Consider the following 114,632-nt stretch of genomic DNA (forward strand, 5'->3'; position numbering starts at 1 on the left):
GACGAGTCAGGACAGGATCATCATGACTCACCGTACGAGGTTCTCGGCGGTATAGCGATCGAAGATGTTAACCTCTGGAACTTTATTCAGGATGCTCAGCGGCTTGAATATGATTGTTTCGGGATGCGCTATTCATCGGGCTCCAGAGAGTTAAAAGGTAAGAAGATCCTGAAACGGAAGAGTTACAGACAGGCGACTGGACATGAAGCGTTCCTGCCCGAACAACGCCAGCAGCTTGCACACCAGGCATTGTCTGATGGCGCCGGAGCCAATCCTCTCTCTCTGGCTGCGCTGGGCCAGGCGAAGATAGATTTTGTCGGACAGCTTCTGGATCTGTGTTTCAAATACCGCTGCAAAGTATTTGCAAGTATCGTTGATCCCGGGCGACCGCTTTCTGTAGATGAAAACCTTCTGCGCAAAGACTACGTTTATCTTCTGGAACGTTTTTTCTACTTCATCGAGGATCATCGATTTCCTCATCAAGGCATCGTCGTCTTTGACGAACTGGAGAAATCTCGCAGTCACATCCTGATCGGACAGATGGACCGATATCTCAAGAAAACAGAAAAAGGTAGGGAGCGTTCCTCTGTGATTATTCCTGAACCGTTTTTTGTCCACAGTGATTTAACGACAGGCATACAGGTTGCCGACATCGCCTGCTATATCATATCCTGGGGAATGCGATTTGGAACGATGAATGCTCCGGCACGCGAAGAACTTGCAGGCTTCGTCGAAAAGATCCGGAGACTTCGTTACAGAACGACGAGAGACTTTGGCGAGGAGCAGCCGACAGAGATATGGAGTGTTAAGTTCCTTGGGTAAAAACAGAAAAGGCAATGCGTCTCCGCAAAGCCTCCAGTCAAAAGATGCCTTCTCTCTGAGCTAAAGTCAAGCGAAAAATCTCTCTTCTCAGTTCTCTCAGCGCCCTCAGCGGTTCACTCGCTCTTTCCCCAACCTGCGCCCGGAATCTGTAGATTTCTGATGTGCCGCTTCCGATAATCAAGCATGATCCGTGAAGAGCTGAGTCCGCGTAAGGCTGCCTTGAAGAACTTTGGCCTCTCTCCGCAGAAGCTGCATTTGCTCGATGAAGATCGGCTTGAACCTCTGGAACGCTTCTCGATGTATTTGCAGGTCGAGAAGGACGGATCGGCGCATACGCTGCGCTCCTATCTGAATGACCTGCTCGATTTCCTGCTCTTTCTTCAAGAGGAGGATCATGACGCTCTGAGCGTCGATACGATCCTGCTTCGCTCCTACTTCACGAAGATCAGCGGAGTGGACTTCTCGCGCAATAAAGCGACAGGCGCCGGAACGGGTCAGAGTCTGATGCGCACGCTCTCGCCGCGCAGTCAGGCGCGCAAGCTCTCGGCGCTGAAAACCTACTATCGCCTTCTCGTGCGCCAGGGCCTTCTTGAAGAGAATCCGGTGACGATGCGAGCTCCGAAGTTTTACCGATCGCTGCCGTCGTTTATTCCGGCGCAGGAGATGGACTCGCTGCTGCAAACGACCGAAGGCGAGACTGAGAGCAGCCGCCCCGCCGAGCTTCAGCTTCGCGACAGGGCGATGATTGAGATGCTCTATTCAACGGGCATGCGCGTCTCTGAGCTGCTTTCACTTTCGCCGAGCAGGGTGCTCGATCATAACGGCGAGATCGTTTCTGAGATGCGTATTACAGGTAAGGGCCGAAAGGACCGTGTCGTCTTTATCGGAGATCCGGCACGCCGGGCCGTCGCCGAATATCTGGTAGTGCGCCCTCGCCTGCGCCCGAAAAGCGAGTCCCTCTTTGTCAATGCGCGGGGAGGCGCCCTCACCGACCGCGGGCTGCGCGAGATTCTCAATCACTACGAACGCAACGCCGGACTGCGCAAGCGGCTGTATCCGCATCGCTTCAGGCATACCTTTGCCACCGATCTTTTGAACGACGGCGCCGACATCCGACAGGTACAGGAGATGCTCGGCCACAGCTCCCTTTCGACGACGCAGATCTACACGTCGGTCTCACGGGAGCGGCTGAAAGAGGTCTACCGAAACAGCCATCCCCGGGCAAAAAGCCCGCGGGAAACGGCATAATCCTGGCGTTTTCTGGTTGCCTGTACGGGCTCGAACGAATATCTGGAATGCGTATGTCCGAGAATCAGGAACCCAAGCGGAAAAAAATCAACAAGATGACGGCCGCTGAGATCGACACCGCTCTGAAGAAAACCGAAGAGCATATGAAAGGTCTTACCAGCCGCTACGCACGCTCGCTGCTGGAACGCAAGGCCGAGCTTGCCGGCAAGTGATCCACTGAGCCTATCTTCAGTTCAATAAAAAAGTCCGGGGATTCCCGGACTTTTTGCGCGTTCTACAGAGATGCTCCATACGGGCTCTCGGCATGCTCTATTAGCAGCGATCCCGACACTGGCTCTATTACAACACGACCACCGGGTTCGCTTCTAAGCCTGTCGGTTGAGGGATGTGCCCCGTTCGTCGCCGTTCAGCATCTGCCGGGCAAACGGGCTATAAAGATACATCAGCCGTCGGATGTCGTCGGCGCTGATCATCTGCTTCAGACGATCTTCAAACGACACAGGCTCTTTTTCGGGCAATGTCGCCCTTTTCTGCTCTCGCTCTTCCTGCGCCTTTGCCTGCTCGGCCGAGCGGCGCTGCAGAATCAACGCCGGATCTTCGGGCACAGGCATGGCCTTCTGCCCTGGAGACAGAGAACTGTAGGCGTTCGGCGCAGGTGCTGTGATGCCTTTGAGTTCCATCTTACTATCTCTATCGCAATAAAGCCCGTTGACTTTAGGGTAAGCGATATTTTTTTCCCGTCAATCCGAATTTCTGTTCGATTCAGGCAGATAAAGGCCAAGATCCGTCCGGGAGCGCAGACGTTCGACGAGAGCGGCAAGACCAAAACGGTACCCCGTAATGCCCAGCCCGGCGATGACGCCAATAGCCGCATCGCTGAGATAGGAATGATGCCGGAACGGCTCCCGGGCATGCACGTTGCTGATGTGGATCTCGATGAAGGGAATCTTCACACCGAGCAGGGCGTCCCGCAGCGCCACCGACGTATGGGTCAGTCCGCCCGGATTGATGAGTATTCCGTCGATCTTCTCTTCAAGAAAGGCCTTATGGATGCGGTCGATGATCTGCCCTTCATGATTGGACTGGAAGAACTCGACGCCCACCGCAAGGCGACGGGCATCCTCGCGCAGCCGCTCTTCAAGCTGTTCAAGCGTCGTCGAGCCATAGACCTCGGGCTCGCGTCGCCCGAGCAGATTCAGATTCGGACCATTGATAACGAGGATGGCAGCATCAGACATACTGCCTGTATCGGCAGCGTCATGCCGGAATCAAGCCCGAATCGAACAGGAAAGCGGCGTTCCACAGGCGCAAGGCCGGCGAGAGTCAACCGAAACGAGATCGTTGCTCGGCCCAGGCACGATGAAAGGCTTCAGCGGGAAGAGGAACTCCCCATACGGGCTCGCCGCGTCTTTTCAAAAGAACAAAGCGGATGGTGCCTGCCTCGTTCTTCTTATCGAACTTCATGTGTTCAAGAAGATCGGTCGCCTCAAAGCCGGCCGTATCAAGGGGCAGCTCCAGGCCTTTCATGAGCTCGAACATGGCCTCGCACTCTTCAGCAGGCAGGCCTTCAAGATCACGCGACAGCAGAAGAGCGGTCACAAGGCCGCGGCTGACGGCCTCGCCATGCGTCATGCCTTTATACTGTAAGAGGGATTCGATGGCATGCGCCGTCGTATGGCCGAGATTGAGCGAGGCACGCAGTCCCATCTCGGTTTCATCGGCGGCGACGACGGCGGCCTTCACCGAAACCGATTCTTTAATGCGATCTTTAAGGATCGAAAGAGGCAATGATCGGAATCCGCCTTCATGCGTCATCGCCTGACGTGCCGTTTCAAGCAGCCGGTCGAAGATCTCTGTGCGATCGGTCAGGAAGGCATGCTTCGCCATCTCAGCCAGTCCACAGATCCATTCGCGAGCGGGCAGCGTAATCAGATAATGCAGGTTGCCGTAGACGAACTCGGGCTGATAGAAGGCGCCGATCATGTTTTTGCCCGTATTCACGTTCACGGCGACCTTGCCGCCGACGCTTGAATCGACCATGGCAAGAAGCGTGGACGGCACCTGCACAAAGGCCACGCCGCGCAGAAGCGTGGAGGCCACGAATCCGGCAAGATCGCCGACGACGCCTCCGCCTGCAGCGATGACTAACGACGAACGATCGGCGCCGGAGCGAATCAGGTCGTCGAACAGCGCTTCGAGATGCGAGATATGCTTGGACGATTCGCCCGACGGACGAAACACCGTATGGATGTGCGCATGCAGAGGCTTGAGCGCCGCATGCAGCGGCTCATAGACGAGATCTCGCAGGGCCTCTTCTGTGATGACAAAGATCTTCGAGAAGCGCCGGTGCGAGAAGAAGTCGGCAAAGTTCTGATCAAAGCCCTCGCCAAAACGTATCTCATAACGCCTTTCAGGGCGCTCGGGCAGAACAATGGTCAGGGCCTCTTGATCGATCACGACATCCTCCCGCGGCAAAAGACAGAAACCCCGGCCACTCCGAGCTTATTCTCGAAGCAGATCCAGGGCTCTGATGGCGGCCTGCCGCTCGGCACGCTTGCGAGACGATCCCATACCGCGAGCGATCTCACGGCTATCGATGACGACGCGATACACGAATTCCCGCTTATGATCGGGTCCCTCCTGAGAGACCAGTTCATAGACGGGATGCGTGCGGAACTGCTTCTGAACGAGCTCCTGCAGCGCCGACTTCGGATCAAGGGCACGGCCCGACTGGCTGAGATTGCGCAGGCGGCTATCAAGCATGCCCACGACAAACTGCCTCGCCTGCTTCATACCGCGATCGATATAGATGGCGGCGACAAAGGCCTCAAAGGCATCGGCAAGATTGGAAGGTCGACGTGAACCGCCGCTTTTACGTTCGCCTTTGCTCATGCGCAGATAAGCGCCGAAACGAAGGGCGCGCGCAGCGCTGGCTAACGACTTTTCTGAGACGGCCGCCGATTTAATGCGCGCCATCTGGCCTTCTGAAAGCTTGTAATCGAGGAAGAGATGCTCGTTAACGATGAAGCCGATGATGGAGTCGCCGAAATACTCCAGTCTCTGGTTATTCATCCGATGCGATCCCGGCTCGTTGGAATAACTGCTGTGAGTCAGAGCAAGGTCATAGAGTCGGTAATCCCGAAACCTGAATTCAAGTCGTCGGGAAAGTTCTTTCAGCTGCTCCAACCTCGCCAGGTCCGGTTGTGGTAAACCGGCTGAAACGTTGGGAACTAACACGGTTTTCTTTTTTCCGTTCTACGGATTTTGGCAAAGGAAAGGCCGATTTTCTTTTACCTACCAACGGTAGAAGAAAGAAAATCGGCCAGAAAAAACAATCAACCTTTGTGCTGCTCGATGTACTTGATTACATCGCCAACAGTCTGGATTTTCTCAGCGTCTTCGTCAGAGATTTCAACGCCAAATTCTTCTTCCAGAGCCATTACCAGCTCAACAGTGTCCAGCGAGTCAGCGCCAAGATCGTCAATGAAATGAGCCTCAGGAGTTACCTCAGCCTCATCAACATTCAGTTGCTCAGCGATGATGCTTTTTACTTTTTCCAGCAGATCAGACATGTGTCCAGTCTCCGTATTAAAATTTACCGGGGTCACCGGTGGTGCTAAATTCATCAGCCCGATCATTTAAGCAAGTGCAAAACCTCGAAAAAAATCAGGCTCAGAAAAAATTAAACTCCCGATGCAGCAGAACTGATATTCACCGAATCCCATTGCATCGGGCTCAAATGAGAACGGATTTCACATACGAAACGCAAAACCCGCGCTATAGAAGCCAGATAACATCGGCCTCTACAACTACGTCATTAACCCGCCGGACGGAATCCGCCGCCGTTGATCTCAAGGATCTGTCCCGTGATGTAGGAAGACATATCTGATACGAGGAAGGCGACGCCGTTGGCGATATCTTCCGGAGTTCCGGCCCGTGAAAGCGGGATGGATTTCAGCATTACTTCCTTAATCTTGTCGGGGATGGCAGCCGTCATGTCGGTGGCGATGAAGCCCGGAGCGATCGCATTGCAGCGAACGCCGCGCATAGCGCCTTCCAGAGCTGCGGATTTCGTGAATCCGATTACGCCCGCCTTCGATGCGGAGTAGTTCGTCTGCCCGAGGTTACCGTTCACGCCGGCAATGGACGACAGATTCACGACGGCGCCGCTGCGAGCCGACATCATATGCTTGAATGCCGCCTTCGTGCAGAGGAACGTTCCCGTCAGGTTGACGGCGATGACCTGATCCCACTGCTCTTTCTTCATACGAAGCATCAGCGTGTCTCTGGTAATACCTGCGTTATTTACAAGGATGTCTACTTTCCCGAATTTCTTCACACAGGCTTCAATCAGCGCTTCGGCCTGGTCTTCCTGGGAAATATCACAGGCATATGCCAGAGTTTCCACTCCGTACTTCGCAGCGATCTCTTCGGCGGACTTCTTCGCCGTTTCTTCGCTGATATCGTTGATCACGACGGCCGCGCCAAGAGACGCCAGCTTCTCGGCGATAGACTTGCCGATTCCACGGGCCGACCCTGTTACAACTGCCGCTTTGCCTTTCAGCTCGATCATACTGAACCTCTTTCAATTGGAGTAGGCCCAGTTTCTCCGCCCCCGGAGAGGGTCAAGCGAGTCCGCAGTGGTGAATTCGTGGGATTTTGAGTGGGGGTTCGGGAAAGGGGGGGCGGCAAGGTTTGCTGGAAGAGAAAGCTCCAGTCGCTGCAAGACCTCGGTCTACAGCCCGACAACTTTTTCTTTATCCTCAATATTCGGCTCCTCACCAAGATCGATTACGAGGACGTTTCCCTTTATTCCGATATCCCGTAGATGGTCTTGCATCTGGCTTGTCGGCAACGTTTTACCTTTCTTACATTCACAAATTGACGTAACAATTTGACCGATATTCTTTCCTTTGGACGAAAGGAGTGGTGAGAGTTCCGCATCAGTCCAGGGTGATGTTTGATTCCGGCTTGAGGAGTTAACGAAAGCATCATCGTGCCAGACACAAGAAGATCCTTCATCGGGAAACAGCTTGTTGGTCCGTAAGGCTCTTCTGAATAAAACATCTCCCAGATAGCGTATCCTGACAAGGCAGCCTGTCTGGCAAGCTGGTCATCAAAGTGCGACCTCCCCCCACTCTTCTGTATTGAATCCCAATAATTGAGATGAGTGCTCAGGCGTGGCCATTTCCCTTCGAATAACCCCACCTTAAAGACGGATTGGTTATGAAAGACAATGCAACCGTCAGTACCGGTTCTTCTCTCCACAGAAGGTGTCAATACTTGCGAATGCGCCGACAACCCCGGAAGCCTTCGGCTGTTTATCTCGCGCCGAAAAGCGCTGGTGAAATTTGAGGTGTAGTCGTTCTCCGTAACCACAAATCCATGAATGAGATCAGCGCGAACGAGTCGATCGGCCCATCTTGCACAGTCTGCAACTTCAGCGATAACATGCGGTGAGGCTAACATATCTGCATCCCTTCAGCTTGAACGGGAAACGAATCACGTTCGAATATTCCAAGTCTATCATTTTTCCCGCTCAGAACTAAAACCCGGGTTTTCGGGTCGTTTACAAGCCGAATCATTAAACACATTCTGATTTTGACCAGAGCTGAACACACCATCCAGCCTGAGTCAACAAAAAATCTCCTCCGCGCCCTCAGAGCCCTCCGCGGTTCAATTCCTCTGCCCCTTTCGCGCTTTTCGTGCCTTTCGTGGACTCCGATTTTCCCGCTTTAATCCGCCTCAAGCTCCCTTATCGGTCGAGATCGGCCTCAACCCGGCAAGCAACGTTTCCGGCGCGATATCCTGATCATTGGGCCATGTCACCGCACCGAGCACTATATCGACTTGCGAGAAGTAGGATTTATCCAGCGCACGAACCGTCCTGACATCCCAGTGCATAAAAACATCACAATGGATCAATTCTGATCGTAATCCAGGTTCAATACCGACTCGATCCTTATTCCCGACATAGCCAGTGTCCTCGCATGTGAACTTCCTTTAATATGCACGCCGTTTTCGACAATCCAGACAAAGGGACTGGCGGCCTTTCTTTGATCTATGCCCGGCGCTTTCTTTCTTAACCACGACTTCAACCATTCCAGTTTCTTTATAACCTTCTTGACATCCGATGTGAAACCGGAATGGACTTCGGCAAAATAAACCCGACTCTTATACGCCACGGCATAATCCCACCGGCTGGCAACCGGATAAACTTCTTTCAGGCACTCATCGAGATATAGACTTCCCTCAATACTTCTTGTTTCTTTCGCTCGAATCCGCGGACGATGCTTCTTATCAAGGGCAGAAAGCCCCGCCCTGTAACAATCCTTGATCTCTGCTATGTTTCGAACCGCCGCTTCAAACGTTTCCTTATTTTTAACCATTCGCTTTTCTCTCCGCCACAAGTTCTACGGCACGGGAGGCGAAGGAAGAGACATTTCCCCATTCTCGAATATCAGGGTCATCATAATCAGCAAGAGAAGAGATGTCCTTTACTTCAATGCCAGAGCTGCCTTCTTTGAAGAAGTAAGAGTTAACTGTTCCATTGTTGAAGAAACTCGCGTATGGCTTCAGATGCGCTGAAGGAACCTGAAAGAGGGCCGCATAGGAATCCACCGCCCTCTTTTCATTTTTCATCTGTTGAAAGAACCAGGCAAAATCAAGGAGGATGGGCGAATGAGTCGAAACGATGACCTTGTAGCCCCTGTCGATTAAATCGACAATCTGCAACATCACGGATTGAATCGCACTGGGATGAAGCCCCATCTCAGGCTCTTCGATTACTACATACTCAAGTCTATCTCTTTTCGCTTTCGTCGGCGGGCACAGCCAGTAGAAGCCGAGCAGCAACGGCATAAATTCCTTTTGACCGGCGCTCCAGGTCATAAAGGGAATATCCATATTCTTCATTCTTAGCCGGAATCTTTTTTGCCCCGATCTTGCATCAAGCTTGATAGTCGCATTATGGAAGATACTCTTTGAGAAAGATTGGCGGAGCGGGTCTTTCAGACGACGGCTCACAGGAAAAATCATGTCTTCTTCGGCCGAAAACCCCTGAATCAGTTGCCGGAGGCTGTCACTGAAGTATCGCAGAACAAACGGAACCGTTGTATCGAACTCGCTGAAAAATTTCGGGCGACCATCCTCTACACTGAGAATTCTCTGTGCCGGAATATAGAATAGCTTTTCGACTGCGTTTTTATACTGATCGTTCTTTACCGGCGCCATTTTCGAAAGGACGAACTTTGTAGAGTCGATCTGAACATCGGTCTTTTCATTCCAGAGGGCATTCATGCCTTCGCCGAAGTAGTAGTCCAGATTATAGGTTGGGTCTTTATTCCAGACAAACGTATACTGCTCCAGGACCTTACGAATATAATCTCTATCGATGGCGAGCTTGAGCAGCTGAAGCAGACTACTCTTTCCGCTGGCCTGCGGGCCCACAAGAAGAGTCAGGTCTCCGAATTCGATCTCTGCGCGCTTGATCGGCCCAAAGTTCTTTACGATAAATTTCTTCATCATTGCTGCCTTAGAGGACCGGATGGGGACGCTCATCACCTAACAGCGGCTTGCGACCCGGAATACGGTCAAGGGTCTCCTCCGTCTTCTTCAGATCTGCACGCTTTGCTCTGGCTTCGATCGATTTCAACGACACCCCGCGCCGATGTTTCTTCTTCTTATCCATTCCCCCTCCTTCCATGCCTCCCTCCGTGCCCTCAGAGCCCTCCGCGGTTCAATTCCTCTTCCCCTTTCGCGCTTTTCGTGCCTTTCGTGGACTCCCTTCTTCCCTCTGCTCGCTTTTCGCGCCTTTCGTGGACCCGGCCCTATCTTCTCCTCCGTCCCCCGATCCCGAACACACCCAGCACGCCACGCGTCAGTTCGCGCACGACCGTGCGGCCGACGTCACGGGCCATCTTGCTTTCAATGACCTTCTCAAGCACGGTCGGCTCGGGTTTTGCCGTTTTGCTGCGAGTGGACTTCGGCTGCACGGCCTCCACCTCTTCCACCTTCTTTGAAAGGATCTCGTAGGCGCTCTGGCGATCGACGACCTCGTTATACTTCTTCGCAAGCTTCGACTGCTTCACGATAGCGTCGATTTCGTTATCCGAAAGCACGTCCATGCGCGAGAGCGGAGGGGCCATCATCGTATGCACAAGCGGAGTCGGGCGTCCCTTTTCATCGAGGCAGGTGACGAGGGCCTCGCCGATACCGAGTTCGGTGATCAGGCGATCGATCTCGTAGTCGTCGCTTAGCGGAAAGTTCTCGGAGGCCGTTTTGACGGCCTTGCGGTCCTTTGCGGTGAAGGCGCGCAGCGCATGCTGGATCTTCATGCCCAGCTGGGAAAGCACGGCGGCGGGAATATCGTCGGGGCTCTGCGTGCAGAAGATGACGCCCACTCCGCGTGAGCGAATGAGCTTGATGACGGTTTCGACCTGATCGACGAGCGTTTTGCTCGCTTCGTTGAAAAGCAGATGCGCCTCGTCGATAAAAAGCACAAGCTTCGGACGCTCGACGTCGCCTTCTTCGGGAAACTTCTCGAAGACTTCGGCGAGCAGCTGCAGCATAAACGTACTGAAAAGCACCGGACGATTCTGCATGTCGGTTAAACGCACCACAGAAAGAACGCCGCGGCCGTTATCGTCCAGACGCATGAGATCGTCGACGTCGAAGGATCGTTCGCCAAAGAACATGTCGGCGCCCTGCTCTTCAAGGGCGACGATCTTGCGCAAGATGGTGCCGGCCGATGCGGTCGAGACCTTACCGTATTCGGCCTCAAATTCCGCCTTGCCTTCGTTCATGACAAAGTTAAGCGCCTTCTTGAAGTCTTTCAGATCAAGAAGCAGAAGCCCCTGATCGTCGCAGAACTTCATGATGACGGCAAGCAGCGACTGCTGTGCGTCGTTCAGTTCGAGGATCTTGCCGAGAAGAACGGGCCCGAACTCCGACACGGTGGCGCGAAGACGGGCGCCCTTCTCACCGGAAAGCGTTAGAAACTCGACGGGATAGGCCTCCCCCTTAAACGCGAGGCCCATCAGATCGGCCCGCTTCTTTACGCCGTCCGAGGTCTCGCCGGCGGCGCCAAGGCCTGACAGGTCGCCTTTAATGTCCATCAACAGACAGGGCACGCCCGAGCGCGAAAGTGCGCCGGCAAGGGCCTGCAGGCTTTTCGTTTTACCGGTTCCTGTTGCGCCGGCGATGAGTCCGTGGCGGTTGAGCGTACGTAAGGGAAGATGCACAAGTGCGCCGTCGACGGGTTTACCGTCGAGCATGGCGAGGCCGACGGTAACGCTCTCGCCCGAGAAGGTATAGGATTTCTTAATGCGCTCCGCGAAATCGGAGGATGCTTTTTTTGCCATGATGCTGCGATCATGGCAGCTCGATAGCAGAGGTCAACTCACTTCTTCTTACGTTTAGTAAAGTCAACTTCTATGATTTTTTCTGGCTCTTTTTCCGGAGTTTCCTGAGCCGGGTTTTCATCGGCAGAGGGCTCGGCATCAGAAGCCGGTTTTTCTTGATCAAGCTTGCTTGCATCACGCAGAGTCGGTTCGGGTACGTTCATCGTTACCCATTGCATCAGGAACTGCCCGGGTTTGTCGAAGGCGCGATGCACGCACTCCCACGGAATGTGCACGGGCTCCCACCGCGCGAAATGCATGTCGCAGTCGATGCCGCGTTCATCCCAGCCAAGGCGTCGGGCGCTGTACGGGCCGAACACAAGCACGATGCCTTCTTCTTTCTCTTTGTCTATGAGGCCGCGTCCGCCCAGATAAAGATCGGGATGCGGCACACAGTGAAGATAAAACGTTTCGCATACCTCGAAGAGCGTTTCAACGACGACCTTTTTGACGCGTCGATTGTAGGCCAGATCCTCCGGCGTGATCTTATCAGCCATGTGCGGCCTCCGTGATGCGAATCACATTCAGATTACGGCCCGTATCGCCGCGGCGATGGGAGAAGAAGCGATCGCGCAGGCCTTCGTTATCGGCGACGACGCCGAACGGATCTTCGTATTGGACGTTCTTTCCTTTAAGAGATTCGCCAAACAGCCAGCGTGCGTTGTTATACAGATCGAGCAGCGACTTGCCCCCCTGCTGAGGATGCGTGAGCGGAAAGTGGCATGCGACCTCGGGACCGACCTCGTAGGCCGAACCCGGAATATACGGCCCCGGAAAGATATGCAGCGGCTCTGACATATCAAGCTTCATGCGCATAGCACGATCGATCGTATGATAGGCCATCGACGTAACATGCGAGACGATGCCGCGCGTCAGGCCGCGCCATCCGGCATGCAGAGCGCCGATCAGCACATCGCCCGACGTGCCTTCTGTATGGAAGAAGACAGGAAGACAGTCGGCCGTGCGGATCACAAGAAGCACGTCTTTTTCGGTCGTCATCGTAGCGTCGGCCTTCGCGTAAAGAAGCGGTCTCGAAGGAAGATCGACGGCGCCGACGCGTACACAGTCAAAGCCATGCACCTGATCGAGCATGATGATGCGATCGACGGGAAGATCGAAATAATGCGAGAGAACGCGCTTCTCTTCGTGTTTGCGTTCGGTGGCGTCTTCGATAGCGGCCAGCGGTTCAAGGGCGCGCTTGCCAAAAACGGCGGCCTCGACGCGTCCCTGTCTGTGGCGCAGCTCGGGCGTGATCTGATTTAACGTTGTATCTGCTAACATTTCAATCCTCTGAAAGGAGCTCCTGGCGATGCACCGGATGCGTCATCTGATACCGGTCCGAGATGTGCCCCATGAGTCGCCGCTCCTCGTCGCTTACGACGCCGGCGGGCAATACAAAGGCGCGGGAGTCGGATTCTCGCGCCACAAAACGAAACAGCTCTTCGTAAAGGGCTCCGCCTCCCGTCCAGATGGCTCGCTCTGCATGCTGTAGATAAAGCCTGACCGGCGCAAGATAAAAGACAAGTAAACCGGGATCGGGCGAAACGGCCGACAGAATCTGGCCCGAGAGCTCGAAGTATTCCGGAAGCAGAAGCACCGTGTGCAGAGAGCCGGGCTCGATGCGATCCGACATCGAGAGAAGCGAGGCAAGGCGATCGGGCGTGAACAGAAAGGCGGACGGGTACTGCGCCATCTGCGGAGCGACGATGTTAATGGGATGCCTGCGAAAAGGGCCTGCCTTCAGACGCCGGCTGCGCACGTTCTTTCGATTCTCAAAAGAAAGTACCCGCCGTACCCGGACGGCAACCTCTGCTACGAGGTCCTGAAACTCCTGCTCGCCGTTTCGCATCGCTCCGGAGAAAATTTCACTGACAGGATAGAAGGCAACTACATAACGGAGGCATGGCTCTGATCAAGATCTGCGGAAACGTGCGCCATGAAGATGCAATGCTTGTCGCTTCGTTCAATCCTGACTTCATGGGATGGATTTTTTCGCCGTTCAGCAAACGCCGGCTTGATCGTTCCCGGGCCGCCCGCATGATCCGATCCGTTCGCTCGCGACATCCGGGCATTCGCCATGTGGGCGTCTTTGCCGGGAACTCCGTGCTGTCGATCCTTGCTCTTGGCCGCTATCTTGCCGAACATGAGGCCTCTCTCGATTTCTTGCAGGTGACCGAGGGTACGGGCTTCATTCATCGCCTTCGTGATTTACAGAGGGGCGAAAATATTCCCGCCGCGCCTGTGATTCCCGTTCTGCGCCCGACACAGCGCATCGACGATCTGGATTTTGTGAAGACATCGCCCTCGCCGCTCTGGGTGCTCGACCGCTTTGATCCCGTTGCAAAAGGCGGAACAGGCCAGCAGATCGACACCTCTCTTTTCGCGCCGGTGCGTTATCCGTTTCTTGTTGCAGGCGGCATTAACGCGAAGAATGCGCGCGACATCTTGAAGCAAAGCGGAGCGGCCGGCATTGATCTCAGTTCTGGAGTCGAGTCCGCTCCTGGCGAAAAAGATCCTCAAAAACTGGAAGATCTGTTTCGAAACATGCGCGAAAGCTGAAACAGAATCCATTTTCCACAGGGAAGCGATTATTTTCCTTCTTTATTTTTGTTTTATTCTTGCTTCCGGGCGGGCTGCCGTTTCACAATGTCGGCGCAACCCAACCCTATGGAACAAAAACAAACCGCCCCGACGCTGCACTTCACCGAAGAGATGAAGGGCGCCGTCACATCGATCTCGGCGGAGCAGGACGGCGTCGATTACGTCCGCTCTTATGAAACAGGGAAACGTCAGGATACCTCTTTGATGTTTCACGTTACCATCCACGTAGCCGATCCGCATCGCCTGCGAACCGATTCGGCGACGCCGGCCACGCTGGATGGATGGATTCAGAGCCCTCTTTTCGGGGAGCGATGCCCGATTCATGACGCCAGCTTTCAGCTCTTTGTCCCGGTGTCGGCCTATCATCATGAGATGCGCTACCGAATCGTATTTGCAGATTCGTCGGAACGTCTTCACACGCTGATCGGCTATAAAACGATACGCCCCGGTTCGGTGCTGCGCATCTGGGCCGATACGACGACGCTATATACGCGCGTCTATTCAGGGGCTCTTCGCGACTGGCCGTCTGATTCTGAAGAGGCTCGTTTCGCCGGCATCCTTCATATCGGCCTTTTCGATTTCATGAAGCAGATGACGACGCTCAAAACGACGCCGCGAAGCTTTGCCGCCATCAAAGACTTCTTTTACGTTTTCGCTCGCATGCTGATGCGCACCTACGTGTTTCCGCATAAGGGGTGAGATGATGAAAACCATACGTTATATCTGTATGTCTGATCTGCACTTCGGCGCAGGCTCGTCGCTTTTTACGTCGATGAAGCCGCCGACGCAGGATGAGAAGACCGGGCGGCTAACTGCTCGCCGCGGATCACGAATCCTCAGGCAGTTCGCCCGATCGCTGCGGCTGCTTGCGAAAAAGCACAGCCGTCCCGGCAAACGGCCGACGCTCGTTTTAAACGGCGATATTCTCGAACTGGCACTTGCCGATCTGGACGACGCCCTCACCGTCTTCGAAGATTTTCTCGTCGCCCTCTTCCCGAAAGGCGAAACGCCGCTCTTTGACACCGAAATCCTCTATTTACCGGGTAACCACGATCATCATATGTGGGAGCTCAGTCGCGAAGAGGAATACATTCGCCGTCGCAAGAAAAACGCCCCGCCCTTTCACACCGTCTCTGCCGATCGCGCCGACGGCCTGCGATCGCCGCTTCTTGAAGAGACGCTGCGTCGCGTGAGATCCGATCTGAAAGTGCGCGTCAGTTATCCGAACCTGGCGCTGAGCGCAGACGAACGCACCGTCGTCATTCACCACGGGCACTTCACCGAGCGCATCTACTATCAGATCTCGCAGATGCGCAATCTGATCTTTCCGGGACGCACCGCCCCGCAGACGCTTGAAGAGATCGAATCCGAAAACTTCGCCTGGATCGATTTCTTCTGGTCTACGCTCGGGCGATCGGGGCCGGCCGGCAAGGATCTTGAGCTGATCTACAATAAGCTGCATGATCCGACGCAGACAGAGAAGATGCTGCATCGCTTCGCCATTCAGGTGTCGGCAAAGAATCACCCGCCTTCTCTCTGGGATACCATTCGCGGAACTTTCGTTTACATCGTCATTCGGGCAGCGACGCGACGTATCCTTGACACCGAGATCCATCAGGGCAAGGAGCCGCTCAACGAGTCTTCCCGTAAACTGATGCAGTGGTATCTGAGCGTTCCGGTGAAGCATCAGATCGGCGACGTGAAGCGGCTCGGCTTTCTCTTCGGGCATACGCACAAGCCTTTCAGCGAAAATGTAAGCCTCGAAGACGGGGCAAGCGTCGATGTGTATAACTCCGGAGGATGGGTCGTCGAAACGCCCGACGTCATCGAGTCGCATGGCGGAAATCTGCTTTTGCTCGACGAGAAGCTTGCATGCTATCCGCTTCACGTCTTCAACGAAGGAGAGTTTACGCCCGATGCGATGCTGCCAGAAGGCGACCGCCTGAAGGCCATGATCGTCAACGGCATCCGACGACGGCGTATGAGACTGATACGACGTATACAGTCCGAGGGCACGATGTACGAGAAGGTCCTGCTCATGACGAAGGGCAATGAATGGAAGAAGCATCTCGGCAGCGGCCTCGCCTCGGGCCCGAAAAAGAAGAAACGCAAGAAGACCCAGAAACCTCGTAAGAGCAGGAGTAACTCATAATGATCCCTCAATTCACATTCGTCGGCGTTAAAGACGCACAGACGACATATCATCCTTTTTCGACTGAGGACGGACTCGGCCTGCATCTGATGCGCTTCAAGCGCAAGCCGTCGAAAGACGTCATTCTGCTTTCACACGGCCTGACGACCTCGACCGACATGTTCGTCATGCCCGAGCACGAGAACCTTGTGAACTTTCTGCATGACAACGGATTCGGCGACGTCTGGTCTCTGGACTGGCGAGGAAGCATGCGTCACAGCTATAACCTCTTTCCGCATCGCTATACGCTCGACGACGTGGCGCGATACGACATTCCCGCGGCGATCAAGACTATCCGCAAAGAGATCGGGCCCGATGCGCGCATCCACGCCATCGTACACTGCGTGGGCTCGATTACGTTTTTCATGTCGCTGCTCGGTGGTTATACAGACGGCATATCTTCGGTGATCACGAACAGCGTATCGACGGTGCTGAACGTGCATCCCTGGTCGCGCATGAAACTGCGCTTCGCCCCGTTCCTGATCGAATCGGTGTTGCGTCTTCCGCATGTGAATCCGAAAGCGGCATCGCTTCCGGGCATTGCCGCTGGCAAATTTCTGGCAAAAACGATCAGCCTCTTTCATCGCGAATGCGATGTGCCCGAATGCCATATGCTCAGCATGATGTGGGGGACCGGATGGCCGGCCTGCTACATGCACGAAAAGATGGATGAAGAGACGCATAAGCGCGTGGGCGATCTTTTCGGCGCCACGTCGCTGAACTATCACAGGCACATCAGAAAGATCGTAGCAAACGGATTTCTGCGTCCGGCACAAGACGGACAGCGCTCGTTATACAGAGACGGCCTCAGCCGATTGAACATGCCCATACTCTTTATGACGGGAACAGAGAATCGCATCTTTCTCGATTCCAATGTCGCCGCCCACGAAATGCTAAGCCAGCAGAGCTCGGGCGCAGGCCGCGCGAGAGAGCTTTTTCTCGCCGAAGGATATGGACATCAGGATACGCTGATGGGTAAAGACGTGCATAAAGACGTCTTTCCGCGTTTCCTTGAGTTCTTGAAGCGCAACACACGGTAAAATCCCGGACCATACTGACAGGTAAAAAGGAGTCGTCTATGTCTTTTGATTTTGATGTGATCGTAATAGGCTCGGGATTCGGAGGCTCGGTGATGACGCTGCGCCTTGCCGAAAAAGGCCATCGCGTATGCTTGCTCGAGCGGGGTCGCCGTTATGGCATGCATGAGTTTCCGCGCCGCATGAACGAGTTTCGCGAAGGCGTCTTCTGGGACCCCGAAGACGCCAAATACGGTTTTATGGAATTCGACGCTTATCCGAAATCGGACGCCTTCTCGGTGCGCGCCAGCGGTCTTGGAGGCGGGTCTCTCATCTATGCAAACGTCCTTTACAGAATGCCTGCCGATTTCTTCGCCGGCTGGCCGTCGGGCATCACGCGCACCGAGCTTGATCCGTATTATGATCGTGTAGAGCATACGATGGAGGCATCGCCCTATCCTTTCGAAACCGACCCTTATTATAGAGATACTCCGAAGGCGCACTGGATGAAGCAGGTTTCGGCGAAGCTTGCCGACGCCTCAGATACTCTTGTGCCGCATCAGTTTCATTTTCCAAAGCTGGCCGTGCGCTTCGAGGGGGATTTTCCAGGACATCAGACTGTGAACTCACACGGTGTGATCCAGTCAAAATGCAACAAATGCGGCGAATGCGACATTGGTTGCAACATACATGCGAAGAACACGCTCGATCTGAATTATATCGCCCGGGCCTGCAACCAGTCGCTACTCGGTCCGAAGGGCAAGGCCGCTGAGGTGCGCACGCTGGCCGACGTTGAAAGCATCGTGCCCGCCAATGGGGGTTATACAATCACCTATGTGAATCCCGTCAGCAGGGGCGAACAGACGACGATTTCGGCGCGCAGAGTCATCGTATCGGCCGGTTCTATCGGTTCAACGACGCTTCTTCTGAAGATGCGAAAGTACGGCAAGCTGACGCAGCTCAGCCCCGCTCTCGGCAAAGGCTGGTGCGGCAACGGCGATCTTGAAGGCACGGCCCTCAAAACCGATCACGACATCGTCCCCACAAACGGACCCGTGATCACGACGGCCATCGAGTACCGTTTCCAGCCGTATCCTGACGGATTCGCCCATGGCATGGTTATCCAGGACGCCGGATTCCCTTCTTTCATCTCCTGGTTCGTCATCGGTCGTTTCGCCTCAGCAAGCGCCTTCATGCGTGTGATCAAGTTTATGGTGCGCGGAGTCGTGCGCGTTTTCAACAGGCTATTGTCGCTCACCGGGCTTCATCGGTTCCGACGCGAGATCAACATCGGCGACGATATCGCCTATTTCATCGACCGGGACGACTTCGTGCGAAAATCGCATCTGCTTCTCGGCATGGGAAGGGACCGCAACGACGGACACATCGAACTGACCGACGATGATCAGCCGCTGATCCGCTGGAGGATGAAGAACAGCAAACTGCACTATGACAGAGTTCGACGCGAGATGCGTAAGATCGCCGACGGGCTGGGCGGCACCTTCCTTGACAATCCGCTCACGTATATGAATAAGATGATCGCCGTGCATCCGCTTGGCGGCTGTCCGATGTCGGATTCGGCCGATACGGGAGTGGTGGACGGGAACGGCGAGGCTTACGGCCACCCGGGGCTTTACGTCGTCGATGCAAGCATCCTGCCAACGTCGGTCGGGCCTAACCCCTCGCTTACGATTGCGGCGATGGCCGAACGTATCGCCGACCGTTTCCCGTCGCCATAAGCAGTCACCGAACCCGTCGCCTGTAATAGGGCGATGGGGGAAGCGTCCGATTTTGCGGGCCTTACTGTTGCTGCTGCTCTTCCTGGTGGCGTATGTCTTTCGCCTCCAGATAGTAGATGACGTTCTCTGAGATATTGGACGACAGATCACCGATACGCTCCAGAGAACGCGTGATCAGGCCGAGAGGCAGAGCCGGATCGGTGAGCAGCACGCGGTCCTCGTATTCGTCGACATACTCTTCAACCTGAAGGCATTCGTTAGCCGCCGCCTCATCATCATGAAGCAGGGCCTGGATGGCAAGCTGAAGGGCCTTACGCGCATTGTCGATGAGATGGCTCAGGTCAGATGACATGAAATCGGCGGGCAGCTTCACGCTCCATTTGGCGATGGTCTTGGATTCGTCGCCGATGCGCTCCAGGTCGCGCACGGATTTCATGACCGACAGGATGAAACGCAGATCGACGGCGAAGGGATCTTTCAGAGCAAGCAGGCGGATGCAGGATTGATCGAGTTCCATTTCCATCTTGTTCAGATCTCTGTCCATGAGCAGAACGTCCTGAAAACGATCGTGGTGCGCATCGCGCAGCACCTCCAGTGCCTTATCGAAAATGCTCTCAGCACGGCGCGCCATGAGGGAGATCTGCTCTTTCAATTCATCAAGATGCTTTTTGTTCATATATAGTGTCCGCTACAGTATCCGAGATCCGGGTGTATGCCGCCCTCTACCGAAGGCTGTGACGCAAAATTACCGATAAATCCGCCCGGTCCATCAGAAAAGTTCTCGCAGCAGATTGCACGGTCAGGTTTACAGTTTGATGACGTCCGTATGACGACGAACGGAAACCGCCTCAGCAAGCCAGGCGGGTGTTGAAAAGAACGGCTGAAAGAATTCTGTCATCTATCTGTAACAATTCACGGCGATGGTGTGTCAGACAGCCCGGATATCGGGCTCACAATCAGGATTATGGAGAAATCTATGACTATGACGAAAGAACGCCTCAGCGTCGTCGGATCGGTCCTTCTCTTTGCTGCGACGATTAGCTGCGGCGGAGAAAAAAAGGTCATCAGCATCGACGGATCGAGCACGGTGTACCCCATCACACAGGCCGTGGCCGAAGAGTTTCAAAAAGCGAACAAGAACATCAACGTAACGGTCGGAATTTCCGGCACGGGCGGCGGGTTCAAAAAGTTCTGCGTCGGCGAGACGCACATCTCTGACGCATCGCGTCCGATCAAGAAATCCGAGATCGAGAAATGCGAAGAGAAAAAGATTGAATACATCGAGCTGCCCGTCGCCTATGACGGACTGTCCATCGTCGTTGCGAAAGAAAACGACTTCGTTCAGGACATCACCGTCGACGAACTGAAAAAAGCTTTCGGTGACGCCAATGTAAAAACCTGGAAAGACATCCGCGCCAGCTGGCCGGCCGAGCCTCTGAAGGTGTATTCGCCGGGTCAGGATTCGGGAACCTTCGACTATTTCGCCGAAGTGATCCTCGGTAAAGACGTAAAGGTACGCGGTGACGCCGTATTCAGCGAAGACGACAACGTACTTGTAAAAGGCGTTTCGGGCGATAAAGGAGCCGTCGGTTTCTTCGGCGTCGCTTACTACGAAGAGAACCAGGCGACTCTGCGTGCCGTTCCTGTCGTAAACCCGAAGTCGAAAAAGGCCGAGCTGCCCACTCTTGAGAACGTCATGAGCGGAGCCTATGCGCCTCTTTCACGACCGATCTTCATCTATGTGGCAAAAACCGCCTCTGAAAAAGAAGAGATCAAGAATTTCATCAACTTCTACTTCGACAACGCGCCGACGCTCGTCAAGCAGGTAGGATACATTCCTCTGAAGCCCGAAGAATACACCCTGCTCAAAACCTATTTCGATTCTGGCAAGGTCGGTTCGCCGGCCGCCGATACGCATGGCGGACAGCTGGAGATCCTGAATCTCTACAAATAATTGGTATGCGGGTGGCATCAGTCGCCCGCTCATCTTTTTTACGGAACGGTTATGGAAATCAATCTGGAACAGTCGAAATCCGAACAGCGCAGAATACTCACGCGAGCCATTCGCGAAGACAGGAAAACGGTTTTCTCCCGATTCGGCGAACGCCCTTCATATTCTAAATCTGAAATCATCATTCGTAATTTCTTTCGCCTGAACGCCTATCTTACGATGGGTGTAACGCTGGGCATCATTGCCGTTCTGCTTGTGGACGGCGTCGAATTCTTCAGACGCGTTTCGGCATGGGAGTTCTTTACGGGCACCGTATGGTCTCCTTTCGGTCAGCCGAAGCATTTGGGCGTGCTGCCTCTAATCAGCGGCACCATGATGATCGCCCTCGGATCAAGCCTTGTCGCTATTCCGCTGGGCATGGGCACGGCCATCTTTCTCACCCTCTATGCGCCGCGATCATTTCGCGAGATCGTTACGCCCATCATCGAGATCCTGGGCGGCATTCCCACCGTCGTCTATGGCTACTTCGCCCTCGACGTCGTGACGCCAGCCTTGCAGAAGATCTGGCCCGAGATGGGGCTTTTTAACGCGTTATCCGCATCGATCGTCGTGGGCATAAGCACGCTGCCGATGGTCTCATCGCTTTCAGCCGAAGCGATCCGCGTCGTGCCTTCAAGCATACGCAACGCCGGCTACGCCCTTGGCATGACGAAGTTTCATGTCGTGACGCGCATCGTCGTTCCGGCCGCTCTTTCGGGCATCGTCGCCTCGTTTATTCTCGCCTTTTCGCGAGCCGTCGGTGAAACGATGGCCGTAACGCTGGCCGCCGGTTCATCGCCTAACATGAACTGGAACTATCTGGAATCGATTCAGACGATGACCGCTTTTATCGTTCAGATCTCTCTCGGTGATACGCCGGCGGGCAGCATCGAATATTATACTATCTACGCTATCGGATTGACGCTCTTTGTCATGACCTTTGCCTTCAATATCCTGGCATTGCAGATCGTCCGGCGCTTCCGTGAGGTTTATAAATGATCAAGTTCGAACCGGCCGTTAACCGTCGCTACTACGTTTACGGAGCCATTTTCCAGTTTATCTGCCTGATCACGAACGTGGCTGCGCTTGTCATCCTGGTACATCTGCTGCTCAGCATCACGGCATCGGGTATTCCGCATCTGACGACGGATTTTTTAACGAATCCTCCTTCGCGATTTCCCGAGAAATCCGGCGTCTTTCCCGCCATTATGGGCACGATCTGGAACATGTCGCTTACGGGCTTTTTTGCAATCGGTATGGGTATGACAGCGGCCATCTATCTCGAAGAATACTCATCGCATTCGAATCGATTCGTGCAGTTCATCAAGATCAATATTCAGAACCTTGCCGGCGTGCCTTCTATCATCTACGGTATTCTCGGGTTAACACTGTTTGTTCGCTGGATGGGGCTCGGTCGCAGCGTCATTGCCGGCGCACTGACGATGGCGCTCTTGATTCTGCCGACGATCACCATCGCCACACAGGAAGCGCTTAGAGCCGTTCCCGATTCGTTTCGCTTCGGAGGCTACGGCATCGGCATGACGCGCTGGCAGGTCGTGAAATATCAGGTGCTGCCCGTCGCCATGCCGGGCATATTAACGGGCGTCATCATCGGACTGTCTCGCGCCATCGGCGAGACCGCTCCGCTGATCATGATCGGCGCCCTGACATACGTCGCCTTCGCTCCATCAAGCATTATGGACGGATTCACCGTACTGCCGATTCAGATCTTTAACTGGGCATCGCTGCCACAGAAGGGATTTCACGACATCTCGGCGGCGGCCATCATCATACTGCTGGCTGTGCTTCTCTCAATGAATGCTGTCGCCATCTACTTACGCGTATTCTTTCAGAGAAAATTGAGCTCTCTGCACGGTTGATACTTTACAGGAATTTATTGAACATGGAAAAGATCGAAGTTTCAAGAAATCAGGATCAGGAAGAAAGAAGAGAGGCACTTGCAGCGTGCATTCAGGTTCGCGATTGCAATCTGTTCTATGGAAAGTTTCAGGCCGTTCATGACCTGAATCTGGATCTTTACAAAAACCGCGTTTCGGCCCTGATCGGCCCTTCCGGTTGCGGCAAGAGTACGTTCCTGCGCACGCTCAATCGTATGAACGACTTTATCGACGGCTTTCGCGTCGAAGGCTCGGTGCTTCTCGACGGCAAAGACATCTACGATCCGAAACAGGATGCGGTGGAAATCCGGCTTCGCGTCGGCATGGTTTTTCAGAGCCCGAATCCGTTCCCTAAGTCCATTCACGAGAATATCGCCCTTGGCCCGAAGATCAACGGTTATACAGGCGATCTCGACGAACTCGTGTACGAGGCTCTTTCCAAAGCCTACCTGTGGGACGAGGTAAAAGACAAGCTAAAAGAGAGCGCCTACTCGCTTTCCGGAGGTCAGCAGCAGCGACTCTGCATCGCCCGCGCTATCGCCATGCAGCCCGAGGTGCTTCTCATGGACGAACCGACGGCATCGCTTGATCCGATCTCGACGAATAAGATCGAAGAGCTGATCCTCGAACTCAAAGAGGATTACAGCATCATCATCGTCACGCACAACATGCAACAGGCGGCGCGTATCGGCGATTATACGGCTCTTTTCTATCAGGGCAAGCTGATCGAATACGAGTCGACGTTTAAGATCTTCACCAATCCGGGGCAGAAGCTTACCGAGGATTATATCACCGGTCGATTCGGTTAATTTTCAGTTCTGAATTCTGACTTGCAAAAAATGGAGCCTCGGCGTCGCTAATGGGAAGAGCGGCAATCCGTAGCTTCTGCAACCAGTAAGAAAGGCCGGCTTGCGGCGATGCTGCACTCCACTTCGCTATACGGTGAAGGTCGTCGCTACGGTAATAGGCGATTAACGGCTCATAGTGCCCGGACGCATGTCTGTAGCAGGCGCTACGCTTTTCATTCTCAGGCTCTTCTCTTTCCAGAAGAGCCTGAATATGCCGGCCCTGCAAGCGGATCATATCGACGGCAAGCAGAAGAATCGATGCTTCGGGCATCGCTCTATGGGCCGAGAGCAGTCCGCGCAGAGGCCCAGAGGCGACGGATTCGTCGAAGATGAAGCGAACTTGTTTGCAGCCTTCCACCCGGCTCTCGTAAAGAGAGGCCTGCTCTTCGCGTAAAGACAGATACACGTCTGAAACAAAGGGCCGAAGAAGCGCTATAGCGTTATCCACGAAAGTGCCGTCAGACTCCGATTCGGAGGATTTCGCAAGCGGGACGAGGCCTTTCTCCCGACCCATGCGGCTGCTCTGCCCGCCGCAGAGGATCAGTCCGATCGGCCGATCGTTCGATTCGCCGGGCTTACTCGATCCATCCGGCCGGCTCAATGGCGGCACCCTTCACTCCATGCCTCGGTCCCATCGGCAAAGCGTTCGAGCTTCCAGATCGGCACCTCGGTCTTGATGCGATGAATGATCTCCTGATTCGCGGCATAGGCGGCCTCACGATGCGCCGATGCCGTAATCACGACGACCGCAGACTCGCCAACAGGAACCTCGCCGATACGATGCACCGCAAAGGCCTGCTTCAACTCATGTCTTTTTACGGCCTCATCGATAATCGAACGAATCAGGCGCTCGGCCAGACTCTCATGGGCTTCATAAAAAAGCGTCTGCACCGCTCTATTCGCATGGTGGTTGCGCGTCTCTCCACTGAAGAAGACAAAGGCGCCGGCTGCCGGGTCGTGATACCGGCCTACAAGGGCAGGCAGCTCCAGCGGATCTGCGCTGATATGTCGTCCCACCTTCTTCAGATCGACAGGTTCTGCTGCGTGTTCGAATGCCTTCATGCCAGACCTCTACGACTAACCCCCACTGGACGGTGGAAGAAGAGATACCTCGCCTTCGCCCAGTGCCGATTCGGGATCAAGAATCACGTCTCCTGCGGCCACACGACAGCTTTTCAAGAGAGACGCCGCCGTTGGATAAAGCTCGCTCAGGCTCGCAAGCAACATACGTCCGTTCTCGATTCCGTCTGATTCAAAAGCAAATCTCTGCGGCATATGCTGTCGAAGGGGGCCATAGGCTCGAATGCTTAATGCCATCGTTATCCTCCAATATATTTCATCGAAAGCGCGCTTCCCGTAAAGGCGCTCTTCTTCGTATTCAGGAGACTCACAAGCACGGATTGCAGCTCGACGTCGTCGGCAGGCATCGGCGTTCCGATGGCATGACTGAGACAACCGAACAGGTTTCCGTCTGCACTGAGTCGCAGTCGGTCGCAGTCCGAGCAGAACGGCTCGCTGTGATTGGCGATCGTTCCGAACCGACCCTTTCGATCGTCACCGACCTTCGACCGCACCTCGTAGTATCGCGCAGTCGCCGATTGCCCTCTATCGAACCGAGTTACGTCATAGCGCTGCTTGATTTGCTCAATCATCTCGGCTACAGGCACAAACCAGCGGTCATGCGTCTCGATCGACGGGCCCATCTTCATCAGTTCAAGAAAGCGTATGGCAAGCCCTCTTTCAAGAGCGAAATCCAGCAGATCGACGATTTCGTGATCGTTATAAGATCGTAGCACCGTACAGTTCAGCTTCGTCGGTATGTCGGCTTTCAGTGCGGCGTCGACGGCCTTGCGAACTCGACCCAGACCTGCTCCGTTAACCGCTCCGATACGGGCAAAGGTCGTCGTCGAGGCGGCATCCAGAGAAAGATTGATATCGGTTAAACCTGCGCTTTTCAATTCAGCGACCTTTTTATCCGTCAGCAGAAGTCCGTTCGAGGTCAGCGATAATCGAGGAATCTGCATCTCCTGCAGACCGGCGACCAGTTCAGGAAGAGCGCTAAAGAGCAGCGGCTCGCCGCCCGTGAGGCGAACCTCCGCAAGCTGAAGTCTCTGATGCAAGCGCCTCACGCGATCGATCAACGTCTCGACCGAGACGGACGATCTGACAAAACGCCCGGCGCCTTCGGCAACGCAGTAAACGCAGGCCATATTGCAGTCTTCGGTTAAAGAAAGGCGTAATGACCGAAAGCTGCGATCAACCGACGACATCAGCGGCCTCCGCCATGCAATCGAAACCGAACCGTATCGCCCGGCGCCCATGATCGCTCAAGAAAGACCAGTCCATCGGAACCGACCGATGCGCGTATATCGCCGCTTCCGTTTGTTTTGAGGATCTCAACGCCGGGATGCGGACCTGAGATCAGTCTGCCCGGCAGGATCTGCATGCGACGCGTATCGGGCCTTGCCTCACCGACAAGAGGTAGATAGAGATTAGATGAAAGGGGCGATCCATGCCAGCGACGCAGAAGCGGCTCAATAAAAAGAGGCAGAGCGACCTGAACGGCGACGGGGTTACCCGGAAGAGCAAAGACAAGCGTGCGATGACGATCGACGTCTCTGTAACCGAACCAGATCGGCTTGCCTGGTTTGATGGCGACGCCATGAAAGATCTGCTGCACACCAAGAGCATGCAAGACGCCGGGTACGAAATCGGCATCGCCGGCAGAGACGCCGCCGCTAAGAATCAAAAGATCGGTATGCAGGCATTCTTCGAGAACAGGCGTCGCCGATGCGGCATCGTCGCGAAGATGCTCCGTTCTTTGAACGGGAACATTCATTCGCTTGAAAAAGGCCTGTACGGTCGCCGCATTGGAGTTACGAATCTGCGTCGGCTGCGGCTTATCGTCGATTGAAACGATTTCGTTACCCGTCGAGACGATCGTTATACGCGGCGATACCGAACAGAGCGGATGCGATTCGCCGATGGCGGCAAGCAGGCCGATCATCGTCCCGTCAATCTGTGTACCGGCAGGAAAGATCAGTTCACCTGGCTTTAGATCCTCGCCGCATCGCGCAATATTGCGGCCCGCCGAAACCCGGGCCTTCGGCGTCAGAGAAATCACCTCACCCTGAGACTCATCTACCTCTTCGCGCGGTATCACACAATCCGCACCGATGGGAACGGCCGCCCCCGTCATGAGGCGTACGGGGGCGTCATAGCTTCTCTGCGCATCGCCGGCGAATATCGTAGCGCTTATCGCTATCGGCCGATCCGAATCCAGATCAGAAAGACGAACGGCATAGCCGTCCATCGTCGCCCGATCAAAGGGTGGATAACTCCGATCACTGACGACGGGCGACGCCGTAAAACGCCCTATTGCATCAAGCAGCGGAACGCGCTCCGTTGCAAGAGCATTCGCCGGAACGGCCTCCAGCACAAGGCGCAGCGCTTCATCGTATTCAATCATTCATGACCGCCTCCGACCAGCATGCGTCTCATGTGAAAGAGAGCAGGCAGAACGGCGTGCACGCTCTCCGTTGCGCCGGCCGTGCTTCCCGGCAATGCAAGCACGGCCGAATGCCCGATACTGCCGGCAAGCGAGCGCGAAAGCATGGCTACGGGCGTGCGATCCATACCGTAACGACGCATGGTTTCGGCGATACCGGGGCCCTCTTTTTCAAGTATGGGCCTGAGAGCCTCGACCGTAACATCCTGTGGTCCGAATCCGGTACCGCCGGCACAGAAGATGAAATGTATATCTTCGTCAACCCAGCGTTTCACGGCAGTTCGAATCGCCTGTTCATCGTCGGGAACGATACTGTAATGCACAACCTGCACGCCGAGCTTCTCAAGCAGATCACGCACGGACCGTCCGGCACGATCTTCGCGTCTTCCCGCAGCAGTGGAATCACTGATAACAAGAACGGCAGCCGTCGTGCCGGCATCGACACGCAGTCGTCGGTCGCTTTTGCCGCCCGTCTTTTCAGTAAGACGCATGTCGCCGATCCGCAGATCGACGTCGACGGGCTTGAGAAGATCGTATATGGTTAACGCCGCCACACTGACGGCGGTGAGCACTTCCATCTCGAGGCCGGTGCGTGCGATGGTCTTGCCCGTCGCCACGATGCGCATACCGGCCTGTCCGTTCCGCGCTGGATCGGCCCCGGCATCAAAAAGCTCAAACTGCACATCGAGCGCCTCAAGCGGGATGGGATGACAGTGCGGAATAAGATATGCCGTCTGTTTGGCGCCAAGAAAGGCGGCGGCCTTTGCGAATCCAAAAGGATCGCCTTTGGGTAGCTCGCCTCGACGAATCAACTGTAGAGTCGCATCAGAAAAAAATACAGAGGCCTCGGCTGTTGCCGTTCGCAATGTGACGTTTTTCTCGGTAATATCTCTCATGAGCGACCTCTTTGCAGTTCGTTTAATGCAGACAAACCTCCGACGAGCGAAAAGGCTGTCTTTCCCTTTTCTGCAAGAAGCTGAGCTGCCGTTAAAGATCGCACGCCGGCCTGACAGACAAAGACGGTGGGACGATCCGACACGCATTCAGTCCAGCGTGCGCCGATCTCTTCAAGCGGGATGCGCAGCGCCCCTTTTAGGCCAGGCGCCTCAAAAGCGGGGCGAACATCAACGACATGATAGTCGCCGCAATCAGCATCACTGAATGTCTGGCGCCGGCCTGCGTCACCGGCACATGATGCGAGAAACTCCGCGGGCGTCAAAAGGCGCACTGCCTGATGCAGATCTGGTTCGTGCCGCTGATTCGCGGGCAGGCGACACCTACAATCCGGAGCGACGTTATACTGAAACTCTCGCATCTCATGATGCAGAAGGTCGATATGAAGCAGCCTGCCCGTTAACCGGCTCTGCCCGAGCAATATATGGATCGCCTCGTTCGCCTGCCAGAGCCCGAGAATACCTGGAACGACGCCGATCGTTCCGAGCGCATTGCAGTTCAGGGCGCCGTCATCGGCCATCGGATAAAGGCATTCCAGACAGGGGCCGTCCGTATCAAAGGCGAAGCTTGTGATCTGCCCCTCCCAGGCGGCAACGGAAGCATAAACGAGCGGTATGCACAGATTCATGCACATCCTATTTAGAAGATACCTCGCAAGAAAGTTATCCGTGCAATCAAGCACGACATCGACTGATGATATCAGAGAGTCCGCGTTCTCATCGGATAACCAGCAGGCATGCGCCTCAAGCCGCAGATCAGAGCGGAACTCATGAAGGCTGCGGCCCGCCCTTTCCACTTTTGGCATACCCACATCCCCTTCGCGAAAGAGAATCTGCCTGTGCAGATTCGAAAGGGCGACCGTATCGGGATCGACAAGAACAAGCCGACCGATGCCCGCCGCAGCGAGATAGAGAGAAGCGGGAGAGCCGAGCCCGCCTGCTCCGACGACAAGAACGGAGGCGCCGGCAAGTCTATCCTGGCCGTCAGGGCCAAGCTCGGGAAGAAGCATCTGCTGTCGGTAGCGATCCATGATCCAGGGGCTCAGTGCAAGATAATCAGTCAGCCACCCTGCAGCCACCGATTCTCTTAGCGCTCAAAGATTTTCAGGGATTCATTTTTCTTGACGCGAAAGACCGAGATCGATCTTTTAGCTCAGGCGATGGGGTTCCGCCTTATAACCGCCCTTCTCTTTTGAAGCGTGCTGATGACTCCTACCACTCAAGTTCTTTTAGGAACGGGCTATCCGGTAGACGATGGCCCGCCTGAGTTGTGGAGGTAGGTATGTCCGAAATCAGTCGCTCTTCGCGAACCGAAAGATCCCGACAGTTGTTGCTCGACTGGATGCGATTCTTCTTCGAGCCGCTGCGACGCTTCTTTGATCTGGAAGAAAAGCTTCATCTGCTACGGTATTCGATTCGGTGGATTCTGCTTTCTATCGTAGTAGGCATCCCCGTCGGACTGGCCTCGTCGTTCTTTCTTTACTCGCTCGATCTCATGACGAAAACGAGAGAGGCCTTTCCGTTCTTGATCCTTCTTCTTCCGGCTGCAGGGGCCGCTGTCGCCTATCTCTATCATCGATGGGGAAGCTCGGTAGAACGGGGAAACAATCTTATTCTCGAAGAGATTCATGATCCGAAAAAGGTTATCCCGCTGCGCATGGCGCCGCTTGTGCTTGCCGGCACACTGTTAACGCATCTGTTCGGCGGATCTGCCGGTCGAGAGGGCACGGCCGTTCAGATGGGGGCGTCGATCGCCGATCAGTTAACCCCCTTTCTGCGCTTCAAGGCCGAAGATCGTCGACTCATTCTGATCGCCGGTATGAGCGCCGGTTTTGCCTCGGTCTTTGGTACGCCGTTAGCCGGCGCCGTCTTCGGGCTTGAGGTCTATTTCCTCGGTCGCGTCGAATACCGCGCCATCCTTCCTTCGTTCGCCTCGGCCGTCGTCGCTCATCTCGCCGCTCTCGCCGTCGGAACTCCGCATACGCATTACCATGTAGATCACGCCCCTCTTATGGACGGATGGCTTGCCCTTTATGCCTTTGCCGCGGGCATCTGCTTCGGCCTTGCCGGATGGTTCTTTGCATCGCTCACGCATCAGATAAAGAAGCTCATGGGCCGATATATTACCAATCCGCCGCTTCGAGCAGCGATCGGAGGATTGATCGTCGTCGCCGGCGTCGGCCTGCTTGGAACGGATTACATCGGCCTCGGCATTCCGGTAATTCTAAAATCCTTCGAGCAGGAGCTACCGCCGCTTGCCTTTCTCGCGAAAACCGTCTTCACAGCCGTGACGCTTGGCTCGGGGTTCCGCGGAGGCGAGGTCACGCCGCTATTTTTTATAGGATCTACCCTGGGTAACGCTCTTTCGTCCGTGCTGCCGTTACCGATGGATCTTCTCGCCGCTATGGGATTTGTCGCGGTCTTTGCCGGAGCGGCTAACACTCCCCTGGCCTGCACGCTTATGGCCGTCGAGCTTTTCGGAGCAGAGGCGGGCCTCTATGCCGGCCTTGCCTCGGTCGCCGCTTATGTCTTTTCGGGCCATTCCGGCATCTATGCGTCGCAGATCGTCATCGAAGCAAAGGGCAGCCGCTATAAACATGAGGCCGGACATTCGCTCTCGCAGATCGGTCAGAGGTTTCGTTCAAAGAAGAACCAATAATTGATCAACCTACTGCAGAAGTCATCTGGCATTCAGTTAAAGCACTCAAGCAGCCCTCTTTGCTAACGAATCGTCAGGCGAGTTCGGCGAGAACTGCTTCCGCAATCTCAGGGCCACCCTGACAAGCAGAATCAATGCCGGCACCTCCACCAACGGACCGATCACGCCTGTAAAGGCCTGTTCGGATGCGACGCCCCAGAGTCCTGCCGATACGGCAATGGCCAGCTCGAAGTTGTTGCCCGCAGCGGTGAAAGCGACGGCCGCCGACTGCTCATAAGACAAACGCAGTCGCTTTGAAATCCACATGGCCGAGATGAACATAATGCCAAAATAAGCAAGCAGCGGCATCGCAATCAACAGAGCCCTCTCTGGCAGCGTAATGATAGCTGCTCCCTGCGAGGCAAACATAACGACAATCGTGAGAAGAAGGGCAATGGGCGTCACAGGATTGATGGCCGGCTGGAATCTATCCACATACCATCCCTCGCCCATGCGGGAAATCAGAGTTAACCGCAACACCAGCGCAATGGCGAAAGGAATGCCAAGGTAGATCAATACGCTCTCAGCCACGTCCCAGAAGCTGACCCTGTATTCGCTTGCATCAAGGCCGATCATGTCGGGAACAACAGTGAGAAAAACATACACAAGGCCCGAATAAAAGAGAATCTGAAAGAGGCTGTTCAGCGCGACAAGACCGGCCGCGAGCTCCCTGTCGCCGTCGGCAAGCTCGTTCCATACAAGGACCATAGCGATACATCGCGCCACACCGATCAATATAAGGCCTTCATAAAAACCGGGCTGATCATGAAAAAAGGACAGAGCCAGAAGAAACATGAGAATCGGTCCGATCAGCCAGTTCAAGGTTAACGAAAGAGCCGACAGTCGTGCGTCCTTGAGCAGTAAAAAGATGCGCGAGAAGCGTACCTTTGCCAGCGGAGGCACCATCATCATAATCAGACCGACAGCAATAAGCAGATTGGTCGAGCCATATTGAAAGCTACTGAGAAATTCTACCGCCTCTGGCCAGAACCGCCCAAGGGCGATACCGGCAACCATTGCCAGAAAAATCCAGAGCGTTAAGAAACGGTCCATTCCGCTCAATCGACGTGCAACTCCTTTCATCTCAGCCCCTCTCACCTTCTCCTGTCAGTGTCAAACGAACCTTTCTCTCTCTCGCCGTCAGGCCATAGCGGCGATGTGCAGAACCTCTCGCTGAAGTTCCTCTCGCGACATCGTCTCTACGGGTAACGCTGCCAGAGCATCGATGCGGCGACGAATGATACGAAAGGCATCTTCAAAGGCGCGATCGATCTCTTCAGCCGTTCCCTTCACATGCGACGGATCATCCACACCCCAGTGCGCCTTCACAGCTCGCCCCGGAAAGATCGGACAGGCCTCTTCCAGCTCATCCCGCCCGCTGCCGCAGAGGGTCAGGACGATATCGATGGGAATCTCGCCTTTAATGTAAGGCGTCCAGAGCTTCGAATGCAGGCCTTCCGTCGCGATGCCGTAACGCTTCAGCATCTCTAAGGCATACGGATGCACGCCGTTTGTTTCGCTGAACTTTCTGAGATCGGGAGCCGATCCCGATGAATGAGATTCAAACCGATCGCCATAGCGGCCACGTAAATAGCCGTCGGCCATCTGGCTGCGGCAGGTATTGCCTGTGCATAAGAATAGAACCGATATTTTCTTCACAATGAATTCCCTGACTGATTTCTCAGATCTTTGCTTTTCGCCTGTGCCTATTGTTTGCGGCTTTCAATCCAGCCGCGTATCTTCTCTCGATTGGGAAGAGGCTTGCCCTGATGCACGACCTCTTCGTCGATAACAAGGCCTGGAGTGGCGAAGATATACTTCCCGATCTCGTCCATATCCTGCACATACTCGAGTTCAGCCTGAAGTCCCAGTTCAGCGAGCGCCTGTTGGGTCGTCTCATGCAGCACCTTACAATTCGTGCAGCCCGGTCCAAGAACCTTGATTTTCATACATCTACTCCTGTTGAAAGAATTATCGCCTGAGCCGGATGGTCGGCCGAGCGTTCATACAAAATTACCGTAAATAAAGCCCGCTAATGCGGAGAACACAACAACCAGTGCGGCGTAAACCAGCGTGCGTGAAAGGCCCATGATACTGCGAAGAGCAAGTAACGACGGCAGACTGATCGCCGGGCCCGCAAGCAGAAGTGACAGCGCCGGACCTTTTCCCATGCCTGCTCCGATCAAGCCCTGTAGAATGGGGATTTCAGTGAGAGTGGCGAAATACATCAGAGCTCCGGCCAGCGAGGCGAATATGCATGAGGCAAGGCCGTTACCACCGACCAGCGCTTCAATATATGAGGCAGGTATTAAGCCCGTGCCTTTGCCGGGACGCCCGAGAAGCCAGCCCGAGATAAAACGCCGATAAAGAGATACGGAACGATCAGCTTCGTGAACTCGAAGGTCTCACGCATCCATCCGGTCCGTTCCTCTCCGTTAAAAAAACGAAAGGCAACGGCGACAGTCAGAGCAAGAAAGATTGCCGTTAACCACCACTTCCATTCGAATATCAGCGCATAGAGATCGCCGAACGATTCCGGCCGCTGCCAGGTAGCGCTGAGCAAAACACCTATCATGGAAGCAAAGAAAAGCGCATCCTGCCAGAGAGGGCGCTCTCGCTCACCGGCAATCGTTGCCGTCTGCACGGGTTGAGCCGGGAAGATCTTTTCCATCAAAAGACCGATCAGAGCGGCAAAGACGATGGAAACAATAAACCGTGTGACGCCTAACTCCCATCCCAATATGCGAGCCGTCAAAACGATGGCCAGTACATTGATGGCCGGTCCTGAATACAGAAAGGCCACGGCCGGGCCGAGGCCGGCTCCGCGCCGATAGATGCCCGAGAACAGAGGCAATACGGTGCACGAACAGACGGCAAGCACCGTTCCCGAAACAGAAGCCACCGAATACGATATATATCGCGACACTCCGCCGGCAAAATACTTGATCACCGAGGCCTGTGAAACGAAGGCGGCGATACCGCCGGCGATGAAAAGAGCAGGAATCAGGCATGTAAGCGTATGATCATGCACGTATTCCTGAAGCATAAAGAAGCCTTCGAGTAAGGCCGCTTGCTGCACGGATGACTCCAGCGGATAAAACCAGATCAGTGCGAAAGCACCGAGCAGGTAAAGCAGATACTTGAATTCTTGTTTTATGTTCATTTCATTCTCGCCTCGAGGCGTTCCAGTATCCATTTCAGATCCGGTGCAGGCTTTCCGTCATACAAACGACATCCGAACATGGGCGGAAGACCGCGCTTCGATTCATCCAGATCGCGTCCATCGACTAACAGAGTTGGAGAACCATGAAAATCATAAGAGCCCGCCTGTTCCGGTGAATCTATCAGGATCTGTTCAATCTGAAGGACTCCAGGAAGGCTGCTCTCTATTTGCGAGGTCAACCTTTCAAGGATTTGCCTTCCCGGGCAGTCAGGGAAGACGAGGATTTGCAGCTTCACGAGACAACTCAACAGCATCCCGTGCCACAGCCGCAGCTGCCGGCCGGCTTTTCACCTGTGACGGTTATACTGAGCACCTCGGCGCCCGAATCGCGGAACTGCTTCAGCTCGTCGGCGTTCAGGTATTGCAGGAGGATCTCATCGGGCAATTCGATGGCGCGCTCCTTTACAAGCTGCAATTGCTCGAATCCGCTGCGATAAATAATGCTCAGATACTGCGATCGCTGCAGCGCTCCGCTGACGCAGCCGGCAATCATCTCGGCAGCCGTCTGTATCTTTTCGGGAAGACTACCGTGCAGAACGACGTCCGATATGACGAAGCGTCCGCCGGGTTTGAGCACGCGAAAGATCTCTGAGAAGGCCTTCTCTTTATCGGGCACAAGATTGAGCACGCAGTTCGAGGTAACGACGTCGACGCGAGCCGGACCGACGGGAAGCTTTTCGATGTCGCCGTGCCGGAACTCTACGTTCGCATAACCCATCCGCTCTGCGTTTGCGCGGGCCTTTTCGATCATCGCCTCCGTGAAGTCGACGCCGATCACATGCCCCTCTTCGCCGACGGCGGCCCGGGCCACAAAGGCGTCGTTCCCGGCGCCTGAGCCGAGATCAAGCACCGTTTCGCCTTTACGCAATCGCAGACTCGAAAGCGGAAGGCCGCAACCGAGGCCCAGATCGGCCTCGGGAACATAGCCTTCCGTCGCCGTATAATCCTCGCTGAAAACGGTATAGTCACCACAGCCGCCGACGCCGCAGCAGGACGTTGCGTTCTCGTCTTTGCTCTGCGTCGCGATGACGGTGTATTTTTCGCGTATCATTGATTTCAAATCTTCTGCTGTTGACATAATCTATTCCTCTCTTCGTTTTAGAAAATTTCAGGCAGGGACGTTAACATGTAGCGCATGATTTCTTCCCGCTCTGCGCACTATCAAAAAAGGCCGGCCCTCGACTGGCCACATCTTCCAGCTCGCAGCAGAGCACCTTCCCCGTATCGAGCAGATCGGTGGTATACGGCTGCCCCGTCGTTAATCTGCGCGCGCAGGCAAGCACGGCCTTCGCCGATGGGTTCCAGCTCTGCCGTGCAATGGCATAATAGACCCAGCGCCCCCGCCTGTCGTCGGTCACAAGACCGGCCTGCTTCAGTATCTGCAGATGCTTGGAAAGCGACGTATAAGAGATGCGCAACACGGCTGAAAACTGACAGACACAGAGCTCCTTTTGATGAAAGAGCATATGAAGAATGCGCAATCGCACGGGATCGGCCACGGCCTTCAGGGATTGAACTTCGGGATCGGCAAGCACATCCTCAGATTAAGCAGTATGAAAGGAGCCGTCAACTCATTTTCCAGTTACGGAAAACAGGAAAATAACAATAGGCCCGCTTGCAGTTTTGCAGCACCTGCAAGTGGCTGGGCGACAAGGAGGCCTCTCTGTGGTTTCGCGTAGAAATAAGCAGTCCGATAGGAAAAAGCATTTACAGCGCGGGGTTATGTTATGAGTCTTCGCGAAGGGGGAAGTATGTGGATTCAGAATCATGCGAAGGTAGATCAGCTTTTACGAGGAAGATTGCCAGAGATTCTCATTCTCGATAAGGCCTATACGCGAACCTATTCGCAGGACGATTCGTTTGTTGCAAACATCCGCCGTACGCTGCCGCGCGAGATTCCGGCCGACGTTTTCGAGCATGCCCTCGCCTCTTCGATTCCAGGCGAGCATTTCGAATTTCTCTGCAATTATTACGGCAGGATCGACGGCGGCGAGGCATATATGCTGCGCAGCATACCGCGATACATCAGCGCGGAGCTAATGGCGCAGCATACCGGCGACGGCGCATTCGCTGAATCAGACAGACAGTTCCTTTTCAGGTTCTATACGTTCGACGAGCACCAGGGCAGATATGCTCTTATCGGCTATATGACCGAAGCGGACGAGATACGTGTCCTCAAGTTGTTCAACATGAAAAGCCTGCACATCAGCAACGTTGAGAAAGCTACGGTCTCACAGATTCTCTCACAGGTGGCGGAAGTTCCGAGGAAGGATATTTTCTTCGCAAGTATGCATGTGCCGCGCAACCATAAATTCTTTTCGCCTCCGAACCTGAAGCATATCTCGGGCATGCAGATCACAGAGGCCGCCAGGCAGTTTGCCATAGCATGTCATCATATCTACGGCGGCGTTCCGCTAACGGATGTCACGTTCCTGCTTGAATCGCTTGCAAGCGAATTCTACCAGTACGCGAAAGTCAACCTTCCTGTAAAAATGCGTGCAATCCTGAAAGAGGTTAAGCTCGACAAACAGAATGCCTGGAGGAACACTGAATTCGAGATCACGGCCTATCAGCAGAATATGGAAATCAGCAAGGTTACCACGCGAGCGACGATACTTCCTCTGAAAATCTACAGAAAGCTAAAGTCCGGCCAGGAAGAGGTCTACGAAATCGACCCCAGGTTTCATCCGAATGATAGAGTCCGGATCAGTATCAGCATACGCTACACGGACGGCGATGAGCCGAGGAAATGGGACTGCCGGATCGTGAATTTTTCAAAAGGCGGTTTCCAGACCCGCTCTGACGGCAAGGAGCCTCCACTGCTGTTGTTGCAGAATCCGCGTCTTGAATTCTTCATGCATTTCGATCAGGCGGGTTTCGTGTACGGGCGATGTAAGAATGTCTGGACAAGAATGGATGAGGACGATGTCTGCTGGGCCGGCTTCGCCATTACCGAGATGTCAGGCATCGACCGCGAAACCCTGTCCGATGCCATCGTTCGCTTCGGACGCCTCGTCGAAGGACGGGAGATTCAGTGATGCCGCCCGACCGCATTCGTTATGTGTTTCTTCATCTTGATGGAGTAGTACTCCAGAGTATTCTCGTCCCGATCATAAAATCGGTGGTAACCAAACTGGGCGGCGAGTACTGTGCAGACATTGAGAGTAACGTTCTTTCGCATTCTCAGAGAGATGCAGCGTCTTTTTTGATTCGAAAGCTGCGTCTTTCGCTCTCTGAATCCGAGGTGATAGAGCTTTATAACGAAACCAGAAAGGCCTACCTTCTTACCAACAGAGTTCGTCCGAATGCCGGATTGAAGAGTTTTCTGACAATGCTGAAAGCGAACGGGTATCGCGTCGTCGCCTATGGCGGAGCCGACCGCGATTATTTCCTGGAGCATGCGGGAACATTTCGCGAGTTCTTTGATGATGAGGGTTATATACAGACACGCGACATCCGTCCAGGAGTAAAGGAAATCATAAAGAACATCTACGGTCTTGATTTCAACGAGGCCTTATTTATTGACGATACCATCGCCGTCGCCCTCGCTGCAAAGCAGTACGAAGTGCCCTTTATAGGAATGACAACCGAACATGCATTCAGTTATCAGCGTCACGAAATGGAAAGATTGAACGTAAAATACGTTGTGCATTCGCTGCAAGATGTTGATCTGTCTTTTTTGAACAGGCTACAGCAGGAAGCGCTCTGCCACAGCGTATGGAAGTAGGCCCGGCAGGCGACGATAGCTCAGGAGAGCAGTATGGACTTCACGGGAAAGACAGTTCTCATAACGGGGGCGACTTCTGGCCTCGGTCGAGCAATGGCGCTGACCTTCGCGAAGCGAGGGGCGCAGGTCGCCATATGCGGACGACGCGCTGAAGAAGGGGCGAAGACCGTCGCCATGATCGAACAGTCCGGTGGAAGATGTCTTTTTCTCCCGTGTGATGTGAGCAAGGCCGACGACGTCTCCCATTTTATTCAACGCACCGTCGCCGAATTCGGCAGGCTGGATTGCGCCGTCAACAATGCCGGCGTATCGGGCGATCTGCGACCCGTGGCTGAAACAACCGATGAGGTCTGGAATCAAGTCGTCAATATCAATCTCACCGGCACCTTCCTCTGTATGCGAAGCGAGATTCAGGCGATGATGAAAACGGGCGGCGGAGCGATCGTTAACGTATCGTCCGCCCTCGGCCTCAGAGGCAAAGAAAACGTGGCGCCTTATTCCGCTACGAAGCATGCCATTCTCGGCCTCACGAAAAGCGCCGCTTTTGAATACGGAAGGTACGGGATTCGAATCAACGCTCTCTGCCCCGGCGGAATCCAGACCGACATGGATGATTTGTTTTACGCGAACGCGCCTGATCCCGAAAAATTGCGTGCCGAACGAATGAAGTCCTATGCACTGGGCCGCATGGCCCGCGTCGATGAAGTCGCTTCCACTGCCGCCTGGCTCTGTAGCGACGAGGCGAGTTTTGTTACGGGGGCGGCGATCTCAGTCGACGGAGGCAAGACTGCAAGATGAGTTTGTGTCGATGTGAGGTCATATTGCAAGGGTGCGGGCCAAACCTGCCATGATGGAACTGTCGGGCTATGAAATTGAATCCGAGCTTCACTCGGGCGAGATGGCGGTCGTCTATCGCGCGAAAGCAGGCCCGACGAATGTAATCGTCAAAGTTCTGCGCAACGAGCATCCCGATCCGGCGGAATTCTCGGCGTTCCGGCATGAATACGATATTTTACAGCGATTGCAGGCGGACGGGATCGTTCGCGCCATCGCATTCGGTCGCCTTGGCGGTTCTCCCGCGATCGTCTTCGAAGATACAGGCGCCGTACCGCTGCATCTGGCCTGTTCAGGAGGTCTTCCCTTCTCTGAAGCGATCGACGTCATGATCAGCGCCACGGAAGCGCTCGGCGAGGTTCATCAGGCAGGCATAGTTCATCGCGACATCAAGCCGCAGAATATCGTGATCAATCGCGAAACAGGTAAGCTCCAGATTATCGACTTCGGAAGCGCCAGCGAGCTGGCCAGGTTAACATCGGCCGTCTCTCTGAATCGCTCGATTGATGGAACCCTTGCCTACGTATCGCCCGAGCAGACGGGACGCATGAACCGAACGGTCGACTATCGAACGGATATGTATTCGCTCGGCATTACCTTCTATCAGCTGCTCACAGGCGACGTTCCCTTTCGCTATTCCGATCCTCTTGAGCTTGTGCATGCTCATATCGCCAGAACTCCCGTATCCCCCTTTTCCCGGAATAATACGCCGGCCGCTCTTTCGAGAATCGTCATGAAACTTCTCGAGAAGAATCCCGAGGATCGCTACCAGAGCACGCAGGGACTGTTGCACGATCTTCAAACCTGTCGAAATTGCCTGCTTCAAAGCGGCCTTGATCATTTGAGAGACCTCGACCTGCGGCCCGGTAAGTACGATCTATCCAGCCGGTTTCAGATTCCCGAAAAACTCTACGGTCGCTCACGCGAAATCGAGCAGATCATACAGACGTTCAAAGACATCCGAAGCGGCCGCACGGAGTTGTTGCTTATCTCAGGACATTCAGGCATCGGAAAATCCGCTCTGATCAACGAGGTTCGCAAACCTATCACCGAATACAGAGGATACTTCGCTACCGGTAAATATGATGCCTTCAAGCGCAACGTTCCTTATCGGGCGATCACGCAGAGCTTGCAGCATCTGATCCGGCAGATTCTGACTGAGCCCGAGAAGGCGATCTCTGCCTGGAAAGAGAAGATACAGCATGCAGTCGGGACTAACGGCAGGGTCGTCATCGAGGTGATTCCGGAACTGCAGACTTTGATCGGTGAACAGCCCGAAATCGCCTCCCTTGGAGCGGAAGAAGCGCAGAACCGCTTCAGCAGAGTCTTTCAGAATCTCATTCAGGCCCTTGCAACGAAAGAACATCCGCTCGCCCTCTTCCTGGATGATATGCAATGGGCGGATTCTTCAAGCCTGCACCTTATCAAGACCGTCCTTTTGAATCCCCAAATTCAGCATCTGTGCATGATATTGTCGTTTCGCGACAACGAAGTTCCGCCGTCGTCACCGTTCGCGCGCATGATCGACGAATTGAAAATCGCCGAACGGCATCCGCGAGAACTCCTGCTTCAACCTCTGACGATCGCCGATGTCAGGGAAATGGTGCGAGATACTCTTTCCTGCGACGACAGGCTGGCTAACGATGTGGCTCTGACGCTGCATAAAAAAACGAACGGAAATCCGTTTTTCGTTCTGGAGGTATTTCGCAGCTATTACGAAAAAGACCTCATACGCCATACAGAGGCAGGTTGGCAGGTCGACATGTCGGGCATTCAGGACGTCAGAATGGCCGACAACGTCATCGAGTTCATGGTCGATCGCGTCAGAGAGCTGCCAGAAAAGAGCCAGGAAGTCCTGAAACTGGCGGCATGCGTCGGTAACTGGTTCAGGCAGGACGTCTTCGCCGATATACTGAAAGAAGCGGATCACGGTACGGTCCGGCGTGAACTGATCCATCTGGCAAACGAAGGCTTCTTACGGCTCGGCACGCATGACGCGACGTTCATGCACGACAGGATTCGCGAAGCGGCATATGCCATGACCTCCGATTCGGAACGAGCGGCCAATCATTATCGCATTTCTAACGCCTATCTGTCGATGCTCGATCGATTCAATCTCGAAGACAACGTTTTTACGATCGTTAACCAGATGAATCAGGGAGCCGTTCATATCACGACGGAAGAAGAAATCACCACGCTGCGGCAGCTTAACACAATGGCCGGGAACAAATCCCTCGCCTCGAACGCCTATGAAGCCGCATGTGGATTCTTCAGGCAGGCGATCCAGACTCTGCCGGATCGCGCATGGCAGAACGAATATGAGCTGACGCTGGATCTGCATACGCTGCTTGCAAGGGCCGAGTACCTCGACAAAGACTATGAAGCGGCCGAGAGAACCTTCGATCTCATTCTGAAAAATGCCCGCCGCACACACGACCGAATCCCCGTATACGAGCTGCGTTCGGCGATGTACGTCAGCCAGAATCGGATGCGCGAAGCCCTTCAGCTTTTGAAAGAAGCTCTGAAAACGCTATCTGTGCACCTGCCTGCAAATCCCAATCGACTTTCCGTAATAAGCGAACTGCTCAAGTTCAAGATGCGGCTCGGGAAGAAGCCCGTGCAGGGCCTGGTCGACCTGCCGATCATGCAGGACGAGAATTCTCTTGCCATCATGCGGTTGCTTGTCGCAGCCGTGGCTCCGGCCTTCCTGACGCAGCCTTCTCTATTTCCCGTGATCGTTCTCAAGATGCTGAACGTCTCTCTAAAAAAAGGCAACTCGCCGCTCAGTCCTTTCGCCTACGTTTCTTTCGGCATCATTCAGGGATCAGTGCTCGGCGACTTCGATTCCGGCTACGAATTCGGCAGGCTCTCCCTCGAACTGCTTTCACGATTCGGCAACGCCGCGAAATCGATCGAATGCAGAACCGTGTTTATGTTCCAGACGATGATCAACCACTGGAAGTTTCACGCCAGAGAAGGAAAGAGCTTCTACAGGCAGGCCTTCAACGCCGGTCTTGAGTCCGGTGATCTACAGTTTTCCTCTTACTCGCTGAATAACGTTTTCTTTCAGGGCCTGCTGATGCGGGAGAACCTAAGCGATCTTGCAGAACGATTCTCAGTCGAACATCCGGTTATTGCCTCTTTGCAGCAGTATAACGCCTATCAGCTCTTTCAGCTGAACGAACAATCCGTCCTTAACCTGAAAGGAGAAGCCGACGACCTTCTTAAACTCACGGGAAAATACTTCGATGAAACGAAGGTGCTGTCTGAATGGCTTGCAGCAAAGAACGCAAACGCTCTCTTTGATTTCTACGTAGCGAAAAGCAGGCTGGAATACCTTTTCGGCGACAGACAGAAGGCTTATGAATACGCCCTCCTTGCCGAACCGATGGAAGACGCTATGTCGGGCATGATGTTCGTTCCCGAGCAGCTCTTCTTCCTTTCCCTGGCGGCGGCGGCAATCTATCCAGAAGCGCAGAAGAAGCTGCGCAAGCAGATACGGCAGCGCCTCGAGAAGAACGCGAAGCGATTCGAAAAGTGGTCGTATCACTGCGAGGCGAACTACGGTCATAAATACTTAATAGTGAAGGGTCTGCTCAGCCAGATCCAGGGCGATACTTCCGGCGCTATGGCCAGCTACCGAAAGGCGGCCGTTCTTGCTGGACGAAACGCCTATCTGCTCGAAGAGGCCATCGCTCATGAACTGTCCGCAGCCATATGGGAAGAAAGCGCAGACGATCTGTATTCGAAGCAGCATCTGATTCGAGCCTTGCAGGCCTACCGCAGCTGGGGATGTTCGCCTAAAGTGCAAGCTCTTGAAGCGCGTCTACCGGAAGCTATGCGCCGGCAGGTTTCCGCGTTAACAGGCGGCAAAAGCACGACATCCGACAGGGCGAAGTCTCCGCTCGGAAGCCAGAACGGGGGCAGATACTTCGATATTCTCTCTGTGCTGAAAGCGTCGCAGGCCATTTCAGGAGAGATACAGCTCGGCAAGCTGCTCGAAACGATGATGTCCATTCTTCTTGAAAGCGCCGGGGCCGAGAAAGGATCTTTCATCCTGTTGCAAAAAGGGCAATGGTACATTGAGGCCGAAAGCAACGCCAATACTCAGAGCATCGAGGTGCTTCAGGGAAAACCGCTTGGCGCTACGCCCGGAATCGGCGTTAACATCGTGAACTACGTGATTCGCACAAAGAGCGTCGTCCTGCTCGACGATGCGACCCGCGAGGGTATGTTCGTCAACGATTCCTACGTGAAAGCGACCTCTCCAAAGTCTCTGCTCTGCTATCCCATTTTGCATAAAGGCGAGGTGATCGCCGTCGTCTATCTTGAAAACAATCTGACTACGGAGGCGTTCACGCCGGATCGCATGGAGGTTCTGAGAGTGCTTTCGGCGCAGATTGCCATCAGTATCGAAAACTCTCTGCTCTATGCGACTCTACAGGAAAACGTCCAGGAGATCGCATTTCAGGCTCTGCACGATGAGTTAACGGGCCTCGGGAATCGTCGCTCCTTTGAAGAAAAGCTGGCCCTGTCCTTCGACGAAGGCAGGGCAGATACGGCTCGCCATGTCCTCTTTTATATGGATCTTGACGAGTTCAAGGTGGTTAACGACACATGTGGACATGCGGCCGGCGACGAACTGCTGCGGCAGGTGGGCATTCTTTTCAGGCAGTGCCTGACGCGAGACGACGTTCTGTGCCGCCTGGGTGGAGATGAATTCGGCGCCATCTTGAAAAACCGAGATATTCCTCAGGCAGTAGCCGTCGCCGATTCGATGCAGAGAGCCCTTTCGGATTTTCGCTTCCAGTGGAACAGTCGTCAGTTCAGCGTCGCCGTCTGCGTCGGAATCGTAGCTATCGACGGTCGTAGCGAAAGCCCGGGAGCCATTCTGCAGGCCGCCGATACGGCCTGTTACGTGGCCAAAGAGGCGGGGCGCAACAGAATACATATTCATTCGTATGGCGACCCTGCTCTTGCCCAGCGATACGGCGAGATGGAGTGGGTTAGCCGGATCGAGCATGCGTTGCAGAAAAACACGTTCGTTCTGCACGGTCAGCTCATTCAAGCGCTTCAGGAAGAAGCAAACGGCGAACGAAGATGCGAGATTCTTCTGCGAATGCTGGACCAGGACGGAAAGATCGTCAGACCTCAGGACTTCATGCCCGCCGTCGAGCGCTATCACCTGGCCACGCGAGTCGATCGCTGGGTGATCGAACACGCTCTGCAATGGCTTGCGACGCTGAAAGATCATCCCGTCGAATGCTCCATCAATATCTCGGGCCGGTCGCTGGGCGACCCCGGATTCCTCAGTGACGTTATCCGAATTCTTGACTCGACCGATATCAGATCGAATCGCCTCTGTTTCGAGATCACCGAAACGGCGGCCATCGGCAATATGCTGGCTGCATGCGAATTCTTTACTGCAATGAAAGACAGAGGATGCCTTTTCGCTCTTGACGATTTCGGCAGCGGACTCGCTTCATTCGGTTACCTCAGAAATCTTCCCGTGGACTATCTGAAGATCGACGGGCAGTTCGTCAGGGCTATGACTGCCGACCCGTTAAACCTGGCCATTGTAAAGTCGGTTCACGAAATCGCTTGCATTCTCGGAAAGCAAACCATCGCCGAATACGTCGAGGACTCCGCGGCGCTGTCCACTCTCACCGAGCTGGGAATCCATTTCGCCCAGGGCTATGCTCTCGGGCATCCCGTTCCACTTGAGGGCCTGTTTCATCAAGCAAGGGATTGAACAGCAAGAGACCGAGGGCCGACCGATATCAGGCCTTTAAGGGCCCGGCTCCCGAGAAAACAAAAACGAAACAGGCTCCTCCGCCTGGGGCATCTTCGACATGGATACTACCGGAATGAATACGTGCCACGTGTCTTGCTATCGAAAGACCGAGGCCGGTTCCGCCTTCCTTTCGCGAACGATCCGTATCGACTCTGAAAAAACGTTCGAAGATCTTCTCCCTGTAGGCCTCGGGAATACCGGGCCCCTGATCGCAAACGCGCAACTCAAAACGTCCGCGAGCATTACGACTGACTGAAATCGTTATGCTTGATTCCTCAGGAGAATAACGCGAGGCGTTACTCACAAGGTTGACAAGCAGATGCTCGAGAAGAAGGCGATCCGCAAACACATCGCGAACGTCTGTTGCATTTATATTCAGCCGCTGCCTCTTCTGGTTCAGACTTCCTTCAACGAGCAGTTTCAGATCGTCGAGAAAGGCAGGCATATCGATCGCCTCGGGCGAAAACGGGTAGGCTCGCGATTCCAGAGAAGAGATAACGACCATGTCATGGATCAGACGGTCCATCCTCTCGGCGTTTCGAACAATGCCTTCAAGGAATCTGTGCGGCGTTTCTTCGGTAATGCGTGGCAGAAGCGTCTCAGCATAACCGCGGATACTCGTAATGGGAGTCTTCAGCTCATGCGATGCGTTCTGTAAAAAATCCTCTCGCATGCGACGAGTGTTATACTCTTCGGTCATATCCTGAACAAGAATCAGAAACATCGACGGATCACGACCGACCTGAACAGGGCGGTGTCGCAAACGAAAATACCGATCGCCGGCACGAAACTCAAGATCGCCGTCGTCGATGAACACGGCATCGGCGATCTTTGCTTCGCCAGATTGCAGCGAGCCGTTCATCAGACGCCCGATATACTCGAGCAGAACGGGATTGCGAATTCGCGAATAGTAGCGCGACGACGGCGATTTCAGATCAAGCAGACGCTCGTCGATACGGTCGTTTACGAAAACGATATCGCCTGCGCTGTCGATGCACATCACGCCTTCGCGAAGGCCGTTCAGCAGCGATCGGAGCAGCTCCCTCTCAAGATCAAGGTCGGCGAGCTGATCGCGCATACGACTCAGATAAATCTTCGTCTGCTTCTGAATCTCGTTGATCTCGTAAAATCCCGATCGAGCAAAATCCGCCTCCCGGCTTGCTTCAGGAGCGTCTTTCAGGAGCCTGATAACGTTCTGCAGAGGTCTGATGATAAGCACTGTCGTGCGATAGGTTAACAGAAAAGAAAGAACGGCGAAAGCGACGGCCGTGCCTCCGAAAAGAAGCATGAAATCTTCAACCTGAACCGGACCGTCCTTGACATAACGAAGATAGAAAAGCGCCGAAAGCAGGAAAAAGACCGCCGTGGGAATGAGCAGAATTCGTCCGAATACGCTTTTCATCGATTACGCCTGACCGGCCGGCCCATCTGCGCGAAAGCGATAGCCGATGCCGCGCACCGTTTCCAGTCGCTCACGCTCCTCGCCCAGTTTTTCACGCAGTCGCTTGATATTGACGTCGACCGTACGATCCGATACGTACACGTCCCGGCCCCAGACGCGATCAAGCAGGCGATCGCGTGTGAAGGCGATGTCGGGATTCTCCATAAAGAGCTTGAGAAGCTTGTATTCGATAAGAGTCAGATCGACGGGCTTCCCTTCAAGGGTTACCCGGTGAGCCGCTCTATTCATGTGCAGATGACCGAGAGAGAGCGATCCTTCGAGAGATTCGGTGGCCGTGGAATGGCGACGCAGGACGACTCGCAGACGGGCGATCAGTTCTCTCGGCGAGAAGGGCTTGCGAATATAGTCATCGGCTCCCAGCTCCAGGCCGAGCACGGCGTCGGTTTCGCCCGCTCGCGCCGTCACCATAACGATAGGCACGCTGTATTTGCTCTTGATCTTCTTGCATAGATCCATGCCGTTCATTCCCGGGATCATCAGATCCAGCACGATGGCGTCGGGAAGCGAACGCTCGACCTTATTCCAGGCGTCGAGGCCGTTATCAGAGGTGCTTACGATAAAGCCCTCCTCTTCAAGGTTAAAACGAATAATATTGAGGATGTCCTCCTCGTCGTCGACGACAAGGATTCGAATGCCGGACGGGGCGGCCGTTTCCGTCTTTTCAGGATTGATCATACCTTTCTGCACCATTGCAGGCAAGCTACAAGCAAATTATGACGGAACGATGACGGATCTGTAACATGGCCGCAATTGTGACGGACATATGAATTTCGGGAAGCGTTACTGTTTTTGACAGGGAATTAGCGGGTGAAGGGATTCGAACCCTCGCCAGAAGCTTGGAAGGCTGCTGTGCTACCATTACACCACACCCGCGGTGCGATACGAATCGTATCTGCGATCAGATCGCCAGAGAAGCGCCACCGGTCAATCTATTTTTAGGCCAACCGCTGCAGGCCTCCGGGGCTTCGAAGAAAGGCAGAGGTCAGGGGAACGGGCATGGCCATCGCCGATTCAGGCGACATACCGGTAAGCGTCGTAAGGGCGCGGATGACTCCGCCATGCGTGAAAATGACAACAGGACCGGCGGGGATCTCATCCAGGAAAAGCTGTAGCCGTTTCTGTAGATCGTGCAGACTCTCGCCGCCGGGCGGCCTGCGATTCAAATAATCGCCGGCCCAGTTATCCAGCTGTTCTCGCGGAACATCATCCCAGCGCTGCCCCTCCCAATCGCCGAACGAAAGCTCTTTCAGGCGATCATCGCTGTGAGCGCGCGAAAAACCGAGCCTTCGGGCGAGCTGCGAACAGCGCTGGAGCGGACTGCAGAAGGCCACTGTCTGCTGAAAGTGCGCCCCGAAATGCCCGGCTATAACAGACTCAAGATGCCGACATTCCTCGGGCAACAAAAGCGGAGCCGGATCAATCTGACCGCAGACCCGCCCCGATGCAAGCTCCGTCGCTCCATGCCTGACCCAGATCTGATTCATGCTAACTGTAGAATGGCCGCAAGTCCGACATACAGGGCCGCCTCCGTCGCCTGCTCCGTCATGCCGAGCGCATCGCCTGTATAACCACCGATACGACGCAAGAACATGCGACCGAGAAAGAGGCGCACGATAAGCGGAAGCAGAAGGGCGAGCATCGCATGCCATCCCAGAGCAAAGCCCATACCGGCAATGACGCCGGCCGTGCAGAGCGTTGCGAACGCAAACTGCATCCCCGTCATACCGATGGCGACGGGCTTGGCCCTTGCGCCGGAATCGTCTCTCACGTACGATTGTGTTATGAGAAAAGAGATCGCCGCGAACCGGCCGATTGTATGCCCGGCGATCAGAGCCATGCCGACGATGCGAACCGTATCGGGGTAATAGTTCGATGCAAGCGAAGTCAGGGCGGCATACTTGAGCAATAGCAGCAGAAACAGGCCTAACGCACCGAACGAACCGATACGGGAATCTTTCATGATGCGCAGAACGTCTTCTTTCGTATAGCCTCCGCCGAAGGCGTCGCAGGAATCGGCGAAACCGTCCTCATGAAAGCCGCCGGTCAGATACGCGGTAACGGCCATGGCAAGCACGACCGAAATAGAAACGGGCAGAAACAGATGAGCGAGAGCGAAGACACCGGCGGCGACGGCTCCGACTAACGTTCCGACGAAAGGCGACCATTTCGCCGATCGATCAAGATAGTCCGGATGTCCGCCGCCTGGAACGGGAAAGCGTGTGAGAAAGCCGACGGCCGTATAAAAAGATATCCATTGATCGCGAAGAAAAGGCATACTCGTCTCGTATTACTCCGTCTTTTCGCTCACGTTCGCCGAAGCAAAATCCGCCATCTCACGCAGGAAATTGACGGCGGCCAGAACGATCGGATAAGCAAGCGCCGCTCCCGTTCCTTCGCCCAGTCGCAGGCCGAGGTCGAGAAGCGGAGAGGCACCCAGCAGATCAAGCATCGCCGCATGGCCCTTCTCGTCAGATTTATGCGCAAAGACCATCGCCTGTGTAACAAGGGGCTGCATGCGCACCGCAAGCAGAGCGGCCGCTGTCGCGATAAAGCCGTCAACAAGAATCAGGATGCGACGCTCAGCCGCTTCCAGATAAGCGCCTGTCATCATAGCAATCTCGAAGCCACCGACGCTCCTGAGAATGCTCGTCGCATCAGCTCCCCGCAGCGCATGCCTCTCAACCGCTTGCTGTACGATGTCGAGCTTTCTCTGTAGCATCTCATCGTCCACGCCCGTTCCACGTCCGACACAGACCTCGGCCGGCAACGACGATAGAGCATGCAATACTGCCGCTGCCGAAGTCGTATTGCCGATGCCCATCTCGCCGCAGATCAAAAGATTGGTGCCCTCTCGTGCGCTCCAACCGGCAACAATCCGGCGACCCTGTGCGATCGCCTCGTCGCATTGAGCAACGGTCATCGCTGAGCCTGTCAGAAAGTTAACCGTACCGGCTGCGATCTTGCTCTGTATCAACTTTTCGTGCGCTTCAAAATCGCCCTTCACTCCGGCGTCGACGACGCGAAAATGCAGGCCGTTCTGCCGGGCGAAAACGTTGATGGCCGCTCCGCCAGAGAGAAAATTCAGCACCATCTGATACGTGACCTCGGCCGGGAAGGCGCTGACTCCTTCCTCCGTGATACCGTGATCACCGGCAAAGACGAGACAGAGCGGCGATCGTATCTCGGGCTCCGTCGTTTCTTGCAGAAGAGCGATCTGCATGGCTAACTCTTCGAGACGACCGAGAGAGCCGGGTGGCTTCGTCTTGCCGTCGATCTTCGCCTGTAGCCTTTCGCCCAGATCGGTTGATGGAATTGTCGAACGAGACATTGCGCTATCTGTCATCAACATTGCGTGCCACCACTCCGTCGATATCGCCCGTTTGATCAAAGGAATCTCCAGGCAACGGGAAAGACGCCGGCGATCGTGAATTCCCCGTCGTCATTCGAAGATACACAAAGCCGCTCGCTTGAATAGCGCTCACGGTCCCCGCATCGCAGGAGCCGCTCGCCACAAGATCAGCAAGATCAAAATGATCTCCACCGGCCTTCGCTACGTCGAAAACGTCAGTAGCCGTTCCAGTCCACGTAGACTGATTGAATAGAACCGGTTCAAGCCCCGCCACATCATCATACTTCGCCACATCATAGATATCAAGTGAAAACTGAGCGGCACCGGAATCCGTTTCGCCCGTATAAGCCGGGTTCCAACCACACCAGACCGTACCGTCCTGTGATACCTCGACGATAACGGCTTCGACGAAGCGACCGCCGCTTGTTCGATTAAACGGATTCTCGAATACGACAAAGTCCGCTCCCGCCCCGCTTAGCACGCGGCGGCCGGCCCATTCGAGAACGATGCACTTCTCGTTTGCCTCGCACAGCGTCGAAGCAGGCGAGGATTTCAATGAGTAGACGTCCCCTGATCCTCTATTGAGTCCGTTACCGTACACTCCGTTCACAGCACAAAGCGAATTCCCGAACGTGCCGCCCGTCTCACCGGGCGCCTCCGTTACGAAGTCGGCAAGATAAGCGCCTGTGTCAAAGGGCCAGGCATCGGCGGGACACGTTGTAGTTCCACCGGACGTCAGACCAGGCGGAGGCAGGAAGGCGTCTCCGCCTCCGCCTGCCGGACAGGCCGACAGGACGGAAACGAAAAGTAACATAAGAGGACGGCATCTATATAAGATACTTCTCATAATTCGGCTAACTCATTGCGGCGTCATTGTCGACCATGCGAAGCCGTTGCAACCACTTGCGAGATCCGTTGCATCCACAGCAGCCGGATCAGACCTGGCTTCATCAAGAGTCGGTTTATTGTACACAATCTGACAGAAATAAACCGTACCTCCGCTTTTCGTCCAGACATTCCTGTTGTGGCAGACGCCGGCATCGAAGCACTCGCATGCTCCTGAATTTGTACACCATGAGGGCACACCCGTACGAACGTATGCAGTGCGGGTAGCGTTCGAAAAATCGAGAACGGTCCCACTACCGCCCCAGCTCCAGTAACCCGACACTTCGCCCGCTATCGTTTTTGATGCCTGTATGCTGTGTGTTCCAAAACCGTCATGCCAGTTTCCGTTGATCTCCATCTGCTCGGGCAAAGCAAGCAGGGTCAGGATATCTTTTTCTGTATCATCCTTTTCCTGTTTAAAAGGACATGCAACCATAAGGGGAAGGGCCATCAGCGGAAGCAGGGCCCGGAAAACGTTTCGTCTCATAGACTTCTCCTGTGAATTTGAAATCCGGGGACAGATTCAAATTGTACACCGGCCCCCGGGTGCTCTCCGGGGGCCCCCTGCATATGCAGGATGCGACGACCGTTCACGGGCGTGCCATCGCGGGGAAGATCTGACTGAGGATGCAAGCATCCAACACAGTTACGCCGTTAGCGGGGGAATCACACCCCCTTCCTCCCTGGAGAAGAACATGACCAGATCGCGATCCCTTTTCACGGCGGCAACGATTTTAAAAAAGTGTGGACAGTGACCTTTCTCCCGGGCATCCATTAAGACTGCCTATGCCCATGAACACCCAGCTGCTTGACGTGCTCTTTCAGACAGCCGGTGATGCCTTTTTTATCGCCGAGGCGAATACGGGGCGCATCATCGAAGCGAATCGTCGGGCCGAAGAACTTACGGGGTACGATCGATCCGAGCTGATCGAGATGCATCAATCGCAATTGCATCCGCTACAGATGGTCGACCAGTATCGCGCCATCTTTGCGAAGCATGCGCGCGGCGATCTGATGCTTGCAGCAAGCGTGCAGATCGTCAGGAAGGACGGCGCCGTCGTTCCCGTCGAGATACAGGGTAGCGCTTTTGAGTTCGAAGGCCGCAGGCTCGTCTTTGGCATCTTTCGCGACGTTTCAGATCGTGATCTCCTACATCGACGGCTCGAACAGAGCGAACGACGCAATCGAACCATCGCCGAATTTGCTCCCATCAGCATCGTCGTACATTGCAACGGCAGAGTGGTCTTCAGCAACGAGCGAGCCATGCGAGATCTTGGAGCAAGGACGGTCAACGATCTGCTCGGTCTCAATGTTCTGGATTTTGTTCATCCAGAAGATCTTCAGCGAGTGAACGAGCGTATTCGCAAAATAATGATCGAAAAGGGATCCGTTCCCATGCTTGAAGAGCGTCTCAAGCGATTGAACGGAGAGTACTTTAACGCCGAGGTGCATGCAACGGCCATCGAATGGGACGGAATGCCTTCCGTGATGGTGGCCTTTCAGGATATCGACGATCGCGCCCGTCGACGCAACTACCGCGAGGCAATGTTGCAACTACTACAAAAGGCCTTCCGGCACGTCGATACCGAGGCGACGCTACGAGAACTTGTCAGAGTGCATGCAGAAAGAGCAAACGCCTTTGCGTCTCTTCTGACGATCAAACAGGATGACGGACTGATCGTCCGGGCCGATCACGACGCTCCCGATGAACTCATTCGCCTAACCGAAGAAGCCGGCGTCGACCGAAACGCCTCACCCTCAGCCTTTGCTCTCGTCAACGAAACGTCGATTTTCGTTGATTGCATAGAAAAGCTTCCCATAGATGAACGCTTTCGCAAGCGTCTTTCCGATTTATCCATCACATCGTGCTGGAGCTACCCGGTCCGCGATCGTGAGGGCGGAAGCATCGGATCCCTGACCGTCTATCTCAGCGACAGTCGCATGCCCGACGACGAAGAGCTTGAGGCGCTCGAACAGGCGTCGTATCTGACGTCGGTCTTTATGGATCGTTCTGATCTACTCGATGAGAACTACCGCCTCTCGCAGGTGGCAAGGCAGACGCGCGAAGGCGTAATACTCACCGATAAGGATCGAAAAGTCGTCTATGTCAATCAGGCGTTTACCGATGTCACCGGATATACTCTGAAAGACGTGGCGGGAAAGAACCTGCGAACGATCATGCATGGGCCGGCGACAAATATGGCCACCGCTCAATTTATGAAGCAAAGGCTCAATGAAATAAGAGGCTTCGACTGTCGCATCTTCAACTACCGCAAGACGGGTGAAGGTTTCTGGAATGATCTGCGCATCGATCCCATGTTTGATAGAACGGGAACCCATGTCGGATTCATCGGCCTTCAGACCGATGTCACCGAAGAGATGGATGCGCGGGCGCGACTGGAGAAAACGCTCGAAGAAGCCGATGAGGCGTCAAAAGCGAGATCAGAATTCCTTTCTATTATCAGCCATGAAATACGCACGCCTCTTAACTCAATCAGCGGCATCGTGCATCTGCTCTCGGATCGTAATCGCAGCGAAGATCAGACGGAAGAGCTCGACATCTTAAAGAAGTCCGCCGAACGACTGCAGATCCTTGTCAGTGATATCCTGGATTTCGGGCAGATGGATGCCGGCAGGTTGAGCTTTCAGAATCAGCCGTTTTCGTTCCCCCGACTGATCGGGCAGCTCTGCGAATCGTTCGAGCCGGCATTCACGCATACGCCCGTGCAATTTGAACACTACATTGATCCGGCCATACCCGAAGGCCTATCCGCCGATCCGGCGCGCATCCGGCAGGTCTACTATCATCTGCTCTCAAACGCCCAGAAATTCACCGTTACTGGCAGTGTCAGACTTGAAATCAAAATGGCAGACGATACGGGGTCACACGTCGTTATCGAGTCCGTGTTAACCGATACGGGCACGGGTATGTCGCAGACTGTCATCTCGCGCATTTTTGAACCGTTTTTCAGGGCGGAATCCACCGCTACAGGACAGCCTAATGGCGCCGGCCTCGGTCTGACCATCGCAAAGCGCATACTCGAATACTACGACGGCGACATTACGGTTGAATCCCGTCCGCATGACGGATCGACCTTCCGCTTTCGTATGAAAATCGAGAAAACGAACGAATCGGGCGGCACGCTTGTGAGCATGCCTCACCTGAAAAATGCCAGGGTGCTTATCGTCGAAGATTATGAAGCCAACATTCTGATTACGAGAAAGTTTCTCGAACTCTGGGATATTCAGGTCGATCAGGCGTATAACGGCGAAGAGGCTCTGCATAAGGTTAAGAACGGTCAGTACGATCTTATTCTCATGGATCTTCACATGCCCGTCATGGACGGATACGAGGCGACGCGACAGATTCGCACGTTCAACAATCAGATTCCGATCGTCGCTCTTACGGCCTCGGCGCAGAGCGAGGTGCAGGACAGGATCAAAGAAGTCGGCATGAACGACCTGATCGTGAAACCCTTTCATCCCGCCGAGCTGAACAAAAAGATCTCGGCCTTTTTGAAGAATCGTTAACAGGCCCTTTTCGTCGATGTGGATATAATTTCTACAATCCTTCTCCGGAGAACAGTATCCTGAATTCTTAAGCGGCGACTTCTGTAACTCCGCTTACACTATCGATGGCGCACGTCGAATACGGGGCGGCGCTGTCGTCCTTCCTTCAGGATCTCAAAATGCAGATGCGGCCCCGTTACTCTTCCGGTCTTGCCGACGCGGCCGATATCGATTCCTCGCTTCACCCTGTCTCCCTTCTTTACGAGAATCTTTGAAAGGTGCCCGTAAAGGGTGATGTAGCCGTATTCATGTCGAATCAGGACCGTGCGGCCATAACCGGATTTATCGCCGGCAAAGATCACCTCGCCCGACTCAGCCGCCTGCACGGGCGTTCCCTGAGAGGCGGCCAGATCGATACCGCCATGAAAGGCATGTCTTCCGTGGATCGGATCCTTCCGCCATCCGAAGCCGCTGCTCTGCCGCGCTCCTATGAGCGGATGCCGAAAAACAAGGCCCTGAAAGAAATCCCGCTCTCGCGGCTCGAAGCGTCGTCCTGGAAAGAAATCAAACTGTAGAGCACTCGATCCTTTCATCACCGAAACGGCGATGCCGCCTTTCTCCTTGCCAGGATCGCGGAAAACTCCGCGAGCGTTCGGCACAAGAATAACTTCGCCCGCTCTCAGTTCATCGGGATGGGCAAGAGAGTTCAGCGAGGCAAGCGTATCGGGATCCTGCGATAGTCGTGTGACGACGTCGAAGAAGTGCTCCCCTTTTTTCAATCTGTAGGCCACAAAGCGCAGGGGGATGTCGAGGCGGCGATACTGCATGCCGCTTTTAAGATTCTCTGCAATCTCTCGCTTCAATTCTGTAGCCTGCTCTCCATGAAGCGACGACAGATCGGTGCTCGACTCAACGGCAGAAAGATCGGTCAGGGCCAATCCGAGCAAAAGCAGGGTACAGGAGCGACGCAGCATCTTCTTTTTTATTCGACAGAGTGCGCCGGTCTCTGAATCTCTTTCAGTCGTGCCGCTCTTACCTCTATCGTCTTTTCCGCCGGCCGTTCGCCTGGTTCTGGTCTTCACGCTCTTTGCCCTGCTTCAGTCGCTGCGCTTTTTTACATCCTCGGACTTCTGGCTCGACGTTGCGATGCAGGGCGTCGTTGCTCCTCTGCTCTTTTATTTCGTTATCGGATGGCGGCTACGAAGCGATGCTATCTGGCCGCAGAGCCCGCTTGCAAGGATTCAGGGATTCCTGACCGGTATCATCACAGGCGGGCTTTTCTTTCTTTTACTTTTTTTTACCATTCCAGAAAAGAGCTCCGACGTGCAGATCACAGGCCTCTCCATTCTGCGCATGGCCTTTATAGTGCCCGTCGTTGAAGAGATCTATTTCAGGCTGGTTCTGACCGGATCTCTGAAACAAACGGGGCTCTCCCATGCCTGGGCGATTTTTTTTAGCGGCCTGTTTTTCGCCTTCTCTCATGAATATTCGGTTGCCCCCTTTCTTTTCCCTGTCGGACTGGCCGCTGGATGGCTGTTTTTGCGATTCGGGGTGATCGCCTCTTTGAGCATGCATGTCGTCTACAATCTGGCCATTCTGCTTCATGCGATTAGCTGAAGCCATCGAGGAACCGATGATTCATCGAACCATTCGCCACGTTCTTATCTGCTCCGTTTTTATTGCCACACCGCTTCTGGCTCGCGACTTTAACTCCTTCGAATCTCCACGCAAAATGGAAGAGGCGAAGAAGGACGTCGAGCGTATGCTCGATAAGATGGACCCTAACGGATTTGTGCCCATCGACGAAACGCTCGGCTATAAATACGGCTGGACCTCTCGCTGGAACTCTCCGTTCAATTACACCGTCTTTCTCGGCGACATCTCAGAGAACAAACCCACTCCGATCATCATGGTCGAAGGCAACGCCGGCGACGTTCTGACCTTCAGCCGCATCTTCACCATCGAGAAGATCGTTCGCAACGAAGAAGATGCGGAACTCGTTTATGAAAAGATTTACCCTAAGAACCACTTCTTCGGTCAGGGACTCAACCTCGTGCATCCGTCTCTTGGCGTGATGTACGCCTCTTATAAATCGCCGTCGCTGACCCGCGGACAGACCTACACAAGGGCCCTTACGTATTTCTTCATCGACGGCTTTCTTGTCTGGGCAGCCGGACGCAACTGGTTCCGCGAAGAGTTCAATATCTCGAAAAACGGCGGTCAGGTCGCGGCGGTGATGCTGCTCACGCGCGGCATAGGAGCCTATCAGAATCAGGCGTTGCTTCGCGGACACAACCGTAGCGTGCAGGCCGGTTATACATTTCCGTTGGAGCTGTATTGATTGAGACGATCCGGGCTGAAAGAATTCTCGTTTCTGCATGCCCTCTTGATCAGCCTCATGCTGCACGGTTTTGCCGCCCTCAGTTTTGTTTCGTTCGCCGAGCCGGACTCCTCCGATATCGTTCTTGATTCTATTCCCGGAAAGGCGCGCATGCGCTTTTCTTTTCCGGTGAAGCGAAGCGGCATCGGCAACGCCGATCGAGAAAACGACCAGAAGCAAGAAGACGACGGCGAAGACAGGGCTCAGGTCGATGCCGGATTGCTAACGCATGAAATATCAGAGATTATGCGTGAGATCGACTACCCTCCGCTTGCCCGACGCATGGGTATGCAGGGCACGGTGAGCTTTCAGATCGACACCGATGCGGATGGAAAGGTCGCCCGTATGGTGATGCTTCAGTCTTCGGGATACGATCTGCTTGATCGAACGGCGGCCGACCGCTTGCGCGCGTGGACGTTTCCCTTTTACAATCGCACCTTTATCATTCCCGTCCGTTTTGTATTACAGTAAAACCGATGAACCGCTTTGACAGAGCAGACAGCCTTCCCTTTATCGTTTACGAAGATAACCATATTATCGTCGTCGTAAAGCCCCAGGGATTGCTCTGCCAGGGCGACATCGGCGGATCAGAAAATCTGCTCGACCTGCTGCGAGAGTATATACGCGAATCGGCCCACAAACCCGGTAACGTCTACATCGGTCTCGTTCACCGACTCGATCGCAATACAGGCGGGCTGATGGTGTTTGCGAAAACCTCGAAAGCGGCAGCCCGTCTCTCAGAACAGTTCCGGGAGCACACCGTATCGAAGCATTACCTTGCGGCCGTCGAGCATCGCCCCGAACCTCCAGAAAATAGCATGCAGGACTATCTGAAAAAAGACGGGCGTCTGAAGAAAGCGGTCATTGCATCGGCTAACGATCCTGAAGCGAAAAAGGCCGAACTGCGTTACCGATGGATCGGGGAACGAAGGCGATCGCAGACCCGCCCGCCGCTTCAGATCGTCGAAGTCGAGCTACTCACCGGGCGCTTTCATCAGATCCGGGCGCAGTTCGCTCATCATCGCCTTCCTCTTGCCGGCGATACGAAGTACGGCTCCACGCTGCGTCTTGGCGGACCGGCGCTGTGGGCGCACCGCCTTGAGTTCTCGCATCCGACGCGGAAAGAGGTCATGAATTTCGAATTCGAACCTCCGGCGGAATGGCCTTTCGGATTCCGTCGAGATAGGGCTGCAGACGTCGCCCGCGAAGATGACTGAGTAGAAAGGTGCGTTCGGTCGATAAGACGGCTCCGCTCAGGCGCAACGGCCGAATCCGCTCGGTAACAGTTAACGACGAGAGAAACCCCACCGAAGAAACCGCAAGTAGAGACGCCTGCAAAGCGGCAATCGTACGCAGTTCCATCATCACATTCGACTCAAAGTCCGCATACAGTGGCTGAAGAATCTGCTCCGCCGCGCGACGCAGTGATGAACCCTTCTCGAACAAAAGAAGCGGCGTTAAGCGCAACTGCTTGAGCGTCATGCGTGCCGGCGCCATACCGACCATGGCCTGCACTCTATCGCGATACAGCGGCTCAGAAACGAGCATGCCCTGAGTAGAAAACGGTTCATGGATCACGATATCGGCGACGCCCGATGCGGCAAGACGCTGCAGTTCGGCCGGCAGCGACTCCGTTATTCGAATGGATAACGCCGGGAAATCCTCACGCAGCCTTGCCAGGATCGGAGGTATGATGCCAACGCCGGCAGAGCCGCCGACGGCAATATGCAGATTCTTCAGTTCATCTTCACCCGTCATCCGGCGCTCAAGATCCTCGGCCTCAAGGGCAATCGCATAAAGACGTTCGGCGGCCGGCGTAGGCAGCATCAAGCGACCGGAGCGGACAAAGAGCTCCGCCCCCACTTCGCGCTCCAGCAGAGCCATCTGTCGGCTCAGTGCGGGTTGGGTCAGATTCAATCTTCTGGAGGCTGCCGTAAAAGACTGACAGCGAACAATCTCGGCAAAACTGCGAAGACGTTGAAAATCCATATCATAAGAATATCTAATAGATACCATAACCACAATTCATTTTTCTTATATATGAAGCTGTGCTACATTTTTCGTATGAAAGAATGGAACAGCAATCTCTATGACGGCAGGCATGCCTTTGTTTCTGAACTGGGAAAGGGTGCGCTCTCTCTCCTGCAACCTCGACAGGACGAGCGCATCATCGACCTCGGATGCGGAACAGGCGATCTCGCAGTCGAGATAGCGGCCAGCGGGGCCAGGGTGGTCGGCGTCGATGCATCAGAAGAAATGTTGCGGCGAGCTCGCGACAAATGGAGCGGCGACTTTCCAGACATCCGATTTGAAAAGGCCGATATACTCGACCTGAGTCGCTACTCCGGCTTTGACGCCGCATTCTCCAATGCAACGCTCCACTGGGTTAAAGAAGCCGAACAGGCGGCAAAACAGATCGCCGGCGTACTCAGGCCAGGCGGGCGTTTCATTGCCGAATTCGGTGGATACAGGAATGTAGAACAGATCTGCCGCGCATTAACCGAAGCAGCAAATGCTGCCGGTCTGGGTATAGAGTATCCCTGGTACTATCCAGAGGCCGATGAATACAGAGTCGTGCTTGAAAAGGCCGGCTTCGAGGTGCAGATGCTACAATGGTTCCGTCGCCCCACCGATCTCGGCCTGGACGGCCTTGCAAATTGGTACGCTATGTTCGTAAAGGGTTGGTGGAATCCCACAATGCAGAGGGACGATAATGGTCGCGACGATTCGGCAGTACGGTATAGGGAAAGGCAATCGTTCGAACACATCCGCGATGAAATATTTAAGACCGCTGTGCAGAACTACGCCCTATCAGGGCACGGGAATACCGCCGACTATGTGCGTCTTCGAGTCGTGGCAATCAGGCCGTAGCCTCGCTATGAGCGAATCAAATAGAAAAGCCAGTCCTGCAGGACTGGCTTTTCGTTGAACACTTTCTGCCTGAAACAGGCAGAATTCGACTCAGGCCTTTTTAGAAGCGGCTTCTTTGATGAGACCGGCAGCGATCTCGTTCTTCTGAATCTGGCTCGTTCCTTCGTAGATCTGAAGAATCTTCGCATCGCGGAAGTATTTTTCAGCCGGATACTCTTTCGTATAACCGTATCCGCCGAAGATCTGCAGTCCATCGGTGGCAACCTGCATCGCCGAATCGGCGGCAAAGCATTTCGCCATAGCCGAGAACTTCGCCGTATCCTTATGCCCCATCTCGGCCAGAAGACCGGCCTTATACGTCAGAAGACGCGAGGCCTCGGTTTTCATTGCCATCTCGGCAAGCATATGCTGGATCGCCTGGAAGGTAACGATTTTCACGCCGAACTGCTCACGCTCACGGGCATACTGAAGAGCACAATCCAGAGCGCCCTGAGCCGTTCCCACGGCAGAGGCGGCAACGGCCGGACGGGACATGTTCAGCGTTTTCAGGGCGTGAATGAAGCCGTTATTCTCTTTAAGAGAGATCAAATTCTCGGCAGGAACTTCACAATCTTCAAAGATCAGCTGACGGGTTTCAGAGCAACGAATTCCAAGCTTATCTTCTTTCTTACCGAAAGAGAAACCGGGAGTGTCCTTCTCGACGACGAAGCAGCTCACACCGCGCGGACCGCGACTTTTGTCGGTAACGGCAAAAACCGTATAGATCTGCGCCTGGCCGGCGCCCGAAATCCACTGCTTCGTTCCGTTCAGAACGTATTTATCGCCCTTCTTAACGGCTGTCGTCGAAAGAGCGGGAACATCGGAGCCCGCGTTCGGTTCAGTAAGACCGAAGGCTGCGATGATCTCACCCGCCGCGATACCGGGTAACCATTTCTTCTTCTGCTCTTCTGTAGCGCCCACTTCGATCGGCAGCGATCCGAGCTTTGTAGCGAGGAAGGCCGTTCCGACGCCGAGGCAACCGTAGGCGATTTCTTCGGCAAGGATGATGTTGCCCATCATGCCGAGCCCCATTCCGCCGTATTCTTCGGGGAACATTGCGCCAAACAGACCGGCCTCTTTAAACTTATGCAGGATTTCCCATGGGTATTTGTTCTCTTCATCGTATTTCATACGATTCGGAACAACCTCGTTCTTGACAACGTCACGAACAAGATCCCGCAGCATCAACTGTTCGTCGTTCAATCCGAAGTTCAATATAGGTTCTGGCATCTCAGTTTCCTTCTTTCAGTGTATTTTCAAGTATGCCGCCCGTAGCTACGGGGCCAGAATACAAAATATCTCAAGGGCATTCCGGTTCAACTAAAAAATAACAGAATGCTATTCAGTTACAGTACCAAATTTACAACACCCCGGAGGCACTGTCAGGGTGCAAAGACGCTACCTCGAAGAAACAGGCGATCAGTCGATTTTCTTCTGCTCTTCGCCGTTCAGCACAGTGACCTTGAACTGGACGAGCTTCTGTCGCACTTTTTTCACAAGCTCGAATCGGTATCCCTTCACCTCGGCGCCTTCACCAAGCTCCGGAAAACGACCCAGCTCTTCAATGATAAAACCGGCAACGGTCGTGTAGGCCTCTGACTCGGGGATGATATCCTTTTCGACAAAGTCGTTGAAATCGAACGTATTACAGGCGCCGCTCACCAGATAACTGGTCTCTCCGGTTTTGATGATGTCGGATTCCTCGTTAAACTCCGTCACATCCTGGATCTCGCCGACAATCTCTTCGAGAATGTCTTCAAGCGTCAGAAGGCCGGCCGTTCCGCCAAACTCGTCGACGACGATGGCCATATGGGAGCGGCGCTTCTGCATCTCTTTCAGGATCTTCCCGATCTTCATGGATTCGGGCACAAAATACGCCGGTCTCGTTAAACGTGAGAGCGAATAGCGTTCTTTGCGCGACATGGAGCGCATCAGGTCTTTCAGGTGCAGGATCCCGACGATGTTGTCGAGACTGTCTTTGTATACGGGAATACGGCTGTAAAACAGATCCATGGCCCGACGAACCTCTTCTTCGTCGGCGTCGATATCAAGCGCCTTGATATCGACCCGCGGCACCATGACGTCACGGGCGTCGGTTTCGTTCATATCGAGCACGTTTTCGATGATCTCATGCTCCGTATGTTCGATGGAGCCGTGTTTCACGCCCTCTTCAAGCAGATGCAGAATCTCTTCTGCGAGAAGACGGGTCTCAGAAAAGCTCGTGCGATCCTTGAACGGGCGAAGGATAATATTCGACGAACCTGTCAGAACCTTTGTGAACAGGAAGAAGATCTTGCTCATCAGATTCAGCGGATAGGCCACGTTCAAACCGACCCACTCCGAATAATTGAGAGCGAGCGATTTCGGCACAAGCTCGCCAATGACGATGCTCAGATAGGTAATCAGACCGACGACGACGACGAAGGCTCCTTCACGGGCGAACTCAGAGACGACGGGAAGGCCCGTGGACTCCAGCAGGCCCTGAACCGGGCCCACAAGGCTCGCACCGCCATATACCGAGGCCAGGGTTCCGACCAGCGTAACGCCGACCTGAACGGTGGCGAAAAGCTGATCCGGGTTCTGTTGCAGTTTCGTTATAATCCGGGCACGCATGTCGCCGTCTTCAACAAGGGCCTTCAGACGCCCCCTTTTGAAGGAGATTAAAGCGATTTCGGACGAGGAAAAGAAGCCGTTGATCAGAATAAGCAGAAGAATGATGGATAACTCACCGAGTATCATTGTGATGAGATAGGAAATCTCGCCTCCAGGACCTTTGTGGTCGAATTGACCGGCTCCGACTTATTTGTCGGAATTCGATAACAGAGAACGCCAGAGCCGGCTTTCAAGCAAGCATAATCCTTTACGAAACACGCTTTTCCTGAAGACTGTCCTCCGGCAGATACGACAGCGGAAAGGCGTCAGTGTTTCCATGCAGGGAATGCAAAGAGCCTGTGCGCCCATTTCAAGGGCAGTGCATGGCTCCTGGACGAAAACTGACGAGGCGGGAGCAGAAAGTGATCCACATAAAAAGCAAACTTGAGATCGAGAAGATGCGCGATGCCGGCAAGCTTGCCGCCGAGGTGCTTTTTGAAACGGGCCAGCGGGTCAAAGCCGGCGTATCTACCGAAGAACTGAACGATTTTGCACACTCCCTGACCCTCAAGCGCGGAGCTGAGAGCGCACCTCTGAACTACCGGGGATTCCCGAAAAGCATCTGCACCTCGGTGAACGAGGTCGTATGCCATGGCATTCCGACGAAAAACGAAATCCTCAAAGAGGGCGACATCCTCAATATCGACATCACGGTCAAACTGCGCGGATTTCATGGCGACACCTCTGCCATGTTCGCGGTGGGAAATATTCCCGAGAATGCACGAAAACTGATTGAAAACACCGAAAAAGCGATGTGGGCTGGTATTGAGGTCGTAAAGCCAGGCAAACGGATCTCTGATATCGGTCAGGCTATAGACGATTTCCTGACGCCGCAGGGATACGGCATCGTAAGGGCGCTGGCCGGTCATGGTATCGGGCGAAAGTTTCATGAAGAACCACTTGTACCGCATTACAAAAATAACGAGGTACGCGTGCCCATCCGACCGGGCATGACCTTTACCGTAGAGCCGATGGTAAACGAAGGAACATACAGGGTCATCTTCGATGAAAGCGACGGATGGACGGTTCGCACCGCCGACGGTCGGCTTTCCGCTCAGTTTGAACACACCTGCCTTGTTACGGATGATGGTGTGGAGGTGCTGACCCGATGGGGCTAAATTCGCTTGTAGAGGCTCTGCTCCGTTTTATATCACTGCGTACGATGTATCATCGCATGCTCCTGCTCGCGCTTCTGGCAGGGCTCACCGGTTGCCTCACGCCCGATCTGAAAAGCGGAGCTTCAGGCACAGAGATCGAACTGCTTGATCATAAAATCGCCTTTGTGCTGCCCGCAGGCTGGAAGGTGCAGCTATCAGAAAAACGATATTTTCAGCTCACGGCGAACAGCGGCACAGGGCCCTACGCTCCGGGCATCGAATACAGAGGCCTGAACACCGATCTGACCGACCGCGCGCTCATGGATCAATACGCCCGGGGTTGGTACAGCGCAATGGGCCGTAACTTCCCGAACTTTCAATACACCGAGCGCAAGGAAATGGTCGAAAACCGAATCATCACCTATTATTTCGAGGGTACGTTCAGCGACGGCAACCTGCCCTTGAAAAAGATCGGCTACCTGCGTTTCGTGAACCGAAAGATCCATGCCATTTACTACACGGCCCCTCTGAACGAATTCGACACTCATCTTCCACTTTTCAAAGCCGTCGAACGCGAAATCCGCTATCTGAATTGATTGACAGCTGCTTTCGTTTCCGCGCAGATGAGCGGCAATGAACCTTTTGACTGGCGCCATCATCGTATCGGGCATTCTGCTCGGAATGTGGGGACTCTTCCACCAGCTCATCGTCGGCGGAGCGGTCACCATGAATCGCGATGCAGACGAACGATCCGCACGCCTCTTTCTTATGTCATGGGTCGCGCACGGAGCCTATCTTTCTCTTGCCGGATTTCTCCCGGTCGCCCTGCTTATCTTCCACGATCCATATGACTCGGCAGTGCTGACGACATCAATCATCCTTGCCTTTGCCCTGACCCTGCTCAGCATCCACGTCATTGTTACCACGCTGAAGTACTTTATTACGCCCGTCTGGATCGGATTTATTCTACAGAGTGTGCATGCTGTGCTTCTCTACACGCTCTACTTTCTCTATCGATAGACAGGAGCCCTCCAGAACGGGACGAAAAGCCGCTCTTTGTTCAGGCCCGGCATCAGAGGGTAATAAAAAAGGCGAGCGCAATGCCCGCCTTTTTTTTGCTGAAGCGCCACTCTTAAGGGCCGCTTCTTAATTCGATTTCGAAACTGTCATTCTTCGGGAATGACCAGCTCCTGTCCGGGGAAGATCAGATCGGGATTTTTGATCTTATCGCGGTTCGCATCGTAGATCTTCGTCCACTTCGATCCCTTTCCATAGACCTCTTTCTTAGACGAGATACGCCACAGAGATTCAGCAGGACGGGTCTTTTGAACGGTATAGCTGCGACCACCCTCTGTCGGCTCGGTCTTCGTCGTCTCGGACTTTTTGCGCTCCTCTTCGAGGCGGGCAAGGTCACGAGCACTCAGAGCCGATCCTTCACGAACAAGCATAGAAAGGCGGATGGATTCCCGGGATTCCTGAATGGACTCTTCATACATCTCTTCGCCAAGACGGCTTTTCGAGGAATCAAGGGCCTCACGAGATGCCTTCAGATACTCGCCATACTTTACGCGATCGGCGGCGGAAAGCTTTGCCGTAGCACGATCGAAATCGGACTCAGCCAGATCCACCGTTCTCTCGGCCTCAACAGCCAGATCTTCAGCCTTACCCTTACGGGCCGTTTCAAGAAGAGCCGTAGCCTGGCCCTCTGCGCCGACGATCTTTTCGTTGGCCGCCTTCAGTTTATCGGCTTCGATATCCTGGCGGGCTGCAACAAGTAGAGCTGCGGTGTTCTTATAACCGGCTTCGTCATACTTTTCGATACCGTATTCTTTTGCCTTTGCCAGCATTGCTTCAACGGCGGCGGCGCTTTCAATCATGTCAGATTTCTGCGAAAGCGAGACCGCTCGGGCTCTTTCTGAAGCTTCAGCGGAAGCGCTGAATTTATCAAAGGCCTGCTGATAGAAGCCCAGCTGTGCCATGGCAGCAGACTTATCAGTAAACGGATTCTCGCGTTGATCGGGAGTTACCTGAGTACCCTCGGCCTGGCTCAGAGCGGCCGTGCCTTCTTCATGAAGGGTGCGAGCCGACTCAAAATCGTCGCGGGCAAGGGCCTCTGCAAAGGCTTCATCGGCCTTCTGCAAAGCTGCGGCAGATTTTTCCTGAAGGGAAACGCCATACGTCGGAGCAGAATCAAGTCGCGATTGAACGGCATACTTGCGAGCTTCTACGCCTTTAGCGGCCGCTTCTTCGTTCTTTGCATCGGGAAGAAGCGCATGCGCTTCCAACAGTGTGTCCGTTGCTTTCGTAAGCAGGTCGGCGGCCTGATCTTTCGGCTCCTGCGCCTGGGCCATTTCAATTTCTTTGCGGGCCCGGCTCAGCTCTTCTACGGGAACATTCTGTTTGCCACATTGCACAAAGCCAATGACGACAAACGAAAGAAGCGGAGCGGCCTGAAGCAGTCTGCGGGTTGCGTTGCCTGTGTACTGAATCATTCTTTCCTCCAGAAAGTTACAGTTTTGATCGAGCCTGAGCCCGGAAAGCAGCGCGAAAGCGCCGCCGTCGAAGAAATGCAGGAAGGGAGACCTATCAGCCTTTGAATGCGGTAACAGCGTCGCCTTCAGATTCGTAGATCTCAAAGAAAGACGTAAGCTTCGTCAGTTCAAACACCTTACGCACAGAACCGGACACGTTGCAGATTTTCAGCCCGCCCTGATACTTTTTCAGGTTGGAAAGGCTGGAAATCAGCGCTCCGATTCCCGAGGAGTCGATGTAAGATACGCGGTCCAGGTTAATGACTACATTGTATTTTTTCTCTTCGATGAGCTTGTTTATAAGCTCCTTGATCTCCGGTGCGTTGTAGAGATCGATTTCGCCGTTCACATCCAGAATGATGATATCACCGCTTTCTCGTCTGGAAATCTCCATATATTATCTTCCTGCAAAGGTGAAAAGTCTATTAGCCTGATAGTTTCCCACCCCGAACGAGCCCCTGTCAACTGAAAAAACCCTATCAGTAAGGAATTCGATTCCATTTTTCAAAAAACGCCGGGAATGTTCCATTATGAATGGATTCGCGCGCCTCTGCAAAGAAGCCGTAGAAAAAGGCCAGGTTGTGATAGGTAAGCAGCTCCGGCCCGAGCATCTCTCCCGTTTGAAAGAGGTGTCGTATGTAGGCCCTTGAATAGCGCCGACATACCCGACAGGAGCAGTTTTCGTCCACAGGCAGGGAGCTTTCGGCATGTGTTGCGTTTCGCAGGTTTAAAGCTCCGTTTGAAGTCAACGCCTGTCCGTTCCGGGCGTTTCGCGTCGGCAGCACACAGTCAAACATGTCGATTCCGTTGCGAATCGCCTCAAGAAAATCGGGAATCGTGCCCACTCCCATCAGATAGCGCGGCCGTGTAGCGTCCATGCGCGGCCCGATCGCCTGCAAGATACGATACATATCTTCGCGTGACTCGCCAACGCTGAGACCGCCAAGCGCGATGCCGGCAAACGGCAGTTCACTGATAACGCCCAGCGATTCAAGACGCAGGCTTTCATGTATACCGCCCTGCACGATACCGAACAACCGCTGCACAGACGGATCAAAGTCCCCGCGGTCGGCCCGGCGCTCGTACTCCGTCATCGCCTGTTTCGCCCAGCAATGCGTGCGATTCAGAGCATCGGCCATGCGTCTTTCGTCGGCGTCTCCTGGCGGACAATCATCCAGCACCATCATGATGTCGGAGCCCAGCCAGAGCTGCGTTTCGAGCACGGACTCAGGCGTGAACAGATGACGCGAGCCGTCGATATGGCTCTGAAACAGTACGCCGTCTTCCTGAAACTTCGTCATCTGCGCCAGGCTGAACACCTGAAAGCCGCCGCTGTCGGTTAATACGGCATGATCCCAGGACATGAAGCGCTTTAATCCGCCCATACGTTCGATGAGGCGGCCCGGACGCAAATAGAGATGATAGGTATTGCCGAGGATGAGTTCGTAGCCGATCTCTTCAAGCTGCTCCTGCCACAGCGACTTCACCGTCGCCCGTGTGCCGACGGGCATGAAGATCGGCGTCGGCACCGTGCAATTCGCAAAGCGAAGAAGACCGGTGCGCGCCTGACCGTCGGTGGCCGTGACCTCGAAGAAGCTCATGCCTCCGGTTTCGGCGTGCGGCCTCTCATGTCCAGCTGAAGACTATCGCACGTCCTCGATGCGACGCCGTATGCTATCGATCTCAGGATCGGGCGGCGCATGACTGCCGCGACTGCGATCGAAGGCCGTCAGATGCTCTTTTACGAGATCGAGCAGGCGATGTCGGGCATCGGGTGATTGTTCGAAGCTGCTGTCGCGCGAAAGAACTTCGTAATAGAGAACGGCAAGGCGATGAAAGGCCGAGCGCGTTAAAGAGGCGTCGCCGAATTCGGGCAGGCCGCTTTCATAGCCGATACGATCCTTCACTTCGGTGTTGCGACGGAAGACGTTCTCGGACAGCTCTTTCAGAAGCAATCCAGCCTTATCGCGATAGGTATCGTAGCCCTTGCGATGTTCGGCGCCCGAACGTCCGGCATGAAACGACATCACCTCATAGAAGGCATGCGCCGCCTCGATACGACAATCCGGATGCAACGACATCTTCATGCATTCCTCGGCCGGTTGCATGGCATCCATTAGCTCCGCAGGCGGCTTCGATTCATCGGCATAGACGTTTTCGCGCTGCTGTCGTGCCAGCCGTAACGCGCGCAGATAATTCACAAAGAAACGATAGCGATCCAGCTCCGTATCGAAGTTCTGCCTGTGTTTGAAGGCCTGGCGATAATGGCTGAGTGCGCGCACCGGATACTCGCCACTTGTGCGAGCCTCATCCGCATAGAGATCGGCAAGGGCGGCATGCGCATCGGCCAGATCACGATCGGCGGCGATGGCCTTCAGATACTCGGCCATGGCCAGAGAGATTTCTCCGCGGGAACGCAAAGCATCGCCACGCTTCTTGATGCGCAGCGCCTTCTCAAGATTCTCGGTCTCCTGCGTGCGGGCCACAAACTGTCCCTCACGCACGCGCAGCAGGATGCCTTTGCCCGTAAGTACAAGGCCATAAAAGGGGTTATTCAGGATGGACTCGACGACGATCTCGCCGACGATAAGGCCGTTTCTGTACTTCTCATGGTGCGGATTCTTTTCGATGACATAAAGCTTCTGCCCCGGCTTGATGCCCTCCCGGTTCACCACGCGCACCGTCACCTGATCGAGACGCGTATCATAATCCTGGAAGGGGGAGTCTTTATCGTAGATCTCGGCCGCCTTGATCTTGCTCTTAATCTCGCCGACGAGGATCATCTTAATCGGAGCGGTGCCCTGATGATTACGAAAGGCATAGATGAGCTCGGGCTTGCTGCGAGCAAACAACGCTCCGGGCAGAGCAAGCAGAAAAGCCAGAAGAATCATCACAGGGCGCATCGTTTCAGACATCGGCCGGAATCGAATACCGGTAAAGCGAATTCGAGGCGTGAAGAGGGTGAGTCTGTCGAAAAACCTATCTCGTTAAGCGCGTGAACTCCCGGTCGCCCGACCGGGCTCTTGCTCAGATATTGTCAGCCGCAATCGGATTTACCCGGACAAACCCGATCATTCGGGCAAGGTTATGGGCAATGCACCGCTCAGACCATTCAACTTGAACCCTTTCTCTTGTTCGCCGCAAGAACTGCCAGCCATTACGAGCACTTTTCATCACACCAAAGACGCCCTCGACAGATGGAAATCGGCGAGCATAGGTTTTCTTCCCATCTGGAGTTGCCAGCTTCTCTCTCATGAGAAGGGTAAGGGGATTGGAAATAGACCGCATCCCCGTTTTCTTTTTTTTGCTTCCATGATGGGGAGGTAAACTACGGACTTGTAAATCGGGAATATGTTTGGTCTGAATCCAGAGCTCTTTGCGCTTGCCTTCCGGGCCAATACATTGCTCTTTCATAGAGCACCGGGAACAGCCATAACGTCGATAGTGCCGGTAGAGGACTCCCTGTAGATTTCTCTCGCGCTGGAAGGTGAGGATTTCGCCGGCCGGACACTGAAAGCAATCGTTGTCTCGGTCGTAGTGGAATTGCAACAAGGCATGGCTGCCCTCAATCAGAGGCGGTTCAGCGGCAGCCTCATTTCTTTCCTCCGGCTTGATCTTACCGCCGGTCTTCTTGTGTGCCAGTTCCCGGTCTGGCATATAGAGGTCATGCCCTGTAAGCTCTTTGAGAATATTCTCGCTCGCATATCCACAATCGAGAACGTATTTGATTTCGTCTGTTTTTTTGGGAAGGAACTCCGCCTTTACGCCCTCAACTCTGTTCACAAGCGAACTGGTGAATGTACTGTCGCTCTGTCCCGTAACAATTTCCTGATAAACAATCATGCCACTCTGGAAATCCACTGCATTCTGGGCCGAATAACCCACGATGAAGCTGTTGGATCCGTCTTTGTGCCAGTCTGCATCTGGATCTGTAAGATGAACTCGCTTTCGGTCAGGTCTGGATTTCAAGAACTCCAGCCCCAGAGACAGCTTCTCTTTCTGGACCTCCAGTTGTTGGATTTTCTTTGCCAGTAATTCCTGTTCTGCATCGTTCTGTGATGCCTCCCATTCGTCGTAGCGTTTCTTACAGACAGATTCAAGATGCTCATAACGCCTTTCAAGTTCCTCGCGAGTACCTATATCGCGTCTGTTTGCACTGCCCTTGATCTTTGTGCTGTCAATGCTGACGGTATCCAGATCGATGAATCCCGATTCGATACCGAGGAATACTGTCTGCGTGAACAATTCCTGAATTGCTGCCGCATGCCTCAGCCGGAACTTTCCGAGGGTTGAATGATCCATCTCCATCCCACCGGACAGATACATCAAATCTGCACGCTGTCCGAGATCTCGCTCAAGGGCTCGCATGGAAAGGTTTCCATACAACAATGAATAGATGATGATAGCCAGAACTCGGTCGGGCGGCATGGCCGGGCGACCTCCCTGCTTCGAATCATTCCTGTAACTCGCATCAAAGCGGCTGAGATCTAGCCGCCGGACCGTCTCAAGCAGGCGGGAGATGGGATGATCCTCCGGAAACAACTCCGAGAAATTCAAGATAACGATCTGGCTCTGATCAGAGTCAGGCTGTTTGTAGCGTGCCATGCTCCCCGATAATCTACCCGGCCGGTAATTTCCAGGGGAATTCAGAATTGATTCAGGTTTTTCGACAGACTCGGGGGTAACCGCAGAGGGCTCTGAGGGCACAGAGGAGATCCAGAAAAGGGTCGGACTCCAGTTTTTTGCATTGACAATGCCCGCCATACGTTTATGCTACAGTCATGAAAGCGGTGCGTCCACTGCCCCGAGAATTCGAAAAGCTGCTCGGCGAAGAGGGAGCAGAGAAGTTCACTGTTTTTCTCAACGATGCCTTCGAAGATCAGAAGGGCGACGTAATCAAGGCAGTCAGCGATAGCTTCCATAAGCATGTGACCGACGAGGTCTCGAAGGTTCGCCTCGAGGTTGCCGACCTCAAGGTTGAAGTTAAGGCCGATCTGGCCGAACTGCGAGCGGACATGGCTGATCTTCGCACTGAATTAAAGACGGAGATGGCCGAGCTCCGCACTGAGATAAAGACGGAAATCGCCGAGCTTCGCACTGAAATAAAGACGGAAATCGCCGAGCTTCGCACTGAGTTAAAGACGGACATGGCCGAACTAAGTGCTGAATTAAAGGCGGATATGACCGACCTACAGGTACAGCAGAAGGCCGATACGAGCCGTCTGGAAAACAGGATCACCGAGCTGCGAACCGAATTGAAGACTGAAATCGCCGAATTACGCGCCGATATGAAGACAGACATTGCAGATGTCCATAAATCGATCTCCGCTCAGACGCGATGGATACTGGCAGCTCTTCTCGGCGGAGCCCTGCTTTATCCGGTCGCTATCAAGCTCATTGATAAGCTATTCCCCTGAGAGCCTGCTGATGCCTGTAAACCATGCCTTGCTGATTCGGGATAAACCGCTGAGGGCGCGGAGGTCACACTCACACCCACCTTCAGCCGTGCGGGTGGTGCTCCGTTGATTGGCTGAGCACCAGGCCCGGCACGCTCCGCTCTCAGGTGGGTGCGCGTGTGACGGGATTCTGAGCACGGGACGATGCAGCCGGATCAGGTGCGACGAAAGAAGCCTTAGCCTCACCGGTATTCCAGCGCCCCCCATTTCCAGCCCGCTCGCTTCCCCTGTGCAGCGAAGCAGGCTTTCTCTGGACTCTATTCCACTTGCCTCATCGGTATTCCCTTCGCCCCATTTCCAGCCCGTTTGCTCTCTGCCTGTAGCGAACCATGGACGGGAAAGCGACGGCGCCTGGCGCACGATCGCGCCACGCGCCGGACAGGCAGAGAGCAAACGGGCCTATTTTCACTGGAATCTACGGCCACCGGGCGAGTTCTGGACCTATGAGCTACCCCTTCAGCAGCATCGAGAAGAAATGGCAGGAATACTGGGAGAAAGAAAAGACCTTCCGCACTCCGCCGGAAGATCCGTCCCGCCCGAAATACTACGTCCTTGATATGTTTCCCTACCCCTCCGGCCAGGGGCTGCACGTCGGCCACCCCGAGGGCTACACGGCCACCGACATCATGGCGCGCTACAAACGGCAGAAGGGTTTCAATGTGCTGCATCCGATGGGATGGGATGCGTTCGGATTGCCCGCCGAGCGTTATGCGATGCAGACGGGCATTCATCCGGCTGAGACGACGAAGAAGAACATCGACAACTTTCGCCGGCAGTTGAAGTCGCTCGGCTTCTCCTATGATTGGGATCGCGAGATCAATACGACCGACGAGAAATACTACCGCTGGACACAGTGGATCTTCCTTAAAGTATTCAATAGCTTCTTCGACGAGAAAGAGAAGAAGGCACGGCCGATTACCGAGCTGAAGATCCCCGCCGACGTAAAAAAGGCAGGCGATGATGCCGTGCGCGAATACGTAAACGCACGTCGCCTCGCCTATATCCACGAAGCGCCGGTTAATTATTGCCCCGAGCTGGGCACCGTTCTCGCCAACGAAGAGGTGGATGAATGGACGTCGAAGGGTTATACGGTGGTGCGCCGTCCGATGAAGCAGTGGATGCTGCGAATCACGGCCTATGCAGAACGCCTGCTTGACGATCTCGAACTGGTGGACTGGCCCCGCGGCACGCTGGAACTGCAGAAGAACTGGATCGGTCGTTCGACGGGAGCGACGGTGTTTTTCCCGTATAACGATGCGACGGCAAAGAAGGCGGCAAAGGCCGGATTGCCCGAAGCGCTTGAGATCTTCACGACGCGCCCCGATACGCTTTTCGGCGTAAGTTATATGGTGCTTGCTCCCGAGCATCCTGCCGTCGCCATCCTGACGGCGCCGAAGGAGAAAGAGGCGGTGAACGCTTATATCGAAGCGACGACGAAAAAAAGCGAGCTGGAGCGCACGGCAACAGGCGCAACAGACGAGAAGACAGGCGTGTTCACAGGCGGCTACGTTCTGCATCCTTTTACGGAAAAAAAGATCCCCGTCTGGATCTCGGACTACGTGCTGATGGGCTACGGCACAGGCGCCATCATGTCGGTGCCCGGCCATGATGAACGCGACTTTGCCTTTGCGAAGAAATTCAACCTGCCGATCCTGACCGTCGTCGCTCCGGCAACAGCGGACGCGTCTTCGGCGTCGAAATCAAAGCAGCCGTCATCGCCGAAGTCCGATCAGGCCTTTTCGGTAACCGACGCCGCCTTCACCGACGAAGGTGTATCGGTGAACTCCGACTTTATCAGCGGGTTAACCACAAGCGATGCGAAGGCAAAGATGATCGCCGAGTTACAGAAACGCAAGATCGGATCAGCCCGCGTCAACTACAAGCTGCGCGACTGGCTCTTCTCGCGTCAGCGCTACTGGGGTGAGCCCATCCCCATCAGCTTCGATGCGGACGGCAACTACTATCATGAAGACGAGACTTCGCTTCCGTTGAAGTTGCCGCCCTCGGAGGACTTCAAACCGGCCGATACGGGCGAATCCCCTCTGGCCCGTATCAGTGACTGGGTCGAATACACCGACAGTAAGGGCCGCCGGCTCCGGCGCGAAACGAATACGATGCCGCAATGGGCCGGCAGTTGCTGGTATTATCTGCGCTATATCGATCCTGATAACGATACGCGTCTTGTAGACGAAAAGAAAGAGGCCTACTGGATGGGCGAGAACGGCGTAGATCTCTACGTGGGCGGCGCCGAGCATGCCGTATTGCATCTGCTGTACGCTCGCTTCTGGCATAAGGTGCTCTTTGATCTGGGTTATGCGCGCACGCCCGAGCCCTTTCACAAGCTCGTGCATCAGGGGTTGATCCTCGGCGAAGACGGACAGAAGATGTCGAAATCGCGCGGCAACGTCGTGAACCCCGACGACGTCGTCTCGCAGTACGGCGCCGACGCCTTTCGACTCTATGAGATGTTCATGGGTCCGCTTGAGGTGATGAAGCCCTGGTCATCCCGCGCAATCGAAGGCGTTTATCGTTTTCTCACGCGCATCTATCGCTTCTACTTTCAGCATGATCGCGAGATGAACGTGCTTCTTGAAAACGGACGTCCGGTTTTGAACGCCTCGATCTTCGAAGAGCCTGAAGATATCGAGCGGCGAGATCGCGCCCTGCACGAAACGATCAAAAACGTCACCGATAATATTGAGCGCATGCATTTCAATAAGGCGATCAGCGATATGATGGCTTTTTTAAATGAGATCACCTCGATGCAAAAGATCGGCAAACAGGCCGTTGAAACGCTGCCTGTTCTGCTCTCGCCGTTTGCTCCGCATATAGCCGAAGAGATATGGCAGGCGCTCGGCAAAGAAGGCAGCATCAGCACGGCGGCGTGGCCGACCTATGATGCCTCGAAGATCGTGCGCAACGAGGTCGAGGTCGTCTTTCAGGTGAACGGCAAGATTCGCGGCAAACAGAGCATGCCCGTCGACGCCGACGACAAGACGCTTGAGGCGGCGGCCATGGATAACGAGCAGATGAAGAAGAATCTGGAAGGCAAGACCATCCGCAAGGTCATCGTGGTGAAAAACAAACTGGTTAACGTGGTGGCGAACTGATGAAGCGAGCGGCATTAACCGGATCAATCCTCCTTCTCTCTCTTCTGACCGTATCGTGTCGCAAAGAGCCCGAAGAAGTTATCGCCGATTTGCAGGAGAGCATCGCCGAGCTGCCTCTTGATCCGGCCGATCGTCAGGAGGCCATCGAAGAGCTTCTTGCCGAAATCGAAGAATACGAGAATGAAGAGAACGAGAAACGCATCCAGGTGCTGATTGAGAAGGCCGAAGGCGGCCTCTTCGAAGAAAGCGGCGACGGAACCGTATTCGTCGCCCGCACGAAAAGCGGCTGGACTGTGCTTCATGCAGGCGGCCAGAATCAATTCTCTGAAGGCGACGATCCTGAGTCCTTCCTGCTTTCCTTCGGCGGACGCTATATCGTCTATTCTGTTAAAGAAGACGACGAGAAGTGCCGCTTCAGCTGGATCGATCTTGGCGAGAATCGCACCGGTTCAGACCATGAAGAGGATTTCATCGAAGAGGCATGTTCGACCCCGGTCATTCCCGGCGATGACGGCTCGGTCTATATCTCGCGATCAAACGACATCTTTCAGCGGAACATGGCCGACGGGCAGGAGAAGCTCGTCCTCGGTCGGGCCTTCTTCAAACCTGCCTTTCCAAAGATCAATAATCGCATGTTCATGATTCCCATTCCCGAGGGGATCTGGCTTCTCTTCGGAGCGGCCGGTCATTACGACCTCTATCATTACGCCGGCACGCCGGGCACGGCACGCAAGATCTATCCCGGAATCGCAAGCCCGCTTGTGCAACCGGCAGCCTACGGCCTTTTTACGGAATCGCCCACGGCCAGCACGGCTCTTTTTCTTTATACGGGCGAGGCCGGCCGCTATCGTCTGCAGGGCTTCACGCTTCCTGGAACTCCCTGGAAGTCCTTTCAGGTGCCGGTACGACGTAACGTAACCTACCTGCTTAACGAAGACCAGTTTCTCTTCGTCAAGGACGCCTACCCGATTCGTTATGTCCCCTCAACGGGGAAAGAAAGCCGTCTGCCTCTTCGCGTGCGACGCATTTTCGTGCATGGCAGCGGTCTCATCTACGTCGACGAGCAGAATCGCCTTTTACTTCGAACGGAGCCCTATTCGGAGTACGAAAAAAAACTTTTTCAGATGAAAGAAGAGCTTGAGCAGAATCTCCGACAATGATAGAGAGAAGATAGGCTTTAATCCGGTCTTGAGCCGGGCTTGCATCGTCTCTGGGATCTGATATGAAAAAGAAAGATACACGAATGCTCTCAAGAGGGCTCCCGTTTCGCCGGGCAATCATTGCCATAGCGCTCATAGCGGTGCTACTTTCCTGCACAAACGCAAAAGACGAAGGCGAGCTCACCGTGCTCGGCCCCGACGGCGGATACACATATTTCAAGGGCGACCTGAACATGAATCTGATGTCGAATTGCGGCACGGCAACAGCTCAAACCACAACGGGCGGCGGTAGCGGAAGCTCGACGACAAAGAATCTGTGGGATGTTGAATCGTACTTCATCTTCACCTACGGCGAATTCATCTTCACACGCTTCACTTATAGCAAGTTGAAAAACTCCTACAGCCTGACTCCTTCGACCACTTCAACGTCCACCTGTAACACCATCGACGGCATATACTGTAACTCAAGCGGCACGCTTACCTGCGAAACCGCCGACAACGTCCGCTGCGGCGGTACCAAAAGCTTTATCTTTTCAGGTGGACTGCCGGCTACCGTATTCCAGGCGGTCACGGGCACCATCGACTATCAGATGAGCGTGGATGAGAACAACAACACCGTCCGCAGCGCCGATCTCGAATTCGAAATGATCGATAGCCAGGGGCGCATCCTGCAGGGCGAGGTTCATTGCTACGCTCCGTGAGGACGGCCATGTATTGCTTTCGCCGACACAGCATCCAGGCACTCTTACTCCTGCAACTGACGGCTCTCATCGCCGGATGTGCCCGCGAGATTCGCATGCAATCGCCCGAGATCCCGCCTGAGGTGATCGACATGAGTCGCATTCGACTTGAACCGCTGGAGGGCACGGAGCTTGAGGTGCGTTTCGGCGGCGAACGCGAACGCCCCTATCTGCTCATGAACCTGACCTTCGCCGGCTCAGGACTCAACGTCATCGAAGAGATCAAACGCGGCCGCATACTGTTTCATAAGATCGTCGTGCGGGATGCGTCGGGTCGGATTCTGGGCGAAGAGCCCATCAACTTTCAGGCGATCAAGATGACCGAGACGCGCATCCAGAAATCCGAATCAGACGTCTACATCACTTCGGATAACGACCAGATCACTCTCGACAAACAGGATCAGAACAAGGACGTCATTCGCCGAAATTATGCCATCCGCACATTTGCCGATAACGATAAGGTTCCGCAGATCGTGCGTCTTCGCGAGATGCCCGACACGAACAGTCCCATCTCTGTGTACGTCGTGTTTCATCTCGTCGAACCCGTTCTGAAAGAGGTGTGCAAGGAGATGGACGGAGAGGCATGCCCGGTCGCCGATTATTATACGTTTCGCGAGGTCCGCGAAGAGTTAAGCGACGTCATGCGTCGTATTCAGCAGGCCTACGAAAAGCAGGAGGATCTGCCCGCCTTTCGTCTGAAAAACTCGCCCGACTATTACGTGAAGCAGATGAAAGAAAACCTGTCGCGCATGAACGCCACGCATAAGGCTCCGCATGAGAATCTCAAGGTTCTGAATATCTCGGGCCAGCCGGCGACGCTTTATGCTAACGTTGCCTCGTTCGGCAGCCGCCTTTATTATCGCGAGTGGAAGCTGATCAGCGAACCTGGATTTTTTCGCGTGAAGGTCGGCAAGAGACCGGTAAAGCAGAATTAAACGGGACGACACCTAGCACTTATTGCGCCCGGTATTTTTGAAGGCTACCAGCCTCTCCTCGGCCTCTTACGTACTGATGTGCCACGGCGCCGGATTGAAAGAACTTCGAACCGACAAGCTCTAAGCGCAGACTGCTCTGCGGCATCACCGTCTCGAACAGGCGCGGACCTTTACCGGCGATGATCGGCTGAACGACAAAGTGATACTCGTCGATCAGATCGTGTGCTGCGAGCTGTGAGGCGATGCTGAGGCTGCCGACGGCGATGTCTTTCCCGGGTTGTCTCTTGAGGGCCTGAACCTCTTCGATAATGTTCGCCGGCACGATTCTCGTCTTGCTATTCGCGGGCCCTTTCAATGTCTTCGAGAATACGACGATATCAAGCGAGTCGAATACGCGAGCGAACTCAATCGATGAAGCGTCTTCGGTCTGTTCACGGGCAACATCAGGCCAGTAGGGCACCATGAGTTCGTAGGTCGTGCGGCCGAACAGAATCACGCTCGCACTGCGAAGCCGTTCCGTGAAATAATCGTGAAGCTCTGCGTCGGCGATCCCATCTTCGTGGGAACAGTAGCCGTCGGCGGTGATGTTGATGGCAAAAACGACCTTTCTCGTGTTTTCCATGAGGCCTCTTCTGGGTCGTGATGTGGCTGTCCCTGTAATCAAGGTGCTGTCATGTTAAATGTCAAGGGAAAATAGCGCGACCGCCGGGGCTTCACGGGCACTCCAGTGTCAATAATTTTTCGCGGCCGCCATCCCTGGCACGTATGCTCCAGCCTGAGCACGTTAGCCTCATCGCTCACCCCGCCTCGCGTTCCGGTTTTATTCTGCGAGCTAAGACTTTTGTCCACGAAACACACGAAATTCGCGAAAGGGCTTCTTCGTTATGGAAGCCGAGAAAAGATTCTCGTCGTTGTGACTCTGACGCTGTTAAAATATAATGTGAAGAGATTTGACCACGGAGGGAATGAACGGTTGAGGGGGGAGTGCAGACCGCTCCTCTCAGTCCTCCTTTATTCCAATACGCTCACGATGGCGCCGCAGGAAACGCTGGTCTGGTCGTATAGTAATGTCTGAGCGGAATGGGATTGAACTCGCAAAAACCGCATCGATCATTTTACTATCTGCGTCTCTCCTGGAACGAACTACGGCGAGCTGATCCGAAAAGCAAAAATAACCAGCCTCAAATAGTTTGTCGTGAAAAATACACAGACAGAGGACGTTCGAAAGATCAGCGCGAGCATCAGGGTTGTCAGCCCAACGATCAATATGACTGGTAACGAGAAGGTCTGGCGATCTTACGTCGCATATCGCGCATTGTTCTCGATAGTTATTGAGAACTGCTTTTCTCAGAGCTTGCATCTTGCGTCTTGTCTGCAATACCGTGGCTGCAGCGGACTCTTCAGCGGAAAACAAGAGTTTCCCGGCCTCTGCAAGACTGACCAATTCTTCATCTGAGAGGTCGTAATCGTCAGGATTCAAAGAAGTTTCTACGAGCAGATACCGCCCACGTTCAAGGAATAGAATCTGACCCGAGTCCCTTAGCCTCTGAAGATAGTAGTTGAGGCTCGATTCCGGAGTCTTTCCTGTTGTCGCTGTGTCGCTGATGATATTCTGAATTTCCTCTGCAATCAGTTCAGACCGCGGGATCAGCAAAGTGTTTTGCTTCTCTGTGTATCTCTTGATCGCGTTCAGTGTTGCATCTGTCCAGTTCATGACGTTTTAAGCCTCTGCTTCACTCTATTACAGCCTTATCATACGCTCCGGCCCGGCCATTCGATTCTCTCTGTGGTCCCGCGGCGTCAGTGGTTTACAACCTATAAAGAGTCGCCGCAAGATTGGCCTTCCTGATTACTCCAGCCGCGACACGTTCGCCTCATCGCTTATTCCGCTCGCGTGCCCTTCCGTGTTTTTCGCGAGGAAAGAATTTTTCGTCCACGAAATCCACGAAAGAGCACGAAAAGACTCTATATACCCGAACGCCTTTCTCCCATACTTCTTTCCACTTATCCATTTGCCTGCATTTAAGGGATAATCAAAAGCCGGTTTTCGAGGTTCGTGTCTTTTCGTGACTTTCGTGGACCAGAAATGTTTTCAGCCTTGATTTCCACAGGCATCAGAATACCAGCCCGAGGCCTGTCGTCCCTGGACAAAATCCATTCCAACCACTTTTCCACGAAACACACGAAAGCGGCTCGCCGTTATGAAACTCCTATAAAATTTTCGCGGCGGCCACTGTGTCGCTATAACGCGTGTCAGATCTCGATCGTATCGCCTTCGCGGGCAAGGATCAGTTCGAGCTTTCCCGCATATCTTTCGTCGAGATAGGCCTGCGCTTCTTCGAGCATGCGCATGGTCGTCAGGTCATCGTGCGCCGGTTCATGATGCGTCAGTACGAGACGCTTCACCTTCCAGGCGACGGCGCAGTCGACGGCGACGATCATCGACGTATGTCCCCATCCGATCTTCTGTTCGGATTCCTTTACCGAGTACTGCGCATCCATGATCAGGCAATCGGCTCCTTTAAAAAAAGGAGCCTTGCGCTTAACGATCTCTTCAAGGTCGGGGCCGAAGAACTCGGTGTCGGTGGCGAAGATGAACGACTTCTTTCCCTTCTCGACTCTGTAGGCCGTGGAGTTGCCCGGATGAATGAGGCTTTCGGTTTTGATCTTCAGGCTTCCGATCTTGAACGAATCGCCGGGCTCGTAGCTGTGAAAATCTCGCTTCGACATCATCTGATCGAGGGCGAGCGGAAAGAAGTCGAAGATCTGTTGCGTTCGGAACCGCTGTTCGCAGTCTTTGATCGAGGAGTGAAAGTGAATCTGATTGCCCGGTATATATGCCGGAATAAAAAACGGCCACCCCTGGATATGATCCCAGTGCGTATGCGTCATGAGGATGTGAATATCGCCGGTCACGCCCCGGGCCATCATGTCGTAGCCGAGTCGCCGCGCTCCCGTTCCCATGTCGAAGATGAGCTGTTCGCTGCCTTCGCGAAGCTCCACGCAGGTCGTCTCGCCGCCGATCAGGTCACGGATGTGGGCGGGCAGCTTTTCGCGGATCTCATCGGCAGAGAGAGACGGATTCTTCTTCAAGAGATCGCGCGTCTTCTCGATCACCGAGTTGATCCTGCTGCGATAGTCGCGGGGGTCGAGAGGGGACGGAACCGAGCCACGAACACCCCACAATTTCACCTGCATTGTTGTTCCTCTATTGCCTGAACGGGCTTGAACGAATCGTTTTTCTCTTTTACAGAGCCGGTCCGCCACAAAACTGTCACGGGCTATTTCTATTTTCGGCCTCCCCCTGAAGAGAAGTAAAGCAATGATCCAGGAAAAAGAGCTACGCCAGAGGCTTCTGGCAATCGTGAGAAGGCCGTCAAAACTGAAGAATCATCCGGCTGTGCTTGTGCCGCCTGAGTCGGGCGCCTTTTCGTCGTCTGATATCTTCGCAAGCGAATCGTCGGTGCATCTGCTTGAGCTGGGCAGCGGATGGGGGGAGTTCGCCATCCAGTGGCTGGGCGCTCATCCCGGGCACGAAATCCTCGCCCTTGAGGCGAAGCCCGATCGCATCTACCATACGCTGAAAGAAGCCGAGAGAAAGCAGGTTACCGGCCTGAAGATGCTGCAGCTGAACTTTAACTGGTTCCTCGAAGAGTTCCTTCCGCCTCAGAGCTTCGACTGGATCATCGTGAATTTTCCAGATCCCTGGCCGAAGCGCCGTCACTGGAAGCATCGCCTGGTGCAGCCCGGCTTCGCGGAGCGCATGGCCCCCCTGCTGCGAGCAGGCGGCGTACTGCATCTTGCCACCGACTACGCCCCGTACGCCCGGCGTATGCTTTCGGTGATGCGAGCCTCGCCGCTTTTCGAGCCCGTCTTCCAGAATCCGGATTACCGGCGCGAAAGACCTGAGGGCTTCCCTGCGACAAAATTCGAGCGCATGCAGGCCAGTCAGGGGTATCGCCCCTACTTCATGCAGTGGCGCCTGCGCAGGTCCTGATCGGGCGGCGAAAAATCGCTGTTCCGGTGGGGCGGTCTGTCGAAATACAGAAGGCGATGCACGACGAGAAAAAGATGCGACTGACCGGAGCTCAGCTACGTGAGATTCTGCTACAGAATCGCAAGATGCGAGAGCTTCTGGCCGACTGGCCGGCTCGCAAGATCATGATGGGCTATGAAAAGGACTGGGATGAAAAACGACGTCGCTTCTTTGACGACCATCCTCCCGTGCTTGATGATCAGGTGCAAGAAGAGTCATGAGCCGTGATCGCCGCTTTACTGCTCTTCACGCTCGCCCTGCTGGCTCTTCCGCTGAGCGAACCGCATCTCTTCCCTCATCTTGTCGGATTTGAGTCTCTACTTATCGCCGCCGGCCTGTACGCGTTAGTCGATCGTCGCATTCCTTTCTCTGTGCCCGACATAAAAGCGCCGAAGCGGACGTCGGCGCTGCTCATTGTGGCGGGCATGCTGCTGCTTTTTCTGCTCCCGATGCGTCGCATCCTTGCTCCACCGGAGGGGGCTGGAGATAGCCTCTGGCTTGTCGAGCTGCTTCCGCTGTCAGCCGAGCTTACGGGCTACTGGAGCTCCTTTGACGAGATCCTTGAGCCGCTCATGCGATCGCTTTCGTATCGCCTGATCTCATATCTGTCGGGCCCAGACTTTTCAGGCTTCATTTTATTCGGTGCAGACATTTCCGACTCTCACGTTGCAGGCTCCCTGTTACTGGCCGGCGATTTTGAACGCATCTTTCTCTCGCTCGGGCTGTACAGCTATGTTTGCGGCCTTATTCAACTGATGGTCATCGTCTTCTTTCTGAGAAACAGGCCGCTTCGCAGCCAGATTCGCGGATTCCTGCTTCTCTTCTGCGTGCCCGCCACTCAGCTTTTCGCCGGTTATATAGAGCACTATGCCTTCTCATCGATGAGTATTACCATAATCCTGCTTCTTGTACGGTCAGATCTCGACTCCGCCTCTTCAGTAAAGTTAGGCGCTCCGCGTCAGGCGGGCTTGACCGGTCGCTTTGCGCCGCCCATCATTGCCGCACTGGCAGCGCTGGCCGTGCTGCATCACCTGATTGCGGGCTTTCTGCTGCCGGGCCTCATATACTATCTGTGGTTGAGGAACGGAGGAAACGTGCGGACCTTTGTTAAAGAGGCATCGCTCTCTCTTTTGATCGCCTTGATCGCGCTTTCAGCTGGATGGTATCTCTACTTTAAGGTGCTTCAGCTAACGATCGCCGGATCGCATCTCATGCATCCGCCTCTGCTTTCGCTTCATAAAATCGTCTCATCGATGAATCTCGTCAAAATTCTCTTCGTGCTGCTTCTCTGCGCACCGGCCACGTTTGCCTTCCCGTCTCTTCTGTTCAGACGCTCCGCTGATGCGGCAGAGAAGGTCGTCGCCGTCATCGCCTTCACATACGGCATTCAGCTAACGATCTGGAATCCCGTTATCGGCCTGCCTGCGGACTGGGATCTTCTGAGCGTCGTCGCCTTCCCGTTGCATGTCCTTCTTTTTATGAGAAGTGAAAAAACGCCTGATCATATGCGGCTCGGCTCCCTTGCCGCGGTGACGCTGCTTCCTGCCCTTCTCTGGTTTCAGTACAATCACAGAGACGATAACGAACAGGCCAGGCGGGCGTTACGGACGGCACAGGCCGTCCTGATCGAGTTGAAGGACGATTCTCACTGGACGTCGCTGCGATCGGAGCGCAAACGAGAGCTGATGCTCCTGCATCTGTTCGTCGAGAAAAGTAACGGAGATCGTTCAAAAGCTCGCAGCCTGTTAAAGAGGGCCCGACAGGCAGAAGATGATAGGTCTTACAACGAGGCCCTTGACGAGCTGCGCAGCATGCTGGCGCCCTGATGCCCCTCCCGCAAAGGATGGGCCGGCCATTCCTGAGCCGGCCTTCACGTAGAAGTTATCTCAAGAATGACTTCAGACTACTGTGCCAGGAGCAGAAAGCTCGTATCGCAGAGCACATCGCACTGCGCCGCGCACGTATTGAAGGCTCGCAGCTCCTCACCCGTGGCCCCGCCTGAACTGACGCCCGAGCTTGTGCCGCAATCGTTGTAACAACCATCGATGCCGCTCGGACAGAGAAGCTGGTAGGTAGCCAGTTTCTCGGGGAAGTCGCTTTCGTCCTTCTTGCAGGCGACAGAAACGAGCAAAATGGCAACAAGAGATAGAATTCGAATACGAAGCATAGCGTATTCACATTAAAAATTGACAGAGAGAGGAGAAGCAAGCATAATTTCCCGATGCCATCGCTACACCGACAGAGAGCGCCGCTGGCGATATGGAAAGGCAGGCTGTGCGCCGTTTGCCTCCTGCCGTTTTTCGCCCTCAGCTGTGAGAGAACCTCAGCCGTCCATCTGCGGCAGAAGCTGCCCGGGTCGCATCCGCTTGCAGAGAAGATCACCCTGCACCTGATCGATGCCGATCCGCTACCTGAGCGTGAATGGCAGGCCGAAGCCGATCGTCTTGCGCTGTTACGCAAACAGCAGAACCGGTGCCGGGACTGGAATAACGAAGGGGTGTATAGAGCCCTGATAGAACTGCGGCAGCCACAGAACGCTAAACAAATCCCGAAAGCCCTGCCGATTCTCGAAAAGGCCGTGCGCCTCTGCAAACGCAGCATAGTCGACGAAAACTACCGTGCCATCTTCTACCTTAATGGCCAAAAATCCGCCTCTTCAGAGAAAGGCCTGTGAAGGTATCGCGGCTGCTTTTAGCGACGCTTGTCTTCGCTCTGCTTTCCTGCCGGCAGGGAACGACCGGTGAGCTTGAATTTCTCAATCCGCTTCTTGTAAACGGACTGAGACGCCCGACCGCCCCCGATGGACTGACATCGACATACGACCCGGTATTACAGTACCTGTGCGTTCGCTGGAATCCGTCGATCGACCCGGACACGGAAAAGGAGGTTCCCGTTTACAGGCTTTATCTCTACTTCGTTTATCCGCCGACGGAGTTCTTCAGGCCCGAAGACCTGCTTGAGGAGGTTGTGGTACGCGGGCATTGCTTCGAAACCGACACGTATATCGGCATGTTAACCTTTGTAGTAACGGGCTATGACGGCCTTGCCGAATCCCTGCCGTCATCGCCTCTTGTTACGGTGCTTCCATGAAAAACGCCATCCTTATCGTTATCTTTCTGTTGCTTCTCTGCGCTCCGCTTGCGCCCGCTCCCATGACATCTGAGCAGAAAATGAGGCTGAAACCTGAAACGGCGATATGGCTCGAACCTGTTCTTCCAGGCATCGTTTTCTTTAATCGAGGCCGACCGATGGCCGGCTCATTGATGCTCGCCGGTCGCATCATCACGCTTGCCGGAGCCCTTCATTTCCACAATCGTTATGCGGACTATGCATCGGCCGAAAGGGCCGCTCGCGTAGCGGATTTCTACTACGGGCCCGGTTTACAGTACAGGGATCCTTATTCCGGCGGATACAAGACGACGACACAGTTTAGAAAAGAGGCCGACAGGAACTTGACCCTGGCCGGATATTCCGCCGGTATTCATCTGATCCTGCTCGGCGTCGGTATGTATAACGGATTGCTTTTCGTGGCCGAAGACAGGCTTGAAAAGGCTCCCGTCTATGAAGCGGCCTTCTCTGATACGATGCCGGTCGGTATAACGCCGATTCGCCGATCGGCTCTTCCTGCCATAACGGACGATCCGTCATTGCCCGGGCCCGGGCAGCATCGGCTTTTTGAGATCTTTATTCCCCTGGATTTTTAATCATTGAGGGGATGGTGCGCAGGACGATGAGCACGTCGAAAAGAAGCGACCAGTTTTCGATATAGTAGATGTCGGCTTCGATCCTTTTCTCGATCGATGTATCGCCGCGATAGCCGAGGATCTGCGCCCATCCCGTAATGCCCGCCTTCGCGCTATGTCGCAGCATATAACGCTCATAGGTATTCTTGAACTGCTTCACAAAATGCGGACGCTCGGGACGCGGGCCGACGACGGACATGTCGCCCAGGAATACGTTCAAGAATTGCGGCAGCTCGTCCAGCGACGTCTTGCGTAAAAACTTGCCGATCGGCGTTACCCGCACATCGTTCTTGCTGCCCCATGTCGTATCGGAGCGGTTCTTTTCCTGAACCGTCATCGTACGGAACTTGATCAGCTTGAAAAGCCGTCGATCCAGTCCGACGCGCTCCTGCACGAAGAAAACCGGACCGGGCGACGACAGCTTCACGATCAGAGCCAGAACGACAAAAAGCGGTAGGTTGAGGATGAGCACGACGGACGAAAAGACGATGTCAAAGAGGCGCTTCATAAAGCGATGATATCCGTTATGAAGCGGAATATCGCGCAGCGTGAGCACGGGCAGGCCGTTCATATCTTCGACGCGAGCCCGATGCGTTACAAGGTCAAAGAGATCGGGAATGATGCGGCAGTCGATGCCTTCCCGGTAGCAGAAATCGACGACGGATCGCAGCTCTTTCGAGGCCCCTTCCAGAGCGACGACGACGGAGTCGATCTGCTCGTCTTCGCAGATGGTCTCCAGCTCTTTCAGATCGCCGATGCGATACGTCGCCATCTCCTTCGGCATCTTCGTTTTCGGTCCGAGCGCTCCGCGAATGCGATAGCCATAAAGCGGATACTGCTCCATACTCTGGATAAAACGAAGTGCGTTCTTGCCTGTTCCGACAAGAAGGATGTTGCGTATATTGTATCCGCGACCGCGCAAATAGCTGAGGGCGGCGCGAAAGAGCCCGTGCCCGGCGATGATATAAAGGACGGAAAGCACCGTCGCATAACCGATCATCAACCGCGAATAACTCTGCCCCCTGTAAAAGAAGAGCGCGGCAAGTACAATAACGAGAGCGATGGCCACCGCCCTTACGATCGCGAGGTTCTCACGTAATGATTGACGCCCCTGAAGCGGGCGATAGAGATCGACGGCAAGAAATACGACAACCTGAGCCATCACAAACATCAGGGCCAGCGGCAGATAGGCAAGAAGCATCTGCAGCTCGGGCGAACCGACGAAAAACTGAGCCGGCGCGAAAAGACCGTCCGTCATCACAAACTCGCGTCGCTCAGGACTGATCACATAAAAATGCAGAACGAAGGCCGACCAGAAGGCCAGAAAACCGGCAAGCGCATCGAGAAATAGAAGAGATATTTTCAGGGTTTGTTTTCGTTCACGTATCATACTGTCGCTCACTATGGCCCGATGGATTGCACACCTATATCTCCGGGTCGCACGCGCTGCCGGTTCAGGATAAAGCGGCTGGGCCTCTGCGAGACTCCGCCGACATCAAATCTCAGGAAGGTGAAGCTGGCGAAGATCTTATTATCGTAATAGTTCACGACCTGAACGGAGTTTGAGCCGCCGAGCATACTCCTCTGTTCAAGCGCATAACCGAGACGGATCTCATAGTCGTGTGCATCGATCAAGAAGGCGCCCTCAAAGTACCCGATATTGAACGCCGACGTTTCGCGGGCCCGCTGTCCGTTCACGCCCAGCGAATTCGTGAAATCGCGCACAAAATCCGTTTTGCGTTCGGTTTCGGGCAGGAGCGACTCGGGCATGCAACGATCGTTCTTGCACATCGAATCAGCGTCATAATTACGCGAATCGTAGCGATCGGGACGAGTCAGTCGTGATTCAAGCTCCATCTCGAAGAAAAGCCACTTTGTGATCTTCACGTCGAGCTTCGAGCTGAAGCGCATATGATCGAGCGACGGATCATAATAAACATGATACCAGTAATAACCGAGCTCAAGATAACGCAGGCGATCAAGCAGCCACAGATCGAAACCGCCGGCCTGAAAGATAACGCCGAACAGATTCGAATGATCGCGCTTCAATATCGGATCATAAACATAGTCGTTCACGACTCTGAGATCAAGGAAATGCGCCCGGCGCCGGCTGAGCAGGTTCTCACGCCCCGGACGAAACAGGCCGAGCATGTTAAAAAGCATATCGGCGCGAAAAACCGGATAACTCCATCGCTCTTTCGCTGGAACGTCGTACTCGTATTGCCGGAAGTCGTAAACGGATAGCACCTGCAGATTCAGATCCTCAAGCGGGCTGGCGTTAATCGAAGCCTCAACCTCGTTGACGCGCTGTCGGCCGTTAAAGCCCGTATAATCGCTTCGCGTCGCATCTTTCAGTTCTTCTTTGAAGGCGTCTTTCTTGCGGTAGACGGCGCGCAAGAAAAGTTCATGAGGGCCGAACGAGAGATCATGTTCCTGCCACCAGTACTGATAGGAATCCCGCTCCGCCGCCGCCTTGATTACGTCTTCGTCTGTCGTCGATAGGTTCTTCGGGTCGGCATTGGTCTTACGCACGCCGAATCCGGCCGAGGGGCGGTAGGTGATGTAAGGATAAAGCGAGAAATGCCCGCGCAGGCCGGATTTATACTCGTTTTCGTTATACTCGACGTAAGGATCGCCGTTTGAATAAAGCTTCTTGAATTGCGAATTCAGCGTATGATCCCAGTACACGGGAAAGAGATCGGCGATCTTGCCGAGGAAGATCTTCTTCTCGATCTTTACAGATGGAGCGATGTCCTGCGTCGGCTCATATCTCGATTCGTCAAATTCTGGACGCTCGATCCATAGCCTGTTACGAGAGGCCTTCACTGTAATATTAAGATCTCCGCGCTGATCGTTATACGTCATCGTCCAGTCCGTCTGATTGCGCGGAATTCCTCGCCCGGCTTCGTTCTTTTTGTAAAGAGCGGGGATGGTCGTATCAGGCTGATAACGTCCGCCGAACTCAGTTTCGAAAAGCCGATGCCTGTAATCCTCGTAACGGATCGAAAGCTTCTGGACGCTGTTTTCTTTGTAGTTCTTATTCTGATATGCGATCAGAGCAAAGGCCTTGTACCATTTATGACGTTCCTGACTGTAGGTTCCGTCATCTTGAAGAATCTGATTCGAAGCGCTGATGCCTCTGCCCGTTCGAGGATCGGCGACTACCTCATAGCGTTTAAAATCGGCCATGCCGAAGTCGAGAACATAGCTGAGCCCCGGCGAGAACCTGTACATCTCAAGGCCCACATGGCTGCCGGTTTTCTCGTAGATGTCGGCCTTGATACGATACGCCATCGGCAGGAACGAAGAGAGATAGGCCGAAGGAACGGCAAACTGATATGTATTCTGAAAGAAGTAGCCCTGCAGCGTACCGTGCCCGAACTGCGAGATGACGCCCGTTCCCCATTCCGATGCATAATAAAACGGAAGCGGTAAAACGGGAACGCCGCCCACCGAATAAACGACGCCGGCAGCAGCGATCCTTCCATCGGAATAGATCCACGCCTTACGTGCGCGAAAGTTATAATGCGGCTCTTTCGCCGCGCACGTCGTAAAGTAGGCGTGACTGATCGAGAAGCGTCCTTCGCCAAGACCGCGGATGTTCTTCCCGGTGAAATAGATCGGCTGTCTGTAGCCCTCACCGTTATAGAGGATGCCTGCTCCGAGGCGCTGATCATAAATCAGACGATCGGCCGTGACGCGGGCCTGACCTTCGACATAGATCAGATTGCCTTCGGCATAGAGCTCCTTGCGCTCCGTATCGATGATCACTCGATCGGCGAGCAAGATGCCCTGCCCCAGACGAATGCGAATGCGACCGTACAGTTTCAGAAGACCGGTGCCGTCTTCTTCGCCCTGCATCCACTGGCCCTCGGCGGCGTTTTCGATAGCAACCTTACTTTCTTCTTCTTCGCTTCGCACGTCAGAGAGGGCGGCCTTCAACCAGGCATCTTCAAGCTCAGAGCGGTTCTTCAGCGGATCGGCCGTCAGCGACGGGCTTGGCATCGAGCGATCTTCAAGCGTCGGCTGCGTAAGAACGGGATCGGGAAAAAGAAAGACAGCAACAACGGCAAGAAAGAGCGTGCTTCGAAGGCCCTTCAGAATACGCGCCGGAGCAGAAAAAAGGGGCTCCAATGGCCCGAATTCTTTACTTTTTGAATAGAAGGCCATGCGAAAACGTTCCCGGTAAGCATTTTTGGCGAAACGCTTACTGTCAAAGCAAAGAAATGATACTGATCCTTGATTTTTATGTGGATGAACCTGCCTGTTTCGGTGTTCCTCCTTATCTCTCTCCGTACTGCCGCTACGCAGCAGGCGCCCTTGTTGCCGGCGGTATTCCCGCCGAACAGATCGCTTATATGACCGTCGACCAGTGGCGCGCCGCCGGCAAGACGTTGCCCGACGAGTACGAGCTTGTGCTTCTGATATCGGGCACCACCGTTCCGGGCCGCTACCTGGGCGGCAAGATCGGCACCGTCGCCGAAGTGCTGGAGTTTCTCGACCTGCAGGCCCGTCATGATCCGCATAGCACGACGCTGATCGGCGGCCCCATTCGCTACGCCTCTCCTGAGATTCAGAAGTCCATGCGCGAAAAAGGCGGATGGCTCATTCGCGGAGACCTTGAGTATTACGCCGAACGGCTGGCGGCGCATCCAGAAGGCATCAAGAAGGGTGTGCACGCCATTTTTGAAAACGCACGCCATCCGGTCTTTCCTGCGAAGCGCAGCTACGAAGACGTCGACCGTTACGCCCCGCGCGGCGCCTTTCTTTCGGCGCTGCATCCGAACAACCCGTATCTTATACTCGAACTCGAAACCTACCGGGGATGCACGCGCGAGGTCTTCTGCTCGTTCTGCACCGAAGCCTTTTACGGCAAACCCGTCTTCAGACAGCCTCTGGGCATCTTTGACGAGGTGGCCGAGCTTTCGCGCATGGGCAATCGTTACTTCCGTATCGGACGTCAGGCCGATCTGATGACGTATCTGCCCGATATGGGCGATTTCAAGAACTCCTTTCCGCGCCCCGTCCCCGAAAGCCTTGAGCTGCTGTATACGGGCATAAGAAAGGCGGCGCCCGATCTGAAGTTGCTGCATCTCGACAATATCAATCCCGGATTGATCTCCACCTTTCCCGAAGAATCGCGTCGCATCATCGAGATCATCTGTCGTTATAACACGCCGGGCGACACGGCGGCGATGGGTCTTGAATCGGCCGACCCCGACGTCATTGCGGCTAACGATCTGAAATGTTCGCCCGAAGAGGCCATGCGAGCCATCGAGATCGTCAACGAATACGGAGCGGCGCGAACCGACGGGCTTCCGCGTCTTCTTCCTGGCCTGAATCTGATTCAGGGGCTTGCAGAAGAGACCGAGCGTACTTTCGAGAAGAACTATCTCTTTTTAAAGAGAGTGCTTGATAGCGGGATGCTACTGCGTCGCATCAATATACGCCAGGCGATGCCGTATAAAAACACGAAGCTCGAACGCGGCCGGCGTCAGCAGAAGCTCAGAGGTCGAAACAAACTCGAGCAGCGTTTCATCTATTACCGCGACCGCATCAGAAAAGAGATCGATCATGCCTTCTTGAAGAAGAACTTTCCCGCCGGAACGATTCTTCGTGAGGTGATCATTGAAGAGCAGAATCCAGGTTACATGCTCGGACGACCTCTCGGTTCGTATCCGGTCACGGTAAAGATTCCGCTTGACGACGCCCTGGCCGAGCAGGCGCGCAAAGAGCGTCGTCCGTTAGACGTCGTCATTACAGGGTGGGAAGAACGATCCCTGCGAGCGCTGCATCATCCGATCGATCTGCGCCGCCTCGGGCTGAAGGCCATTGAAACCGTTCCCGGCCTCAGCCGCAGACAGGCAGGGGAGCTTTTCATACGACTCGGCAAAGGCGAAGTCGGCGACGAAGAGCTGCTTCGTATTACAGAGACGTTGCGCGATCTCCGATTTGATTCGGCTTCTTTACCGGGCCCATAGAATCGCTGTCGCTTTTGCCCTCGTCGCTGCCGGAGTCGGGCGAATCGGCCGGCTCATCCGGCGATTCTTGCGTATCTTCATCGTTTGATTCTTCCGTCGATTCTTCTGTAGATTCATCAGAGGCGGGCATCGTATCTTTAAGGTACTGCACCATGCGATCCGTTCGCTGAAAGTCTATCTTGCCTTCGCTGCTTGTCGTCAGGATACCGCCCTGGAAGACAAGCATAAGCGGACAATCGATCAGCATGCCATCGCCAAACGCCGTCGGGCGCAGATGATGACGTTTTCCGTCCATGTCTGTGAATACGACGCTGCGCGGAAGCCCGGTCCCGCGAAAGAAGATACGGTAGTTTGCCGTCGAGAGAAAGGCCTTCGCAAGCTGCTCCGTTTGCGCATCATCGCCTGTTGCGGCCTTTTTCTTGTTATTGCCCGAAGGCCTGAAGAGAAAGACCCACTGCTTTGCGCCGTCAGGATAAGGCAGGAACATGCCTTTGTCGGACTCCGATACCTCGCCAAGCAAGGTGCGCGTCGTGCTGAAATCGAACTGACGACGTAACGTCATCTCATCAGAAAGGTCCTGCGCCTTTACGTTATTATGAATGCGCTTCGCATCGTGCACAAAATCCTTCGCCTCCGGAGCCTTCGACTTCGTCTCTTCGCCCTGCTGAAGGGCCTTCGACATCGTTATGCGAACGGACATTCGAATCGTGCCGTCTTTCTTCGCGTCGATGGTCTGCAAAACCTCAAAGCAGCTTCCGGTGAAAAAGACGGCACCCAGAACAAGCAGGCGCAGGATATGCGACATAGCGCGACGAAAAGAGACAACGGATTTCATGACCCGGCGACGCTACGGCACTCGCCGGAATTGTCCAGAGAAAAAAGCAAGCGTTAGAAGCACACCGGGCCTTCGGGTCACGACAGAGCTACCCGAAGGCCTTTCAGTCGTGGCTTATGACGCTAACAATAAGATCGTTTACGTTTGTTCCTGTATAGCCCCGCCGATACAGAGCATCTGCAGCATCAAGTGCCGGGTAAGAATCGCAATCGGCAAGTGCCTGTCGGGCATCCCATCCCTGCCTCTGCATGAGTGCCGTTGTCGTCGCGTCGACGATGGCGCCGGCGGCGTCGGTCGGTCCATCACGGCCGTCCGTTCCAAGCGAGGCAATCGTAATCGCCTGCGACCCGCCGGCAAGGCGAATGGCAGCGGCAAGGGCCAGATGCATGTTGCGCCCTCCTCTGCCAGTGCCCGTCACATGAACGGTGGTTTCTCCTGTGGCGAGAAGCGCAATTGGCCCATCGATGCCCAGGGATTCCATCTGGCTACAGAGAGCGGCCAGCGTCTCGCCGACGTAAGCCGCATCTCCCTGCAAAGAAGCCGATACCGGAAGCGCCCTGTAGCCGAGACGTCGAGCCTCTTCGGCGGCCACGCGAAGGGCTACGGCGGCGCTGCCGATGATGCGAGTCGAATTGCGACTCAGCTCGGGCGCATAGCCGGGCCCCGAGGCGATAACGGCCGGATCGTCGCCCGGCACATCTGAAAGAAGAAGCTGTATAACGCCGGCCTGTGTCGAACGAGCCAGTCGGCCGCCTTTTACAAGAGAACGGCTACGGCGCAATGCGTTCACTTCATGGATGGAACGCCCCGATGCGATCAGCTCGGCATACCAGCTCTGCAATTCAGGCAGAGACATCTCGGGCACAGGAAGCTCGAAAAGAGCCGAGCCGCCGCCTGAAATCAAGAACAACACGACGTCCTCTTCGCGCAGGCCCTGGACGAAAGCCAGAACGGTCCGGGCCGCCTGCACGCTATTTTCGTCGGGGATGGGATGCCCGGCATAAAAAATCGAAAGTCCGGCCGATTCGCCTAACCCAATCTCAGATCCATGCGGAACGACCACGAATGTCGTTTCGACGACGACGCTATGTTCTTCACAGAATCGCAGAGCTCCTTTAGCCATCGAGCCGGCAGCCTTACCGATGGCGACGACGACAACTCTGCTCGCCGATTTCAGAGCGCCGGCATATTCGTGCAGATGCTCGAAAACGGCCTCTTCGGGTAAACAGGCTCGAACCGCCGCCTCATAGATCTTGATAATGTCGGAACGGGACGACATCAGTCGACGATCACCTCAAGCCCCACGGGACAATGATCGCTGCCCATCACATCCGCCTCAATCCACGCGTTCTTGATGATGGGTAACGTCTCTTCGCTGATCCAGAAATAATCGATGCGCCATCCGGCATTACGCTCACGCGCTCGCGTGAACTGGTCCCAGTATGTGTATTTTTCAGGCGAGGCGTCATAGCGACGGAAGATGTCGATGTAGCCGAGCGATTCCATTTTATCGAGAAAGGCCCGTTCTTCGGGCAGAAATCCCGTTACCTTCGAGTTTTCTTTCGGGCGGGCCAGGTCGATTTCTTTATGCGCCGTATTGTAATCTCCCGTAATAATAATCCGCTTTCCTTCGCTGCGCGTCTTCTGCCACAGATCGAGGCAGTGCTCGTAAAAGGCGAGCTTGTATTCGACGCGCTCCGGCCCTCGGCCTCCGTTCGGGAAATAGACATTCCAGAGAACAAAGCCCGGATACTCGGTTATCATAACCCTGCCCTCTGAGTTATAGTTGCGATCGGCGGGATCGTTTATAAATCCGCTTTGATATGAGGCTGGCTTATACTTTGAAAAGGTGGCCACGCCGCTATAGCCGCCTTTCTCGGCATTGGCCCAGTACCAGCAGTAGCGATTATCTTCAAGAAGAGGACGGGCCTGCTCTTCTTTGACGACCTGCGGCGTTCGAGCGCGGGTCTCCTGCAAGCAGAAGATATCGGGATCGGCCTGATCCAACCAGTCAAAGAAGCCCTTCTTACTGACCGCACGAATGCCGTTCACGTTCCAGCTATACAGCTTGAGCGTCGTCTGGGCGGCCGGCCATGCAGGCAGCTCTCGTTCCCGGAAGGCAAAGCGCTCTTCGGGCAGAGAGGATTTTTTTGGGGCCACCGATGATCGTTTCGCTGTGCCGTCAGTTTTCTTCGCCGCTTTTTTTGTCGCTTTTTTTGCAACAGTCTCTGCAGTCTTTCTGGCCGACTTCTTCACCGTTTTCACGGCGGTCTTCTTGCTTGCTCTGCTGTCGGTTTTTTTCGCTCTCTTTTCTGCCATCAAGAGCAAGATGGGCGAAGCAAATAAAAAGTCATCACAAAAAAACGAAGCCGTTAACCATTGCCGCCGGACTACTCCGGAATGAAAAAACCCCGCCTTGCGGCGGGGTTGAAAAAAACCATCGAATCCGTGTCTGTATTATCTGAGAAGCTGCAGAACGGATTGCGGTCGCAGATTGGCCTGAGCAAGCATCGCCGTTCCCGACTGAACCAGGATCTGGTTCTTCGTGAAGGCAACGGATTCCTCCGCCATATCGACGTCCCGAATACGAGATTCGGATGCCTGCGTGTTTTCGTAGGCGACCATAAGGCCGTTCGAAGCATGTTCGAGACGGTTATAGTAGGCGCCCAGGTCGGCACGCTGCTTGTTAATCCTGTTCAACGCAGAATCCAGGACTCCGATGGCATCATTCGCGAACTCCGCCGTCGAAAGCGTGAGAAGCGTTCCGTCGTATCTTTTCAGTGAAAGGGACTGAGAGGTCATCGTCTGGATGTAAACCCTCTCTCGCTGATGCTGGTTCGGTCCGATGTGGAACCACATCGACGATACACGCGAACCGCGAGCGAAATCACCCTTCAGAAGATTCATCTTGTTGAACTCGGCCTGAGAGGCGATACGATCCACCTCGTCGATCAGCTGAGAAACTTCAACCTGAATCATCTGACGGTCCATAGCCGTGTAAATACCGTTAGACGACTGTACGGCAAGAACTCGAACACGCTGAAGGATGTCGGCCACTTCTGCCAGATACCCTTCGGTAGTTTGAATCATGCTCATACCGTCTTCGGCGTTACGCTCGGCCTGACGGAGCCCCTGAATTTGAGCCCGCATCTTTTCAGATACGGCAAGACCGGATGCGTCATCGCCAGCGCGGTTGATGCGCATACCGGAAGAAAGCTTTTCCATGTTCTTGTCAACGTCCCAGTGCTGAAACTTCAGCGTGCGATGGGAGTTGATCGCGGACAGGTTATGGTTAATGATCATACTAAGTTTCCTCCGTGAAACTCATAGAATCGCCTCAGAGCATCCATGCTCATCACATTGGCGGTTCTGATATAGATTCGGGGAAAGGGAGGAACAAAATTAGAGCGATAACGATTTTTTCGGCCCGCTGTCGGCATACTGCCGAAAAAAGTGCATCGCTTTTTTAGCGGTGGTTAAGAAAAAATACGCAGTATGGCTAAAGTCACAGATTGCGATACGCAGTCATCGGATTGACGATCTGCGTAATCTGAACGGCGTAAAACTCGTCGACGACGACGAGTCTTCCGCGCCCGAAAAGGCGATCGTTGACAAGAAGATCGACGTCGTCGCCCACGTTTTTATCAAGCTCGACGATCGATCCCTCAGAAAGAAGCATCACATCTTTGATATACATCTGCGTGCGGCCGAGCTCGACGATAAACCGGACGTTCACATCAAGCAGCAGAGGAAAGTTCTTCTTGCCCTGATCGCCGCTCATCTCTTCGTTACGAGATGCGCCGAAGTTCATCGCTTCAACCGGCTCGGAGGAGGGAGAAGAAGAGCCGAGGAAGTCGGCGATCGTATTCAGCTGATCCTGATCAAGGCCGGCATCCGATGCCGCTGGAGTCGGTCCGCCGCCGAGCAGATCCTGCGTCAGGGCGTCAAGCTCCGAGGCGCTTGCCTTCTCGCTATCGGTTCCGAGAAGCTGATCAAAATCCTCCAGACTGAGATTGGTTTCCTCTGCCATACGTTCCTTTATCGGCAGATCGCCGCAGCCGAAAATGAAAAAAGTCAGAGCCCGATGATGCCCTCTCTCTCACGCTTCTTTTTGCCCCCACTCCGGCGTGTCGTCTTTTTCCTACGGAAGACGGTTCCTGCCTTTTTTGCGGCGGGCGGCGCCATCCATGACAGGGCGGATTACCCGCTGACGCTTGTCGCGCTGCGACCGGCTGTGCGGGCTATCTTTCACAATAGAAGAAGCGACCACAGGGTGCTCTACTGGCTACAGGCCTTGCGGTGGATCCGGCTCAGCGCACGCCTCGCCGCGCACTCCGTCGAGCTGCGCCTTGAGCCGGGGGCGTGGCCGGGGCGACTTCTTTTAAAGCTCTTCTCGTATCAGGCCGCCCGGTCGCTGCGTCGGTTGCATGCGCGCATCTATGAGGCGGCCCATCAGCAGGCCTCGCAGGCTGATGATCAGGGCAGCGGCTTCGAGTTCGCCGGCAGCATGCCCCACTACAGCCGCCCCGCTCCCATAAACCGCTTTGCGGCGCTGCTGCAAACCCTCTATAGATTCACCTGGCTGCCTGTGGAACGGCTGCGTCTCAGCTCCGTCTTTTTTATCGCGCTGAAGCCGACGCTTCCCGACATCCCCCCTTTTCATAGCGGTGGGGCCGGATGGCTTCTCTCTGCTGAGCTTTTTGCCATTACCGCGAAGAAAGGCCTGCGTATTCCGCGCCTCCTCTCGCGCCGACTGCAGTCGCTCCTGTGGCAGATGCATCCGGTCATGCTCATTCGAAACGAAGACGGACGACACCTGCATGGCTATCTCATCACAGAGCAACGGGGGCATGCCGTACGGCCCGCCGGCCCGTTTTATTATCTGCCGCTTGAGGCCGGTATAAGCGGACTCGCCCTGCGGCCCGGTCGGTATGGCGGCTTCGACAGAGCCTTTCCGTTTCGCAATACCGATGATCCGACATTCCTTTTTTATGAAAGGTCGGATGGCCTCATCGACTGCTATCAGGTGCTCTGCGAGTATCCGGCCAATCATCTACAGCGTTTTTCGGTGCGGCCGCTATACACATCGGAGGCAGGACAGCAGAAGCGCCCCTTCGTCGAAACGCCACAGAGCGTGGTTCGGCCGCTTCCCGTCGACGGAGCGCTCTATCTGAGCCGGATCGACCTGCATCTGCAAACGTTCTTCCGTCTGCGCCGCGCAGATTGTCTGTGGCGGCCGGCCCTTGATCCCGTGCCCGCTCTTGATCGTGTTCAGGCGCTTGATTCTATGCCGGTTGATATGCGGCCAGGCACGTAAATTCCCGATTGCACTCTATGACGTGGCCGCTTCGATGAGTCATGATCGACTTCCTCTTCAAGAATAGCGTGCGCATGGCAGAGACGGCGCTGGTGCTCGGCCAGGCCGGCCTCGGCTGGCTGCTCGGACATCGTCCGCCGGCCCCCCGGCTGCTTCGCGAAACCTTTGAACGACTCGGCACCACATACATCAAACTCGGTCAGTTCATTGCAAGCGCTCCGTCTATCTTTCCTGCCGAGTACGTTGAAGAGTTCCAGTACTGTCTCGATCGCACGCCGCCCGTCGCCTTTTCTGATATCAAACGCATCCTGAAAGAGCAGTACGGGCGCGACCCGTCCGAGTTATTCCGGCGCATCGAAGAGAAACCGCTTGCCTCGGCCTCTATCGCTCAGGTACACGAGGCCGAGCTGCATGACGGTCGCGTCATCGTGCTGAAGGTGCAGAAGCCCGGCGTGCGCGATATCATCCTTACCGATCTGAATTTTCTTTTTATCGCCTCGCGACTTCTCGAATGGTTTGTGCCCGGCATGGAGCGTACGTCGATCTCGGCCATCATTGAAGATCTGCAGAAAACGATGATGGAAGAGTGCGATTTTCTGCATGAGGCCCGTAACCTCAAAGAGTTCCGGGAATTCCTCGATCGTACGGGCATCGATTTCGCCACGGCTCCGGCCGTCTATGAAGAGTTAAGCGGTCCTCGCGTGCTCGCCATGGAGCGCCTCTATGGAGTATCGCTTACCGATCTCGACTCCATTCGCAAGTATTCGAAAGATCCCGAGCAGACGCTTATCCAGGCGTTAAACGTCTGGTTCCTGAGTCTCATGGCCTGCGACTTCTTTCACGCCGACGTGCATGCAGGCAACCTGCTGGTGCTCGAAGACGGACGCATCGGCTTCATCGACTTCGGCATCGTCGGCCGCATCAGCAAAGAGATCTGGTCGGGCATGGATCTGCTGATGCAGGGCATGAACGCCCAGGATTACCGCCAGATGGCCGAGGCCATGACAAGAATCGGCGCCGCCGATCGCGACGTAGACATCGACGTTTTTGCAAACGATCTGAAAACGATCTTTGAAAGTATGCAACGCATGGAAACCGCCGCCTTCCGGTCGGGCCAGGTCGACGAGATGGAGATCAATCATCTGGTGCTGTCGTTATCCGAAGCGGGTCGCAAGAACGGCATCAAGTTCCCGCGCGAATTCGCTCTGCTCATCAAGCAATTCCTGTACTTCGATCGGTATATTAAGATACTCGCTCCGAAAATGAATATGTTTCAGGATGCGCGCATACAGCGGACGGGACTGATTGGGTAAGAGAGGGGAGAGTGCTCCAACATACCAGGAAAGAATCATTTCTTAAGTCCCGGTCGGTACATCGACTAACCAGATCCTTCCTGTCAACGATTATGGCTCGATTTTGTCAAACCATTGTTCCATGGTTCTCTTGACGGATTCATCAATATTTTCGGTTTTCACACCATGACTCTGGACGAAAGCATCCGCCTCAACAACGACATGTTCCAGAAGCATGGTGGTTTCCTCAGCAATGGCATCAAGCCGCACAATTAGATCACGGCAGCCTTTATCAGTAAGAACTGCATCCTTGCTATCAGATCTTGATCGATGAACCAGCCAGTTTCGTTCTGCGAGAAGATGCTTAAATCTCGGTTCCAGCGCTTCAGGCATCTTTTGTTCTTTGATAAGCTCCTTAATTGTTGAACCGAACGTACCTTTCAGAGCTGAACCAATCTTGACCTCGACATCCTCTCTACCCATTCCTTGTTTTGCCTGAACAACAAGAACAAAAAACTTTGCAATGACTTCTTCGAGCACCTGAAGCTGCCAGAGAGTTTGCCCAACTTTCCCGGAAATGAGTTCCAGACGGTTACCCATTTGAATTTCCTTTTCAAATCTGAACATCTATAGATCCCATTTTCACTATGTGGCTCGATCTGAAGCCTCCAAGAAACATCACTGACCACTTAATCAAACCTCCCGTCCAACAAAAACCAAACGCCTCATTCCCTCTCGACAGCGGAGCAGGACGCGGAGCGCCCCGCCTGGCGCAGGAGTGCGCCATCGCGGGGAAGAGAGAGGGAATGAGGCGTTCTACAGTCTCTGCAAATCCGCCAGAAACGACTTCAACGCTCGCCCGCGATGCGATCGCTCGTTTTTCTCCTCTGCCGAAAGAGAGGCGTAGCTACGACCGGTGATCAGATCTTCGAAAACCGGGTCATAGCCAAAGCCGCCGATGCCTTCGGGCTCGAGAAGGATGCGGCCTTCGGCAACGCCTTCGTAATAACGTATCTCGTCGTCCGGAGTCAGGAAAGCAAGCGTGCAGACGAAGCGTGCCTGCCTGAGATGCGAGGCGACTCCGTGCATTTTTTCAAGCAGCAGCCTCAGACGTCCGGTGTCGTCCAGGCCTTCGCCGCCATAGCGAGCGCTTTTCACGCCCGGTTCGCCGTTCAACGCATCGACGACGAGGCCGGAATCGTCGGCAAGAACGGGAATGCCCGCTGCCTCGCAGAAAGCACGCGCCTTCAGGGCGGCGTTTTCGGCGAAGGTGTTTCCCGTTTCCTCCACATCAAGGCTGAGGCCGATAGAGGCCGGCGTGCGAACGGGGATGGCAAATTCAGAAAGCATCTCTTCGAGCTCGCGTATCTTATGGGCGTTGCCGGTGGCGATGAGGATGCCGCTTCGTCTGAGCTCAGGGAGTTTCATGTCCCTGCCCTCTTACCTGATAAGAATGCACGGCTGCGTCAAGGTTATCAAATACGAGAAAGACGCGGTCAAGCAGAGTGATCTGCAACACGCGAAGGACGTCGCCAGCCGTCGTAACGATTCTTACGTCTCCTTCGTGACGGCGAATGCGTCGCTTTACAGAGATAAGGGCACCAAGCGCCGAAGAGCATATATGCTGAACGGCCGTCAGATCGAGAACGATGAGACGACTGCCCTGCTCCAGAGTACGCTCAAGCTCCTTCTCAAATACGGGGCTATCCGTATGCTGGATGTTGCCCTTCACTGTGAGAATGTCGACGTCTCCCTTTCGGTTTCTTGAGATGGAGTCCATACCAGCCCGTCCCTCTGTCTCTGGAAGAGCGAGATGACATGCACCTCTTTCACTCCGGCCCTTTTCAACAGGCGAGCCGATTCGTTCGCCGTTGCGCCGGTGGTGAAAATGTCTTCGAGCAGCAGATAATGGTCTACTTTCTCAAAGGATGCTGTCAAGCGTAACGAACGCGGAAGGTCAAAAAAACGATTCTCATATCGCGCAGCAGATTGCTTTGCGCGCTTGATCTTCATGATATCGGCGCCGCATGCGACGCCCGCTCTTTTCGATGCGTATTGAGCCAGATCGGCGACGGGTTGATAGGGGCGAATCCGGTGTGCAAGCTTGCCCGACGAGATCCATCCGATGCGCCGCACTTGCATCGACGACATAACGTCACAGATGGCGTCGGTAAAAAGGCGGATCAGCCAGCGCTCGTTCTCGAATTTCAGTTTACGTATCAGCGGCGCCGTCGTTTCATCAAGAGCGTACAGGGCCCTGTACGTATCAAAGAAGACGTTACGGCTCGAGCAGAACGAGCATCCGTCGTCCAGCCGCGAAAAACAGGTTGCACATCGTCCTTGCCCATCAAGCCTTTGCAGGCGAAGACGGCAGGATGGGCAGAGGCCGGTGTTCTCTATTTCGATTTCGCAGATAGAGCAGAGCGAAGGGCTGTAAAGATGAAGCAGACTCATGCCTGTAAAGGTGCGAAAGTGATCGAACGGAAATAAAAAAATGGAAAAAAAACGACAGAGCCTGGCCGCTCTGACAGGGATGGCCTTTTCAGGCCGGATGTTTTTCGCACTGCCCGCCCTGTTTCTCATGGCCTTCTCAACGATGGAGGCACGACCGTTCAGCGATGAGGCGACGCTTGCAGCGGAAAGCTACACCGTTCAACCGGGACGGGGGCCTTTCAAATACGCTCACCTTTTTAATATCGAGCAGGATCAAGAGGGCGAACGATCGCTCGGACTCATCTTTCGCGCACGCACGGCCGTAACCCTGCGCCTGAAGAAGCCTCTTCGCCTGCACGGCTTCACGACCTCAATCCATCTGCGCCTTGAAGGATTTCGCGGCGCAGAGACCGTCTATGCCCTGTTTGTCGATCGGCGCGGTAAGACGCATCGCGTTCTTATGGGAAGGGCCGACAACTACGGCTTTCAGGAATGGCATGCCGATCTTCGCGGTAAGCTTGTATTTCGACCGCAACGTTTATCTGAAATGAGCTACGTCGACTTCGTCGGATGGAATATCGAACCCGATCTGCGGCAGGCGGAGCGCAGTACCTATATTATAATGCGTCAGCCTGTTTTTGACGTGCGGCCGTATGATATGCGCGGCGACGCTCTCTAAAAGCGCCTTCGCCTCTCGCACAGTATCTATTACGGAGCAGGATTAAAGCTCTGACAGGATGCGCTTGCGCTGCTCTTCGTATTCCTTCTCTGTAATGACGCCTGACGCCTTCAGCTGCTCGAGTTTCTTCAAGCGCTCGGCGACATCGCCCTTCATTTCACCCGGCTTCCCGTCTGGACTCTTTTCAGGCGAAGGCTTCTCGGCCGTGTCGGATCGCATAAACCGCGGATCGGGTTTCAATGCCAGCATCTCTTTTTCGGGAATGACGATATGCGTCAGGTGCGTGAAATCGCCCACTTTCTCAAACGAATAGAGCGTACTATCGAGAAGACGCGTATCTTCCGGAGCCTTCCGCAGATTGACCGGCTGCACATCGATCCACTTATCATCGTTGATGAAGTCGTCGCCCAGTAGCTCGGTGTGAATTTCGCCGAATACAAGATGTACGTTCTCGCCATCGGTCCAGAAAAGCATCGTATTACGACGCATCTTCGAAAGCACCGTATTAAACGGATCGAACCTTGTTACAAGCAGATAGCGCACATGCGGCTGCCCGGCCTCGATCACATCTTTCAATACCGGAGCGATCTCGGCCAGCTGCGCCTTGTAGAAAACCGGATACGTGCTGGCGCCGATCAGCCCTTTTTTCTCGACTCGCAAATACGTAAACAGGCTGAGCAGTCCTTCTGTCGAACCGGCCGGCAGCGGCTTCACCGGCTTCAACAGCGGACGAATCTCGTCGTCATCGGGATAGTCGGCCTCGGCAAGTGTGTAAACGTAGACCCGCTCAGATTTGTAGATTGCCTGCTTTTTGTAAAAGGCCGATGAGCACGAAGCAAGAAAAAACAATACGATGAGGACGATAAGGCTGCGGAGAGAAACGCGAAAATCCATGGGCAGTACGCTACCGCTTCATAGAGAGCTAAGTCAAGCGGCTTTATCGAAGCTCAAAAAAAAGGTCGAAGCTCCTCTTCTGAGAAGACTTTCTTGAGATCGGCGACCTCAATCACGCGGAAAATCTGAAAGAGACCGGCAAGCTTGAATACGGAATGAAGCGACCGATTGAGGCCGACAAGGTTCAGACTGCCCAGCCCGTTACGAAGCAGCTCCGAAGATTTGATGAGGATTCCGATGCCGGAGCTGTCGACAAACTGAACTCGCGAGAAATCGAGATAGACATTTGTGCCAGAAACATCTTCGAGAGCCAGCAACTCGTCGTAAAAATCATGCGCATTCTCCATGCGGATGTCTTCAAGAGGACGGATGAGGATATCACGAGAGTTCCTGATCAAAACTTCTATCATTCGAGATCTTCTTTCTTCAAGCCCGGAATCACGTGCTCGAACCCCTCTTTATCTCTGTAGAGAACATGGATCGACTCACCCTCTACCTTCTGAATCAGAACGGGGCTGCCCTGCAGGACAAAAATCCCCTTGAAGAGAAAGGTCGGTTTTTTCAAAAATCGCTGTTCGCCGGGTTCAAATGACACGCTGGACCCCATTCTTCTCTGCTCCAATTGAAAACAAGGTTTTTTTGATACCCAATCAGACCCTGCCCGCCTGCTCGGTGTAGAGTGTCTTTCCTTCCTGCTTCATGACCCTGTACAGATGCACCTGCCTCTGGTCGAGACGTGTGCCGACATCATAAAGGGCTCCGTCAAACTGAGCGCCGTCCACCTGCGCCCCAGCCAGCTTTGCCCAGCGCAGATCGGCCTCGCGCAGGTCGGCATTCTTGAGATTACAGCTATTAAGGAAGGCGCCGCGTAACCGGGCGCCGCGCAGATTTGCGCCTTCAAGATTCGCATTCTGCAAGAAGGCATTCTGTAGATTGGCGCCCTCAAAATCGACGCCTCGCAGATCCTCTCCTTCGAGGATGACCTGCGTCAGCTTCTCACCGCGCAGATGACCCTGCTCTTTCAGCTTCTGTAGAGCGACGGTACGCGACACACGATCGTCGGCGCTGATGCCCGTTCCGTTACGAAAATCGGCGATGGCCTTTTGCATGGCCTCGACGGCCGATTCGGGATAATTCTTGCGCCGCTCGGGGAATTCAAACATACCCTCAACGTCGGCGGCGGTGATGCGCTCGACCTCTTCGACCGACCTTCCTCTGGCCCATTCGGTGGCCATGGCAAGGGCGGCCAGGCCGAAGCCACAGCCCGTCGTCGTATAGCTGGCGTCGACGACGCGATCGGAATCGATTTTCAGATAAAGCCTGTATCCGTCGCCGCAGCCTGTATTGCGATATGATGAGACGACGGTGGCATCGTCCATCTCACGATAGTTCAGACGGGTATCATTGATTTCTTTAAAGCGTTCGTAGTCCATGGCCTTCTCTTGAAGCGTCCCGGGCGGGATGCCGACGGCGTCCCGGAGGCTTGCGACTCCGAGCAACTTCAATTAAGTAAGGCCCGACACATGCGACGAGCGAAAAGGCGTAATACGAGGCTCAAAACTCCTCTTGCCCGGAGCAGATTGAGCGCTTAAGCCTCTCACTTTTCTCGTCGAGAGGCACCGACGACCGGAGACGTATACGAATACAATCCGTGCACCGTTCCCTGTGCCTGTGCCGATAGCGATCGCCTTTCAAAGCGCACCTTGCCCTGCGCCATCTGCTCATGCAGCTCGGGGATGCTTTTCACGCCCATATCCTGAAAGGATTGCTTCAGGCCCTGTACGAGATAAGGAACATACTGGAACATGGAGCCTTTATCGACGACGGCGCCCGTTACTCCCTGCGCTACCTTGATATCAAGATCCTCAGAGAAATAACGCTTTGCGCCGCCTGCTTCCATCGCCTCAAGCGAGGCCATACCGCGATACCGCTTCAGTCGGACGCCGTTCTCGTAGAAATACTCGCCGGGCGCTTCAGACGTTCCGGCAAACATAGAGCCCATCATCGTCGTCGATGCTCCGATAGCAAGGGCGACGGCGATATCGCCGATGTTCGAAATGCCGCCGTCGGCAATGACCGGAACGTTGTAGCGACGTGCGAATTTCGCCGTCTGATATACGGCCGTCGCCTGCGCACGGCCCACAGCCATCGTATCCTGCGTGATACAGATCGAACCGGGTCCCATACCGATACGCAGCGCATCGGCGCCGGCTTTGATGAGATTGTAACACTGATCCATCGTCACGACGTTGCCGGCGATGATCTGCACTTCGGGATAATGCTTCTTCATGTACTGAAGCAGCTCGATCTGATAATGAGAATTACCCTGAGCCGAATCCACGACAACGACGTCCACACCGGCTTCGATTAACGCTTCCAGTCGATCACGGGCCTCAAGCTTCGTCGAGATCGCGGCGCCGACCATGAGCCGCTTCTGCGAATCCTTCGACGCGTCGGGATATTCACGATGCTTCTTGATATCGGTACGACAGATAAGCGAAACAAGCTGGCCCTTCTCGTTCACGATGGGCAGCTTTCCTTTTTTAGAGCTTTTCAATATCTCGTTCGCTTCGGCAAGCGGGATGCCTTCGCGCACCGTAACAAGGTCCTTTGTCATCACCCGATCGAGCGTGAGAGTGCGGTCTTTCTCGAGGTCGACGTCGCGGTTCGTGACGATACCGATCAGTTTGCCGTTGCGCGTTCCGTCTTCGGTAATCGGAATGCCCGAGAATCCGAAGCGTGCCTTGATCGTATAAACGTCTTCGATAGTATTTCGGGGCGAGAGCACGATCGGATCGGTGATAAAGCCGTTTTTAAAGCGCTTCACTTTCAAGATAAGATCACGCTGCTGTTCAATCGTGTTATTGTAGTGGATAATACCGATGCCGCCCGTCAGCGCCATGGCGATGGCCATACGGTCTTCGGTGACCGTATCCATGGGCGAAGAGATCAGAGGCTTTTTAATGCGGAGGTCACGAGTAAGCTGCGTGTCCAGATCCACTTCAGATGGATGGAAATCGATAAAGCCGGGCAATACGATGAAATCTTTGTAGGTCAGACCGGTCTGGCCGGCGAACATCTCTTCGGCCGAGAAGCCGTCTCTCAGGTCTTCGGCGTTGATTTGAAAATCCGTATCGTCTGTGAGCTTGGTGTATTCCTGCGAGCCTGCACCGGGCATACTAGTCCTCCCACAGGAGCTCCCTGTGGAAGAGAGCCACTGTAGAAACAAGATTATCAAAATCCCTGTACAGGCAAGTGATTTAAGAGCGGAGCAAGCCGGCGGCCGAACGGATTCCCTGACATATCAGGGCTACATCTCGCCGCAGGGTCTTACAGAATCCGCTTCTTCTTTAACTCCTCAAGTCTGGCCGCATCAAGACCCAGCGCTCCGTAAACGGCGGCGTTGTGCTCGCCGACGTCGGGCGGAGCAAGCCGATAGCTGACGGGCGTTTCTTTTAAATGAAAGGGTGAGCCAGGAACTCTGATCTTCCCCAGACGTCGATCTTCCAGCTCTACGATGGCATCGCGATCGTGTAACTGCGGATTGGCGAACGCCTCCTCTATCGTAAGAATCGGCGACAGACAGGTATCGGTATGATCGAAGATAGGCTGTAGATCGGCGTAGGTTTTTTCGGCAAAGAAGGCGGCCAGTTCGGTACGCACTCCTTCATAATCGCCATCCGCAGTTCGCTTCAACAGCTCCTCACGACCGATCTGACGCAGAAAGACCTGAAAGAACTGACCTTCAAGAGCGGCCAGAACGACATGGCGACCGTCCTTCACGCGATAGATCTGATAGTTAGGCAGAAGCCGGCTCAGCTGCATCTTGCTGCGCTCGGGGTTGCGTCCCGTCGCCAGATACTCGCCGGCATGCAGCGTGAGCATGCTGAAGGCTCCGTCCATCATCCCCGTATCGACGAAGTTACCGCGGCCTGTGCGCTCTCGTGCATAGAGAGCGGCTAAGATACCGGAAAGAGCAAGCAGTGTTCCACCGGCGATATCGGCGACCTGAATGCCCGGCAGTACAGGATCCTCTTCCGTGCCCGTAATATGCAGAACGCCTGTGCCCGCCAGATAATTCGCGTCATGCCCGGCCTTATCGCGATCGGGCCCGGTCGTTCCATAACCCGAGATGGCGCAATAGATCAAACGGGGAAAGCGCTCTTTTAGCGCCGTATAACCCAGGCCGAGATCGTCCATCATTCCGGGTCGAAAACCTTCGAGCAGAACATCGGCCGTCTCCAGGAGCTTGAGCAGCAGCTCCTGTCCTTCCGGTCGCTTGTAGTTCAGAGTGATCGCCTTTTTGTTGCGGTTAACGACATAGAAATAGGCGTTTGTTTCTTCTCCGTTGCCTCGCAATACGGGGCCCATACGCCTTGTTCCGTCGATGGCGACGGGATGCTCCACCTTGATCACCTCGGCGCCCAGATCGGCGAGATGCATGGAGCAGAGCGGCCCTGGAAGCAGCATGGAAAGATCAAGAACACGAACGCCGGCCAGAGGGCCGTTGCTGGCATCGCTGCCGGAATACGAATAGGTTTGCATAAGAAATCCTTTATATTTTAGAGTATCTGAGTGATTGACGGGCACTTTTTATCGATCCAGATTGACTTTCAAGTCAATTTTCACCTGTTCGGTTATCACAATTTCGGATTTCAAAGCAAGAATCGTGGTGCAACGGCTCCCGGGTCATGCTAACTACTATGTATGACGGCTGACACAGCATCACTGAAAACACTCGCAGAAGAACGCTGGAATGTGCTTGTATCGAGGCGGAGCCATGTGCCCGATGCAAGCACTTCAGGCCTCGCCGTTCCACTTAATCCCGCCTTGCTCGAGCCGGGCTTCTTTTACGGTGTGAAGACGACGAAGATCTACTGCCGCCCGAGATGTCCGTCGAAGCTTGCCCGTCGCGAGAACGTCGTCTTCTTTGACACGATTGAAATGGCCAGGCGGGCCGGATTCAGGCCCTGCAAGCGTTGCCGTCCCGACGATGCGTCCTCCGGTACGAAGAACGACAACATCATCGCCTCACTCTGTCGCTACATCGACGGCTGCGAACATATTCCGACGTTAAATGAGCTCTCTCAGAGATGCGCCATCAGCCCTTATCATCTTCACAGACTTTTCCGCGAGCGGACGGGCCTGACGCCTCGTCAGTATGCGAACGGACGTCGTCGCGAACGCCTGCGATCCGAACTACCGAAAAGCCGTTCGGTCACCGATGCGCTTTATCAGAGCGGATATAATGCCGGCAGTCGCTTCTATTCGGATTCCGATCGCACGACAGGCATGTTGCCGACAAAATACAGAAACGGCGGCGATGGTGTCGTTATTCGCTACGCGACCGGCCAATGTTCTCTCGGCCGTATCCTGATCGCTGAAAGCGATCGCGGCATCTGCGCCGTTCTGTTTGCCGATCATGACGATATTCTGAGACGGGAACTGACCGCCATGTTTCCAGCCGCCGGCATCACCGAAGATACAGAATCGTTATCCGATCGCCTGCGCGCCGTTACGTCGCATATCGAGCATCCCGGCCGCATCTTTTCGCTGCCGCTGGATCTGCAAGGAACGGTCTTTCAACGGAGGGTCTGGCAGGAATTGCAGACGCTCTCGCCCGGCACGACGATCAGCTATGCCGACCTCGCCCGCCGTATCGGATCGCCCGATGCCGTCCGCGCCGTCGCCGGAGCCTGCGCGGCGAACCGTCATGCCGTCGTTATCCCCTGCCATCGCGTATTGCGCTCGGACGGATCCATATCGGGATACCGATGGGGCGTAGAGCGAAAGAAGCTGCTGATAGAAAGGGAGAGGCAGAGCCGAATCGACGATTAAACGACAACGTAGATCTGTAAAAGCTCCAGATCAAACTCAATGCGGGACTCGGCCTTCAACTGCGAGAGCTGTAGCTGCATCTCCTGGCGCACCTTGATAAGCTCGTTCTCGGTGCGAGTCAGCACCGCCTTTCGCTCCGGAACGGGATTCTGGGATGCGCGCATACGCTCGATATCCTTCTTCTCTTCAAGCTGGCGAATCTTTTTACCGAAGCTGATCTCGATCTTCGATTCTTCGCTTCGAAAAAGCCCGTTCCGTTCCCGACGCACTTCCTGTCCGCGCTGAAGCGCATGCTCGCTCACGATCTTGCGACATGCCTCGATCTCTGCCGGATGCACAGCGAGCATCTCGGGCAACAGTCGCTCATCGTCTTCGAAGGGAAGACGATCGAGAATCGTAATCGCAGGCTCTGCATCGGGCAGACCGTCTGATCCTCCGGCCGGACGAAAGCTCATCGCAAGATCGGTGAACTGCAACCCAGAGCGATAGTGAATCACCCAGGTCAGATAAAGGCCGGGCTGCAGACCGCGACGACGCTTTACGGTTAACTGTGTGCGGCGCTCCGGATGATGCATGAAATAGTCGATGGCCTGTTCGATCAGCGGATGCCCGGCGGCCAGAAAGACAAGTCGCTCGTTCTGAAGGGCATAGTCCGAGTCGAAGGTCGCCTCTTCTGAGGCCTCTGTGTGCAGATCGTGCAGGCGGTAGACGGTGCACGTTTCGCGACGTTCTTCGATCTGGCGGCGACCCTTCCGGGAGGCCTGTTCGGCCTGCTCGGCCCTGACGATCTCCTGCTCGCGATCGTCGGGCAGCAGCTCGACCTCGCGCAGGCGTTCAAGACGGAACCGGCCCTCCGGAACGATCTTCAAGAAACGCAGAACGAGGTCTTCGATAAGGCCGTTATCCAGACGTCGCTCCCGTCTTGTATAGCGATAGTAATCATTGAGATTAAAGTCGACGAAACGCGGAGCGACAAGCTGATTCAACAGATTATACGAGTCCCGGGCCCTGCTGACGCGCTCTTCAAGGCCTTCGTCGAAGTCATTCTTGCCGATGCGGCCCGAGATAAAGTCCATGAGACTGCGCGAGAAGCGCAGATCGTCTTCGACGGTGCCAAGCAGCATGTCGGAGGGCCCTATCGACTCCTCAAAAAGACGGATCTTCTGTTCAAGCACCTCGATGACGCGCTCGGCGACCGTATCGCGTGTGCAGAAGTTCAGAATCAGGCAGTCGTTCTTCTGCCCGAAACGGTGGATCCTGCCGATACGCTGCTCGATCTTCAGAGGCGACCACGGAAGATCATAGTTCACGAGGATGTCGGCAAACTGCAGATTTCGCCCTTCGCCGCCGGCCTCGGTGCAGATCAGCACCTCGTCGTCGCGCTTGAACGTTTCGATGGCATCCTCTTTCTGTTTTACGTTCAAGGAGCCGTGGAACTGCACGACGCGATAGCCCTCAAGGGCCTCGGCCAGATACTCCTGCGTCGTGCGGAACTGCGTGAAGATAATGAACTTCTTGTGTCCTTTCTTGCGCAGTTGATCGACGGCCTCTTTCAGCTTCACGACCTTGCGGTCCACGCGAATCCGGCGTCCGAGCTGGATCAATCGCGAAAGCGTGAGGATCTCTTTGCGAAAATCGTTCAGGTTCTTCTGCAAAACGGAGCGGTCGTCGCCGCCCAGCTCTTCGGCCAGTTCGACTAAATACTCTTCGTCTTCGATCGAATCGAGCGAATCCATGAAGTCGTCTTCTTCCTGCACAAGACGCTCGGCGAACGAAGCGGTACGATGCATGCGCATCTCAAGCATGGCCTTGCGCTTTTCCAGAGCGCGCAGAAGGGCCCGCGTCGACGAATCCAGCAGCTTCTGGAAGACGATCATCACGAATCCGACGGCCCTGTTCTTCTCGGACATGGCGATGTTGTATTCGCGCTTCACATATTCCGTCGTCGCGTCATAGAAGGCGCGCTCTTCGGGGCTGAGATCGAAACGCACCGTGCGGGCGATGCGACGCGTGAATCCGCCCACCTCTACCTTGCGGCGGCGAATCAGGATCTTTTCGAGCTTCGTTCGCAGCTGCTCGACGCTTTCGCCGTTGCGCGACGGAATGACGTATTCGTTATAGAAAGAATGCTTCGGACCGAGCAGATGCGGATCGAGCAGATGAATCAGATAATAAAGCTCTTCAAGCTTGCCGCGAAAAGGCGTGGCGCTTAACAGAAGAAGGGCGTCGACACGCGAGGCGATCTGATCGGCGAATTGATATCCCTGTGTGATCTTGTTGTCGTCGCGACGCAGGCGATGCGCCTCGTCGAAGACGGCCATATCCCACGGCATCTTTAAGATCTTTTCGTTGTACTTCTCGTTCTTGATGAAGTCGATCGACGTGATGATGCGGATGGACTCGGACTTCGCTGCCTGCGCCATAACGGAATTGAAGTTCCCCCGGTTCATGACGAGGAACTCTTCATTGAACCGCGTACGCATCTCATTCTGCCATTGAATCGTAAGTGTCGCCGGCGTGGTGACGAGGATGCGTCGGTAACCTTTACGCAGCATCAGCTCCTTCATAACCAGACCGGCCTCGATCGTCTTACCGAGGCCGACTTCATCGGCGAGAAGAAAGCGAGGTCGCAGAGCCGAACAGACGCGATGCGTCGCCTCAATCTGATGAGGAAGAAGACGCGTTCGCGAATTCGAAAGACTGCTGAGCTTGTCGTAGCTATGACTGAGACGTATGCGATGGGCCAGATAAACAAGCGCCGGCAGATCGCTTCCTCTTGCGGCTACAAATACCGGATTCTCGCCTTCCACCGGTTGCGCGGGAAGCGAGAACAGATCGACGCCTGTCATTTCTTTAATGGAAGAGGAAGCCTTCATCGATATATCTGTACTGTCAGAAGCCTGATCGGCCCCAACAGGTTGTACAGGCTGGATTATGTCTCATTTTCAGCAAGTCAAATTTTGGAGCCTGTCCTAAAACCGCCTCTTCAAGGTCAGGCTGCTCCGCGCAATCGCCCATCCCCGTTTAACCGGATTCCCGGAACTGTAAAGCTGCGTTACAGATGCCAGCGCAGTCGGCTGCCCGTCGGCCCTGGCAGGACTTCGATACGGGCCTCCACCTGCTGGCGTATCTCTTCGACGTGCGAGATGACTCCGACAAGACGTCCGCCTTCTTGAAGCTGCTTCAAAGTCGAAAGCGCAAGATCAAGGGCTTCAGGATCAAGAGATCCGAAGCCTTCATCGATGAGAATCGTATCAAGTCGGATGCCGCCCGTGCGCGACTGGACGACCGAAGAAAGGGCAAGCGCCAGAGCAAGCGAGGCGAGAAAGCTCTCTCCACCCGAAAGCGAAGAGACGGGACGCAGCTTACCCGTGCGATGATCGTACACAACGAGATCAAGTCCGAACGTCTGTCGCAGGTCGTCGCTTTCCTGCGATCTGCGCAGTGAATAGCGTCCCTGTGTCATACGACGCAGGCGCTCCGAGGCGTTACCCAGAACCTCTTCCAGTCGATAGGCAAGCACATAACGCTGCAATGTGATCCTTCTACCCGATGCGCCCGATGCGGCATCGGCTAACCCTTTCCAGAGCTCTCTTCGTCTGCGCAGGCTTTCCTGATCGCGATCGAGTTCGCGCACCGCTTCGATGGCGCGTAGCAGATTCATCTGCCGTTCGACAAAGGCCCCTTTCTCAGTATGCAGACGACTCTGGCTTTCCTGTAGCCTTTGATTCTCTTCTTTGAGGATGCCCAGGTCGGGGCGTTCTTTCTGTGCTGTCTTCTCTGCAAGCTCGCTGAAGCGAGACTCCAGGCCCTGACGCTGCGCGTCGTACCGTCTGATCTTCTGCTTGAGTAATTCTCTTTCTTCGACTGGCATGGCCGCAGCAAGAAACTGCTCTTCACTCTGCCAGCCTGATTCTTCAAGCAGAGAACGAAAGGCATGACGCTGTTTCTCAAGCGCTATCGATTCTTCGGCATGACGCTCCTGAAGCGAACGCAGCGTGGCCGAAGTAGATGCCTCTTCGCGTACGGCCCTTTCATAGTCGCTTTGCAGTTGAGTCAGTCGCTTCTGATCGGATTGCTCATCTGCAAGAAGACGCTCCAGTTCTTTCGTGATGTTACTGATGCCATCTTTTCTCTCTGCTCCCTCAATACTGCCAACAGAACGAAACAGCTGCTCTCGCCCGGCAACGGAGGCAGAGAGCTTGCTCAACTCTTCAGAAAGCAGAAGCTGCATCTCGCGCAGACGCTCCGTCTCGCTTTCAAGAGATTTTTGCGAAGCGAGCAGAGCGTTACGTTCCGCCTGGATCTGCGCTTCCCGGCGCTCCGCATCGATGGCCAGGCGCAGATGTTCCTGTCTTTCTTTAACTTCGACCCGACGCTCGTCTTCACTCGCCAGGGCCAACGGACCGAGTTCTGCCTTCAACTCGGCAATACGTTCCTGAAGCAGCTGCACCTCTTTTTGATCGGCATGCTTTTTGCGCGAACATGCGTCATGCTCGGCACGCAGGGCGTCAAAACGCTCACGAAGCGTCAGAAGCGAATCATCGTCATGAGCGGCCGATGGCACGGCCGGAGCCGGATGGTGCTCGGAGCCGCAGACCGGACAGGGCTCGCCCGGAACAAGACTGCCGGCAAGCACGGCTGCCTGCGCTTTCTTCTGCTCTTCTTCAAGAGCGTGAATCGAACGCGCCGTTTCGTCAAGGGCTGTTTTTAAAGCGGCCTCTTTTGATGCAGCCAGTTCGGCCTCAAGCGCCTCCAGTCTCTGGCGAGATTGTTCGAAGGACGCATGCAACCGCATCAATCGTTCCCAGTCGACGAGCGCCTGCTCGCGAAGAGGCCGTGACGCTGCAGGCGCACGCAATTCGGCTAACTCTCCGTCGATGCGCTCCAGGGCCTGGCGACCCGCCTCTCGTTTTGCGATCGCTCCTTCAAGCGTGCGCTTGATCGTCTCGATCTGTTCTGTCGCTTCACGAAGACGGCGCCGTTCGCCCTCGAAGCGCTCCCATTCAGGCAGGATGCGTTGCAGCTCTTCGATGCGGCGGCGGCGATTCTCGCGATCGGGCGCAGCGTCGGCCATGCGTCGGTTCTCTTCCTGTAACGTCTGAAGGCGATTCACAAGGCCTTCGCGCTCGGCACCTATCTTTTTCAGCTGCTCACTCTGAGAGAACAGGCTTCGCTCCATCTCCTGAATGCGCTCAAACGCAGGCTGCAACCTGACGGCCTTCTCGGCCTCCTGAAGTCGTGCATCATCGCGATTGCGATGTATTTCATCAGATCTGCAGCGCTCAAGCTGCTCGGCCACCGAATCATATTCGAGAAAGATCTGATGCAGGGCTTCGGCCGATGTCAGCCTGAGATTCAGCTCTTTCTGTCTGACGGCAAGCTGAGATTCTTCCTGTTGCAGGCGCTCCAGCTCGGCGGCAAGGATCGGCTCGCGGGCCTCAAGCTCTTCAAGCGAAGTGGCGCCCTGCCCCGTTAACAGAGTCGTGCGCGAGCTCTCGATGGCCGTATAACGGGCATTCTCACTCTGTGCCTGCTCTTTTAAGAAAGCTGTGATCTGTTCGTAGCGGTCCGTGCCAAAAAGCGTTTTCAGAATCGCTTCTTTATCTTTACTGCTTGCAAGTAAGAAACGCGAGAACTGCCCCTGAGGAAGCATGACGACCTGCCGGAACTGCTCGACGTCAAACCCAAGAAGGGACTTGATATGATCCGAAAAATCCTTGCGTTCGACGATGATCTCGTAGCCGCCGTCCTTCCATTCTTCCAGCTTCGGAACTACGTTTCCTCCTTTCGTCATACGACGCTCTGCGCGAAAGCGGCGTTCGCCCAGCGTGAACTCAAAGACGACCGAGGTCAGCGTCTTATCGTCGGCATGATGCGACCTGTAAGTATCGCGCATGCCCGTGCTGCGTCCGTACAGCGCGAAACACATAGCGTCAAGCAGCGAGGTCTTGCCCGATCCCGTCGGACCATGAATGAGAAAGAAGTTGCGGCCTTTCAGTTCGCCGAAATCGACGATCTGTTCATGGACATAGGGCCCGAAGGCCGTCATCTTCAAAACAAGAGGTCTCATGCATCCTCGCTTTGCGACAGTCGGTCGAACGCCGCGACAAGAAGGCCGTTCTGTTCTTCGTCGATCTGCTCGCCCATCGTGTATTCGTAGAACGATCGGAACAACTCGATGTCGCTCATGCGCTCTTCCTGGATTAGAGGCAGATCTTGCGATCCCACAGAGGTCTGCGCCCAGCGCAGATTCATAAAATTCGGATAACGCTTTCGCAGATGAACGTCGGCGTCGGGCTCGGGAACGCTTTCTGTAAATCGAAAGAAGATATAGTCCCCGGTGTTCACACCTTCGGGAATACGCTCGCGCAGATCGAAGTAGCTGCCTTCAAGCACATGAAGCTCGCGACGAGGCGAAAAGGGAAGCGCATCGATCGTTACGGCGCCGGCACCGTCGATCGTAACCAGCGACGCCGATTTCTGCTGCCCCGCCTCGGACTCTGAATAACGCAGAAGTGAGCCCGAATACCGAATGCGGTCGCCGATGCTCTGCGGCCGATGCAGGTGGCCGAGCGCCACATAATCGAAGTCATAGAAGAGACTGGCATCCATGATGCCGGTGGCGCCGATCTCGCGCTCCGATTCGGTGGGGGCGGCGCCGACGACGGCAAGGTGTGCGATCAGGACGTTGCGCTCTTTCTTGCGAAAGCCGCGACGTATGTGATCCAGAAGCGCTCCCATGGCGGCTCCATACAGCACGGGCTCTCTGCCCGGCGCTACCCTGTCGAGATAGGCCTCGATCGCCCCCGATTCAACAAAAGGAAGCGGATGAAAGGCGACTGTTCCGTGTTCGTCTTTCAATCGCAAAGGCGATCCGATACGCGAAAGATCCCCCACCATGAGCAGCCCCGAC

Annotated in this window: 111 protein-coding genes, 1 tRNA gene and 1 riboswitch (2 of these 113 only partly in view); of the genes, 42 read left to right on the forward strand and 70 right to left on the reverse strand. The window is 54.7% G+C overall.

Annotated features, from left to right (window positions below; translation table 11 throughout):
* The 3 genes from LEPIL_RS04220 to LEPIL_RS23655 form a co-directional block, all read left to right on the forward strand.
* Positions 1–822: the 3' portion of a DUF3800 domain-containing protein gene (locus LEPIL_RS04220; RefSeq protein ID WP_002770279.1), read on the forward strand. 21 nt of this gene lie to the left of the window's left edge; 822 of the gene's 843 nt are visible here — the last part of the coding sequence; its start codon lies off the left edge, out of view; the stop codon is at positions 820–822.
* Positions 823–1,005: 183 nt separating this feature from the next.
* A complete protein-coding gene (locus LEPIL_RS04225) occupies positions 1,006–2,070 on the forward strand; it encodes a tyrosine-type recombinase/integrase (RefSeq protein WP_002770281.1) in 1,065 nt (354 codons plus the stop codon).
* Between the two features lie 53 nt (positions 2,071–2,123).
* A complete protein-coding gene (locus LEPIL_RS23655) occupies positions 2,124–2,282 on the forward strand; it encodes a hypothetical protein (protein WP_002770283.1) in 159 nt (52 codons plus the stop codon).
* Between the two features lie 153 nt (positions 2,283–2,435).
* Here LEPIL_RS23655 and LEPIL_RS04230 read toward each other — a convergent pair whose 3' ends face one another.
* The 13 genes from LEPIL_RS04230 to LEPIL_RS04285 all read right to left on the reverse strand — a co-directional run bounded on the left by LEPIL_RS04230 (position 2,436) and on the right by LEPIL_RS04285 (position 13,320).
* A complete protein-coding gene (locus tag LEPIL_RS04230) occupies positions 2,436–2,750 on the reverse strand; it encodes a hypothetical protein (protein ID WP_002770285.1) in 315 nt (104 codons plus the stop codon).
* Between the two features lie 60 nt (positions 2,751–2,810).
* Entirely contained in the window at positions 2,811–3,308 is a 498-nt protein-coding gene (gene aroQ, locus LEPIL_RS04235; RefSeq protein ID WP_002770287.1) for a type II 3-dehydroquinate dehydratase, read from the reverse strand.
* Positions 3,309–3,393: 85 nt separating this feature from the next.
* On the reverse strand, positions 3,394–4,527 hold the full coding sequence (aroB, locus tag LEPIL_RS04240) for a 3-dehydroquinate synthase (protein WP_002770289.1): 1,134 nt from the start codon (positions 4,525–4,527) through the stop codon (positions 3,394–3,396).
* A 45-nt stretch (positions 4,528–4,572) separates the two neighbouring features.
* On the reverse strand, positions 4,573–5,307 hold the full coding sequence (rnc, locus tag LEPIL_RS04245) for a ribonuclease III (RefSeq protein ID WP_002770291.1): 735 nt from the start codon (positions 5,305–5,307) through the stop codon (positions 4,573–4,575).
* 98 nt (positions 5,308–5,405) lie between these two features.
* Positions 5,406–5,642, reverse strand: a complete 237-nt coding sequence (gene acpP, locus LEPIL_RS04250) for an acyl carrier protein (RefSeq protein ID WP_002770298.1) — start codon at positions 5,640–5,642, stop codon at positions 5,406–5,408.
* A 245-nt stretch (positions 5,643–5,887) separates the two neighbouring features.
* Complete coding sequence (gene fabG / locus LEPIL_RS04255) at positions 5,888–6,643, reverse strand: 3-oxoacyl-ACP reductase FabG (RefSeq protein ID WP_002770299.1); 756 nt, start codon at positions 6,641–6,643, stop codon at positions 5,888–5,890.
* A gap of 1,348 nt (positions 6,644–7,991) precedes the next feature.
* Positions 7,992–8,459 (reverse strand): hypothetical protein, encoded by a 468-nt coding sequence (locus tag LEPIL_RS04260; protein WP_002770305.1) that lies wholly within the window; start codon positions 8,457–8,459, stop codon positions 7,992–7,994.
* Positions 8,452–9,630, reverse strand: a complete 1,179-nt coding sequence (locus tag LEPIL_RS04265; RefSeq protein WP_078123286.1) for an AAA family ATPase — start codon at positions 9,628–9,630, stop codon at positions 8,452–8,454. The genes LEPIL_RS04260 and LEPIL_RS04265 overlap by 8 nt, the downstream gene beginning before the upstream one ends.
* The gene (locus tag LEPIL_RS23325) at positions 9,605–9,760 is read right to left on the reverse strand and encodes a hypothetical protein (RefSeq protein ID WP_002770307.1); all 156 of its coding nucleotides are present in this window, start codon (positions 9,758–9,760) and stop codon (positions 9,605–9,607) included. The genes LEPIL_RS04265 and LEPIL_RS23325 overlap by 26 nt, the downstream gene beginning before the upstream one ends.
* 139 nt (positions 9,761–9,899) lie before the next feature.
* Positions 9,900–11,432, reverse strand: a complete 1,533-nt coding sequence (locus LEPIL_RS04270) for a helicase HerA-like domain-containing protein (protein WP_002770308.1) — start codon at positions 11,430–11,432, stop codon at positions 9,900–9,902.
* Positions 11,433–11,470: 38 nt separating this feature from the next.
* Complete coding sequence (locus LEPIL_RS21605) at positions 11,471–11,968, reverse strand: hypothetical protein (RefSeq protein WP_002770310.1); 498 nt, start codon at positions 11,966–11,968, stop codon at positions 11,471–11,473.
* Positions 11,961–12,752 (reverse strand): purine nucleoside phosphorylase YfiH/LACC1 family protein, encoded by a 792-nt coding sequence (locus LEPIL_RS04280; RefSeq protein ID WP_002770314.1) that lies wholly within the window; start codon positions 12,750–12,752, stop codon positions 11,961–11,963. The genes LEPIL_RS21605 and LEPIL_RS04280 overlap by 8 nt, the downstream gene beginning before the upstream one ends.
* 1 nt (position 12,753) lies before the next feature.
* Complete coding sequence (locus tag LEPIL_RS04285) at positions 12,754–13,320, reverse strand: hypothetical protein (RefSeq protein WP_002770317.1); 567 nt, start codon at positions 13,318–13,320, stop codon at positions 12,754–12,756.
* A 53-nt stretch (positions 13,321–13,373) separates the two neighbouring features.
* Here LEPIL_RS04285 and LEPIL_RS21610 point away from each other — a divergent pair, with 53 nt between their 5' ends.
* From LEPIL_RS21610 to LEPIL_RS04310, 5 genes are all read left to right on the forward strand, one after another.
* Positions 13,374–14,030 carry a phosphoribosylanthranilate isomerase gene (locus LEPIL_RS21610; protein ID WP_002770319.1) on the forward strand — a complete coding sequence of 219 codons (657 nt, stop codon included), beginning with the start codon at positions 13,374–13,376 and terminating at the stop codon, positions 14,028–14,030.
* Between the two features lie 108 nt (positions 14,031–14,138).
* Positions 14,139–14,771: a hypothetical protein gene (locus LEPIL_RS04295; protein WP_040918294.1), complete on the forward strand. Its 633-nt coding sequence runs from the start codon at positions 14,139–14,141 to the stop codon at positions 14,769–14,771.
* A 1-nt stretch (position 14,772) separates the two neighbouring features.
* On the forward strand, positions 14,773–16,224 hold the full coding sequence (locus LEPIL_RS04300) for a metallophosphoesterase (protein ID WP_002770322.1): 1,452 nt from the start codon (positions 14,773–14,775) through the stop codon (positions 16,222–16,224).
* Positions 16,224–17,303 (forward strand): alpha/beta hydrolase, encoded by a 1,080-nt coding sequence (locus LEPIL_RS04305; protein ID WP_002770324.1) that lies wholly within the window; start codon positions 16,224–16,226, stop codon positions 17,301–17,303. Before LEPIL_RS04300 ends, LEPIL_RS04305 begins: the two co-directional genes overlap by 1 nt.
* A 38-nt stretch (positions 17,304–17,341) precedes the next feature.
* Positions 17,342–19,018 carry a GMC oxidoreductase gene (locus LEPIL_RS04310; RefSeq protein ID WP_002770326.1) on the forward strand — a complete coding sequence of 559 codons (1,677 nt, stop codon included), beginning with the start codon at positions 17,342–17,344 and terminating at the stop codon, positions 19,016–19,018.
* A 61-nt stretch (positions 19,019–19,079) separates the two neighbouring features.
* Here LEPIL_RS04310 and phoU read toward each other — a convergent pair whose 3' ends face one another.
* On the reverse strand, positions 19,080–19,694 hold the full coding sequence (phoU, locus tag LEPIL_RS04315) for a phosphate signaling complex protein PhoU (RefSeq protein ID WP_002770328.1): 615 nt from the start codon (positions 19,692–19,694) through the stop codon (positions 19,080–19,082).
* A 300-nt stretch (positions 19,695–19,994) separates the two neighbouring features.
* Here phoU and LEPIL_RS04320 point away from each other — a divergent pair, with 300 nt between their 5' ends.
* From LEPIL_RS04320 to pstB, 4 genes are read left to right on the forward strand one after another with little or no spacing between them, the layout of a single operon-like run.
* Positions 19,995–20,972, forward strand: a complete 978-nt coding sequence (locus tag LEPIL_RS04320; protein ID WP_002770329.1) for a PstS family phosphate ABC transporter substrate-binding protein — start codon at positions 19,995–19,997, stop codon at positions 20,970–20,972.
* Positions 20,973–21,023: 51 nt separating this feature from the next.
* Positions 21,024–22,007 (forward strand): phosphate ABC transporter permease subunit PstC, encoded by a 984-nt coding sequence (gene pstC, locus LEPIL_RS04325; RefSeq protein ID WP_002770331.1) that lies wholly within the window; start codon positions 21,024–21,026, stop codon positions 22,005–22,007.
* Positions 22,004–22,888 carry a phosphate ABC transporter permease PstA gene (pstA, locus tag LEPIL_RS04330; protein ID WP_002770334.1) on the forward strand — a complete coding sequence of 295 codons (885 nt, stop codon included), beginning with the start codon at positions 22,004–22,006 and terminating at the stop codon, positions 22,886–22,888. The genes pstC and pstA overlap by 4 nt, the downstream gene beginning before the upstream one ends.
* Before the next feature lie 23 nt (positions 22,889–22,911).
* Positions 22,912–23,715 carry a phosphate ABC transporter ATP-binding protein PstB gene (pstB, locus tag LEPIL_RS04335; RefSeq protein ID WP_002770335.1) on the forward strand — a complete coding sequence of 268 codons (804 nt, stop codon included), beginning with the start codon at positions 22,912–22,914 and terminating at the stop codon, positions 23,713–23,715.
* On the opposite strand, the gene mobA is transcribed toward pstB, so the two are convergent.
* Genes mobA through LEPIL_RS04370 form a run of 7 tightly spaced genes read right to left on the reverse strand, consistent with a single transcriptional unit; the run spans position 23,696 to position 29,294 of the window.
* Positions 23,696–24,364 (reverse strand): molybdenum cofactor guanylyltransferase, encoded by a 669-nt coding sequence (gene mobA, locus LEPIL_RS04340; RefSeq protein WP_002770336.1) that lies wholly within the window; start codon positions 24,362–24,364, stop codon positions 23,696–23,698. The two genes, pstB and mobA, sit on opposite strands and share 20 nt — an antisense overlap.
* Positions 24,352–24,816 carry a molybdenum cofactor biosynthesis protein MoaE gene (locus LEPIL_RS04345; RefSeq protein WP_002770340.1) on the reverse strand — a complete coding sequence of 155 codons (465 nt, stop codon included), beginning with the start codon at positions 24,814–24,816 and terminating at the stop codon, positions 24,352–24,354. Before LEPIL_RS04345 ends, mobA begins: the two co-directional genes overlap by 13 nt.
* A gap of 15 nt (positions 24,817–24,831) precedes the next feature.
* Entirely contained in the window at positions 24,832–25,071 is a 240-nt protein-coding gene (locus tag LEPIL_RS04350) for a MoaD/ThiS family protein (protein ID WP_002770341.1), read from the reverse strand.
* 2 nt (positions 25,072–25,073) lie between these two features.
* Positions 25,074–26,024, reverse strand: coding sequence for a GTP 3',8-cyclase MoaA (locus tag LEPIL_RS04355; RefSeq protein ID WP_002770342.1), 951 nt, complete (start codon positions 26,022–26,024; stop codon positions 25,074–25,076).
* Positions 26,024–27,223, reverse strand: coding sequence for a molybdopterin molybdotransferase MoeA (locus LEPIL_RS04360; protein WP_002770343.1), 1,200 nt, complete (start codon positions 27,221–27,223; stop codon positions 26,024–26,026). Before LEPIL_RS04360 ends, LEPIL_RS04355 begins: the two co-directional genes overlap by 1 nt.
* Positions 27,220–28,158, reverse strand: a complete 939-nt coding sequence (gene moaCB, locus LEPIL_RS04365) for a bifunctional molybdenum cofactor biosynthesis protein MoaC/MoaB (RefSeq protein ID WP_002770344.1) — start codon at positions 28,156–28,158, stop codon at positions 27,220–27,222. Before moaCB ends, LEPIL_RS04360 begins: the two co-directional genes overlap by 4 nt.
* Complete coding sequence (locus LEPIL_RS04370) at positions 28,155–29,294, reverse strand: HesA/MoeB/ThiF family protein (RefSeq protein ID WP_002770346.1); 1,140 nt, start codon at positions 29,292–29,294, stop codon at positions 28,155–28,157. The genes moaCB and LEPIL_RS04370 overlap by 4 nt, the downstream gene beginning before the upstream one ends.
* A gap of 68 nt (positions 29,295–29,362) precedes the next feature.
* Positions 29,363–29,437, forward strand: a riboswitch (Fluoride riboswitch).
* A 60-nt stretch (positions 29,438–29,497) separates the two neighbouring features.
* Here LEPIL_RS04370 and LEPIL_RS04375 point away from each other — a divergent pair.
* Entirely contained in the window at positions 29,498–30,874 is a 1,377-nt protein-coding gene (locus LEPIL_RS04375) for a voltage-gated chloride channel family protein (RefSeq protein WP_002770348.1), read from the forward strand.
* A 45-nt stretch (positions 30,875–30,919) separates the two neighbouring features.
* On the opposite strand, the gene arsB is transcribed toward LEPIL_RS04375, so the two are convergent.
* From arsB to LEPIL_RS21615, 8 genes are read right to left on the reverse strand one after another with little or no spacing between them, the layout of a single operon-like run.
* On the reverse strand, positions 30,920–31,996 hold the full coding sequence (gene arsB, locus LEPIL_RS04380) for an ACR3 family arsenite efflux transporter (protein ID WP_002770350.1): 1,077 nt from the start codon (positions 31,994–31,996) through the stop codon (positions 30,920–30,922).
* Between the two features lie 57 nt (positions 31,997–32,053).
* On the reverse strand, positions 32,054–32,572 hold the full coding sequence (locus LEPIL_RS04385) for an arsenate reductase ArsC (protein WP_002770352.1): 519 nt from the start codon (positions 32,570–32,572) through the stop codon (positions 32,054–32,056).
* A 47-nt stretch (positions 32,573–32,619) separates the two neighbouring features.
* On the reverse strand, positions 32,620–32,862 hold the full coding sequence (locus tag LEPIL_RS04390; protein WP_002770354.1) for a thioredoxin family protein: 243 nt from the start codon (positions 32,860–32,862) through the stop codon (positions 32,620–32,622).
* A 54-nt stretch (positions 32,863–32,916) separates the two neighbouring features.
* Positions 32,917–33,267, reverse strand: a complete 351-nt coding sequence (locus LEPIL_RS24020) for a permease (RefSeq protein ID WP_211208672.1) — start codon at positions 33,265–33,267, stop codon at positions 32,917–32,919.
* On the reverse strand, positions 33,222–34,076 hold the full coding sequence (locus tag LEPIL_RS23875; RefSeq protein ID WP_211208611.1) for a permease: 855 nt from the start codon (positions 34,074–34,076) through the stop codon (positions 33,222–33,224). The genes LEPIL_RS24020 and LEPIL_RS23875 overlap by 46 nt, the downstream gene beginning before the upstream one ends.
* On the reverse strand, positions 34,073–34,372 hold the full coding sequence (locus LEPIL_RS04400) for a hypothetical protein (RefSeq protein ID WP_143464648.1): 300 nt from the start codon (positions 34,370–34,372) through the stop codon (positions 34,073–34,075). The genes LEPIL_RS23875 and LEPIL_RS04400 overlap by 4 nt, the downstream gene beginning before the upstream one ends.
* 8 nt (positions 34,373–34,380) lie before the next feature.
* Positions 34,381–35,214, reverse strand: a complete 834-nt coding sequence (gene arsM, locus LEPIL_RS04405; protein WP_002770361.1) for an arsenite methyltransferase — start codon at positions 35,212–35,214, stop codon at positions 34,381–34,383.
* A 43-nt stretch (positions 35,215–35,257) separates the two neighbouring features.
* Positions 35,258–35,671: an ArsR/SmtB family transcription factor gene (locus LEPIL_RS21615; protein WP_002770363.1), complete on the reverse strand. Its 414-nt coding sequence runs from the start codon at positions 35,669–35,671 to the stop codon at positions 35,258–35,260.
* A gap of 192 nt (positions 35,672–35,863) precedes the next feature.
* Here LEPIL_RS21615 and LEPIL_RS04415 point away from each other — a divergent pair, with 192 nt between their 5' ends.
* From LEPIL_RS04415 to LEPIL_RS04430, 4 genes are read left to right on the forward strand one after another with little or no spacing between them, the layout of a single operon-like run.
* Positions 35,864–37,174 carry an AfsA-related hotdog domain-containing protein gene (locus LEPIL_RS04415; protein ID WP_078123288.1) on the forward strand — a complete coding sequence of 437 codons (1,311 nt, stop codon included), beginning with the start codon at positions 35,864–35,866 and terminating at the stop codon, positions 37,172–37,174.
* Entirely contained in the window at positions 37,174–37,863 is a 690-nt protein-coding gene (locus tag LEPIL_RS04420) for an HAD family hydrolase (protein WP_002770367.1), read from the forward strand. Before LEPIL_RS04415 ends, LEPIL_RS04420 begins: the two co-directional genes overlap by 1 nt.
* Positions 37,864–37,896: 33 nt before the next feature.
* Positions 37,897–38,661, forward strand: coding sequence for an SDR family NAD(P)-dependent oxidoreductase (locus LEPIL_RS04425; protein ID WP_002770369.1), 765 nt, complete (start codon positions 37,897–37,899; stop codon positions 38,659–38,661).
* Positions 38,662–38,710: 49 nt separating this feature from the next.
* Positions 38,711–44,449: an EAL domain-containing protein gene (locus tag LEPIL_RS04430; RefSeq protein ID WP_002770371.1), complete on the forward strand. Its 5,739-nt coding sequence runs from the start codon at positions 38,711–38,713 to the stop codon at positions 44,447–44,449.
* 28 nt (positions 44,450–44,477) lie between these two features.
* Here LEPIL_RS04430 and LEPIL_RS04435 read toward each other — a convergent pair whose 3' ends face one another.
* The 8 genes from LEPIL_RS04435 to LEPIL_RS04470 form a co-directional block, all read right to left on the reverse strand.
* The gene (locus LEPIL_RS04435; protein ID WP_002770373.1) at positions 44,478–45,893 is read right to left on the reverse strand and encodes a sensor histidine kinase; all 1,416 of its coding nucleotides are present in this window, start codon (positions 45,891–45,893) and stop codon (positions 44,478–44,480) included.
* Between the two features lie 3 nt (positions 45,894–45,896).
* Entirely contained in the window at positions 45,897–46,628 is a 732-nt protein-coding gene (locus tag LEPIL_RS04440; protein ID WP_040918296.1) for a response regulator, read from the reverse strand.
* 127 nt (positions 46,629–46,755) lie between these two features.
* Positions 46,756–46,826 (reverse strand) — tRNA-Gly (locus LEPIL_RS04445).
* A 62-nt stretch (positions 46,827–46,888) separates the two neighbouring features.
* The gene (locus LEPIL_RS04450; RefSeq protein WP_002770378.1) at positions 46,889–47,437 is read right to left on the reverse strand and encodes a histidine phosphatase family protein; all 549 of its coding nucleotides are present in this window, start codon (positions 47,435–47,437) and stop codon (positions 46,889–46,891) included.
* Positions 47,434–48,228, reverse strand: a complete 795-nt coding sequence (locus tag LEPIL_RS04455) for an adenosylcobinamide-GDP ribazoletransferase (RefSeq protein WP_002770380.1) — start codon at positions 48,226–48,228, stop codon at positions 47,434–47,436. Before LEPIL_RS04455 ends, LEPIL_RS04450 begins: the two co-directional genes overlap by 4 nt.
* Before the next feature lie 12 nt (positions 48,229–48,240).
* On the reverse strand, positions 48,241–49,281 hold the full coding sequence (gene cobT, locus LEPIL_RS04460) for a nicotinate-nucleotide--dimethylbenzimidazole phosphoribosyltransferase (RefSeq protein WP_040918297.1): 1,041 nt from the start codon (positions 49,279–49,281) through the stop codon (positions 48,241–48,243).
* A gap of 4 nt (positions 49,282–49,285) precedes the next feature.
* A complete protein-coding gene (locus tag LEPIL_RS04465) occupies positions 49,286–50,116 on the reverse strand; it encodes an LIC_13355 family lipoprotein (protein ID WP_002770382.1) in 831 nt (276 codons plus the stop codon).
* Between the two features lie 45 nt (positions 50,117–50,161).
* Positions 50,162–50,674 carry a hypothetical protein gene (locus LEPIL_RS04470; RefSeq protein WP_002770383.1) on the reverse strand — a complete coding sequence of 171 codons (513 nt, stop codon included), beginning with the start codon at positions 50,672–50,674 and terminating at the stop codon, positions 50,162–50,164.
* A 299-nt stretch (positions 50,675–50,973) separates the two neighbouring features.
* On the opposite strand from LEPIL_RS04470, the gene LEPIL_RS21620 reads away from it, so the two are divergent.
* The gene (locus tag LEPIL_RS21620) at positions 50,974–53,718 is read left to right on the forward strand and encodes a PAS domain S-box protein (RefSeq protein ID WP_052608157.1); all 2,745 of its coding nucleotides are present in this window, start codon (positions 50,974–50,976) and stop codon (positions 53,716–53,718) included.
* 98 nt (positions 53,719–53,816) lie between these two features.
* On the opposite strand, the gene LEPIL_RS04480 is transcribed toward LEPIL_RS21620, so the two are convergent.
* Positions 53,817–54,671 carry a M23 family metallopeptidase gene (locus tag LEPIL_RS04480; protein WP_002770385.1) on the reverse strand — a complete coding sequence of 285 codons (855 nt, stop codon included), beginning with the start codon at positions 54,669–54,671 and terminating at the stop codon, positions 53,817–53,819.
* A gap of 49 nt (positions 54,672–54,720) precedes the next feature.
* Between LEPIL_RS04480 and LEPIL_RS04485 the strand changes: the two genes are divergently transcribed.
* From LEPIL_RS04485 to LEPIL_RS04500, 4 genes are read left to right on the forward strand one after another with little or no spacing between them, the layout of a single operon-like run.
* Positions 54,721–55,314: a CPBP family intramembrane glutamic endopeptidase gene (locus LEPIL_RS04485; protein WP_002770386.1), complete on the forward strand. Its 594-nt coding sequence runs from the start codon at positions 54,721–54,723 to the stop codon at positions 55,312–55,314.
* Positions 55,301–56,038 carry a hypothetical protein gene (locus LEPIL_RS04490; protein WP_143464650.1) on the forward strand — a complete coding sequence of 246 codons (738 nt, stop codon included), beginning with the start codon at positions 55,301–55,303 and terminating at the stop codon, positions 56,036–56,038. Before LEPIL_RS04485 ends, LEPIL_RS04490 begins: the two co-directional genes overlap by 14 nt.
* The gene (locus tag LEPIL_RS04495; RefSeq protein WP_002770392.1) at positions 56,039–56,548 is read left to right on the forward strand and encodes an LIC_10042 family TonB-like protein; all 510 of its coding nucleotides are present in this window, start codon (positions 56,039–56,041) and stop codon (positions 56,546–56,548) included.
* Between the two features lie 5 nt (positions 56,549–56,553).
* The gene (locus tag LEPIL_RS04500) at positions 56,554–57,294 is read left to right on the forward strand and encodes an RluA family pseudouridine synthase (RefSeq protein WP_002770394.1); all 741 of its coding nucleotides are present in this window, start codon (positions 56,554–56,556) and stop codon (positions 57,292–57,294) included.
* On the opposite strand, the gene LEPIL_RS04505 is transcribed toward LEPIL_RS04500, so the two are convergent.
* Positions 57,206–58,093 carry a LysR family transcriptional regulator gene (locus tag LEPIL_RS04505; protein WP_002770396.1) on the reverse strand — a complete coding sequence of 296 codons (888 nt, stop codon included), beginning with the start codon at positions 58,091–58,093 and terminating at the stop codon, positions 57,206–57,208. The two genes, LEPIL_RS04500 and LEPIL_RS04505, sit on opposite strands and share 89 nt — an antisense overlap.
* Before the next feature lie 48 nt (positions 58,094–58,141).
* Here LEPIL_RS04505 and LEPIL_RS04510 point away from each other — a divergent pair, with 48 nt between their 5' ends.
* Positions 58,142–58,948 carry a class I SAM-dependent methyltransferase gene (locus LEPIL_RS04510; protein WP_157135023.1) on the forward strand — a complete coding sequence of 269 codons (807 nt, stop codon included), beginning with the start codon at positions 58,142–58,144 and terminating at the stop codon, positions 58,946–58,948.
* 90 nt (positions 58,949–59,038) lie between these two features.
* Here LEPIL_RS04510 and LEPIL_RS04515 read toward each other — a convergent pair whose 3' ends face one another.
* A complete protein-coding gene (locus LEPIL_RS04515; RefSeq protein WP_002770400.1) occupies positions 59,039–60,217 on the reverse strand; it encodes an acyl-CoA dehydrogenase family protein in 1,179 nt (392 codons plus the stop codon).
* A 189-nt stretch (positions 60,218–60,406) separates the two neighbouring features.
* On the reverse strand, positions 60,407–61,726 hold the full coding sequence (locus tag LEPIL_RS04520; protein WP_002770402.1) for a hemolysin family protein: 1,320 nt from the start codon (positions 61,724–61,726) through the stop codon (positions 60,407–60,409).
* Positions 61,727–62,001: 275 nt separating this feature from the next.
* Between LEPIL_RS04520 and map the strand changes: the two genes are divergently transcribed.
* The 3 genes from map to LEPIL_RS04535 are packed head-to-tail and all read left to right on the forward strand — an operon-like array spanning position 62,002 to position 63,756.
* Positions 62,002–62,757, forward strand: a complete 756-nt coding sequence (gene map, locus LEPIL_RS04525) for a type I methionyl aminopeptidase (RefSeq protein WP_040919548.1) — start codon at positions 62,002–62,004, stop codon at positions 62,755–62,757.
* Entirely contained in the window at positions 62,748–63,332 is a 585-nt protein-coding gene (locus LEPIL_RS04530; RefSeq protein WP_002770406.1) for a hypothetical protein, read from the forward strand. The genes map and LEPIL_RS04530 overlap by 10 nt, the downstream gene beginning before the upstream one ends.
* Before the next feature lie 37 nt (positions 63,333–63,369).
* Positions 63,370–63,756 carry a hypothetical protein gene (locus LEPIL_RS04535; RefSeq protein ID WP_002770408.1) on the forward strand — a complete coding sequence of 129 codons (387 nt, stop codon included), beginning with the start codon at positions 63,370–63,372 and terminating at the stop codon, positions 63,754–63,756.
* A 146-nt stretch (positions 63,757–63,902) separates the two neighbouring features.
* Here the strand turns inward: LEPIL_RS04535 and LEPIL_RS04540 are convergent, their stop codons facing one another.
* From LEPIL_RS04540 to LEPIL_RS04560, 5 genes are all read right to left on the reverse strand, one after another.
* Entirely contained in the window at positions 63,903–65,228 is a 1,326-nt protein-coding gene (locus tag LEPIL_RS04540) for a LysM peptidoglycan-binding domain-containing protein (RefSeq protein ID WP_002770410.1), read from the reverse strand.
* Between the two features lie 94 nt (positions 65,229–65,322).
* Complete coding sequence (locus LEPIL_RS04545; RefSeq protein ID WP_002770412.1) at positions 65,323–65,661, reverse strand: STAS domain-containing protein; 339 nt, start codon at positions 65,659–65,661, stop codon at positions 65,323–65,325.
* Between the two features lie 85 nt (positions 65,662–65,746).
* Positions 65,747–66,868: a tRNA guanosine(34) transglycosylase Tgt gene (gene tgt / locus LEPIL_RS04550; RefSeq protein ID WP_002770414.1), complete on the reverse strand. Its 1,122-nt coding sequence runs from the start codon at positions 66,866–66,868 to the stop codon at positions 65,747–65,749.
* A gap of 42 nt (positions 66,869–66,910) precedes the next feature.
* A complete protein-coding gene (locus LEPIL_RS04555) occupies positions 66,911–68,182 on the reverse strand; it encodes a tetratricopeptide repeat protein (RefSeq protein WP_002770415.1) in 1,272 nt (423 codons plus the stop codon).
* A 112-nt stretch (positions 68,183–68,294) separates the two neighbouring features.
* On the reverse strand, positions 68,295–69,872 hold the full coding sequence (locus LEPIL_RS04560; RefSeq protein WP_052608159.1) for a transposase: 1,578 nt from the start codon (positions 69,870–69,872) through the stop codon (positions 68,295–68,297).
* A gap of 176 nt (positions 69,873–70,048) precedes the next feature.
* Here LEPIL_RS04560 and LEPIL_RS04565 point away from each other — a divergent pair, with 176 nt between their 5' ends.
* From LEPIL_RS04565 to LEPIL_RS04585, 5 genes are all read left to right on the forward strand, one after another.
* Complete coding sequence (locus tag LEPIL_RS04565; RefSeq protein WP_002770419.1) at positions 70,049–70,684, forward strand: LA_3696 family protein; 636 nt, start codon at positions 70,049–70,051, stop codon at positions 70,682–70,684.
* A 482-nt stretch (positions 70,685–71,166) separates the two neighbouring features.
* The gene (gene leuS / locus LEPIL_RS04570; RefSeq protein ID WP_002770420.1) at positions 71,167–73,833 is read left to right on the forward strand and encodes a leucine--tRNA ligase; all 2,667 of its coding nucleotides are present in this window, start codon (positions 71,167–71,169) and stop codon (positions 73,831–73,833) included.
* Positions 73,833–74,993: a hypothetical protein gene (locus tag LEPIL_RS04575; protein WP_002770428.1), complete on the forward strand. Its 1,161-nt coding sequence runs from the start codon at positions 73,833–73,835 to the stop codon at positions 74,991–74,993. The genes leuS and LEPIL_RS04575 overlap by 1 nt, the downstream gene beginning before the upstream one ends.
* Before the next feature lie 62 nt (positions 74,994–75,055).
* Entirely contained in the window at positions 75,056–75,694 is a 639-nt protein-coding gene (locus tag LEPIL_RS04580) for a hypothetical protein (protein ID WP_002770430.1), read from the forward strand.
* 8 nt (positions 75,695–75,702) lie between these two features.
* Positions 75,703–76,668, forward strand: coding sequence for a hypothetical protein (locus LEPIL_RS04585; protein ID WP_002770432.1), 966 nt, complete (start codon positions 75,703–75,705; stop codon positions 76,666–76,668).
* A gap of 19 nt (positions 76,669–76,687) precedes the next feature.
* Here LEPIL_RS04585 and LEPIL_RS04590 read toward each other — a convergent pair whose 3' ends face one another.
* From LEPIL_RS04590 to LEPIL_RS04600, 3 genes are all read right to left on the reverse strand, one after another.
* Positions 76,688–77,290: a dihydrofolate reductase family protein gene (locus tag LEPIL_RS04590; protein ID WP_002770434.1), complete on the reverse strand. Its 603-nt coding sequence runs from the start codon at positions 77,288–77,290 to the stop codon at positions 76,688–76,690.
* Positions 77,291–77,668: 378 nt separating this feature from the next.
* Complete coding sequence (locus tag LEPIL_RS21625) at positions 77,669–78,382, reverse strand: HNH endonuclease (protein WP_002770436.1); 714 nt, start codon at positions 78,380–78,382, stop codon at positions 77,669–77,671.
* A 539-nt stretch (positions 78,383–78,921) separates the two neighbouring features.
* Positions 78,922–79,785 (reverse strand): MBL fold metallo-hydrolase, encoded by an 864-nt coding sequence (locus LEPIL_RS04600; protein WP_246811965.1) that lies wholly within the window; start codon positions 79,783–79,785, stop codon positions 78,922–78,924.
* Between the two features lie 205 nt (positions 79,786–79,990).
* Here LEPIL_RS04600 and trmB point away from each other — a divergent pair, with 205 nt between their 5' ends.
* The 3 genes from trmB to LEPIL_RS04615 are packed head-to-tail and all read left to right on the forward strand — an operon-like array spanning position 79,991 to position 82,530.
* Positions 79,991–80,665, forward strand: coding sequence for a tRNA (guanosine(46)-N7)-methyltransferase TrmB (gene trmB, locus LEPIL_RS04605; protein WP_002770440.1), 675 nt, complete (start codon positions 79,991–79,993; stop codon positions 80,663–80,665).
* 56 nt (positions 80,666–80,721) lie between these two features.
* Positions 80,722–80,925, forward strand: coding sequence for a hypothetical protein (locus LEPIL_RS04610; RefSeq protein WP_002770442.1), 204 nt, complete (start codon positions 80,722–80,724; stop codon positions 80,923–80,925).
* Positions 80,926–80,928: 3 nt separating this feature from the next.
* Entirely contained in the window at positions 80,929–82,530 is a 1,602-nt protein-coding gene (locus LEPIL_RS04615; protein WP_002770444.1) for a hypothetical protein, read from the forward strand.
* Positions 82,531–82,607: 77 nt separating this feature from the next.
* On the opposite strand, the gene LEPIL_RS04620 is transcribed toward LEPIL_RS04615, so the two are convergent.
* Entirely contained in the window at positions 82,608–82,871 is a 264-nt protein-coding gene (locus tag LEPIL_RS04620) for a hypothetical protein (RefSeq protein ID WP_002770445.1), read from the reverse strand.
* 54 nt (positions 82,872–82,925) lie between these two features.
* On the opposite strand from LEPIL_RS04620, the gene LEPIL_RS04625 reads away from it, so the two are divergent.
* The 3 genes from LEPIL_RS04625 to LEPIL_RS04635 are packed head-to-tail and all read left to right on the forward strand — an operon-like array spanning position 82,926 to position 84,408.
* Complete coding sequence (locus tag LEPIL_RS04625) at positions 82,926–83,378, forward strand: hypothetical protein (RefSeq protein ID WP_002770447.1); 453 nt, start codon at positions 82,926–82,928, stop codon at positions 83,376–83,378.
* Positions 83,375–83,794 (forward strand): hypothetical protein, encoded by a 420-nt coding sequence (locus LEPIL_RS04630; protein WP_002770449.1) that lies wholly within the window; start codon positions 83,375–83,377, stop codon positions 83,792–83,794. Before LEPIL_RS04625 ends, LEPIL_RS04630 begins: the two co-directional genes overlap by 4 nt.
* A complete protein-coding gene (locus tag LEPIL_RS04635) occupies positions 83,791–84,408 on the forward strand; it encodes a hypothetical protein (RefSeq protein WP_002770451.1) in 618 nt (205 codons plus the stop codon). Before LEPIL_RS04630 ends, LEPIL_RS04635 begins: the two co-directional genes overlap by 4 nt.
* Here LEPIL_RS04635 and LEPIL_RS04640 read toward each other — a convergent pair.
* Positions 84,389–85,837, reverse strand: a complete 1,449-nt coding sequence (locus LEPIL_RS04640; protein ID WP_002770454.1) for an undecaprenyl-phosphate glucose phosphotransferase — start codon at positions 85,835–85,837, stop codon at positions 84,389–84,391. The two genes, LEPIL_RS04635 and LEPIL_RS04640, sit on opposite strands and share 20 nt — an antisense overlap.
* Positions 85,838–85,848: 11 nt before the next feature.
* A complete protein-coding gene (locus LEPIL_RS04645) occupies positions 85,849–88,617 on the reverse strand; it encodes an LPS-assembly protein LptD (protein WP_002770456.1) in 2,769 nt (922 codons plus the stop codon).
* Positions 88,618–88,673: 56 nt separating this feature from the next.
* On the opposite strand from LEPIL_RS04645, the gene LEPIL_RS04650 reads away from it, so the two are divergent.
* Complete coding sequence (locus tag LEPIL_RS04650) at positions 88,674–90,428, forward strand: radical SAM protein (RefSeq protein WP_002770458.1); 1,755 nt, start codon at positions 88,674–88,676, stop codon at positions 90,426–90,428.
* Here the strand turns inward: LEPIL_RS04650 and LEPIL_RS04655 are convergent.
* The 5 genes from LEPIL_RS04655 to fliN all read right to left on the reverse strand — a co-directional run bounded on the left by LEPIL_RS04655 (position 90,373) and on the right by fliN (position 95,293).
* A complete protein-coding gene (locus LEPIL_RS04655; protein ID WP_002770459.1) occupies positions 90,373–91,263 on the reverse strand; it encodes a hypothetical protein in 891 nt (296 codons plus the stop codon). The two genes, LEPIL_RS04650 and LEPIL_RS04655, sit on opposite strands and share 56 nt — an antisense overlap.
* Positions 91,264–91,366: 103 nt before the next feature.
* A complete protein-coding gene (locus LEPIL_RS04660; RefSeq protein ID WP_002770460.1) occupies positions 91,367–92,542 on the reverse strand; it encodes a glycerate kinase type-2 family protein in 1,176 nt (391 codons plus the stop codon).
* Complete coding sequence (locus LEPIL_RS04665) at positions 92,542–93,582, reverse strand: exodeoxyribonuclease III (RefSeq protein WP_002770461.1); 1,041 nt, start codon at positions 93,580–93,582, stop codon at positions 92,542–92,544. The genes LEPIL_RS04660 and LEPIL_RS04665 overlap by 1 nt, the downstream gene beginning before the upstream one ends.
* A gap of 138 nt (positions 93,583–93,720) precedes the next feature.
* Complete coding sequence (locus tag LEPIL_RS04670; protein WP_002770462.1) at positions 93,721–94,566, reverse strand: flagellin N-terminal helical domain-containing protein; 846 nt, start codon at positions 94,564–94,566, stop codon at positions 93,721–93,723.
* Between the two features lie 202 nt (positions 94,567–94,768).
* A complete protein-coding gene (gene fliN, locus LEPIL_RS04675; protein ID WP_040918298.1) occupies positions 94,769–95,293 on the reverse strand; it encodes a flagellar motor switch protein FliN in 525 nt (174 codons plus the stop codon).
* 54 nt (positions 95,294–95,347) lie between these two features.
* On the opposite strand from fliN, the gene LEPIL_RS04680 reads away from it, so the two are divergent.
* Entirely contained in the window at positions 95,348–96,580 is a 1,233-nt protein-coding gene (locus tag LEPIL_RS04680; protein WP_040918299.1) for a hypothetical protein, read from the forward strand.
* Between the two features lie 41 nt (positions 96,581–96,621).
* Positions 96,622–97,893 carry an ABC1 kinase family protein gene (locus LEPIL_RS04685; protein WP_002770472.1) on the forward strand — a complete coding sequence of 424 codons (1,272 nt, stop codon included), beginning with the start codon at positions 96,622–96,624 and terminating at the stop codon, positions 97,891–97,893.
* Positions 97,894–97,983: 90 nt separating this feature from the next.
* On the opposite strand, the gene LEPIL_RS04690 is transcribed toward LEPIL_RS04685, so the two are convergent.
* The 4 genes from LEPIL_RS04690 to LEPIL_RS21630 form a co-directional block, all read right to left on the reverse strand.
* Positions 97,984–98,499: a hypothetical protein gene (locus LEPIL_RS04690; protein ID WP_040918300.1), complete on the reverse strand. Its 516-nt coding sequence runs from the start codon at positions 98,497–98,499 to the stop codon at positions 97,984–97,986.
* Positions 98,500–98,688: 189 nt separating this feature from the next.
* Complete coding sequence (gene rdgB / locus LEPIL_RS04695; RefSeq protein ID WP_002770474.1) at positions 98,689–99,300, reverse strand: RdgB/HAM1 family non-canonical purine NTP pyrophosphatase; 612 nt, start codon at positions 99,298–99,300, stop codon at positions 98,689–98,691.
* Positions 99,287–99,652 carry an STAS domain-containing protein gene (locus tag LEPIL_RS04700; protein WP_002770475.1) on the reverse strand — a complete coding sequence of 122 codons (366 nt, stop codon included), beginning with the start codon at positions 99,650–99,652 and terminating at the stop codon, positions 99,287–99,289. Before LEPIL_RS04700 ends, rdgB begins: the two co-directional genes overlap by 14 nt.
* Entirely contained in the window at positions 99,601–100,326 is a 726-nt protein-coding gene (locus LEPIL_RS21630; protein ID WP_002770476.1) for a ComF family protein, read from the reverse strand. The genes LEPIL_RS04700 and LEPIL_RS21630 overlap by 52 nt, the downstream gene beginning before the upstream one ends.
* 40 nt (positions 100,327–100,366) lie before the next feature.
* On the opposite strand from LEPIL_RS21630, the gene LEPIL_RS04710 reads away from it, so the two are divergent.
* On the forward strand, positions 100,367–100,984 hold the full coding sequence (locus tag LEPIL_RS04710; RefSeq protein WP_002770477.1) for a hypothetical protein: 618 nt from the start codon (positions 100,367–100,369) through the stop codon (positions 100,982–100,984).
* A gap of 42 nt (positions 100,985–101,026) precedes the next feature.
* On the opposite strand, the gene LEPIL_RS04715 is transcribed toward LEPIL_RS04710, so the two are convergent.
* The 6 genes from LEPIL_RS04715 to LEPIL_RS04740 all read right to left on the reverse strand — a co-directional run bounded on the left by LEPIL_RS04715 (position 101,027) and on the right by LEPIL_RS04740 (position 106,423).
* Positions 101,027–101,878, reverse strand: coding sequence for an SHOCT domain-containing protein (locus tag LEPIL_RS04715; protein WP_002770478.1), 852 nt, complete (start codon positions 101,876–101,878; stop codon positions 101,027–101,029).
* 53 nt (positions 101,879–101,931) lie between these two features.
* Positions 101,932–102,288: an STAS domain-containing protein gene (locus LEPIL_RS04720; protein WP_002770479.1), complete on the reverse strand. Its 357-nt coding sequence runs from the start codon at positions 102,286–102,288 to the stop codon at positions 101,932–101,934.
* Positions 102,285–102,473 carry a hypothetical protein gene (locus LEPIL_RS04725; protein WP_245826839.1) on the reverse strand — a complete coding sequence of 63 codons (189 nt, stop codon included), beginning with the start codon at positions 102,471–102,473 and terminating at the stop codon, positions 102,285–102,287. The genes LEPIL_RS04720 and LEPIL_RS04725 overlap by 4 nt, the downstream gene beginning before the upstream one ends.
* 55 nt (positions 102,474–102,528) lie before the next feature.
* Positions 102,529–103,311, reverse strand: coding sequence for a pentapeptide repeat-containing protein (locus LEPIL_RS04730; RefSeq protein WP_002770483.1), 783 nt, complete (start codon positions 103,309–103,311; stop codon positions 102,529–102,531).
* 164 nt (positions 103,312–103,475) lie between these two features.
* On the reverse strand, positions 103,476–104,957 hold the full coding sequence (gene guaB / locus LEPIL_RS04735) for an IMP dehydrogenase (RefSeq protein WP_052608476.1): 1,482 nt from the start codon (positions 104,955–104,957) through the stop codon (positions 103,476–103,478).
* 251 nt (positions 104,958–105,208) lie between these two features.
* Positions 105,209–106,423: a CaiB/BaiF CoA transferase family protein gene (locus tag LEPIL_RS04740; protein ID WP_002770493.1), complete on the reverse strand. Its 1,215-nt coding sequence runs from the start codon at positions 106,421–106,423 to the stop codon at positions 105,209–105,211.
* 162 nt (positions 106,424–106,585) lie between these two features.
* Here LEPIL_RS04740 and ada point away from each other — a divergent pair, with 162 nt between their 5' ends.
* A complete protein-coding gene (gene ada / locus LEPIL_RS04745; RefSeq protein WP_002770494.1) occupies positions 106,586–107,716 on the forward strand; it encodes a bifunctional DNA-binding transcriptional regulator/O6-methylguanine-DNA methyltransferase Ada in 1,131 nt (376 codons plus the stop codon).
* Here the strand turns inward: ada and LEPIL_RS04750 are convergent.
* From LEPIL_RS04750 to LEPIL_RS04760, 3 genes are all read right to left on the reverse strand, one after another.
* The gene (locus tag LEPIL_RS04750) at positions 107,713–110,592 is read right to left on the reverse strand and encodes a DEAD/DEAH box helicase (RefSeq protein ID WP_002770496.1); all 2,880 of its coding nucleotides are present in this window, start codon (positions 110,590–110,592) and stop codon (positions 107,713–107,715) included. The two genes, ada and LEPIL_RS04750, sit on opposite strands and share 4 nt — an antisense overlap.
* A 179-nt stretch (positions 110,593–110,771) precedes the next feature.
* Entirely contained in the window at positions 110,772–113,789 is a 3,018-nt protein-coding gene (locus LEPIL_RS04755) for an SbcC/MukB-like Walker B domain-containing protein (protein WP_002770498.1), read from the reverse strand.
* A protein-coding gene (locus tag LEPIL_RS04760) for an exonuclease SbcCD subunit D (RefSeq protein WP_002770500.1) crosses the window boundary here: on the reverse strand, positions 113,786–114,632 show its 3' portion. 299 nt of this gene lie beyond the right edge of the window; the window shows 847 of its 1,146 coding nt (coding positions 300–1,146); its start codon lies beyond the right edge, outside the window; its stop codon occupies positions 113,786–113,788. Before LEPIL_RS04760 ends, LEPIL_RS04755 begins: the two co-directional genes overlap by 4 nt.

The organism is Leptonema illini DSM 21528 (assembly GCF_000243335.1).
GTDB classification, from domain to species: domain Bacteria; phylum Spirochaetota; class Leptospiria; order Leptospirales; family Leptonemataceae; genus Leptonema; species Leptonema illini.

Coding starts and splice junctions, on each gene's coding strand:
- LEPIL_RS04225 (WP_002770281.1), top strand. CDS start 1,006: ATGATCCGTGAAGAGCTGAGTCCGCGTAAGGCTGCCTTGAAGAACTTT.
- LEPIL_RS23655 (WP_002770283.1), top strand. CDS start 2,124: ATGTCCGAGAATCAGGAACCCAAGCGGAAAAAAATCAACAAGATGACG.
- LEPIL_RS04230 (WP_002770285.1), bottom strand. CDS start 2,750: ATGGAACTCAAAGGCATCACAGCACCTGCGCCGAACGCCTACAGTTCT.
- aroQ (WP_002770287.1), bottom strand. CDS start 3,308: ATGTCTGATGCTGCCATCCTCGTTATCAATGGTCCGAATCTGAATCTG.
- acpP (WP_002770298.1), bottom strand. CDS start 5,642: ATGTCTGATCTGCTGGAAAAAGTAAAAAGCATCATCGCTGAGCAACTG.
- fabG (WP_002770299.1), bottom strand. CDS start 6,643: ATGATCGAGCTGAAAGGCAAAGCGGCAGTTGTAACAGGGTCGGCCCGT.
- LEPIL_RS04260 (WP_002770305.1), bottom strand. CDS start 8,459: ATGGTTAAAAATAAGGAAACGTTTGAAGCGGCGGTTCGAAACATAGCA.
- LEPIL_RS04265 (WP_078123286.1), bottom strand. CDS start 9,630: ATGAGCGTCCCCATCCGGTCCTCTAAGGCAGCAATGATGAAGAAATTT.
- LEPIL_RS23325 (WP_002770307.1), bottom strand. CDS start 9,760: ATGGATAAGAAGAAGAAACATCGGCGCGGGGTGTCGTTGAAATCGATC.
- LEPIL_RS04270 (WP_002770308.1), bottom strand. CDS start 11,432: ATGGCAAAAAAAGCATCCTCCGATTTCGCGGAGCGCATTAAGAAATCC.
- LEPIL_RS21605 (WP_002770310.1), bottom strand. CDS start 11,968: ATGGCTGATAAGATCACGCCGGAGGATCTGGCCTACAATCGACGCGTC.
- LEPIL_RS04280 (WP_002770314.1), bottom strand. CDS start 12,752: ATGTTAGCAGATACAACGTTAAATCAGATCACGCCCGAGCTGCGCCAC.
- LEPIL_RS04285 (WP_002770317.1), bottom strand. CDS start 13,320: ATGCGAAACGGCGAGCAGGAGTTTCAGGACCTCGTAGCAGAGGTTGCC.
- LEPIL_RS21610 (WP_002770319.1), top strand. CDS start 13,374: ATGGCTCTGATCAAGATCTGCGGAAACGTGCGCCATGAAGATGCAATG.
- LEPIL_RS04295 (WP_040918294.1), top strand. CDS start 14,139: ATGGAACAAAAACAAACCGCCCCGACGCTGCACTTCACCGAAGAGATG.
- LEPIL_RS04300 (WP_002770322.1), top strand. CDS start 14,773: ATGATGAAAACCATACGTTATATCTGTATGTCTGATCTGCACTTCGGC.
- LEPIL_RS04305 (WP_002770324.1), top strand. CDS start 16,224: ATGATCCCTCAATTCACATTCGTCGGCGTTAAAGACGCACAGACGACA.
- LEPIL_RS04310 (WP_002770326.1), top strand. CDS start 17,342: ATGTCTTTTGATTTTGATGTGATCGTAATAGGCTCGGGATTCGGAGGC.
- phoU (WP_002770328.1), bottom strand. CDS start 19,694: ATGAACAAAAAGCATCTTGATGAATTGAAAGAGCAGATCTCCCTCATG.
- LEPIL_RS04320 (WP_002770329.1), top strand. CDS start 19,995: ATGACTATGACGAAAGAACGCCTCAGCGTCGTCGGATCGGTCCTTCTC.
- pstC (WP_002770331.1), top strand. CDS start 21,024: ATGGAAATCAATCTGGAACAGTCGAAATCCGAACAGCGCAGAATACTC.
- pstA (WP_002770334.1), top strand. CDS start 22,004: ATGATCAAGTTCGAACCGGCCGTTAACCGTCGCTACTACGTTTACGGA.
- pstB (WP_002770335.1), top strand. CDS start 22,912: ATGGAAAAGATCGAAGTTTCAAGAAATCAGGATCAGGAAGAAAGAAGA.
- LEPIL_RS04345 (WP_002770340.1), bottom strand. CDS start 24,816: ATGAAGGCATTCGAACACGCAGCAGAACCTGTCGATCTGAAGAAGGTG.
- LEPIL_RS04350 (WP_002770341.1), bottom strand. CDS start 25,071: ATGGCATTAAGCATTCGAGCCTATGGCCCCCTTCGACAGCATATGCCG.
- LEPIL_RS04355 (WP_002770342.1), bottom strand. CDS start 26,024: ATGTCGTCGGTTGATCGCAGCTTTCGGTCATTACGCCTTTCTTTAACC.
- LEPIL_RS04360 (WP_002770343.1), bottom strand. CDS start 27,223: ATGATTGAATACGATGAAGCGCTGCGCCTTGTGCTGGAGGCCGTTCCG.
- moaCB (WP_002770344.1), bottom strand. CDS start 28,158: ATGAGAGATATTACCGAGAAAAACGTCACATTGCGAACGGCAACAGCC.
- LEPIL_RS04375 (WP_002770348.1), top strand. CDS start 29,498: ATGTCCGAAATCAGTCGCTCTTCGCGAACCGAAAGATCCCGACAGTTG.
- arsB (WP_002770350.1), bottom strand. CDS start 31,996: ATGAAAGGAGTTGCACGTCGATTGAGCGGAATGGACCGTTTCTTAACG.
- LEPIL_RS04390 (WP_002770354.1), bottom strand. CDS start 32,862: ATGAAAATCAAGGTTCTTGGACCGGGCTGCACGAATTGTAAGGTGCTG.
- LEPIL_RS23875 (WP_211208611.1), bottom strand. CDS start 34,076: ATGAACATAAAACAAGAATTCAAGTATCTGCTTTACCTGCTCGGTGCT.
- arsM (WP_002770361.1), bottom strand. CDS start 35,214: ATGTCAACAGCAGAAGATTTGAAATCAATGATACGCGAAAAATACACC.
- LEPIL_RS04415 (WP_078123288.1), top strand. CDS start 35,864: ATGAGTCTTCGCGAAGGGGGAAGTATGTGGATTCAGAATCATGCGAAG.
- LEPIL_RS04420 (WP_002770367.1), top strand. CDS start 37,174: ATGCCGCCCGACCGCATTCGTTATGTGTTTCTTCATCTTGATGGAGTA.
- LEPIL_RS04425 (WP_002770369.1), top strand. CDS start 37,897: ATGGACTTCACGGGAAAGACAGTTCTCATAACGGGGGCGACTTCTGGC.
- LEPIL_RS04430 (WP_002770371.1), top strand. CDS start 38,711: ATGATGGAACTGTCGGGCTATGAAATTGAATCCGAGCTTCACTCGGGC.
- LEPIL_RS04435 (WP_002770373.1), bottom strand. CDS start 45,893: ATGAAAAGCGTATTCGGACGAATTCTGCTCATTCCCACGGCGGTCTTT.
- LEPIL_RS04440 (WP_040918296.1), bottom strand. CDS start 46,628: ATGATCAATCCTGAAAAGACGGAAACGGCCGCCCCGTCCGGCATTCGA.
- LEPIL_RS04450 (WP_002770378.1), bottom strand. CDS start 47,437: ATGAATCAGATCTGGGTCAGGCATGGAGCGACGGAGCTTGCATCGGGG.
- LEPIL_RS04455 (WP_002770380.1), bottom strand. CDS start 48,228: ATGCCTTTTCTTCGCGATCAATGGATATCTTTTTATACGGCCGTCGGC.
- cobT (WP_040918297.1), bottom strand. CDS start 49,281: ATGTCTCGTTCGACAATTCCATCAACCGATCTGGGCGAAAGGCTACAG.
- LEPIL_RS04465 (WP_002770382.1), bottom strand. CDS start 50,116: ATGTTACTTTTCGTTTCCGTCCTGTCGGCCTGTCCGGCAGGCGGAGGC.
- LEPIL_RS04470 (WP_002770383.1), bottom strand. CDS start 50,674: ATGAGACGAAACGTTTTCCGGGCCCTGCTTCCGCTGATGGCCCTTCCC.
- LEPIL_RS21620 (WP_052608157.1), top strand. CDS start 50,974: ATGCCCATGAACACCCAGCTGCTTGACGTGCTCTTTCAGACAGCCGGT.
- LEPIL_RS04480 (WP_002770385.1), bottom strand. CDS start 54,671: ATGCTGCGTCGCTCCTGTACCCTGCTTTTGCTCGGATTGGCCCTGACC.
- LEPIL_RS04490 (WP_143464650.1), top strand. CDS start 55,301: ATGCGATTAGCTGAAGCCATCGAGGAACCGATGATTCATCGAACCATT.
- LEPIL_RS04500 (WP_002770394.1), top strand. CDS start 56,554: ATGAACCGCTTTGACAGAGCAGACAGCCTTCCCTTTATCGTTTACGAA.
- LEPIL_RS04505 (WP_002770396.1), bottom strand. CDS start 58,093: ATGGTATCTATTAGATATTCTTATGATATGGATTTTCAACGTCTTCGC.
- LEPIL_RS04510 (WP_157135023.1), top strand. CDS start 58,142: ATGAAAGAATGGAACAGCAATCTCTATGACGGCAGGCATGCCTTTGTT.
- LEPIL_RS04515 (WP_002770400.1), bottom strand. CDS start 60,217: ATGCCAGAACCTATATTGAACTTCGGATTGAACGACGAACAGTTGATG.
- LEPIL_RS04520 (WP_002770402.1), bottom strand. CDS start 61,726: ATGATACTCGGTGAGTTATCCATCATTCTTCTGCTTATTCTGATCAAC.
- LEPIL_RS04530 (WP_002770406.1), top strand. CDS start 62,748: ATGGGGCTAAATTCGCTTGTAGAGGCTCTGCTCCGTTTTATATCACTG.
- LEPIL_RS04535 (WP_002770408.1), top strand. CDS start 63,370: ATGAACCTTTTGACTGGCGCCATCATCGTATCGGGCATTCTGCTCGGA.
- LEPIL_RS04540 (WP_002770410.1), bottom strand. CDS start 65,228: ATGATTCAGTACACAGGCAACGCAACCCGCAGACTGCTTCAGGCCGCT.
- LEPIL_RS04545 (WP_002770412.1), bottom strand. CDS start 65,661: ATGGAGATTTCCAGACGAGAAAGCGGTGATATCATCATTCTGGATGTG.
- tgt (WP_002770414.1), bottom strand. CDS start 66,868: ATGAGCTTCTTCGAGGTCACGGCCACCGACGGTCAGGCGCGCACCGGT.
- LEPIL_RS04555 (WP_002770415.1), bottom strand. CDS start 68,182: ATGTCTGAAACGATGCGCCCTGTGATGATTCTTCTGGCTTTTCTGCTT.
- LEPIL_RS04560 (WP_052608159.1), bottom strand. CDS start 69,872: ATGGCACGCTACAAACAGCCTGACTCTGATCAGAGCCAGATCGTTATC.
- LEPIL_RS04565 (WP_002770419.1), top strand. CDS start 70,049: ATGAAAGCGGTGCGTCCACTGCCCCGAGAATTCGAAAAGCTGCTCGGC.
- leuS (WP_002770420.1), top strand. CDS start 71,167: ATGAGCTACCCCTTCAGCAGCATCGAGAAGAAATGGCAGGAATACTGG.
- LEPIL_RS04575 (WP_002770428.1), top strand. CDS start 73,833: ATGAAGCGAGCGGCATTAACCGGATCAATCCTCCTTCTCTCTCTTCTG.
- LEPIL_RS04580 (WP_002770430.1), top strand. CDS start 75,056: ATGAAAAAGAAAGATACACGAATGCTCTCAAGAGGGCTCCCGTTTCGC.
- LEPIL_RS04585 (WP_002770432.1), top strand. CDS start 75,703: ATGTATTGCTTTCGCCGACACAGCATCCAGGCACTCTTACTCCTGCAA.
- LEPIL_RS04590 (WP_002770434.1), bottom strand. CDS start 77,290: ATGGAAAACACGAGAAAGGTCGTTTTTGCCATCAACATCACCGCCGAC.
- LEPIL_RS21625 (WP_002770436.1), bottom strand. CDS start 78,382: ATGAACTGGACAGATGCAACACTGAACGCGATCAAGAGATACACAGAG.
- trmB (WP_002770440.1), top strand. CDS start 79,991: ATGATCCAGGAAAAAGAGCTACGCCAGAGGCTTCTGGCAATCGTGAGA.
- LEPIL_RS04610 (WP_002770442.1), top strand. CDS start 80,722: ATGCACGACGAGAAAAAGATGCGACTGACCGGAGCTCAGCTACGTGAG.
- LEPIL_RS04620 (WP_002770445.1), bottom strand. CDS start 82,871: ATGCTTCGTATTCGAATTCTATCTCTTGTTGCCATTTTGCTCGTTTCT.
- LEPIL_RS04625 (WP_002770447.1), top strand. CDS start 82,926: ATGCCATCGCTACACCGACAGAGAGCGCCGCTGGCGATATGGAAAGGC.
- LEPIL_RS04635 (WP_002770451.1), top strand. CDS start 83,791: ATGAAAAACGCCATCCTTATCGTTATCTTTCTGTTGCTTCTCTGCGCT.
- LEPIL_RS04640 (WP_002770454.1), bottom strand. CDS start 85,837: ATGATACGTGAACGAAAACAAACCCTGAAAATATCTCTTCTATTTCTC.
- LEPIL_RS04645 (WP_002770456.1), bottom strand. CDS start 88,617: ATGGCCTTCTATTCAAAAAGTAAAGAATTCGGGCCATTGGAGCCCCTT.
- LEPIL_RS04650 (WP_002770458.1), top strand. CDS start 88,674: ATGATACTGATCCTTGATTTTTATGTGGATGAACCTGCCTGTTTCGGT.
- LEPIL_RS04655 (WP_002770459.1), bottom strand. CDS start 91,263: ATGAAATCCGTTGTCTCTTTTCGTCGCGCTATGTCGCATATCCTGCGC.
- LEPIL_RS04660 (WP_002770460.1), bottom strand. CDS start 92,542: ATGTCGTCCCGTTCCGACATTATCAAGATCTATGAGGCGGCGGTTCGA.
- LEPIL_RS04665 (WP_002770461.1), bottom strand. CDS start 93,582: ATGGCAGAAAAGAGAGCGAAAAAAACCGACAGCAGAGCAAGCAAGAAG.
- LEPIL_RS04670 (WP_002770462.1), bottom strand. CDS start 94,566: ATGATCATTAACCATAACCTGTCCGCGATCAACTCCCATCGCACGCTG.
- fliN (WP_040918298.1), bottom strand. CDS start 95,293: ATGGCAGAGGAAACCAATCTCAGTCTGGAGGATTTTGATCAGCTTCTC.
- LEPIL_RS04680 (WP_040918299.1), top strand. CDS start 95,348: ATGATGCCCTCTCTCTCACGCTTCTTTTTGCCCCCACTCCGGCGTGTC.
- LEPIL_RS04685 (WP_002770472.1), top strand. CDS start 96,622: ATGATCGACTTCCTCTTCAAGAATAGCGTGCGCATGGCAGAGACGGCG.
- LEPIL_RS04690 (WP_040918300.1), bottom strand. CDS start 98,499: ATGTTCAGATTTGAAAAGGAAATTCAAATGGGTAACCGTCTGGAACTC.
- rdgB (WP_002770474.1), bottom strand. CDS start 99,300: ATGAAACTCCCTGAGCTCAGACGAAGCGGCATCCTCATCGCCACCGGC.
- LEPIL_RS04700 (WP_002770475.1), bottom strand. CDS start 99,652: ATGGACTCCATCTCAAGAAACCGAAAGGGAGACGTCGACATTCTCACA.
- LEPIL_RS21630 (WP_002770476.1), bottom strand. CDS start 100,326: ATGAGTCTGCTTCATCTTTACAGCCCTTCGCTCTGCTCTATCTGCGAA.
- LEPIL_RS04710 (WP_002770477.1), top strand. CDS start 100,367: ATGGAAAAAAAACGACAGAGCCTGGCCGCTCTGACAGGGATGGCCTTT.
- LEPIL_RS04715 (WP_002770478.1), bottom strand. CDS start 101,878: ATGGATTTTCGCGTTTCTCTCCGCAGCCTTATCGTCCTCATCGTATTG.
- LEPIL_RS04720 (WP_002770479.1), bottom strand. CDS start 102,288: ATGATAGAAGTTTTGATCAGGAACTCTCGTGATATCCTCATCCGTCCT.
- LEPIL_RS04730 (WP_002770483.1), bottom strand. CDS start 103,311: ATGGACTACGAACGCTTTAAAGAAATCAATGATACCCGTCTGAACTAT.
- guaB (WP_052608476.1), bottom strand. CDS start 104,957: ATGTTCGCCGGCCAGACCGGTCTGACCTACAAAGATTTCATCGTATTG.
- LEPIL_RS04740 (WP_002770493.1), bottom strand. CDS start 106,423: ATGCAAACCTATTCGTATTCCGGCAGCGATGCCAGCAACGGCCCTCTG.
- ada (WP_002770494.1), top strand. CDS start 106,586: ATGACGGCTGACACAGCATCACTGAAAACACTCGCAGAAGAACGCTGG.
- LEPIL_RS04750 (WP_002770496.1), bottom strand. CDS start 110,592: ATGAAGGCTTCCTCTTCCATTAAAGAAATGACAGGCGTCGATCTGTTC.
- LEPIL_RS04755 (WP_002770498.1), bottom strand. CDS start 113,789: ATGAGACCTCTTGTTTTGAAGATGACGGCCTTCGGGCCCTATGTCCAT.